At 61.8% G+C, this 111,281-nt stretch carries 108 protein-coding genes, 2 tRNA genes and 3 pseudogenes (2 of these 113 only partly in view); 54 read left to right on the top strand and 59 right to left on the bottom strand.

Annotated elements, in window-relative coordinates; all coding sequences use genetic code 11:
• Both ACSQ8R_RS17530 and ACSQ8R_RS17525 read right to left on the bottom strand, forming a co-directional pair.
• Nucleotides 1–317, bottom strand: the beginning of a protein-coding gene (locus ACSQ8R_RS17530) for a M20 aminoacylase family protein (protein ID WP_436254555.1). 847 nt of this gene lie to the left of the window's left edge; the window shows 317 of its 1,164 coding nt (coding positions 1–317); its start codon is at nt 315–317; its stop codon lies off the left edge, out of view.
• A 245-nt stretch (nt 318–562) separates the two neighbouring features.
• Complete coding sequence (locus ACSQ8R_RS17525) at nt 563–3,130, bottom strand: autotransporter domain-containing protein (RefSeq protein ID WP_436254554.1); 2,568 nt, start codon at nt 3,128–3,130, stop codon at nt 563–565.
• A gap of 341 nt (nt 3,131–3,471) precedes the next feature.
• Here ACSQ8R_RS17525 and ACSQ8R_RS17520 point away from each other — a divergent pair, with 341 nt between their 5' ends.
• Both ACSQ8R_RS17520 and ACSQ8R_RS17515 read left to right on the top strand, forming a co-directional pair.
• The gene (locus tag ACSQ8R_RS17520) at nt 3,472–4,587 is read left to right on the top strand and encodes a D-alanyl-D-alanine carboxypeptidase family protein (protein WP_436254553.1); all 1,116 of its coding nucleotides are present in this window, start codon (nt 3,472–3,474) and stop codon (nt 4,585–4,587) included.
• 14 nt (nt 4,588–4,601) lie between these two features.
• On the top strand, nt 4,602–5,792 hold the full coding sequence (locus ACSQ8R_RS17515; RefSeq protein ID WP_436254552.1) for a CobW family GTP-binding protein: 1,191 nt from the start codon (nt 4,602–4,604) through the stop codon (nt 5,790–5,792).
• Between the two features lie 175 nt (nt 5,793–5,967).
• Here the strand turns inward: ACSQ8R_RS17515 and ACSQ8R_RS17510 are convergent, their stop codons facing one another.
• From ACSQ8R_RS17510 to ACSQ8R_RS17490, 5 genes are all read right to left on the bottom strand, one after another.
• Nucleotides 5,968–6,201: a sulfurtransferase TusA family protein gene (locus ACSQ8R_RS17510; RefSeq protein WP_436254551.1), complete on the bottom strand. Its 234-nt coding sequence runs from the start codon at nt 6,199–6,201 to the stop codon at nt 5,968–5,970.
• Nucleotides 6,198–7,514: a L,D-transpeptidase family protein gene (locus ACSQ8R_RS17505; RefSeq protein WP_436254550.1), complete on the bottom strand. Its 1,317-nt coding sequence runs from the start codon at nt 7,512–7,514 to the stop codon at nt 6,198–6,200. Before ACSQ8R_RS17505 ends, ACSQ8R_RS17510 begins: the two co-directional genes overlap by 4 nt.
• Before the next feature lie 180 nt (nt 7,515–7,694).
• Nucleotides 7,695–8,648, bottom strand: coding sequence for an acetyl-CoA carboxylase carboxyltransferase subunit alpha (locus ACSQ8R_RS17500; RefSeq protein WP_105422692.1), 954 nt, complete (start codon nt 8,646–8,648; stop codon nt 7,695–7,697).
• Between the two features lie 63 nt (nt 8,649–8,711).
• The gene (gene xerD, locus ACSQ8R_RS17495) at nt 8,712–9,656 is read right to left on the bottom strand and encodes a site-specific tyrosine recombinase XerD (protein ID WP_436255508.1); all 945 of its coding nucleotides are present in this window, start codon (nt 9,654–9,656) and stop codon (nt 8,712–8,714) included.
• A 13-nt stretch (nt 9,657–9,669) separates the two neighbouring features.
• Nucleotides 9,670–9,828 carry a hypothetical protein gene (locus tag ACSQ8R_RS17490; protein WP_436254549.1) on the bottom strand — a complete coding sequence of 53 codons (159 nt, stop codon included), beginning with the start codon at nt 9,826–9,828 and terminating at the stop codon, nt 9,670–9,672.
• Between the two features lie 146 nt (nt 9,829–9,974).
• On the opposite strand from ACSQ8R_RS17490, the gene ACSQ8R_RS17485 reads away from it, so the two are divergent.
• The 3 genes and pseudogenes from ACSQ8R_RS17485 to ACSQ8R_RS17475 form a co-directional block, all read left to right on the top strand.
• Nucleotides 9,975–10,568, top strand: coding sequence for a shikimate kinase (locus tag ACSQ8R_RS17485; RefSeq protein WP_436254548.1), 594 nt, complete (start codon nt 9,975–9,977; stop codon nt 10,566–10,568).
• The gene (gene aroB / locus ACSQ8R_RS17480; protein WP_436254547.1) at nt 10,568–11,722 is read left to right on the top strand and encodes a 3-dehydroquinate synthase; all 1,155 of its coding nucleotides are present in this window, start codon (nt 10,568–10,570) and stop codon (nt 11,720–11,722) included. The genes ACSQ8R_RS17485 and aroB overlap by 1 nt, the downstream gene beginning before the upstream one ends.
• Nucleotides 11,723–11,733: 11 nt before the next feature.
• Nucleotides 11,734–12,606, top strand: a pseudogene (locus tag ACSQ8R_RS17475) (HlyC/CorC family transporter); the annotation flags it as partial.
• A gap of 189 nt (nt 12,607–12,795) precedes the next feature.
• On the opposite strand, the gene ACSQ8R_RS17470 reads toward ACSQ8R_RS17475, so the two are convergent.
• From ACSQ8R_RS17470 to ACSQ8R_RS17460, 3 genes are all read right to left on the bottom strand, one after another.
• Complete coding sequence (locus tag ACSQ8R_RS17470) at nt 12,796–13,692, bottom strand: TIR domain-containing protein (protein ID WP_436254546.1); 897 nt, start codon at nt 13,690–13,692, stop codon at nt 12,796–12,798.
• Nucleotides 13,643–14,140 carry a hypothetical protein gene (locus ACSQ8R_RS17465; RefSeq protein ID WP_436254545.1) on the bottom strand — a complete coding sequence of 166 codons (498 nt, stop codon included), beginning with the start codon at nt 14,138–14,140 and terminating at the stop codon, nt 13,643–13,645. Before ACSQ8R_RS17465 ends, ACSQ8R_RS17470 begins: the two co-directional genes overlap by 50 nt.
• A gap of 350 nt (nt 14,141–14,490) precedes the next feature.
• On the bottom strand, nt 14,491–14,772 hold the full coding sequence (locus ACSQ8R_RS17460; protein ID WP_007753730.1) for a BolA family protein: 282 nt from the start codon (nt 14,770–14,772) through the stop codon (nt 14,491–14,493).
• 103 nt (nt 14,773–14,875) lie between these two features.
• On the opposite strand from ACSQ8R_RS17460, the gene ACSQ8R_RS17455 reads away from it, so the two are divergent.
• The 4 genes from ACSQ8R_RS17455 to ACSQ8R_RS17440 all read left to right on the top strand — a co-directional run bounded on the left by ACSQ8R_RS17455 (nt 14,876) and on the right by ACSQ8R_RS17440 (nt 19,497).
• Nucleotides 14,876–15,511: a J domain-containing protein gene (locus ACSQ8R_RS17455; protein ID WP_436254544.1), complete on the top strand. Its 636-nt coding sequence runs from the start codon at nt 14,876–14,878 to the stop codon at nt 15,509–15,511.
• Between the two features lie 61 nt (nt 15,512–15,572).
• A complete protein-coding gene (gene cobS, locus ACSQ8R_RS17450) occupies nt 15,573–16,565 on the top strand; it encodes a cobaltochelatase subunit CobS (protein ID WP_436254543.1) in 993 nt (330 codons plus the stop codon).
• A 28-nt stretch (nt 16,566–16,593) separates the two neighbouring features.
• Entirely contained in the window at nt 16,594–18,498 is a 1,905-nt protein-coding gene (gene cobT, locus ACSQ8R_RS17445; protein ID WP_436254542.1) for a cobaltochelatase subunit CobT, read from the top strand.
• A gap of 9 nt (nt 18,499–18,507) precedes the next feature.
• On the top strand, nt 18,508–19,497 hold the full coding sequence (locus ACSQ8R_RS17440) for an esterase-like activity of phytase family protein (protein ID WP_436254541.1): 990 nt from the start codon (nt 18,508–18,510) through the stop codon (nt 19,495–19,497).
• 12 nt (nt 19,498–19,509) lie between these two features.
• Here ACSQ8R_RS17440 and ACSQ8R_RS17435 read toward each other — a convergent pair whose 3' ends face one another.
• From ACSQ8R_RS17435 to rpmB, 3 genes are all read right to left on the bottom strand, one after another.
• On the bottom strand, nt 19,510–19,842 hold the full coding sequence (locus ACSQ8R_RS17435) for a pentapeptide repeat-containing protein (RefSeq protein WP_436254540.1): 333 nt from the start codon (nt 19,840–19,842) through the stop codon (nt 19,510–19,512).
• Between the two features lie 91 nt (nt 19,843–19,933).
• On the bottom strand, nt 19,934–20,572 hold the full coding sequence (locus ACSQ8R_RS17430) for a queuosine precursor transporter (RefSeq protein ID WP_436254539.1): 639 nt from the start codon (nt 20,570–20,572) through the stop codon (nt 19,934–19,936).
• A 114-nt stretch (nt 20,573–20,686) separates the two neighbouring features.
• Nucleotides 20,687–20,986, bottom strand: a complete 300-nt coding sequence (gene rpmB, locus ACSQ8R_RS17425) for a 50S ribosomal protein L28 (protein ID WP_151044732.1) — start codon at nt 20,984–20,986, stop codon at nt 20,687–20,689.
• A 251-nt stretch (nt 20,987–21,237) separates the two neighbouring features.
• Between rpmB and ACSQ8R_RS17420 the strand changes: the two genes are divergently transcribed.
• From ACSQ8R_RS17420 to ACSQ8R_RS17410, 3 genes are read left to right on the top strand one after another with little or no spacing between them, the layout of a single operon-like run.
• Nucleotides 21,238–22,011 (top strand): DUF3108 domain-containing protein, encoded by a 774-nt coding sequence (locus ACSQ8R_RS17420; protein WP_436254538.1) that lies wholly within the window; start codon nt 21,238–21,240, stop codon nt 22,009–22,011.
• A 44-nt stretch (nt 22,012–22,055) separates the two neighbouring features.
• Nucleotides 22,056–22,943: an aromatic amino acid exporter YddG gene (gene yddG, locus ACSQ8R_RS17415; RefSeq protein ID WP_436254537.1), complete on the top strand. Its 888-nt coding sequence runs from the start codon at nt 22,056–22,058 to the stop codon at nt 22,941–22,943.
• A 34-nt stretch (nt 22,944–22,977) separates the two neighbouring features.
• A complete protein-coding gene (locus tag ACSQ8R_RS17410) occupies nt 22,978–23,631 on the top strand; it encodes a lysoplasmalogenase family protein (protein ID WP_436254536.1) in 654 nt (217 codons plus the stop codon).
• Here the strand turns inward: ACSQ8R_RS17410 and ACSQ8R_RS17405 are convergent.
• Both ACSQ8R_RS17405 and gloB read right to left on the bottom strand, forming a co-directional pair.
• A complete protein-coding gene (locus tag ACSQ8R_RS17405) occupies nt 23,628–24,047 on the bottom strand; it encodes a cupin domain-containing protein (protein ID WP_436254535.1) in 420 nt (139 codons plus the stop codon). The genes ACSQ8R_RS17410 and ACSQ8R_RS17405 overlap by 4 nt on opposite strands.
• Nucleotides 24,048–24,818, bottom strand: coding sequence for a hydroxyacylglutathione hydrolase (gloB, locus tag ACSQ8R_RS17400; RefSeq protein ID WP_436254534.1), 771 nt, complete (start codon nt 24,816–24,818; stop codon nt 24,048–24,050).
• An 88-nt stretch (nt 24,819–24,906) separates the two neighbouring features.
• Here gloB and ACSQ8R_RS17395 point away from each other — a divergent pair, with 88 nt between their 5' ends.
• The 3 genes from ACSQ8R_RS17395 (at nt 24,907) to ACSQ8R_RS17385 (ending at nt 27,984) form a co-directional block, all read left to right on the top strand.
• Entirely contained in the window at nt 24,907–25,647 is a 741-nt protein-coding gene (locus tag ACSQ8R_RS17395; protein ID WP_436254533.1) for a class I SAM-dependent methyltransferase, read from the top strand.
• Nucleotides 25,648–25,948: 301 nt separating this feature from the next.
• Complete coding sequence (gene hisC / locus ACSQ8R_RS17390) at nt 25,949–27,058, top strand: histidinol-phosphate transaminase (protein ID WP_436254532.1); 1,110 nt, start codon at nt 25,949–25,951, stop codon at nt 27,056–27,058.
• The gene (locus tag ACSQ8R_RS17385) at nt 27,055–27,984 is read left to right on the top strand and encodes a prephenate/arogenate dehydrogenase family protein (RefSeq protein ID WP_436254531.1); all 930 of its coding nucleotides are present in this window, start codon (nt 27,055–27,057) and stop codon (nt 27,982–27,984) included. The genes hisC and ACSQ8R_RS17385 overlap by 4 nt, the downstream gene beginning before the upstream one ends.
• 18 nt (nt 27,985–28,002) lie before the next feature.
• On the opposite strand, the gene ACSQ8R_RS17380 is transcribed toward ACSQ8R_RS17385, so the two are convergent.
• Complete coding sequence (locus tag ACSQ8R_RS17380) at nt 28,003–29,007, bottom strand: DUF2125 domain-containing protein (protein WP_436254530.1); 1,005 nt, start codon at nt 29,005–29,007, stop codon at nt 28,003–28,005.
• Between the two features lie 54 nt (nt 29,008–29,061).
• Here ACSQ8R_RS17380 and ACSQ8R_RS17375 point away from each other — a divergent pair, with 54 nt between their 5' ends.
• Nucleotides 29,062–29,607 (top strand): gamma-glutamylcyclotransferase, encoded by a 546-nt coding sequence (locus ACSQ8R_RS17375; protein ID WP_436254529.1) that lies wholly within the window; start codon nt 29,062–29,064, stop codon nt 29,605–29,607.
• On the opposite strand, the gene ACSQ8R_RS17370 is transcribed toward ACSQ8R_RS17375, so the two are convergent.
• From ACSQ8R_RS17370 to ftsE, 4 genes are all read right to left on the bottom strand, one after another.
• Nucleotides 29,592–30,383, bottom strand: a complete 792-nt coding sequence (locus ACSQ8R_RS17370) for a lysophospholipid acyltransferase family protein (RefSeq protein ID WP_436254528.1) — start codon at nt 30,381–30,383, stop codon at nt 29,592–29,594. The genes ACSQ8R_RS17375 and ACSQ8R_RS17370 overlap by 16 nt on opposite strands.
• Before the next feature lie 84 nt (nt 30,384–30,467).
• Nucleotides 30,468–31,199: a YdcF family protein gene (locus ACSQ8R_RS17365; RefSeq protein WP_436254527.1), complete on the bottom strand. Its 732-nt coding sequence runs from the start codon at nt 31,197–31,199 to the stop codon at nt 30,468–30,470.
• 64 nt (nt 31,200–31,263) lie between these two features.
• Entirely contained in the window at nt 31,264–32,214 is a 951-nt protein-coding gene (locus ACSQ8R_RS17360; RefSeq protein WP_436255507.1) for a cell division protein FtsX, read from the bottom strand.
• Nucleotides 32,215–32,305: 91 nt separating this feature from the next.
• On the bottom strand, nt 32,306–32,965 hold the full coding sequence (gene ftsE, locus ACSQ8R_RS17355) for a cell division ATP-binding protein FtsE (protein ID WP_007770735.1): 660 nt from the start codon (nt 32,963–32,965) through the stop codon (nt 32,306–32,308).
• 207 nt (nt 32,966–33,172) lie between these two features.
• On the opposite strand from ftsE, the gene ACSQ8R_RS17350 reads away from it, so the two are divergent.
• The 3 genes from ACSQ8R_RS17350 (at nt 33,173) to ACSQ8R_RS17340 (ending at nt 34,942) form a co-directional block, all read left to right on the top strand.
• Nucleotides 33,173–33,829, top strand: coding sequence for a hypothetical protein (locus ACSQ8R_RS17350; RefSeq protein ID WP_436254526.1), 657 nt, complete (start codon nt 33,173–33,175; stop codon nt 33,827–33,829).
• A 62-nt stretch (nt 33,830–33,891) separates the two neighbouring features.
• Nucleotides 33,892–34,434 carry a hypoxanthine phosphoribosyltransferase gene (gene hpt, locus ACSQ8R_RS17345; protein WP_007770732.1) on the top strand — a complete coding sequence of 181 codons (543 nt, stop codon included), beginning with the start codon at nt 33,892–33,894 and terminating at the stop codon, nt 34,432–34,434.
• A 130-nt stretch (nt 34,435–34,564) separates the two neighbouring features.
• Complete coding sequence (locus ACSQ8R_RS17340) at nt 34,565–34,942, top strand: response regulator (protein ID WP_436254525.1); 378 nt, start codon at nt 34,565–34,567, stop codon at nt 34,940–34,942.
• Nucleotides 34,943–34,949: 7 nt separating this feature from the next.
• Here the strand turns inward: ACSQ8R_RS17340 and ACSQ8R_RS17335 are convergent, their stop codons facing one another.
• Nucleotides 34,950–35,558: a carboxymuconolactone decarboxylase family protein gene (locus ACSQ8R_RS17335; protein ID WP_436254524.1), complete on the bottom strand. Its 609-nt coding sequence runs from the start codon at nt 35,556–35,558 to the stop codon at nt 34,950–34,952.
• A gap of 133 nt (nt 35,559–35,691) precedes the next feature.
• On the opposite strand from ACSQ8R_RS17335, the gene ACSQ8R_RS17330 reads away from it, so the two are divergent.
• A complete protein-coding gene (locus ACSQ8R_RS17330) occupies nt 35,692–36,513 on the top strand; it encodes a helix-turn-helix domain-containing protein (RefSeq protein WP_436254523.1) in 822 nt (273 codons plus the stop codon).
• A gap of 119 nt (nt 36,514–36,632) precedes the next feature.
• Here the strand turns inward: ACSQ8R_RS17330 and ACSQ8R_RS17325 are convergent, their stop codons facing one another.
• From ACSQ8R_RS17325 to argH, 4 genes are all read right to left on the bottom strand, one after another.
• A complete protein-coding gene (locus ACSQ8R_RS17325; RefSeq protein ID WP_436254522.1) occupies nt 36,633–39,359 on the bottom strand; it encodes a TIGR02302 family protein in 2,727 nt (908 codons plus the stop codon).
• Between the two features lie 135 nt (nt 39,360–39,494).
• A complete protein-coding gene (gene lysA / locus ACSQ8R_RS17320; RefSeq protein ID WP_436254521.1) occupies nt 39,495–40,763 on the bottom strand; it encodes a diaminopimelate decarboxylase in 1,269 nt (422 codons plus the stop codon).
• A gap of 15 nt (nt 40,764–40,778) precedes the next feature.
• Complete coding sequence (gene lptM / locus ACSQ8R_RS17315) at nt 40,779–40,985, bottom strand: LPS translocon maturation chaperone LptM (protein ID WP_436254520.1); 207 nt, start codon at nt 40,983–40,985, stop codon at nt 40,779–40,781.
• Between the two features lie 104 nt (nt 40,986–41,089).
• Nucleotides 41,090–42,493, bottom strand: a complete 1,404-nt coding sequence (gene argH / locus ACSQ8R_RS17310; protein WP_436254519.1) for an argininosuccinate lyase — start codon at nt 42,491–42,493, stop codon at nt 41,090–41,092.
• Between the two features lie 22 nt (nt 42,494–42,515).
• Between argH and tlpA the strand changes: the two genes are divergently transcribed.
• A complete protein-coding gene (tlpA, locus tag ACSQ8R_RS17305; protein ID WP_436254518.1) occupies nt 42,516–43,184 on the top strand; it encodes a thiol:disulfide interchange protein TlpA in 669 nt (222 codons plus the stop codon).
• 335 nt (nt 43,185–43,519) lie between these two features.
• Here tlpA and ACSQ8R_RS17300 read toward each other — a convergent pair whose 3' ends face one another.
• The 7 genes from ACSQ8R_RS17300 to ACSQ8R_RS17270 all read right to left on the bottom strand — a co-directional run bounded on the left by ACSQ8R_RS17300 (nt 43,520) and on the right by ACSQ8R_RS17270 (nt 48,796).
• Nucleotides 43,520–44,401 carry a 3-hydroxybutyryl-CoA dehydrogenase gene (locus ACSQ8R_RS17300; protein ID WP_436254517.1) on the bottom strand — a complete coding sequence of 294 codons (882 nt, stop codon included), beginning with the start codon at nt 44,399–44,401 and terminating at the stop codon, nt 43,520–43,522.
• 147 nt (nt 44,402–44,548) lie between these two features.
• A complete protein-coding gene (locus tag ACSQ8R_RS17295; RefSeq protein ID WP_436254516.1) occupies nt 44,549–45,478 on the bottom strand; it encodes an electron transfer flavoprotein subunit alpha/FixB family protein in 930 nt (309 codons plus the stop codon).
• A 20-nt stretch (nt 45,479–45,498) separates the two neighbouring features.
• Nucleotides 45,499–46,245 (bottom strand): electron transfer flavoprotein subunit beta/FixA family protein, encoded by a 747-nt coding sequence (locus ACSQ8R_RS17290; protein ID WP_436254515.1) that lies wholly within the window; start codon nt 46,243–46,245, stop codon nt 45,499–45,501.
• 139 nt (nt 46,246–46,384) lie between these two features.
• Nucleotides 46,385–47,131, bottom strand: a complete 747-nt coding sequence (locus ACSQ8R_RS17285; RefSeq protein ID WP_436254514.1) for a rhomboid family intramembrane serine protease — start codon at nt 47,129–47,131, stop codon at nt 46,385–46,387.
• Between the two features lie 23 nt (nt 47,132–47,154).
• Nucleotides 47,155–47,727 carry a cob(I)yrinic acid a,c-diamide adenosyltransferase gene (locus ACSQ8R_RS17280; RefSeq protein ID WP_436254513.1) on the bottom strand — a complete coding sequence of 191 codons (573 nt, stop codon included), beginning with the start codon at nt 47,725–47,727 and terminating at the stop codon, nt 47,155–47,157.
• Between the two features lie 15 nt (nt 47,728–47,742).
• Entirely contained in the window at nt 47,743–47,946 is a 204-nt protein-coding gene (locus ACSQ8R_RS17275; RefSeq protein WP_436254512.1) for a twin transmembrane helix small protein, read from the bottom strand.
• Nucleotides 47,947–47,962: 16 nt separating this feature from the next.
• Nucleotides 47,963–48,796 carry an SDR family oxidoreductase gene (locus ACSQ8R_RS17270; RefSeq protein ID WP_436254511.1) on the bottom strand — a complete coding sequence of 278 codons (834 nt, stop codon included), beginning with the start codon at nt 48,794–48,796 and terminating at the stop codon, nt 47,963–47,965.
• A gap of 69 nt (nt 48,797–48,865) precedes the next feature.
• Here ACSQ8R_RS17270 and ACSQ8R_RS17265 point away from each other — a divergent pair, with 69 nt between their 5' ends.
• Nucleotides 48,866–49,846, top strand: coding sequence for a YihY/virulence factor BrkB family protein (locus ACSQ8R_RS17265; protein ID WP_436254510.1), 981 nt, complete (start codon nt 48,866–48,868; stop codon nt 49,844–49,846).
• On the opposite strand, the gene gluQRS is transcribed toward ACSQ8R_RS17265, so the two are convergent.
• Nucleotides 49,775–50,656, bottom strand: a complete 882-nt coding sequence (gluQRS, locus tag ACSQ8R_RS17260) for a tRNA glutamyl-Q(34) synthetase GluQRS (RefSeq protein WP_436254509.1) — start codon at nt 50,654–50,656, stop codon at nt 49,775–49,777. The genes ACSQ8R_RS17265 and gluQRS overlap by 72 nt on opposite strands.
• On the opposite strand from gluQRS, the gene ACSQ8R_RS17255 reads away from it, so the two are divergent.
• On the top strand, nt 50,655–51,347 hold the full coding sequence (locus tag ACSQ8R_RS17255) for a DNA-3-methyladenine glycosylase family protein (RefSeq protein WP_436254508.1): 693 nt from the start codon (nt 50,655–50,657) through the stop codon (nt 51,345–51,347). The genes gluQRS and ACSQ8R_RS17255 overlap by 2 nt on opposite strands.
• Before the next feature lie 101 nt (nt 51,348–51,448).
• Entirely contained in the window at nt 51,449–52,006 is a 558-nt protein-coding gene (locus ACSQ8R_RS17250) for an HNH endonuclease (protein ID WP_037081734.1), read from the top strand.
• Nucleotides 52,007–52,061: 55 nt separating this feature from the next.
• Here the strand turns inward: ACSQ8R_RS17250 and ACSQ8R_RS17245 are convergent, their stop codons facing one another.
• A complete protein-coding gene (locus ACSQ8R_RS17245) occupies nt 52,062–52,577 on the bottom strand; it encodes a disulfide bond formation protein B (protein WP_436254507.1) in 516 nt (171 codons plus the stop codon).
• Nucleotides 52,578–52,837: 260 nt separating this feature from the next.
• Between ACSQ8R_RS17245 and ACSQ8R_RS17240 the strand changes: the two genes are divergently transcribed.
• Nucleotides 52,838–52,914: transfer RNA gene (locus ACSQ8R_RS17240), tRNA-Arg, on the top strand.
• A gap of 892 nt (nt 52,915–53,806) precedes the next feature.
• Here the strand turns inward: ACSQ8R_RS17240 and ACSQ8R_RS17235 are convergent.
• Entirely contained in the window at nt 53,807–56,041 is a 2,235-nt protein-coding gene (locus ACSQ8R_RS17235; RefSeq protein ID WP_436254506.1) for an NACHT domain-containing protein, read from the bottom strand.
• Between the two features lie 391 nt (nt 56,042–56,432).
• Between ACSQ8R_RS17235 and ACSQ8R_RS17230 the strand changes: the two genes are divergently transcribed.
• A complete protein-coding gene (locus tag ACSQ8R_RS17230) occupies nt 56,433–57,068 on the top strand; it encodes a recombinase family protein (RefSeq protein WP_436254505.1) in 636 nt (211 codons plus the stop codon).
• On the opposite strand, the gene ACSQ8R_RS17225 is transcribed toward ACSQ8R_RS17230, so the two are convergent.
• From ACSQ8R_RS17225 to ACSQ8R_RS17215, 3 genes are all read right to left on the bottom strand, one after another.
• Nucleotides 57,058–57,522 carry a hypothetical protein gene (locus ACSQ8R_RS17225; RefSeq protein ID WP_436254504.1) on the bottom strand — a complete coding sequence of 155 codons (465 nt, stop codon included), beginning with the start codon at nt 57,520–57,522 and terminating at the stop codon, nt 57,058–57,060. The genes ACSQ8R_RS17230 and ACSQ8R_RS17225 overlap by 11 nt on opposite strands.
• Before the next feature lie 132 nt (nt 57,523–57,654).
• A complete protein-coding gene (locus ACSQ8R_RS17220; protein WP_436254503.1) occupies nt 57,655–58,503 on the bottom strand; it encodes a hypothetical protein in 849 nt (282 codons plus the stop codon).
• A 440-nt stretch (nt 58,504–58,943) separates the two neighbouring features.
• A complete protein-coding gene (locus ACSQ8R_RS17215) occupies nt 58,944–59,414 on the bottom strand; it encodes a hypothetical protein (RefSeq protein ID WP_436254502.1) in 471 nt (156 codons plus the stop codon).
• Nucleotides 59,415–59,792: 378 nt separating this feature from the next.
• Between ACSQ8R_RS17215 and ACSQ8R_RS17210 the strand changes: the two genes are divergently transcribed.
• The 4 genes from ACSQ8R_RS17210 to ACSQ8R_RS17195 are packed head-to-tail and all read left to right on the top strand — an operon-like array spanning nt 59,793 to nt 61,725.
• Nucleotides 59,793–60,548 carry a hypothetical protein gene (locus ACSQ8R_RS17210; protein WP_436254501.1) on the top strand — a complete coding sequence of 252 codons (756 nt, stop codon included), beginning with the start codon at nt 59,793–59,795 and terminating at the stop codon, nt 60,546–60,548.
• Complete coding sequence (locus ACSQ8R_RS17205; RefSeq protein ID WP_436254500.1) at nt 60,545–61,132, top strand: hypothetical protein; 588 nt, start codon at nt 60,545–60,547, stop codon at nt 61,130–61,132. The genes ACSQ8R_RS17210 and ACSQ8R_RS17205 overlap by 4 nt, the downstream gene beginning before the upstream one ends.
• 15 nt (nt 61,133–61,147) lie before the next feature.
• Complete coding sequence (locus tag ACSQ8R_RS17200; RefSeq protein ID WP_436254499.1) at nt 61,148–61,441, top strand: hypothetical protein; 294 nt, start codon at nt 61,148–61,150, stop codon at nt 61,439–61,441.
• A gap of 32 nt (nt 61,442–61,473) precedes the next feature.
• Nucleotides 61,474–61,725: a hypothetical protein gene (locus tag ACSQ8R_RS17195; protein ID WP_436254498.1), complete on the top strand. Its 252-nt coding sequence runs from the start codon at nt 61,474–61,476 to the stop codon at nt 61,723–61,725.
• 323 nt (nt 61,726–62,048) lie between these two features.
• Here ACSQ8R_RS17195 and ACSQ8R_RS17190 read toward each other — a convergent pair whose 3' ends face one another.
• Nucleotides 62,049–63,449, bottom strand: coding sequence for a hypothetical protein (locus ACSQ8R_RS17190; RefSeq protein WP_436254497.1), 1,401 nt, complete (start codon nt 63,447–63,449; stop codon nt 62,049–62,051).
• A 309-nt stretch (nt 63,450–63,758) separates the two neighbouring features.
• Here ACSQ8R_RS17190 and ACSQ8R_RS17185 point away from each other — a divergent pair.
• Together ACSQ8R_RS17185 and ACSQ8R_RS17180 are read left to right on the top strand one after the other, a co-directional pair.
• A pseudogene (locus ACSQ8R_RS17185) lies at nt 63,759–63,979 on the top strand (helix-turn-helix transcriptional regulator).
• Nucleotides 63,979–65,070 carry a tyrosine-type recombinase/integrase gene (locus ACSQ8R_RS17180; RefSeq protein ID WP_436254496.1) on the top strand — a complete coding sequence of 364 codons (1,092 nt, stop codon included), beginning with the start codon at nt 63,979–63,981 and terminating at the stop codon, nt 65,068–65,070. Before ACSQ8R_RS17185 ends, ACSQ8R_RS17180 begins: the two are co-directional and overlap by 1 nt.
• A 95-nt stretch (nt 65,071–65,165) precedes the next feature.
• Here the strand turns inward: ACSQ8R_RS17180 and ACSQ8R_RS17175 are convergent.
• Nucleotides 65,166–65,250, bottom strand: a tRNA-Leu gene (locus ACSQ8R_RS17175).
• Between the two features lie 242 nt (nt 65,251–65,492).
• Here ACSQ8R_RS17175 and ACSQ8R_RS17170 point away from each other — a divergent pair.
• Both ACSQ8R_RS17170 and ACSQ8R_RS17165 read left to right on the top strand, forming a co-directional pair.
• Complete coding sequence (locus tag ACSQ8R_RS17170) at nt 65,493–66,131, top strand: hypothetical protein (RefSeq protein ID WP_436254495.1); 639 nt, start codon at nt 65,493–65,495, stop codon at nt 66,129–66,131.
• Nucleotides 66,132–66,263: 132 nt separating this feature from the next.
• Nucleotides 66,264–67,898, top strand: coding sequence for an AMP-binding protein (locus ACSQ8R_RS17165; RefSeq protein ID WP_436254494.1), 1,635 nt, complete (start codon nt 66,264–66,266; stop codon nt 67,896–67,898).
• Here the strand turns inward: ACSQ8R_RS17165 and ACSQ8R_RS17160 are convergent, their stop codons facing one another.
• The 3 genes from ACSQ8R_RS17160 to ACSQ8R_RS17150 form a co-directional block, all read right to left on the bottom strand.
• The gene (locus ACSQ8R_RS17160; RefSeq protein ID WP_436255506.1) at nt 67,899–69,125 is read right to left on the bottom strand and encodes a GNAT family N-acetyltransferase; all 1,227 of its coding nucleotides are present in this window, start codon (nt 69,123–69,125) and stop codon (nt 67,899–67,901) included. It abuts the gene before it with no gap.
• 53 nt (nt 69,126–69,178) lie between these two features.
• Nucleotides 69,179–70,591, bottom strand: coding sequence for a lipopolysaccharide biosynthesis protein (locus tag ACSQ8R_RS17155; protein WP_436254492.1), 1,413 nt, complete (start codon nt 70,589–70,591; stop codon nt 69,179–69,181).
• Between the two features lie 111 nt (nt 70,592–70,702).
• The gene (locus ACSQ8R_RS17150) at nt 70,703–72,163 is read right to left on the bottom strand and encodes an MFS transporter (RefSeq protein ID WP_436254491.1); all 1,461 of its coding nucleotides are present in this window, start codon (nt 72,161–72,163) and stop codon (nt 70,703–70,705) included.
• A 218-nt stretch (nt 72,164–72,381) separates the two neighbouring features.
• Here ACSQ8R_RS17150 and ACSQ8R_RS17145 point away from each other — a divergent pair, with 218 nt between their 5' ends.
• Nucleotides 72,382–73,287: a LysR family transcriptional regulator gene (locus ACSQ8R_RS17145; protein WP_436254490.1), complete on the top strand. Its 906-nt coding sequence runs from the start codon at nt 72,382–72,384 to the stop codon at nt 73,285–73,287.
• Nucleotides 73,288–73,365: 78 nt separating this feature from the next.
• Here ACSQ8R_RS17145 and secA read toward each other — a convergent pair whose 3' ends face one another.
• Entirely contained in the window at nt 73,366–76,077 is a 2,712-nt protein-coding gene (secA, locus tag ACSQ8R_RS17140) for a preprotein translocase subunit SecA (RefSeq protein ID WP_436254489.1), read from the bottom strand.
• A 254-nt stretch (nt 76,078–76,331) separates the two neighbouring features.
• Here secA and ACSQ8R_RS17135 point away from each other — a divergent pair, with 254 nt between their 5' ends.
• The 6 genes from ACSQ8R_RS17135 (at nt 76,332) to ACSQ8R_RS17110 (ending at nt 80,353) form a co-directional block, all read left to right on the top strand.
• Complete coding sequence (locus ACSQ8R_RS17135) at nt 76,332–77,204, top strand: peptidylprolyl isomerase (protein ID WP_436254488.1); 873 nt, start codon at nt 76,332–76,334, stop codon at nt 77,202–77,204.
• A 60-nt stretch (nt 77,205–77,264) separates the two neighbouring features.
• Nucleotides 77,265–78,506, top strand: coding sequence for a bifunctional glutamate N-acetyltransferase/amino-acid acetyltransferase ArgJ (argJ, locus tag ACSQ8R_RS17130; RefSeq protein ID WP_436254487.1), 1,242 nt, complete (start codon nt 77,265–77,267; stop codon nt 78,504–78,506).
• A 6-nt stretch (nt 78,507–78,512) separates the two neighbouring features.
• Nucleotides 78,513–79,295 (top strand): GNAT family N-acetyltransferase, encoded by a 783-nt coding sequence (locus tag ACSQ8R_RS17125; protein WP_436254486.1) that lies wholly within the window; start codon nt 78,513–78,515, stop codon nt 79,293–79,295.
• Nucleotides 79,292–79,705: an 8-oxo-dGTP diphosphatase MutT gene (gene mutT, locus ACSQ8R_RS17120; RefSeq protein WP_436254485.1), complete on the top strand. Its 414-nt coding sequence runs from the start codon at nt 79,292–79,294 to the stop codon at nt 79,703–79,705. Before ACSQ8R_RS17125 ends, mutT begins: the two co-directional genes overlap by 4 nt.
• 107 nt (nt 79,706–79,812) lie before the next feature.
• Complete coding sequence (locus tag ACSQ8R_RS17115; RefSeq protein WP_436254484.1) at nt 79,813–80,133, top strand: hypothetical protein; 321 nt, start codon at nt 79,813–79,815, stop codon at nt 80,131–80,133.
• Nucleotides 80,134–80,179: 46 nt separating this feature from the next.
• The gene (locus ACSQ8R_RS17110; RefSeq protein WP_436254483.1) at nt 80,180–80,353 is read left to right on the top strand and encodes a Flp family type IVb pilin; all 174 of its coding nucleotides are present in this window, start codon (nt 80,180–80,182) and stop codon (nt 80,351–80,353) included.
• Nucleotides 80,354–80,358: 5 nt separating this feature from the next.
• On the opposite strand, the gene ACSQ8R_RS17105 is transcribed toward ACSQ8R_RS17110, so the two are convergent.
• Nucleotides 80,359–81,231, bottom strand: a complete 873-nt coding sequence (locus ACSQ8R_RS17105; RefSeq protein ID WP_436254482.1) for a class I SAM-dependent methyltransferase — start codon at nt 81,229–81,231, stop codon at nt 80,359–80,361.
• A 58-nt stretch (nt 81,232–81,289) separates the two neighbouring features.
• Here ACSQ8R_RS17105 and ACSQ8R_RS17100 point away from each other — a divergent pair, with 58 nt between their 5' ends.
• From ACSQ8R_RS17100 to ACSQ8R_RS17085, 4 genes are all read left to right on the top strand, one after another.
• The gene (locus ACSQ8R_RS17100; RefSeq protein WP_436255505.1) at nt 81,290–82,066 is read left to right on the top strand and encodes a ComF family protein; all 777 of its coding nucleotides are present in this window, start codon (nt 81,290–81,292) and stop codon (nt 82,064–82,066) included.
• A 70-nt stretch (nt 82,067–82,136) separates the two neighbouring features.
• Nucleotides 82,137–82,394: a glutaredoxin 3 gene (gene grxC, locus ACSQ8R_RS17095; protein WP_436254481.1), complete on the top strand. Its 258-nt coding sequence runs from the start codon at nt 82,137–82,139 to the stop codon at nt 82,392–82,394.
• 12 nt (nt 82,395–82,406) lie between these two features.
• A complete protein-coding gene (locus ACSQ8R_RS17090; protein WP_436254480.1) occupies nt 82,407–83,261 on the top strand; it encodes a carbon-nitrogen hydrolase family protein in 855 nt (284 codons plus the stop codon).
• Complete coding sequence (locus ACSQ8R_RS17085) at nt 83,258–83,686, top strand: DUF1178 family protein (RefSeq protein WP_436254479.1); 429 nt, start codon at nt 83,258–83,260, stop codon at nt 83,684–83,686. The genes ACSQ8R_RS17090 and ACSQ8R_RS17085 overlap by 4 nt, the downstream gene beginning before the upstream one ends.
• Nucleotides 83,687–83,924: 238 nt before the next feature.
• Here ACSQ8R_RS17085 and ACSQ8R_RS17080 read toward each other — a convergent pair whose 3' ends face one another.
• From ACSQ8R_RS17080 to ACSQ8R_RS17065, 4 genes are all read right to left on the bottom strand, one after another.
• The gene (locus ACSQ8R_RS17080) at nt 83,925–84,269 is read right to left on the bottom strand and encodes a type II toxin-antitoxin system RelE/ParE family toxin (RefSeq protein WP_436254478.1); all 345 of its coding nucleotides are present in this window, start codon (nt 84,267–84,269) and stop codon (nt 83,925–83,927) included.
• Complete coding sequence (locus tag ACSQ8R_RS17075) at nt 84,223–84,492, bottom strand: type II toxin-antitoxin system ParD family antitoxin (protein WP_436254477.1); 270 nt, start codon at nt 84,490–84,492, stop codon at nt 84,223–84,225. Before ACSQ8R_RS17075 ends, ACSQ8R_RS17080 begins: the two co-directional genes overlap by 47 nt.
• A 62-nt stretch (nt 84,493–84,554) precedes the next feature.
• Nucleotides 84,555–85,319, bottom strand: coding sequence for a bifunctional 2-polyprenyl-6-hydroxyphenol methylase/3-demethylubiquinol 3-O-methyltransferase UbiG (ubiG, locus tag ACSQ8R_RS17070; protein ID WP_436254476.1), 765 nt, complete (start codon nt 85,317–85,319; stop codon nt 84,555–84,557).
• Between the two features lie 49 nt (nt 85,320–85,368).
• Complete coding sequence (locus ACSQ8R_RS17065) at nt 85,369–85,758, bottom strand: hypothetical protein (protein WP_436254474.1); 390 nt, start codon at nt 85,756–85,758, stop codon at nt 85,369–85,371.
• 512 nt (nt 85,759–86,270) lie between these two features.
• Between ACSQ8R_RS17065 and ACSQ8R_RS17060 the strand changes: the two genes are divergently transcribed.
• Nucleotides 86,271–87,164 carry an alpha/beta hydrolase family protein gene (locus ACSQ8R_RS17060; RefSeq protein WP_436254473.1) on the top strand — a complete coding sequence of 298 codons (894 nt, stop codon included), beginning with the start codon at nt 86,271–86,273 and terminating at the stop codon, nt 87,162–87,164.
• A gap of 59 nt (nt 87,165–87,223) precedes the next feature.
• Here ACSQ8R_RS17060 and ACSQ8R_RS17055 read toward each other — a convergent pair whose 3' ends face one another.
• From ACSQ8R_RS17055 to bglB, 8 genes are all read right to left on the bottom strand, one after another.
• On the bottom strand, nt 87,224–87,466 hold the full coding sequence (locus ACSQ8R_RS17055) for a DUF6719 family protein (protein WP_436254472.1): 243 nt from the start codon (nt 87,464–87,466) through the stop codon (nt 87,224–87,226).
• Nucleotides 87,467–87,573: 107 nt separating this feature from the next.
• Nucleotides 87,574–88,656: an ABC transporter ATP-binding protein gene (locus tag ACSQ8R_RS17050; protein WP_436254471.1), complete on the bottom strand. Its 1,083-nt coding sequence runs from the start codon at nt 88,654–88,656 to the stop codon at nt 87,574–87,576.
• Nucleotides 88,657–88,665: 9 nt separating this feature from the next.
• Nucleotides 88,666–89,718 carry a carbohydrate ABC transporter permease gene (locus ACSQ8R_RS17045; protein ID WP_436254470.1) on the bottom strand — a complete coding sequence of 351 codons (1,053 nt, stop codon included), beginning with the start codon at nt 89,716–89,718 and terminating at the stop codon, nt 88,666–88,668.
• A complete protein-coding gene (locus ACSQ8R_RS17040) occupies nt 89,718–90,734 on the bottom strand; it encodes a carbohydrate ABC transporter permease (RefSeq protein WP_436254469.1) in 1,017 nt (338 codons plus the stop codon). The genes ACSQ8R_RS17045 and ACSQ8R_RS17040 overlap by 1 nt, the downstream gene beginning before the upstream one ends.
• A gap of 197 nt (nt 90,735–90,931) precedes the next feature.
• Nucleotides 90,932–92,203 (bottom strand): ABC transporter substrate-binding protein, encoded by a 1,272-nt coding sequence (locus ACSQ8R_RS17035; RefSeq protein ID WP_436255504.1) that lies wholly within the window; start codon nt 92,201–92,203, stop codon nt 90,932–90,934.
• A 47-nt stretch (nt 92,204–92,250) separates the two neighbouring features.
• Nucleotides 92,251–94,734: a hypothetical protein gene (locus tag ACSQ8R_RS17030; protein WP_436254468.1), complete on the bottom strand. Its 2,484-nt coding sequence runs from the start codon at nt 94,732–94,734 to the stop codon at nt 92,251–92,253.
• 8 nt (nt 94,735–94,742) lie between these two features.
• Nucleotides 94,743–95,579, bottom strand: coding sequence for a 5-dehydro-4-deoxy-D-glucuronate isomerase (gene kduI / locus ACSQ8R_RS17025; protein WP_436254467.1), 837 nt, complete (start codon nt 95,577–95,579; stop codon nt 94,743–94,745).
• On the bottom strand, nt 95,576–96,676 hold the full coding sequence (gene bglB / locus ACSQ8R_RS17020) for a beta-galactosidase BglB (RefSeq protein ID WP_436254466.1): 1,101 nt from the start codon (nt 96,674–96,676) through the stop codon (nt 95,576–95,578). Before bglB ends, kduI begins: the two co-directional genes overlap by 4 nt.
• Before the next feature lie 148 nt (nt 96,677–96,824).
• Between bglB and ACSQ8R_RS17015 the strand changes: the two genes are divergently transcribed.
• The 7 genes and pseudogenes from ACSQ8R_RS17015 (at nt 96,825) to ACSQ8R_RS16985 (ending at nt 105,625) form a co-directional block, all read left to right on the top strand.
• Nucleotides 96,825–97,874: a LacI family DNA-binding transcriptional regulator gene (locus ACSQ8R_RS17015; RefSeq protein ID WP_436254465.1), complete on the top strand. Its 1,050-nt coding sequence runs from the start codon at nt 96,825–96,827 to the stop codon at nt 97,872–97,874.
• A gap of 141 nt (nt 97,875–98,015) precedes the next feature.
• A pseudogene (locus ACSQ8R_RS17010) lies at nt 98,016–98,570 on the top strand (SH3 domain-containing protein); the annotation flags it as partial.
• A 311-nt stretch (nt 98,571–98,881) separates the two neighbouring features.
• Nucleotides 98,882–100,156 (top strand): aspartate kinase, encoded by a 1,275-nt coding sequence (locus ACSQ8R_RS17005; protein ID WP_436254464.1) that lies wholly within the window; start codon nt 98,882–98,884, stop codon nt 100,154–100,156.
• Nucleotides 100,157–100,236: 80 nt separating this feature from the next.
• Nucleotides 100,237–102,504, top strand: a complete 2,268-nt coding sequence (gene ptsP / locus ACSQ8R_RS17000) for a phosphoenolpyruvate--protein phosphotransferase (protein WP_436254463.1) — start codon at nt 100,237–100,239, stop codon at nt 102,502–102,504.
• 28 nt (nt 102,505–102,532) lie between these two features.
• Complete coding sequence (gene prfA / locus ACSQ8R_RS16995; RefSeq protein ID WP_436254462.1) at nt 102,533–103,615, top strand: peptide chain release factor 1; 1,083 nt, start codon at nt 102,533–102,535, stop codon at nt 103,613–103,615.
• Entirely contained in the window at nt 103,612–104,475 is an 864-nt protein-coding gene (gene prmC, locus ACSQ8R_RS16990; RefSeq protein ID WP_436254461.1) for a peptide chain release factor N(5)-glutamine methyltransferase, read from the top strand. Before prfA ends, prmC begins: the two co-directional genes overlap by 4 nt.
• 301 nt (nt 104,476–104,776) lie before the next feature.
• Nucleotides 104,777–105,625, top strand: coding sequence for a DUF4167 domain-containing protein (locus ACSQ8R_RS16985; protein WP_436254460.1), 849 nt, complete (start codon nt 104,777–104,779; stop codon nt 105,623–105,625).
• Nucleotides 105,626–105,709: 84 nt separating this feature from the next.
• Here ACSQ8R_RS16985 and ACSQ8R_RS16980 read toward each other — a convergent pair whose 3' ends face one another.
• Nucleotides 105,710–106,783: a 3-deoxy-7-phosphoheptulonate synthase gene (locus tag ACSQ8R_RS16980; protein ID WP_436254459.1), complete on the bottom strand. Its 1,074-nt coding sequence runs from the start codon at nt 106,781–106,783 to the stop codon at nt 105,710–105,712.
• Between the two features lie 377 nt (nt 106,784–107,160).
• On the opposite strand from ACSQ8R_RS16980, the gene clpB reads away from it, so the two are divergent.
• Nucleotides 107,161–109,761, top strand: coding sequence for an ATP-dependent chaperone ClpB (clpB, locus tag ACSQ8R_RS16975; RefSeq protein ID WP_436254458.1), 2,601 nt, complete (start codon nt 107,161–107,163; stop codon nt 109,759–109,761).
• A 78-nt stretch (nt 109,762–109,839) separates the two neighbouring features.
• Here clpB and ACSQ8R_RS16970 read toward each other — a convergent pair whose 3' ends face one another.
• Nucleotides 109,840–111,281, bottom strand: the 3' portion of a protein-coding gene (locus ACSQ8R_RS16970) for a M23 family metallopeptidase (RefSeq protein WP_436254457.1). It continues 499 nt past the right edge of the window; 1,442 of the gene's 1,941 nt are visible here — the last part of the coding sequence; its start codon lies off the right edge, out of view; its stop codon occupies nt 109,840–109,842.

The raw sequence follows: 111,281 nt of genomic DNA, 5'->3' as shown, positions 1-111,281 counted from the left end.
TCATGGCCGCAGGCGTGCATTTTGCCTGATATCTTCGAGGCCCAGGGCTTGCCGGTAATTTCGGTGAGCGGCAGGGCGTCCATGTCGGCGCGTAGCCCGATCGTGCGGCCTCCCGGGCCTTTGCCGCGGATGATGCCGACGACGCCGGTGCGGCCGATGCCGGGCACGACTTCATCGACGCCGAATTCCCTCAGCTTCTGTTCCACGAAGGAGGCGGTATTCTCGACCTCGTAAAGAATCTCAGGATTTTCATGAAGATATCGTCGCCACTCGCTGACTTCGCCCTGAAGTTCGGCGGCCCGGTTCAAAATCGGCATACTGTTCCCTGTCGTTGGCTGGTCACGCGGTTATGACAAGTCCTCCCGGCCGGAGTGTGCCTGTCCTGATTGACGTAATCAATCTTCTTGCAAGGTGCCTCCCTTGCACAACAAGGCAGATTTTCATCAGGGCGTTGTGACAACTGGCCTTTTCGGCGCATCGTGACTTGCGTCGCCGGCTGATCGCCTGCGCCAGCGAAACGCATTCCGATCCGGCGACGGCTCTGTCCTCATATTCCGCAGGGTCAGAATACGGCTTTCAACCCCATCCGCCCGGTATATGCTTTCGATTGATCGGTGTTCACCGAACCTTCGACGGTGCCGTAGACGTTGGTTGTCGCGCTTACCGGAACGTCAAAGCCGATACCGAGAGTGGCGCCGAGAACGTTGCGGTCAGAGGCGTTTTCGAGGCTGAAATCGGTATTGTTCAAAGAGGCGACGTAGCTATCCGATCCGAGGTTCTGGCGGTCGGTGATGGCGCCCGAGAACGAAATGGAGCCTTTTTTCCCAACCTCCGTGGCAAACTGGCGGCTGAATTCCAACTTGAAACGTCCTTCCAATGAATGACTGTCGCGCGCAGCATAGATCAGGTTCTGGGACGAACCCGATTCGTTGTAGCCTTGGTAATAAGCTCCGACATATCGCAAGCCCGCACTTGGCGTCAGCGTCCAGTCCGACGCGATCGAATACCTGCGGCTGAGTGAGAACTCGGGTGACGCATACCAGCCCAGGAAATTGCCTTCCGCTGTCTCAGTACCGGAATTGACCGAACGTTTGCTGTCGCTGTCTATGATGCCCAGCGTCAGGGACGTATTAAGCGTCAAGTCACCGACGGGGGCGGCGGCATAAACGCCCGCAAAGCCAGTGCGTCCTTCGAGCCAGTTTCCGCTTTCCGCAGAGCTCGCCGATACGGCGCCGCCGCCCGCGAAGATGCCCAGCCGTTTATTGTCGAATTGCCGATCCGCGCCGACGATAAGGCCATAATGGTAGATATTGCTTTCCGGCGTGCTCCCGGACCCTGACTGTTCCCGGCCACCACCGAAGACGCGCGCCCAAAGCAGGGTCCCAGACGGATCGACAACCGCTCCATGGGTGATGGACGCGATCGCGTTCTCGGCTGGCGACTTCCTCGCCGGCTCGGCATAGAAGGTTGTGTCGGCATTCGCGTCGGCAAGCGTGGCGTCTGGACGGTCGATATCAATCGCCAGAATGCTGCCGATGACATCCGAAACCGAATTCGTATAGCTGCCGACAGCCTTGCCGATCTCCGGGCCTACCGAGATCACGTCAATGCTTCCCGAGGTGTCGGCGTTGGTCAGGATCGCAAGCTGGGAGCTGTTGTCGAGCTGGATAGTGTTTCCGGCTGCGATGTAGCTGGCAGCGGGGACATGGTAGCTGCCCGATCCGAATGCCGTCGTGTTGCCGGTCGTGTTGTTGTAATCGACAACTCCGGAGAATTTCGCATTCGGACTGATGTTCAGGGTGTTTCCGCCTGTGGCGAAATAGACCGACGCGACGTTGCCGGATATCGTTCCGCTGTTGGTCACGGTGCTGCCGGACACATCCAGACTGACGCCATAGACGCCGCCGCTTATCGAGCCGCTGTTCGTGAGCCGGCCGCCACGCAGCGTCGCGCCGTTGCCGCTGGCGGTGATTTCGCCGGTGTTGACGACACCGACGGTCCCGCTGCCGGTGATGGCGTCGATGCCGGTCAGCGCGTTGATGCGGCCGGAGTTGGTAATGGTGATGTTTCCGCTATCTGCCTGCGCGTAGATGCCGACCGAATCGGGGGCGTTGACAATGCCCCCCGCGCTGTTCGTCACGGTTATGTTGCCGGACGTGTCGGCACGCGCGTGGATGCCGTAGTGACCGCTGCCCGCATCGGCATGGGCGGTGTCGTCATGAGAATTGAGTTCGCCGCTATTATAGACGGTTACATCTGCCCCGGTGCTCCACGCCTGCAGGGCGATGCTGTCGTTGGCGGTCACCGTGCCCGAGTTCGATACGTCCACCGCGCCGGAAGCCGACCATGCGATCAATCCCTGCAAGGTTTCAGAGGTAACCATCGCGGAATTTTCGATCGTCGAAAGCCCGTGCCAGTTTACCGCACGGATGCCAGCAAGGTAGGCATCGACCGTCCCGCTGTTGTCAATCGACACTTCCACCGGCGCAACGTCGCTGTCGTTGTAGCCTCCGTCCGCATAGATGCCCCTGTCCGTGGTCGCGGTGACGCTGCCGCTGTTGATGATCGAGACTGCCCCTTGGTTCGTCGTTACAGTAATCGCAGGGCCGCTCGTCGATGTCACCGTTGCGGCGCTTTCAACGGAAATATCACCTGAGATTTGGTTTCTCAGCCAGATCGCCCCCAAGCCGCCGCCATCCGAACCGACAACCACGTTGCCACCAAGATAGAGTTCGAGATTATGGTCGGGCGCGTCGGTATAGGTATAGATTGCCGAGTAGGCCGGATTGTAGATCGTCGTGTTTCCGGTAATGCGAAGCGTATGCTGTGTCGGCGTGGTGGAGGCGTTCAGCGGTGCCATCCTGACGTAGACCGTGGTCTCGTCGCTGATTGTCAAAGACGAAGAGCCGGCGTTGGTGATTTGCTGGATGTAGGATGCATCGCAATTTTGAGATGCAATCGATCCCGTAGATACGCAGGAGGCCGATGCCATGTCAGGCGCCAACCACACCGGTATGGCGGTGCAAGAAAGAAGAACAACACGCCATTGGAAGTTTATTTGGCGAGCGGAACCGGACATTTTTTTGAACATGCTTTCTGTGAAGAAGAACTTTAGAAATTGTGTCTTCATTGTGTCCAGATTCGCGCCGGTTGCAATCTGTTAACCTATCGGTTTTTTGAGGCGCGGCCTGGTTCGCATTTTTTCCATCCGATCGCGCATGGCTTCACCAAAGCGTTTTTCCGATCATTGCGACGGAGGAACAGGGCGGTTGGCAGGCGATCAAATTCTGTCATGCTTACGCCTTGATGCTTGCCAAATCGGGCTGGCATAGGCTTAAAAGAGTTGAGTGAAAGACACACTGGGCTTGAGCGTATTGGGCTATGCAATATCAGCAAAGAGCTTTGCCATTGGTTGGCCACATAGGCCCCATATGCGCCACACTCGTTAAGCCGCAACAACGAGGGACGACCTTGCCGACTTCAAGCCTCCGATCCGTGTCCGCCACCCGGCTGGTTTCTGCCGTTACGGCCCTTGGACTTTTCGTATCTGCAGGAAGCGCCGCCGCCAATCCGAAGATCGTCGTCGACGCCAGGACCGGTAAAGTGATCGCCCATGAGGATGCCTTCGTGAAATGGTATCCGGCGTCGCTCACCAAGCTGATGACCGCCTACGTCGCCTTCAAGGCGCTGAAGACCGGCAAGCTCTCGCTCGAGACGCCTGTCGTGATGAGCAAGTGGGCGGCCGACCAGCCGGCGAGCAAGATGTATTTCACGCCCGGCACGACGATGACGATGGACAACGCGCTGAAGATGATGCTCGTCAAGTCGGCCAACGACATGGCGGTTGCGGTGGCCGAGGCCGTCGGGGGCACGCAGGAACAGTTCGTGGCGATGATGAATGCCCAGGCGAAGGCGCTCGGCATGAATTCGACCCAGTACATCAATCCGCACGGCCTGCCCGGCAAGGGCCAGTTCTCGACCGCCCGGGACCTGGCGCTGCTGACGCTGAGGCTCAAGCAGGACTTCCCAGAATACCAGAGCTATTTCTCGCTGGAAGGCATCGATACCGGGTCCAAGCAATATCCGAACTTCAACACGCTGATCGGGCGTTTCGACGGCGCCGACGGCATGAAGACCGGCTTCATCTGCGCCTCCGGGTTCAACCAGATCGGTTCTGCGACGCGGGACGGCCGCACGGTGATTTCGGTGGTGCTCGGCTCGGACAGCCTGGCCGGCCGTGCCGACGATACCGCCAACCTGCTACAGCAGGGGCTGACTTCGACTGCTGTCGGGGGCTCAGGGCTCTCGGCGCTCGCACCCTATGGTGAAACGGCTGATGTCAAAGACGTCAGTGCCGAGATCTGCAATCCGAAGGCCGCCAAGGTGCGCAGCGAAACCCGTGACGATGCGGGCCGCACCATCCAGCATTCGCCCTATATCCATGAAATGGCCCGGCCGCCGGTCTACACGCTCTTGACCCTCATTTCCGGTGGCGAGGCGCCGCCACCGCCGCCCAAGGGCGCGGGCGCCAAGAAGGCAGCCGTTGCCGCCAACGTGCCGATCCCGCAGCCGCGCCCGACATTCTGAACGGGAAACAGGTCATGTCTTCTGCCCAGAGCCGGATTCCGGTCTCCATCCTCACCGGCTTTCTCGGTGCTGGAAAATCGACGCTGCTGAACCGCATCCTCAAGGATCCCGGCACCAGCGATACGGCCGTCATCATCAACGAGTTCGGCGAGGTCGGTATCGACAATTTTCTGGTCGAGGCTTCCGGCGACGCGTTGCTGGAGATCGCCAACGGATGCCTCTGCTGCACGGTGCGCGGCGAGCTGGTGGATTCGCTCGCTTCGATCATGGATGGCATCCAGACCGGTCGCCTGAGGCCGATCCGCCGCATCGTCATCGAAACCACCGGCCTTGCCGATCCGGCGCCGGTCATGCAGTCGGTGATGGGCAATCCGGTCATCGCCCAGAATTTCGAGCTCGACGGGGTGATCACCGTGGTCGATGCGGTGAACGGCGTCGCGACGCTCGACCGTCACAGGGAAGCGGTGAAGCAGGTGGCGGTGGCCGATCGGCTGATCATTTCGAAGCTGTCAATGGCCGATGCATCTGGGCTCGCGGCACTCAAATCACGGCTGGCAGCGCTCAATCCCCGGGCAATGATCGTTGATGGCGACAGCGAAGCTGCCGGCACCGCAGCTATTCTGGTGAACGGCCTCTACGATCCGGCGACCAAGATCGCCGACGTGGATCGCTGGCTGCGCGACGAGCTGGCAAACGATGCCGAGGAGCATCATCACCACCATCATGGTCACGAAAATCACCATGGCCATGAACACCGTGGCCATGAGCACCATGGCCACGAACACCATGGGCATGGCCACCATCATCATCATGACGTGAACCGTCATGGCGACGACATCCGCTCCTTTTCGATCATCCACGACAAACCGATCGATCCGATGGCGGTCGAGATGTTCATCGACCTGCTGCGCTCGGCCCACGGCGAGAAGCTGCTGCGGATGAAGGCGATCGTGTCGCTCTCCGACAATCCGGAACGGCCGTTGGTGCTGCATGGGGTGCAGAGCGTTTTCCATCCGCCCCAGCGCCTGCCGAAATGGCCCGACGGCTCTGACCGGCGCACGCGCATGGTGCTTATCACGCAGGGACTGGAAGAAGCCTTCGTCTCGGATCTTTTCGCGGCGTTCACCGGCCAGCCCCGCCTAGACCGGCCGGACCGTGCGGCGCTGGAAGACAACCCGCTCGCCGTTCCCGGCCTTCGGATGTGACTTTCAAGGATTGCCCCTCACGCTCACCCTCTCCCTGCAAGGACGGGGGCGAGGGGACGTGCCCCATTCGCGGTCGATGATCGAGGCGAAGTCGGCGCGGCTTGCGTCCCTCGCCCCGCGTGCGGCGAGAAGGTGCCGGCAGGCGGATGAGGGGGCGGATCTGCGACGGTGAAGATCAGCCCTTGCGGATCACGAACCGATGGCCCGTCTCGGTCTTTTCCGAGAGGACCAGTTCATGGCCTTCCTGAGTACAGAAATGCGGGATGTCTATGCCGGCGAGGGGATCGGTGGTTTCGATCGCAAGCTCCGCGCCGCTTGGCATGCCTTTCAGCCGGCGGCGCGTCTTCAGCACCGGCAGGGGACACTTCAGGCCTCTCAAATCGTAGAGGCCGTCGGTGGTCGAGGTCATTCCTGGCTCCAGAACTTCCAGAACGGCTTCTTCTGCGGCTCGCTGATCGGCGGTGCCGCATAGGCGAGCGGGTTCTGGGCGGGGATCGGAACCGTGGTGGCCGTGCCCTGGGCCGTGGCGATGGTCGGGACCGTGCCGGTGCTCTGTGCGACATTGCCCTGTGCGAAGGGGGCGGCCGTTGCTGCGGCCGGCAGGCGGTCCTGCTTCATGCGGTCGGCGGCGGAGCCGGCACGAAACGTCACGGGAGAGGCGGAAGCAAGCACGGTATTGGCCGGCTTGTTCTGGGAGGCCATCCGCTTTTCCATCATCTCCTGGAATTCCGACTGGCTCAGCAGCTTGCCGGCTTCGAGCGAGGTTCCCGTCGGCGCATAGGCGATATCGCGGCCCTTGCGCTTGTCGGCGACCACGGCCTTGCGTTCGGCTTCGGTCGGTTCGTACCAGACCTTGCCGTCGAATTTCTCGAGCGCCTTGCTATAGGCGACCTGATAGGTCTTTTCGTAGGAGGTCAGTGCAGCCGAGAGGGCCGGCGGTGTGGACATGGGCGGGCAGGCCGCGGCAGGCGCAAATGTGCCGTTGCTGTCGGACTGCTGATTGAAGACATACTTCTTTTCGCAGACGTTGACTTCCGGCGGACGCTTGGTGACTTCGAAATTGTCGTAGCCGGACTTCAGCATTTTCCAGAAGTCATAATGCTGGCTGTCGCGGTGGCGCGCCATGTTCTCGGCGGTCATCCGGAAGGGGAGAGCCTGGAGCTGTACGGAGGTCTGACCGCCCTTGAAGGCGTCGCGGGCGAAGGCGTAGATTTCCAGGACCTGTTCGTCGGTCATGGAATAACAGCCGGACGACGAGCAGGCGCCGTGGATCATCAGGTTGGAGCCGGTGCGGCCGTTTGCGGCATCGTAGCGGTTCGGAAAACCGGTGTTGATGGCGAGGTAATATTTGGAGTTCGGGTTCAGATGCGCCGGCGTCAGGTTGTAGAAGCCTTCCGGAGCCTGACGATCACCCTCCTTGACCTTGGGGCCAAGCTTCCCGGACCAGGCGCAGATGTCGTAGCTCTTGATCACCTCGAAGCGGTTGTCGGCCCTTGCCTTCCATACTTCCAGCTTGCCCTCTTCCTTGAGGATGCGGATCATGATCGGCGAATTGCGCGGCATGTTCTTCTTCTGCATCTCGGAGAGAATGCTCGAAGGCAGAGGCTGCTCGACCTTGTTCTTGACGCTCTTCAGGTCGATGCTCGCGGAATCGAGCGTATCGTTGCAGCCCGTCAGGGCGGTTGCCACGAGGAGAGCGAGGGCGATGTGTTTCAGGCGCATCGGTACGGACCACATAGACTTGGAACGACGAACGAGTTCGGTACAGGACTTCGATAATAAAGCGGTAATCTTTACATATTCTTAACCGCTTGCGCCGGCCTGTCCAGCAAAACCGCCCGCCACCCAATGTTATCAGCAATATGGCCAAATTTGGCTATTGGCGTGGCGGAGGCCCGAAGATCAGAGATTGCGGCCGATATCGAGGAATTTCTGCCGACGTGCAGCCCGCACTTCTTCGCCGGACAACCTGCCGAGGTCTTCCAGCGCCGAAGCGATGATCTTGCCCGTCGCGCTGATGACGGTTTCGGGTTCGCGGTGCGCGCCGCCGACCGGTTCGGGAATGATGTCGTCGATGATGCCGAGACCCTTCAGGTCTTCGGCGGTGATCTTCATGTTGGTCGCAGCCTCGCGGGCGCGGGTCGAATCGCGCCAGAGGATCGATGCTGCACCTTCCGGCGAGATGACCGAATATATCGAATGTTCGAGCATGTAGACGCGATTGCCGGTAGCGATCGCGATCGCGCCGCCGGAGCCGCCTTCGCCGATCACGACCGACACCATCGGCACTTTCAGGCCGAGGCACATCTCGGTGGAGCGGGCGATGGCTTCGGCCTGGCCGCGCTCCTCGGCGCCGACGCCCGGATAGGCGCCTGCCGTGTCGATGAGGGTGATGACGGGCAGGTGGAAACGATCGGCCATTTCCATGATCCGGATCGCCTTGCGGTAACCTTCCGGACGCGGGCTGCCGAAATTGTGCTTCAGGCGGGTCTTGGTGTCATGGCCCTTTTCCTGGCCGATGACGGCGACGGGCATGCCGTTGAAGCGGGCAAGGCCTGCCTGGATGGCGGCATCCTCGCCGAAATTGCGGTCGCCGGCGAGCGGCGTGAAATCGGTGAAGAGATGGGCGGAGTAATCGACGAAATGCGGGCGCTGCGGATGGCGCGCGACCTGCGTCTTTTCCCAGGCGCCGAGCTTGGAATAGATTTCCCGGGTCGCTTCCCTGACGCGGGTCTCCAACCTGCCGATTTCCTCGGACGTATCGATGCTTTCGTCCTCGGAGGCGAGCTTTTTGAGCTCGTGGATCTTGCCCTCGAGGTCCGAGATGGGCTTTTCGAAATCGAGATAAGTCTGCATGAGAGCCGGTTTCCGGTTGTTTTATCTCAGGAACACGCAGTTCCCATTTTCTGTTTGGGGCCTCTAATCCGGGTTTTTGGCCTGTTTTGCAAGAGGGTGGTGTGTTTGAACCAGCTCTCGCAGCCGTTCTTCCAGCACATGCGTGTAGATTTGTGTGGTGGAAATGTCCGAATGGCCGAGCAGTTCCTGCACAACGCGAAGGTCCGCACCGTTCTGGAGGAGGTGGCTTGCGAACGCATGGCGCATCACATGCGGAGAGATTGCGGCGGCTCTAAGCCCGGCGCGGGCGGCCAGCCCCTTGAGGTCGCGGGCAAAGACCTGCCTCGGCAGATAACCTTCCTTGCCGGCCGAGGGAAACAGCCATGGGCTGTCGCCGGTCTTTGCGAGCGCCAGCCGCCGGACCTCGCCATAGGATGCGACGGCGGCGATTGCCGAGCGGGACAGCGGCACCAGGCGTTCCTTGTTGCCCTTGCCGCGGATGACCAGGAAGCGTCCTTCCTGGTCGAGAACCTTGACCGGCAGCGAGACGAGCTCGCTGACGCGCATGCCGGTTGCGTAGAGAAGTTCGAGCAGCGCCAGCATTCTGAGACGGGCAAGCTGGTCGGGGCCCGGATCGGCGGCCTCCCGTGCGGCGAACTCCAGGAGCCGCGTCACATCGTCCTCGCTCATGATCTTCGGCAGCGAGCGGCCTTTTTTCGGCGCGTCGAGGATGGCGGTCGGATCGTCGCCGCGCAGGCCCTCGGCATAGAGGAATTTGTAGAACTGCCGCATCGCCGACAGTTTTCGCGCCTGGGAGGAGGCCGCAAAACCCTGGGCGCCGAGATGGGCGAGATAGGCTGAGAGATTGCTGCTTTGCGCCGCCAGGGCCGAGGTCTTGCTGGCCAGCAGGAAGGATTGCAGATCTTCGAGGTCGCCTTCGTAGGAGGAGAGCGTGTTGCCGGCGGCACCTCGCTCGGCGCTCATCATTTCGAGAAAGGCCTCGATATGGGCTCGGGAAAGGTCGGCGATTGTCCTTTCTCCCTTATTGTTGCGGCGTTGTCGGATTCAGCCGCTCCGAAGGAATTCGCACTGTCACGTCGCGCTCGTGCGGGTTCACCAGCATGACCAGAGCCACCATGCTTCCATAAACGATGCCTGCGATCGCCGCCAGCACGAAGAGGAAACGGAAAAGGGTGGGCATAAAGGACTCCCGGAGTTGCGCCGCAATATATCGATAAAGGTTTACATATCGGCAAGAACAAACAATCCCCCGCATTCTTTGAGGGTTGCGACGGCTTGACGCTGCCGACGCATTTGTCGATACCGTTTTTCGAAACGGACCTGACAATGACAGAAGTCGCAACTCCACTTAGCGAAAAGGCGCGCGCCGTCCTCGGCAAGCGCAACCTGATCTTCGTCGGGCTGATGGGGGCCGGCAAATCGGCGATCGGCCGGCTGGTGGCGCAGACCCTTTCCATTCCCTTTATCGATACCGATGTGGAGATCGAGAGGGTTTCCCGCATGACCATCAGCGAACTTTTCGCCACCTACGGCGAGGCGGAGTTCAGGGCGTTGGAAACGCGTGTCATCGAACGCCTGTTGCGGAACGGGCCGCGCGTGGTCTCGACCGGCGGCGGCGCCTTCATCAACGAGAACACCCGCCACCAGATCAAGGCGGGCGGCATTTCCATCTGGCTGAAGGCGGATCTCGACGTTCTGTGGGAGCGGGTGAACAAACGCGACCACCGGCCGTTGCTGAAGACCGAGAACCCCAGGCAGACGCTCGAAAATCTGATGATCCAGCGTTATCCGATCTACGCCGAGGCCGATGTGACGGTCCTGTCCGAAAATGTCCGCAAGGACGTGATGGTCAACGAGGTGCTTTCCGCGGTGGCCAGTTTGTCCGGCGAAAGTGAATTGCCCAGCGAAGGTGAACTTTAATGAACATGTCTTCCCGATCCGAGGCCCGATCCGAGGACTGCGCGCCTGAGCGCCTGGTGCATGTACCGCTCGGCGAACGCGCCTATGACATCCTGATCGGCCCCGGCCTGATCACGCGCGCGGGTGGCGAGATCACCGCGCGGCTGAAGGGGCGCAAGGCCGCCATCGTCACCGACGAGCATGTGGCGCCACTTTATCTCGAAGCGTTGATGGACAGCCTGCAGACCGATGGGATCGAAGCCGTGTCGCTGACGCTGCCGGCCGGCGAGAAAACGAAAAGCCTCGAGCATCTGGCGACTGTCTGCGACATGGTGCTCTCGGCCCGGATCGAGCGCAACGACGCGGTGATCGCACTCGGCGGCGGCGTGATCGGCGACCTGGCCGGCTTTGCGGCCGGGATCGTCCGGCGCGGCGTGCGTTTCGTACAGATTCCGACCTCGCTCCTGGCGCAGGTCGATTCCTCGGTCGGCGGCAAGACCGGTATCAATACCCGCCACGGCAAGAACCTGCTCGGCGTCTTCCACCAGCCGGATCTCGTGCTGGCCGATACGGCGGCGCTCGATTCGCTCTCGGAGCGCGAATTTCGGGCCGGTTATGCGGAAGTGGCGAAATACGGCCTGATCGACCAGCCGGATTTCTTCGAATGGCTCGAAAAGAACTGGAAACAGGTCTTTGCGGGCGGTCCGGAACGGATCGAGGCGATTGCGGTCAGCTGCCAGGCGAAATCCGACGTCGTCGTCGAGGACGAGCGAGAGACCGGCCGCCGGGCTCTCCTCAATCTCGGCCACACGTTCGGCCACGCGCTGGAGGCGGCAACCGAATATGACAGCAGCCGCCTCGTGCATGGCGAGGGCGTAGCGATCGGCATGGTGCTGGCGCATCAGTTCTCTGCGCGCCTGAACCTTGCAAGCCCGGACGACGCGGCGCGGGTCACGGCCCATCTCAAGGCCGTCGGCCTGCCGACGTCGATGGGCGATATTCCCGGAAAGCTGCCGCCGACCGAAAAGCTGCTGGACGCGATCGCGCAGGACAAGAAGGTACAGAGCGGCAAGCTGACCTTCATCCTGACCCATGGCATCGGCCAGTCCTTTGTCGCCAACGACGTGCCGTCGTCCGAGGTCTTGAGCTTCCTGGAGGAAAAGCGGCCGAAATGACGTCCAAACGGGGCCTCAAGTCGCGTGCTGTCAACGCGGTGATCCGCGGGCTTCTTCGCGCGTTCGGCGTTTCCCTGTCCGAGCACACCCTGGCGCTGTCCGGCCATGACGACCTGCATGCCGCTCTCGACCTCGTTCATCGCGAGGGAAAGTTCGACAAGCAGGATCGCGACCGGCTGAGCGGCCTTTTCGAGCTCGAGGAGCTCGAAGTCTCCGACGTCATGAAGCACCGCACCGTGATGCGGGCGGTCAATGCCGACGATCCGCCGGAAGTGGCGGTCCGCACCGTGCTCGAAAGCCCCTATACGCGCATGCCGCTCTGGCGGAACTCGACCGAGAACATCATCGGCGTCGTGCATGCCAAGGATCTGCTTCGGGCGCTGGCCGAGCCGAATGTCGAGCCGGAAAACCTCGATATCGTCAAGATCGCCCAGAAACCGTGGTTCGTGCCCGATAGCACCAGCCTCAAGGATCAGCTCAGCGCCTTCCTGCGGCGCAAGGGGCATTTCGCGGTCGTGGTCGACGAATATGGCGAGGTGCAGGGGATCGTCACGCTCGAAGACATTCTTGAGGAGATCGTCGGCGATATCGCCGACGAGCACGATATCGAGATACAGGGCGTGCGCCAGGAAGCGGACGGCTCGATCGTGGTCGATGGTTCGGTGCCGATCCGCGATCTCAACCGCGCGCTGGACTGGAGCCTGCCGGATGCCGAGGCAACCACGATCGCTGGCCTCGTCATCCACGAGTCCAAGCTGATCCCGGAGGAGCGGCAGGCTTTCACGTTCTACGGCAAGCGGTTCACGGTGATGAAGCGGGAGAAGAACCGCATTACGAGGCTGAGGATCAGGCCGGCGGAAGATGTGACGCTTCCGGCGGAGTAGGCTTTCGTTTCGCGACAGCCTTTCAGTCCGGTGCGGAAGTTGGCGGCTTTTGGCCCAATACGGGTGACGATGGCCCTCGCATAATCCGGATTTTCTTCGACTTCGCCCGTCCTCCCACCATTTCACTAAGCATGCATTGTTTTCGGCAAACGGGTGATTGCGAGGGCTGCCTTTGAAAGGTACTTGCCGTCAACGGCCCATACGCCCCGCTGCTTGATCCAGCCACAAAGGAATATTTGTGCTGCCATTTTGAGCGGCATAATCGTAACAAACCACTCCACTAGCAAGAGGCGCGATATAGCTGACCTGCGGTGCATGGAGGTATTTCGGTAGCGGCACTGACCCCACATAGTCCTGATATCGCTGCCAACCGTTGGGGCCATATTCGAAGATTCGATACGTGCCATCTTGCATCAAACCAATCCCCAAAAATGCGAACGGATCAGGTCCGCGTGGATGGGAAATTTGTTCTCGATGATGTCGAAGGCCGTTTATGTGTACACCAACGAGCCCTTTCCTATCGACGATTGCGCGCGCAATCTCATAGCGAACCCATCTTCTTGCGTATGTTTCGGTTCCGATCAGGACGCATATTACGGAAGCACCCTTAACACCCGTCCGGATCATTTCCTTCAGGCTATCGGGATTGGTCAGCTGCCGTTTTTCCCAAAGACTGCGGTCGTAAAACGATTGGGGAACTTCGCGAGCCTTGGCCTTGAACTGCTCCGAGCGCCGAACATTGTTGACCCGGATCACGTCATTGTAATGAAACGAAAAAAAGACTTTTCGTCGTGTATCTGGAACCACTGGTGGCTTGTCCCAAATTGACGACGAGTTGAGTCCTGTAAGTAGTGCATTCAATCCGAACGGATCAGCGGGACGGGGTGGAGTCGGGATAGGATTTAATAGCGCATTGATGAGCGCGTTTTGTCCGTTGTTGGGAGGTGTAAGCGGAGCGGGGGCAGGATTGCTAAGAATCCCAGCAATATTAAGGAATGGGTTCGTTGACTCAAGAGGCTTTGGTTTCGTCAGGGCCTCAAGTAAAGCAAGGTAATTTTTCGTGCTGTTGTTTGTGAATTCGTCCATCGTCTAGCCCCGCTCCTTGCGGCTGATGTGATTCCCCCACTGATACCAATGCCACCAATATAAGTAACACAATCGCTGAAGTGTAGATAAGAAAAACTGTAGGTCTAAACGCCAAAAACATAAGATTTCCCGCGATTTTTTTAAATGGCTTCCATTCCATGGAGAATTCATCGATGTCTTCATCGCGGCGCACAGCGTCATAGAGCGCCCGGTACGCCCGCTCTACTTGGAGATAGTAAGCGGTCAAATACCAGAAAATCAACGTTGGAAATATGCCCAGCAAGGCTAGTTTGGGGGTCGAGTCACCGCTGGCTTGTGCAATAGCGATGATCGCGGCGGTTATTGTAATAGTCAGTGTTTTCAGAGTCTGCGAATCGGTAGCCATCCTACCGATTACGCCCTGAATCATCTCTAGATGAGCAATTTTAACTTCTGTCGATTTTTCCAACCCAGCCCCCGACGTGTCGTTTATTTCTGCCCGAACTGGTAGCTACCCGATAAATACGTGCACTACAATTTTGAGATGCACTGGTAGCCGTAAGAAACACAATCTTAGCAACAACTGATAACATCGCATGGATCAAGGCTATCGACGGCTTGACCATCGCGCGTTTCAGCATTGAAAGCCGAGATCGCCAGCGCAAAGGAATTATTCAGTTCAATGCCTGCTTTTGGGCACTGAGCGGCCACTCCTCCGTCAACCCTTGAGAAATAGTGGCAGGCCGGCCAAAGCAATATCCCACAGTGAATGACGCCCGTACCTTGGCCGCTGACCCCATCATCCCTATCTAAGTCCAGCTACCAGCGCGTCGGCTCGCCCGGTGCCGAGGCTTCCACGGCCAGCGCGTGAAGTCCGGCGTCGAGTTCCGGCTTCAGCAGGGCATTCACCGTCCGATGCCGGTCGAGCCGGCTCATTCCGGAAAATTTCTTCGAAACGATGCGGACCCGCATATGGGTTTCGCCGGTTCCGGTGATGTCTGGCTGATGGCCGGCGTGCTGATGGCTTTCATCGATGACGACCAGCCGTTCCGGCTCGAGATTATCGGTGAGCGTGATTTCGATCCGGGATTTGACGGACATTTCGGTCTCCGTTGCGACGCAAAAGGGGCATCTCACAAACCAGTAAGAAAGGACTTTGTCAATTCTTGCCGCGCCCTGTTCGTCGCCCCATAATGAGGGCCTTATGAAACTAGATTCCAAATATTTCGACCGCATCCGGACGCGCAAGAATAGGCAGCAGGAAGCTGTGCCTGAAGCGCCGACGTGCCAATGGGACGGCTGCGACAAGCCCGGCGCTCATCGCGCTCCCGTGGGCCGCAACGCGGAAGGCCAGTTTTTTCTGTTCTGCTTCGAACACGTCAGGGAATACAACAAGGGCTACAATTATTTCTCCGGCCTGTCGGACAGCGAGATCGCCCGGTACCAGAAAGAGGCGATCACCGGCCACAGGCCGACCTGGACCGTCGGCGTCAACAAGGCCGCCAAGGATGCGCCGCTTCATTCCACGGCGCGCTCGGGTGCTGCCGGCGCTACCGGCACCCAGCAGCGCTTCAGGGATCCGTTCGGCTTCGTGTCCAGTGCACGGGCGACCGGCCCCCGTTTCCAGACGCAGGGGCGCAAGCTGAAGACATTGGAGGCCAAAGCCTTCGATACGATGGAGTTGGCCGCCAATGCGACCGCGGCGGAGATCAAAACCCGCTACAAGGAACTGGTCAAGAAACATCACCCGGATGCGAACGGCGGCGACCGCGGTTCGGAAGAACGTTTTCGTGCCGTCATTCAAGCATATCAGTTGTTGAAGCAGGCGGGTTTCTGCTAAGCCGTAAAAATTATGGCAGTGAGGATGACGGCCGGGCGGCGGCTCGCGCCTTGGAGAGACGATGAGTAAGATTGATCTAGACATTTCAAACCTTCCCGATACGACCGTTTCTGTCCGGGAAGTCTTCGGCATCGACAGCGATATCAGGGTTCCGGCATACAGCAGCGGCGACCCCTATGTTCCGGATCTCGACCCGGACTACCTTTTCGACCGCGATACGACGCTCGCCATTCTCGCAGGTTTTGCGCATAACCGACGCGTCATGGTGTCCGGCTTCCACGGCACCGGCAAGTCCACCCATATCGAGCAGGTCGCCGCCCGCCTCAACTGGCCGTGCGTGCGCATCAACCTCGACAGCCATGTCAGCCGTATCGATCTCGTCGGCAAGGACGCGATCGTGCTGAAGGACGGCAAGCAGGTCACCGAATTCAAGGACGGCATCCTGCCCTGGGCCTACCAGCACAATGTCGCGCTCGTCTTCGACGAATACGATGCCGGCCGTCCGGACGTCATGTTCGTCATCCAGCGCGTCCTGGAATCCTCCGGCCGCCTGACCCTGCTCGACCAGAGCCGTGTCATCCGTCCTCACCCGGCATTCCGCATTTTCGCGACCGCCAACACGGTGGGTCTCGGTGATACGACCGGCCTCTACCACGGCACGCAGCAGATCAACCAGGCACAGATGGACCGCTGGTCGATCGTGACGACGCTGAACTACCTGCCGCATGAGAAGGAAGTCGATATCGTCGCCGCCAAGGTGAAGTCCTTCGGTCGTACGGCCGAGGGCCGCGAGACGGTGTCGAAGATGGTCCGCGTCGCCGACCTCACCCGGTCTGCTTTCATCAACGGCGATCTTTCGACCGTCATGAGCCCGCGTACCGTCATCACCTGGGCGGAAAACGCCGAGATCTTCGGTGATATCGCGTTCGCCTTCCGCATCACCTTCCTCAACAAGTGCGACGAACTGGAACGCACGCTGGTCGCCGAACAGTACCAGCGCGCATTCGGCGTCGAGCTGAAGGAAAGTGCCGCCAACATCGTTCTCGGAGCGTAGGCCCAGAGGGAGTCGAGAGGACGAGATCATGGCAGGTCGCGGAGACAATTCGAAAGCCAAGTCGGGCGGTCCGGTCGATACCGAGCCGTTGCGGCGGGCGATCACCGGCTGCGTGCGGTCGATCGCCGGCGACGCTGAAGTCGAGGTCACGTTCGCCAACGAGCGTCCGGGCCTTGCCGGCGAGCGCATTCGCCTGCCGGAAATCTCCAAGCGACCGACGGCGCACGAACTCGCGGTGACCCGTGGGCTCGGCGATTCCATGGCGTTGCGAATCGCCTGCCATGACACGGCCACGCATGCCAGCATGTCGCCGCAGGGCGCCGATGCGCGCGTCGTGTTCGATGCGGTCGAACAGGCGCGCGTCGAATCGATCGGCGCATTGCGGATGGCCGGCATGGCCGCCAACCTCAATTCGATGCATGCGGAAAAATACTCGAAGGCGAATTTTTCCGGTGTCGAACGGCAGGAAGACGCGCCGATCGGCGAAGCGGTCGCCATGCTGGTGCGCGAAAAGCTGACCGGCATCAAGCCGCCGGCGAGTGCCGGCAAGGTGCTCGACCTCTGGCGGCCGTTCATCGAGGACAAGGCGGCCGGCGATCTCGACAATCTTCGCAACGTGATCGAGGACCAGCAGGCGTTTGCCAAGCTGGTGCGGCACATGCTCACCTCCATGCAGATGGCGGAGGAGTTTGCCGACGAGGATACCGATCCGGAGGAGATGGAGAACCCGGACCAGGAAGACCAGCCGCGCAGCAACGAGACCGAGAACGACGAGGTCGAGGAGGAGGCCGGTTCGGACGCCGCACCGGCCGAGCAGAGCGATGCGTCCGACGAGGAAATGGACGACGGCGAGATGGACGGCGCGGAAATGTCCGACGACGACATGTCGGACGACAGCGACGAGCATTCCGAGACGCCCGGCGAAACCCGGCGGCCGAACAGCCCGTTCGACGATTTCAACGAGAAGGTCGACTACAAGATCTTCACCCAGGAATTCGACGAGGAAATCACCGCCGAGGAGCTTTGCGACGAGGCGGAGCTCGACCGGCTGCGGGCCTTCCTCGACAAGCAGCTCGCCCATCTCCAGGGTGCCGTCGGCCGGCTTGCCAACCGCCTGCAGCGCCGCCTGATGGCGCAGCAGAACCGTTCCTGGGATTTCGACCTGGAAGAGGGTTATCTCGATCCGGCCCGCCTGGTGCGCCTGATCATCGACCCGATGCAGCCGCTCTCCTTCAAGAAGGAGCGCGACACACAGTTCCGCGATACGGTCGTTACTCTCGTCATCGACAATTCCGGCTCGATGCGCGGCCGGCCGATCACGGTTGCCGCCACCTGCGCCGATATCCTCGCCCGCACGCTGGAACGCTGCGGCGTCAAGGTCGAGATCCTCGGCTTCACCACCAAGGCCTGGAAGGGCGGGCAGGCGCGCGAAAAGTGGCTGGCGAGCGGCAAGCCGCCGACGCCCGGCCGTCTCAACGACCTGCGCCATATCGTCTACAAGTCGGCCGATGCGCCGTGGCGCCGTTCGCGCCGCAATCTCGGCCTGATGATGCGCGAGGGCCTGCTCAAGGAAAACATCGACGGCGAAGCGCTGATGTGGGCGCACAACCGCCTGATCGCCCGCCGCGAACAGCGCAAGATCCTGATGATGATCTCGGACGGCGCGCCGGTTGATGATTCGACGCTGTCGGTCAATCCGGGCAATTATCTCGAACGGCATCTTCGCGCCGTCATCGAGCAGATCGAGACGCGCTCGCCGGTCGAACTGCTGGCAATCGGCATCGGCCATGACGTGACGCGTTATTATCGCAAGGCCGTGACGATCGTCGATGCGGACGAACTTGCCGGCGCTATGACCGAGCAGCTTGCCGAACTGTTTGCGGAAAAGGGTGGTCGTTCGGCGGGGACGGGCCGCATGCGGCGGGCCGGCTGAGGTCCGCGCTTGAAGCTTCCCCGTCTCGTCGTCTGGGCCATCCTTTTTGGCGCCATCGCTTCTCCGGTGGCGCCGGCCACCGACATTGTTTCGGTCAGGGCGCGCACCATCACCGAATTCAAGCGCGGTTCGGCGGAAACGCGGTTCGGGGCGCTCGAGTTTCTGGGCGGCATCGAGTTTTCGTCACCTGATAGCCGGCTACAGTCGCTGTCGAGCATCCGCTTTCGCCCCGATGGCGAGCGTTTCGTGTCGGTGCTTGATACCGGTTCCTGGTTGACCGGCCGCATCCAGCGGGATGCCGGCGGGCACCTCGCCAATCTCACCGATCTTGCCATCAACCCGATCCTCATCCGCGGCGGCCGTGTCGGCTCGAAATACAATTCGGATGCCGAGGGGCTGGCGCTGAGGGACGGTCAGGCACTTGTCAGTTTCGAGCAGTTGCACCGGGTCGATGCCTATCCGGATCCGGGGTTCGAAACATCCGCTCCCCTGAAAAGCCTTGATCTGCCGATCCCTCGCCACGAGTTCCGGATGAATGCCGGAATGGAGACGGTGGCGGTGTCGCCGAAATCCGGCCCGCTCAAGGGCTCGCCCGTCGTGGTCACCGAGCATAGCCTTGATGATCAGGGAAACCTCTTTGCCGCGATCCTGGAAGGCCCGCTGAAGGGCGTCTTCAAAGTGGTGCGGCACGATCCTTATGACGCGACGGATGGCGCCTTTCTGCCGAACGGTGATTTCCTGCTGCTGGAGCGCCGCTTCAGCTTCCTTGGCGGCCTCGGCATGCGCATTCGCCTGATCAAGGGCGACAGCATCCGTCCCGGCGCTGTCGTGGATGGCGAGGTGCTTCTGGAAGCCGATATGGGTTATGCGATCGACAACATGGAAGGGCTCGACGTCATTGCCGGGCCGGAGGGCAAGCCGCATCTGATCCTGGTTTCGGATGACAACGGCAACCTGCTGCAGCGTAACGTGATGCTCGAGTTCCGGCTGAACCGGTAGCGGTTTCCGGCTTCAGTCCTTTTTCGCGGCGTTGTACGCATCGAGCAGTGCCTGAACGGGTATGCCGTCGATCTTGGCTCCCGTCATTCTGCATCCCACGAACTCTGCGCCCGAAAGGTTGGAGTTGTGCAGCCGCAAGCCGGACAGGTTGACGTCGTTGATGAACCAGCCCGACATATTGCTGTCGTTGAATGTCGCGCCAGCAAAATTGATCTGATTGAAGCTCGCGCCCGACAGATTCGTGTTGTTGAAGCGCGTGCCGGACAGGTTCACATCGTCGAACGACGAGCCTGAAAGAGTTGTACGGGTGGCTTCCAGAACATCGAAGACATCGTGAATCTGCATCGTAGCCCGTCCATGAAGGTTGCGTCGCAGGGCAGACTGCAATGCAACCTTTCAACTTGCAAGCGGGGATCGAGGCGGACGGTTTCGGAGGTCAGGCGGCCTTCGCCACCTGCGGCATCGGTTTCAGCACGTTCATCAGCGCGCCGTAGGGCAGGAGCAGCACGACGCCGACCAGGATCTTGACCACGAGGTCGCCGAGCGCCCAGGAGATCCAGCGCGGGGCTTCTGCCGCAAACGCGCCGAGGAGCGGAGCTGAGGCGATCGCGAAGTCTTCGTTCGGGCCGATGAAGGCGAAAATCGGAGCGAAGGCGAGCGAGAAGAAAAGCAGCGTGTCGAGTGCCGAACCGAGCAGGGAGCCGGCGAGCGGCGCGCGCCACCAGGTCTGGCGGCGGAGCCGATTGAACACGGAGATGTCGAGAAGCTGGCCAACCAGATAGGCGGTGCCCGAGGCGACGGCGATGCGCGGGGCGGAGGCCAGGAACGACAGCGTCACGCCGACGACGAAGCCTGCGAGAACGACGCGTCGGGCAACCGACGGCCCGAACTGCCGGTTGGCGAGATCAGTCACCAGGAAGGCAAAGGGATAGATAAAGGCGCCCCATGTCAGAAGATCGCCAAGCGCGATGCCCCAGAACGTCCCGACGACCGGGAACTGGACCAGAAAGTTCGACGCGACGACCACGGCCGCCATCAGCAGGGCATAGATGAAAGTATAGCGTGAGCTCAGCATTTTTTTATCCTGGGTGATGCCACCAGTTGGAGTTATGAAGGCCAAGAGAAAAGGCCTGGCCGGTATTACCCGTTCAAGCCTTGTTCAAAGCCGGATGATTTGTCGTCGGGCCGATTAAGCCGCAGCAGCGACTTCGGCGGTCTTCTTGACGATCTGGCGGCGCAGCAGGCGGGCGCGCATCGACAGTTCGGTCTCGTCAGACTTCAAGAGGAAGGCATCGAGGCCGCCGCGATGTTCGACGGAGCGCAGGGCGTGCGCCGAAACGCGCAGGCGGTAACGCTGGCCGAGAGCGTCGGAGATCAACGTGACCTGGCACAGGTTCGGCAGGAACCGACGGCGGGTCTTGTTGTTGGCGTGGCTTACGTTGTTGCCGGTCAGAACGCCCTTGCCGGTCAGTTCGCACACACGAGACATGGATACACCTTTGTTCTTCTGCAATCGGATGGTACTTCCAGGCAATGCCCGGCGCGCCGATCCAACTGGTCCTGAGTGGAAAGTTGCGGTTCTATAGTCAGTGGGGCTCGTCGCGTCAAGCCAAAACCTTGGCCCAACCCTAAGAGAATCCGCTGCCAGTGCCGCGAAGCCGCTATTTTCTTGCCATGATGCACCGTCTATATGTCTCCGGGAAGACGCTTTTCGGCGTCCTCATCGGTCAGGGCAGAATCATGAACCTTCGCGGCAGTTTCGTCAGTGCCTTCGTGCTCGTCTTCGGGTTCACGACCGTCCCGCTCGGCTCGGCGGAAATCCGTCATGTCAGCGAGTACGATATCTCGCTCGGAATCCTGCCGATCGCCAAGGCGTCTTTCGCCAGCGAATTCAACAGCAGCGACTACAAGATTACCGGAACGTTCAAATCGGCCGGGATCGTCAATATCATCAGCCGGATTTCCGCCGAGACCAGCGTCAGCGGGCGCATGCAGGCCGACAAGCTGCAGGCCGATCGCTACAACCTCGTCTACAGCGCCGGCCGGCGCACGCGCGTCTACGACGTCGAATACCGCAACGGCAACGTCACCGAGACGACTGTCAAACCCGAGCCGACCCGCAATCCGGAAACCTGGATCCCCGTAACAGACAAGGACCTGCGCGCGGTCCTCGACCCGTTGAGCGGCCTCTTGTTCCCAGGCGACGCCAAGGTCTGCCCCAGCCGGCTGCCGATCTATGACGGTGAGTCGCGCATGGACCTGGTGCTGACCCCGAAGGGCACCAGGCCGTTCTCGACGGACGGTTTCAAGGGTGAGGCGATCGTCTGCTCGATCCGCTACCTTCCCAGATCGGGCTTCCGGCGCGGCCGCAGCGATATCGAGTATTTACGCAAGACGCCGATGGAAATCTGGTTTGCCAAGGCGCAGTCGGTGAATGTATATGCTCCCGTCTATGCCGTCATCCCGACGAGGATGGGGCAGGTTTACGTGACCGCCGTCAAATACGGCGGCTGATGGGGCGCTCGCCTGGGCGTCCAGAGGGCGTTCGGGGGGCAGGAGTGAAAATCCGGGGAACGTTGATCGGTTTTACGGCGATCCTGATGTGGTCGCTGCTGGCCCTGATGACGGCTGCATCCGGAAAAGTGCCGCCTTTCCAGATGAATGCGATGACGTTCGCGATCGGCAGCCTGCCGGGCATCGTGCTTTTCATCGTCAGACCGCAACGGATCGCTTTTCTGAAACAGCCCGCCAAGGTCTGGATCACCGGCATTGGCGGCCTGTTCGGCTATCATTTCCTGTATTTCACCGCACTCCGGAATGCGCCGGCCGTTGAGGCGGGGCTGATCGCCTATCTCTGGCCGCTGTTCATCGTGGTCGGATCGGCGCTGCTGCCGGGCGAGAGGCTGCGCTGGTACCATGTGGCAGGTGCCGTTGCCGGCCTCTGCGGCACGATCGCCATCGTGTCGCGCAACGGGCTTGCCTTCGACGATGCCTATCTCCTGGGTTACGGGGCTGCCTTTCTCTGCGCCTTCACCTGGTCGGGCTATTCGCTGCTGACGCGGCGTTTCGACCGGGTTTCCACCGATGTGGTCACCGGTTTCTGCCTCGGCACATCCCTGCTTTCGCTGATCTGCCATCTGGCGCTCGAGACGACCGTCTGGCCGGCCAATGGCGGCGAGTGGGCGGCGGTCGTCGGGCTTGGCCTGCTGCCGGTCGGCGCGGCCTTCTATGCCTGGGATTACGGCGTCAAGAACGGCGATATCCAGATCATCGGCGCCGCGAGCTACGCGGCGCCATTGCTGTCGACACTGATCCTGGTCGCATCCGGCTTTGCCGAACCGGACTGGCGCATTCTGCTTGCCTGCCTGCTGATCACCGGAGGGGCGGTGCTGGCGGCGCGGGATATGTTCCGGCCGAAGCCGATAACCGAGGCCATTGCCGAATAGGCGTCCCGGATGGGTCGGGGACGTGGGGGAAGATATGGTTCTGTTGCTTTGGGCGGTGCTTGCCGCCTCGATCGCGCTTGCGGTCGGTTATTTCCGCTGGCTCAGAAAGCCTGCCAGTCATCTGCGCACGGTGCTGAAGACCGCGCCGGTCTTGCTGCTGGCGCTTTACGCGGTTCTGGCCGGCGCGCCGGCCCTGCTCATCGTGGCGCTGATATTCGGGGCGTTTGGCGATGCATGCCTCGCCTACGAGGGAGAGGCAGCCTTCATCTCGGGCCTCGCGGCCTTCCTCGCATCGCATCTTGCCTATGCGGCGCTGTTCTGGCCGTCGATGGAACCGAGCCTGCTGGTCGGCTCCGCCTGGCGTTATACGGCGGCCTGGATCTTCGTCGTGCTTACAGGCATGACGCTTTTCATGCTGTGGCGGCCGGCCGGACGACTTGCCATCCCCATCACCGCTTATGGTATCGTCCTCCTCGCTATGGCGCTTTCTGCGCTGGCGGTTAAGCCGGTCCTGCCGGCGGTCGCTGCTGCGCTGTTCGTCATGTCCGATACCGCACTGGCGATCCAGAAATTCCTGGTCAAGCCGGATGCGCCTGTCATGGCGAGGCTGAAGCCATTCGTGTGGGGCACTTACTTCCCGGCACAGCTGATCTTCACATTGGCGATCGCCGGGCTTCCTTCGGCCTAGGCTGACGGCTCCCAGTCGGGCGGCGCCATCTCGAAGCTCGAAAACTGAAAGCCTGGTGCGACCGTGCAGCCCACCAGCGTGAAGCGGCCGAGCGGCTCCGCCGCCTGCCAGGCGTTGGCCGGGACCACGGCCTGCGGCCGTTCGCCTTTGGCAAGGTCCGTTCCGAGCGTCACCTCTCCGACCGTCCTTCCGTCGGAAATCCGCAGCCGCAGCGGATCGCCGGCATGGAAGTGCCAGATCTCCGCCGCATCGCGAACCCTGTGCCAATGGGAGCGCTCGCCGGCTTCCAGCAAGTAGTAGATCGCCGTCGAATGGCCGCGCGTGCCGCCTTCAGCGTCGCGAAACGTCTCGACATACCAGCCACCCTCCGGATGCCGCTGCATTCCGAGCGTGGCGATGATCTCCTCCGGTGTCATTCAGAAATTGTCCTTGCGCTTGCGGATCTCGGCAAACACCTCTTCGTTGGACTTGCTCTCCATCAACAGGTTGCGGCGGATGGCCGGGTCCGATGCACGCAGGAAGGGATTGGTCTCCTTCTCCAGCCCGATCGTCGTCGGAATGGTAAACCGGCCGGCCGCCCGCTGGGTCTCGATCTCGGTCGCGCGCGCCTGCAGACGTTCGTTGTCCGGATCGACGCTCAGAGCGAACTTCGCGTTGGAAAGCGTATATTCGTGACCGAAATAGACGGCGGTTTCATCCGGCAGGACGGCGAGCTTCTGCAGCGAATGCCACATGTCGGCAGCCGGGCGCTCGAACAGCCGGCCGCAGCCGAGAGCAAACAGCGTGTCTGCGGCAAACAGGATCTTGTCGTCCGGGAAATGGTAGCAGATATGGCCGGCGGTGTGGCCGGGGGTCTCGAGAACGCGGACGAGATGCTCGCCGAACTGGAATTCGTCGCCATCCGCCATGGTCCTGTCGAGGCCGGGGATGGCAACCGCCTCGTTGAACGGGCCGATGATCTCCAGCCCGAATTTTTCCTTGAGCGCCAGGTTGGCCTCGACGTGATCGCCATGGTGATGGGTGGTGAAAATATGGGTGAGTTTCCAGCCGCGGCGGGCCGCCGCTTCGAGGATAGGTTTTTCTTCCGGCGCATCGATCGAGGCCGTCAGCCCGCTTTCAGGGTCGTGCACGAGAACGCCGTAATTGTCGCTGCGGCATGAAAAAACTTCGAGTTCCAGTGGTCTCATAACATAACCCCATTGCTGAAAGCGTTTTGCGTCACAATGTAGAGACTGGTCCCTTGAAGTCCAACCACCGTCTGGTACCAAATTACGCATGCACGCCGATATCGTCGATCTCCGCGAATTCTATCACTCGCCCCTCGGCCATCTTGCCGAGCAGTCGATCACGTTCGCGCTCTCCCTGCTCTGGGCAAGGCTGCCGGAAGAGCGGCTGGTCGGCCTCGGTTATGCCGTGCCCTATCTCGATCGCTTTCGCGCCGACACCGAACGCACCTTCGCCTTCATGCCGGCGGGGCAGGGGGCGGTGAACTGGCCGGTCAGCGAACTTTCCTCCACCGCTCTGGTCTTCGACGAAGAACTGCCGCTGCCGGATTCTTCCGTCGATCGCGTGCTGATGGTGCATTCGCTGGAATTTGCCGAAAACCCGCGGGAGACCCTGAAGGAGCTCTGGCGGGTGCTGGCGCCCGGCGGGCGGCTGGTCATCGTCGTGCCTAACCGCCGCGGCGTCTGGGCGCGCATGGAGCACACGCCATTCGGCTCCGGCCGGCCGTATTCGCGTGGCCAGCTCACCTCGCTGTTGCGCGAGACGAATTTCACGCCCGGCGCCAGCGCCGAGGCGCTGTTTTTCCCGCCGTCGAAAATCCGGGCCGTGCTGAGGCTGCGCCACGCCTTCGAGCGGCTGGGCCGGCGCTTCTGGCCCGTGTTTTCAGGCGTCATCGTGCTGGAGGCCCAGAAGCGGCTCTACCAGGGCCTGCCGGTCGCCGCCCGCGCGTCGCGGCGCGTCTTCGTGCCGGTGCTGGCGCCCCAGGGCGTGCCGACGACGCGGACGCGGTGAGCGCCGAATTGCCCCTCATCCGCCTGCCGGCACCTTCTCCCCGCAAGCGGGGGAGAAGGACGCAAGCCGCCCGCTCCTCATTTTTTTTGCTCATACCCTCGGATAGGAGGGAACGAAACGGTGCGTCAGATCCCTTCTCCCCGTCAGAACCGGGAGAAGGTGCCGGCAGGCGGATGAGGGGCATCGCCGTCGCCCGCATCTCTTGTGGGAGTGGCCCCCAAGCACATACTCGACAAAGGCGTTTTTCGGCTTTAATCCCACTGGATACCCGCCGTTTAGGCTTTCCAAAAAGGTTGATCCGATGAGCATCGTCACGAGTGAGCCCGTTCCGCGTCCAGGCATCCTGGATATCGCCGCCTATGTGCCCGGCAAGGAACATGCTCCGGGCGTGGCGCGCGTCTTCAAGCTGTCGTCCAACGAGACGCCGCTCGGCGCCAGCCCGAAGGCGATCGAAGCCTTCAAGCAGGCGGCCGGCCATCTCGAACTCTATCCGGACGGCCAGGCGATCGCGCTGCGCGAGGCGATCGCCTCGGTGCATGGCCTCAATATCGCGAACATCATGTGCGGCAACGGTTCCGACGAATTGCTCGGCCTGCTCTGCCACGTCTATCTCGGCGCCGGCGACGAGGCGATCATCACCGAGCATGGCTTCCTCGTCTACAAGATCCAGATCATGGGCGCCGGCGCCACGGTCGTCGAGGTGAAGGAGAAGGACTGCACCGTCGATGTCGACGCGATCCTCGCCGCCGTCACCGAGAAGACGAAGATGGTGTTCATCGCCAATCCCGGCAATCCGACCGGCACCTATGTCCCGGTCGCCGATATCCGCCGGCTGCATGCAGGCTTGCCGAAGAGCGTCATCCTCGTGCTCGACGCGGCCTATGCGGAATATGTGCGCAAGAACGATTACGAAGCCGGCCTCGAACTGGTGTCCGCCAACAGGAACGTCGTGATGACCCGCACCTTCTCGAAGGTGTATGGCCTTGCGGCGCTGCGGATCGGCTGGATGTACGGCCCGGCCGGCATTCTCGACGCGCTGAACCGCGTGCGCGGTCCGTTCAACATGAACGCTCCGGCGATTGCGGCCGGTGCTGCCGCGATCCGCGACCAGGCTTTTGTCGAAAAGGCTGTCGAGCACAACAATCTCTGGCAGGGCAAGCTCACGCATGCGCTGGAGGCGATCGGCCTCACGGTGACGCCTTCGGTCGCCAATTTCGTGCTGATCCATTTCCCGGATGTCGATGGCAAGCGCGCGCCGGAAGCGGACGCCTTCCTGACGAGCCGCGGTTACATCCTGCGCGCCGTCCGGGGCTACGGCTTCCCGAATGCGCTGCGCATGACGATCGGCTCGGAAGAGGCCAATCGCGGCGTCATCGAGACGCTCGGCGAATTCATGGGCAAAAGCGCATGAGCACGCCGCTTTTCGACAGGATCGCGCTGATCGGCATCGGCCTGATCGGCTCCTCGATCGCCCGCGACGTCAAGGAACTGGGCCTTGCCGGCGAGGTGGTGATTTCCACGCGCAGTGCTGAAACGCTCAAGCGAGCCGAGGAGCTGGCGCTCGGCACCCATTACACCGCATCCGCGGCGGATGCGGTGAAGGATGCCGATCTCGTCATCGTCTCGGTACCGGTCGGCGCATCGGAGGCGGTTGCGAAACAGATCGCCGGCAGCCTCAAGCCCGGCGCCATCGTTACCGATGTCGGTTCCACCAAGGCCTCCGTCATCGCGCAGATGGCTCCGCATATCCCGCAAGGCGTGCATTTCATTCCTGGCCATCCGTTGGCGGGCACGGAAAAATCCGGCCCGGATGCGGGTTTCGTCGGCCTGTTCCGGGATCGCTGGTGCATCTTCACGCCGCTGCCGGATACGGATCCGGTGGCACTCGACAGGCTGAAATCCTTCTGGATGGCGCTCGGCTCGCGGATCGACGAGATGGACCCGCAGCACCATGACAAGGTCCTGGCGATCGTTTCCCACCTGCCGCATATCATCGCCTACAACATTGTCGGCACGGCGGACGATCTGGAAACGGTGACCGACGCGGAAGTGATCAAATATTCCGCCTCCGGTTTTCGCGATTTCACCCGCCTTGCCGCATCAGATCCCACCATGTGGCGGGACGTCTGCCTGCACAACAAGGACGCGATCCTGGAAATGCTGGCCCGGTTTTCGGAGGACCTCGCCTATCTGCAGCGGGCGATCCGCTGGGGTGAGGGCGACAAGCTGTTCGAACTTTTCACCCGCACCCGCGCCATCCGCCGTTCGATCGTCCAGGCCGGCCAGGACGTCGATGCGCCCGACTTCGGCCGCCACTCGCTCGACGTCAAGAAGTGATATCGGGATGTGACCCGGTCAGATCGGCGGGATTTCGCCGATCTGGATGAAGCCGCCGGCAAACACCTTGCCGCGGTTGATGGTGACGTCGAGCGATGCGCTCTTGCCGCGGCCGAGTGCCGAAAGCATGTTGGCGGCGGTCTTCAGCGTCGGTGCGATCTTCGGAAAGGCTTGGGCCAGGCTGTCGCGCCAGGCATCGATCTGTTCGACCCGAAGCTTCAGCTTGCCCGAAAGATAACCCTGCTGGTCGAACGAGAAGGGGCCGGACACGGTGATCAGCTTGCCGTCGCCGAGATCGGCCGAAAGGCTGCGCATCTGGCCCTCGGTGCCATAGAGGGCGGTGCCGTTCGGATCGCTGCCGTCGATGATCCCGGCGCGGCCGGTCAGCGTCACGTCGAGATTGGCGGTGAACCGCGGCAGGAGTTGCGGCAGGTCCTTCATCACCATGTCGGTGTTTTCGAGCGTCACTGCCGCGTCGAGATCGCTGCCGTTCTGTCGGAGGTGGATTTCCGTGTGGCCGGCGCTGACATTGAAGGCCTGGCCGGTCGCCGACGACAGGATGTTCGTTTTCGCGTTCTCGATTACCGTCGAGGTGCGCTCCACACCGCGAAACCGGGTGATCAGGCTCGACTGGAAATTTTCCCAGGTGGTCGAGACCGAAAGTCCGTGGCCGGTGCGGATCTCGACCGGCGAATCGAGTTCCCAGACGATATGGCCGGGATTGTAGACCTGGGCGGCGGAGCGCAGCGATCCAAACATCGCGGAAATGCCGTTGGTGCGGTCGTCGACCGCGACTTTCGAGCAGAACAGGCCGATCCGGAAGGGATAACCGCGATAGTCCGCGTCAGTGCATTCGGCCGAGATGCCGCGGGTTTCCTGGCTGCCGAGCAGGGCCAGCGTCCGTTCCTTCAGGAGCGAGGCGGCATAGAACCAGCCGGCGGTGTAAAATGCGATCACCAGCACGACCCCGGAGGCGAGTAGCCATAATTTGCCGCTGACGCCAGTTCGGCTTGACGCTGCCATGATGTTCTCCAATGGTGCTGAAAACTTGGGGCGGGATGCTTCAATTGGAATGGTGTGGCGCGGGATATGGACGAATTTTGGGTGTTTGGCTACGGGTCCCTGATGTGGAACCCGGGTTTTGAGTTTGCGGAGAGACTGCCTGCCCGTGCTTTCGGCTTCCATCGCTCCCTTTGCGTCTGGTCTCATGTGCATCGTGGCACGCCGGATCAGCCGGGCCTCGTCCTCGGTCTCGACCGCGGCGGCTCATGCCGCGGCGTCGCCTTCCGGGTGAGCGGGGCGAATCAGGCGGATGTGCTGGATTATCTGCGCCGCCGCGAACTGGTCACCAATGTCTATCTGGAACGGGTCCTGCCCGTGGCGCTCGGCGACGGGCGGCAGGTCAGGGCGGTCGGCTATATAGTCGATCGCAGCCATGTCCAGTATGCCGGCGCGTTGGAGACCGAACAGGCGGCGGAGATCGTCCGCGTCTCGGTCGGCCAGTCGGGGCCGAACGATGCCTATGTGTTCAATACGCTGGAGCACCTGAAGGACATGGGCATCCGCGATCACTGGCTGGAAGGCGTCGGCGCGGCCGTGGCCGGCGCTCAGGCCGCCGTCTGAGCCCTCAGTTCCGCAAGCCGTTTCACTGCGGAAGGCGGCAGCGGAATATGCGGATTGGCTTCCACCGTCTCGACCAGCAGTCTGTCGCTCTCCCGTTCCAGCGTTTCGACCAGATGGGCGTAAAAGGCATCCGGGTCCATGCCGGGCGCGATCGGCGGAAGGATGCGGACCTTGAAATGGCCGGGATATTTGATGAGCTTGCGGCGGCCCCAGAACAGGCCCCAATGGGCGACGACAGGCACGACGGGCACCTCTACGTCGCGATAGATGCGGGCGATGCCGTAGCGGTATTGCGGCTCGGCGCCCGGCGGCCGGCGCGTGCCTTCGGGGTAGATGATCAACTGTCGGTTGTTGGCCATCTCCTCCTTCGTCCGGTTCATGACATCGACCATGACCTTGCCGCGGGCGCCGCGGTTGACCGGGATCATCTTCTGCTTGGCGGCGTACCAGCCGAACAGCGGGATCCACATCAACTCCCGCTTGAGGATATAGACCGGGTCCCGCTGCCAGGGCAGCAATGCAACGGTATCCCAGGCGGACTGGTGCTTGGGCGCAAAGATGCAGCCGCCCTCCGGCACGTTTTCCAGGCCCTCGATCTCGAACGTGGCGCCGACGATCTTCGCCATCAGCCAGTTGCAGGAGGCGGCCCAGGCTTTCGGAATCCGGTATGCCGCCTTGCGCGGCATCAGGAAATAGACCGGGCTCAGCACGATCATGCGGACGATCAGGTTTGTGTAGAAGGCGATATTGAAAAGAACCGAACGCACCAGCAGCATGAAAGGCTTCCTCTTGGACAGGCGTTGCCTACACGAGATCGCACCGCGAAAAAAGCGCCGTGGCGCCGCATGGAGGGAAAACTGTCAAGGCGCGGGCCTTGAGGCGGGTTTCGGCGGATCCTCGTTGCGCAGTCCGGTGCCGCGCTCGATGCCGAACCAGTCGCGGCAGGTGGCCAGCACGACCTTGCCGTATTCCGAAAGCATGGTGCGTACCACGTCCGGCTCGGTGAACCAGGCTTTCCGGGTGAGATCGGAACTGACCACGGGATAGGGAATGAACTCCGTCACCGGATCGGCAAGGCGCAGCTCGTGCAGGCTGCGCAGCATGTGATAGTTGTTGGTGACGACCAGCACGGACCTGTATCCGTGGTCATGGATCCAGCGGGTGATCTCGCTGGCGTTGCCGATCGTGTCGATCGCATCGTAGCCGATATCGACGCAGCAGGCGAAGAGGTCGGGTGAAGCCTGCGTGACCTTGCGGATCTGTGTCGGGCTGGTAGACGGATGTGCGCCCGAGATCAGCAGCCGCTGGCCGGCGCCGTCCCGCAGCAGCCCGAGCGCCTGTTCGATCCGCAGATAACCGCCGGTCAGGACGACGATCGCATCGGCCTTGACCCCGTCAGGTGCCTTCAGCGACGTGACGGCATTCGCAAACCATAAAAAACCGCCGAAAAGCAGGGCCAAGCCGAGCATGCAGGCCATGATGATACGGCGCGCGGCCCACCGCAGCCGGCTGTCGCGCGAAAATACGCCGCCGAACCGCCGCCGCGGGTGGCGCTCCGTTCCATTTTCGGGTGTGGTCGGGGCCGGGGTCATGACTGTCCATAGCCGGAGATTCGTGGCGAGAACAGGGCCAACCTATAGAGGGATCGGACCCGATTCAAGAAGCTGACAATCCATCGGAACGCGCCGGGTCGGAACGGATCAGGTCGATCTCGTCGATCGTGCGCATGACCGTGAACCGCGCCGTCAGCGTCGTCAGCAGGGCGATCACGATCATCGTCGCGAAGATGCCGAGATAGCCGCCCATGCCGATGGTGAAGGAGCCGAAGAGAGCGGTCGCCTGGTCGCTTTCCGGCGTCGCCAGCGAATTGGCCTGCCACATGTTGGCGATGGCGAATATCGCGGCAGCAAGCGCACCGCCGGCGGCCGATCCCTTGATGCTGATCTTCAGGAAATGTTTCTGGAATTCGCCGGCTACGAAAGAGCTCTCGGCGCCGACGAAATGCAGCACCTCGACGATGTGGCGGTTGCCGGACAGCGCGCCGCGTGTCGCAAAGATCACCGTCAGGATCATCGCCGTGAAGACGAGAACAAGGACGCCCATGCCGATCAGCACCGTGGTGTGGGCCATCGACACCAGGCGGTCCACCCAGGTGCGGTGGTCGTCGAGGAAAGCCTGCGGGATTTCCGTCTTCAGGAGATCCCGCATTCCGGCGAAGTCGGGCGGGTTCTGCTCGTCGATGGTGATGATGACGAGGCGCGGCACGGGCAGGTCGGCGAGGTTCAGCCCGGTGCCGAGCCATGGCTCCAGAAGCCTTGCGGTCGCGCTTTCGTCCATGATCGTGCCCTCGCGGGTGCCGACGAAGGTGAGCGCCAGGTCGCGGGCCTTCTTGAGCGCCGCATCCATGTCGAGCCCGTCGTCTGGTTTGATCTGGATGGTGATCTCGCGGGAGATCTGGCTCTGCCAGCTCGATGCCGTCGCCCTCACCATGCTGACCGCCCCGAGCGTCAGGCAGGCGAGGAAGGCCATGATGGCGATCACCACCATCAGCGCATTGCCCTGGATGTTGGAGGGCGGCAGGATCGGCGCGGTCGGCCGCACCCGCATCTCGACGCGGCGTGCCGGCTTCTGGCCGGCCGGCGGAGCCTGCTGCTCGCTTGCGGGCTTCTGCGATTGGGCGCTCTTCGGGCGGCTCAGCTCATTCATAGATGTCGAGCCGCCCTTCGGTGAGGATCATCCGCCTGGCATCCACCTGGTCCATCAGCGCCAGGTCGTGGGTGGCGATGACGACGGCGGTGCCGAGCCGGTTGAGTTCGAGGAAGAGATTGAGGAGCCGGCGCGCCATCGGCGGATCGACATTGCCGGTCGGTTCGTCGGCAAGCAGGATTTCCGGCTGGTCCATCAGCGCGCGGGCAATCGCGGCACGCTGCTTCTCACCGCCCGAGAGGACGGCCGGCAGGACGTTGATGCGTTCGCCGAGCCCGACCCATTTCAGGAGCTCGATGACGTCGTTGCGATAGGAGCTCTCCTCCTTGCCGCGCACGCGCAGCGGCAGCGCGACATTCTCATAGGTCGTCAGGTGGTCGAGGAGGCGGAAATCCTGGAAGACGATGCCGACCCGGCGGCGCAGCATCGGCAGTTCGGCGCGGGGGATCTGCGACAGGTCGCGGCCGAACATGTGGATGATGCCGCGGGTCGGGTGCAGCGACATGAACAGAAGGCGCAGGAGAGTGGTCTTCCCAGCGCCCGAAGGGCCCGTGAGGAACTGGAATGAGCGCTTGGGGATGTCGAAGGTCATATCCCGCAGGATCTCCGGACCCATCCCATAGCGCAGACCAACGTTTTCGAAATGAATCAACGGATGACCCGGTCCTTGCTCTTTCGACTCTCTGGTGCCCGTCTATCTCTTAACGACCCGGGTAAACGAACGGTAAATCACGCGCGGAAAAGGGCTAATTTCAGGCCGTATTTGCGAAGCGTTAACCATTTCAATTTACGACTGAGCAGGATTCGATTCAATGCCCGCCATCCCGAACAAAGGGGAAAACGGGCCGAAGAGGGCCCCATGAGCACATTTGGCAGCCATCAGGGCAAGACAGTCATTCGGATGGACATCCTGCCGCCGGAACCTGCCGCACGCACCACAAGGGTGAACCAGCGGCGCGGGGAGGTGGTCGATGCCCAGTTCGTGCCGGTTCGCGAGACTTTCCGCCGCGGCCCGACGCCGCGCTCGCACAACGATAACCGAACCCGCCCGACCGCCACGGTCCAGGCGCCGTCGTTTGCGGAGCAAACCCTTGCCCGCATAGAGCGCGGCCTGATGCGTCTTTCCGCCGATTTCTTCTCGGCGGTGGTAGCGATCGTGTTCGTTACGGTCTTCAGCCTCGCAGGCGGCTTCACCTTCCTGTTTGCCGGCTCGGCAACGGCAGAGACAGGGCCGACCCTCGACATCACCCATGTCACCATGACCCCGCAGGATGCCAATGGCATGCGCGTGCTGTTGATCAACGGCATCGTCGAGAACCGCGGCGGTGACAACCGCGCCATGCCGCAGATCCGCGCCGACCTGATGTCCGGCCAGGCGCTGGTTGCGACGACGCTGATCTCGCCGCCCGCATCGTCCATCGAAGGCGGCCAGAGCCGCGGCTTCTCGGCGCGCGTGCCCCACCCCGGTGGAAAACTGCCCGATCTGCGGCTTTCCTTCGCCGAACGGGGCGCCTAGAGCTTTCTCTTGTCTGCGTGATTGTGGTATCGCGGTTTTTTACGGACACGCAGGAGAACCTCATGCCCGTCGTACGCGGCAAAATCATCGAGCCGCTTTATACCGCTGAACAGATCGCCGAGCGCAACCATGCGATCGCGGCGCAGATCGCCACGGGGCCGACCAAGGATCTGTTGGTCATCGCCATCCTCAAGGGCTCTTTCATCTTCGCCGCCGACCTGTTGCGGGCGCTGCATGACGTGGGGCTTGCACCGGAAGTCGAGTTCGTGACGCTGTCGAGTTACGGCGCAGGAACCGTTTCGCAAGGGGTGCGCATCGTCAAGGATATCGACAGCGACGTGAAGGATCGCGACGTGCTGTTGATCGACGACATTCTCGAATCCGGCCGGACGCTGAAATTCGCCAAGGAAATGCTCTATGAGCGCGGCGCCCGCAACGTCTCGATCGCCGTGCTGCTCGACAAGCGCGTCAAGCGCCAGGAAGATCTCGAGGCGGACTACGTCGGTTTCGAATGCCCGGATTACTTCGTCGTCGGCTACGGCATGGACGTTGCCTACGCTTTCCGCGAGCTGCCTTTCGTCGGTGTCGTGACCGGAGACGCCTGACCGTTTTGCCTGGCTGGGTGAGACGAGGTGTTAACCATGTCGGTCCGCAATGGGCCGGCGTTTACTCCTCGACAAGAAAACTCTGTTGATTTGCGTCCCATACGAACAAAACACGGGAGCGATCACCGCCATGGCAAAAATCCTGATTACCGAGGACGAGGATTCGCTTCGCATGTTCGTTGCGCGGGCGCTTCGTCTCGATGGTCATGAGACCCATGAGGCGGGAGATGGCGCCGAAGGCCTGGAAAAGCTGAACGAAGGGCCTTTCGACCTGCTTCTGTCCGACATCCGCATGCCGGTCATGGACGGGATCGAACTGGTGCATCAGGCTTCCGCGAAATTCCCGGATCTGAAGATCCTGCTGATGACCGGTTATGCCGAGCAGCGGGAGCGCGCCGACGATCTCGCGACCAAGATCATCGACGTGGTGCAGAAGCCGTTCGCGCTTCCCGATATCCGCCGGGCCGTCGCCTCGGCGCTGGCCATCGAAAGCCCGCGAGCGGCCTGACGGTGCTTCACACCTGCCAGGCCTGGGCGCTCCATTGGGGCTCGAGCACGGGCCTGGTGATGTTTCCGGCATAGTTCGCCATGACGGACACCGCCGTGCCGGCAATCACTTCGAGCAGCTGATCCGGCCCGAAACCCGCCGCGTGAAATGCCGCAATATCGACATCGCTGATATGCCCGCGCTTCTCGATAAGGGCACGGGCGAAAGCGGAAAGTGCCGCGAGTTCGCCATCCTGCGGCAGCCGGCCGGCGCGGATCGCCTGCACATCCGCCTCCGCAACGCCTTCGTCCAGCGCCATCGCCGAATGGAAGGCCACGGCCCAGGTGCAGGCATTGGTTACCGCATTGGTGAGCAGCAGCGTCTGTTTCTGCCGGTCGCTGAAACCGCTGTTGTGAAAATTGCCGAACGCGCCGACGAAGCCGTTGATGAGCGTCGGCGATTCAGCCATCGTCGCGGCGAGATTGGGGAGCGCGCCGATCGCCTTCATCAAAACCCGTATGGCGGCTTTCGAATCTTCGGGGGCGGTCTCGACCGTATGGATCTGGTAATGGTGCATGGGTATCCCGTTCGTGGTGAATGCCTGGGCGGTTGCCAGGCCGGGTGGACCATCGGCCATCAGTCTTCCGGCCTCAATTCTCTCCCGGGTAAGTTTTGGCGCTTAGTCCGGCCGTCGGGCTTTCAGAGACTTTGCGGTCGGCACTTACCTGCGGGATAATTGACGCCCCGGGCGGCGCGGTCATAGGTGGGACATGACTTTCATTCAACACTCTCCTTTTCCCAAGGCAGGCGCGCCAATCGGCCCGCTCCTCCAGTACTGGCGCAAGACCCGCAATCTCAGCCAACTGGGGCTGGCGCATGAGGCGGATGTCTCTCCGCGTCATATCTGCTTCGTCGAGACCGGCCGCGCCAAGCCCAGCCGCGAGATGGTGCTGCTGCTGTGCGACGTGCTGGACGTGCCCCTGCGCGAACGCAACGGCTTGCTGCTGGCCGCCGGTTTTGCGCCGGTCTATGCGGAGACGCCGCTGGAGGCGCCGGAACTCGAGGCGGTGCAATCGGCGCTGTTTGCCATCCTGCGCCAGCAGGAACCGTTTCCCGCCGTGTTGATGAACCGCTCGTGGGATGTCAGCCAGAGCAATGATGCCGCCCGGCGTTTCTTCGGGCTGCTGCTCGGGGAAAAGGTGAAGAACGGTCCGGCCAATATTATCCGCATGATGTTCAGCCCCAGCGGTCTGCGTCCGTTCGTGACCAATTGGGAGGCCGTGGCCGATTCGCTGCTGCAACGGCTGCGCCGGGAGACGGTCGGCGGCGTGATCGATCCGGCGACCGCGGGTCTGCTGGACGAGGTGCTGAACTATGCCGATGTCCCGAAGCGCCTGCGGCTGAGCGATCCCGATAGGCCGATGCTGCCGGTGATTCCCGTGTGTTTTTCGAAGGACGGCCAGGCTTTCAATTTCTTCTCGACCGTCACGACGCTCGGAACGCCGCAGGACGTGATGCTTCAGGAAATGCGGATCGAATGCTTTTTCCCGGCGGATGCGGAGACTGAAGCCCGGGCGCGGGCCTTGCAATAGCGACAGGCCCTGCTGCTTCGGCCCGGGTTATCGAGAAGCCGTTTGCAGCGTAAAACGGCAATCCGCATTGCCTGAAAATCACGTCGATTTTTCACGCAATGGGAGGCAGTTGATCCCGATCACCGGATATCCAGCAGCCGTTCCAGATAATGTCGCTCGATGTCGCCGGAGAGCGAGTTGCCGAGGCGCTCGCGGATGGCGTCGAGGATTTCGCGGGCACGCTGGACGTCGATTTCATCAGGTACCTTTACCTGATCGCCGAAATCCGGGCCTGACGTGGCGCGCGGGCGTCCAAGCGGGTCGCGTCCGTTCTGGCCGCCTTGCGAGGTCATGTTCTCGCCCGGTCCGCCGCGATCCTGGCCTTGGCCCTGCCCCTGCTGCTGCATGGCCTGCATCATCTGCTGCATCATGTTCTGGGCGCCCTGGCGCAAGGCGCTCAGCGCGTTGCCCTGGCCCTGCACGGCCTGCTCGCCCTGGCCCTCGCCTAGCGCCTTGCCGGCATTGCCCATTTCGCTCTGCGCCTTGCCGAACCCTTCGCCGGGCTGCATGCCGAGACCTTTCAGCGCCTGCTGCAGCTCTTCCAGCTTCTTGCCGAGGCCTTCCTGCTGAGCGCGGAGGTTCTTCAGCGCTTCACGAAGTTGCTCGGCGGTCATCTGGTCGGTGTCCTGCTGGCCTTGCTGACCCTGTTGGCTCTGCTGTTGTTGCTGGCCCTGCTGCTGTTGCCCTTGCTGGTTTTGATCGCCGGGGCGCCGGCTGGGATCGCCGCGCTGCATGCGGTCGCGCAGCGCTTGGTCCAGCTTGAAGGTCTGGTCCATCAGCCGTTGCTGTTCCTGCATGATCTCGCCGAGCTTGTCGATCTGCTGGCGCATCTGGCTGTTCTGCTGCTGCTGGCCCTGCTGCCCGCGCTGCGGGCGGCCAGCCTGCAGGTTGTTCATCATCCGCTGCAGTTCGTTGAGCATCTGCTGGGCGGCGTCGCGGTTGCCGGACCGGGCGAGATTCTCGATCTGGTCCATCATGTTCTGCAGGTCGCGCTGACGTATGACGTTCTGGGACTGCATGTTGTTGGGCGCCTGCGGGGCGTTCTGCATCCGCTGCGCAAGCTCGTTCATGAACTGCTGCATGGCTTCGCGCAGTTCCTGCATCAGCTTGGCGATTTCCTGGTCGGAGGCCTTGTTCTGCAGTGCTTCGGCGAGATTGCGCTGGGCGTCGCGCAGCCGGCGTTCGGCCTGCGACAGGTCGCCATCCTCGATGCCGAGCGCGATCTCCCACAGGTACTCGGCGGTATCCTTCAGCTGCTCCTCGTTGCGGGCGAGCTTCATGCGCTCGAGCGCCGAGCGGATCAGCAGGAAATGGCTGAGGTTCGGAATGGTTTCGTCAGGGCGGATCGCCAGCGCCTCGTTGAGTTCGATGGCGCGGGGCATCCGGCGCGTGTCCAGCGCGAAGACCTGGCGTTCCTCCGCGACTGCGGCCGCAAGCGGTTCGGAGAAACCGCGCGAGGGCAGCACCATTTCATGGGCCGGGCTGCGGCCGGTCTGACCGGCGCCGTCCTTGGCGATCAGGGTGATCTTGACCCGCTTGCCGGCGAGCGGATGCTCGATCAGGCTGCGGCTGGTCAGGCCCTTGACATCCCGGCCGTTCTGGCGCGGCAGGTCGAGCCGGTAGTCCGGCGGCGGATAAAGCGGTGTGGCGGCCGGATCCGTCGGGCCGACGGGTTCGATCAGCGCATGGGCTTCGCGAATGCCGTAATCGTCCTTGCCGGTGAAGCCGATTTCGAGCGCTCCGTTCACGGAAGGCTTCGGCTGGCCCTCGAAGGCTATTTCCGGGGGACGATCCGGGATGACGTCGAAGGCCCAGGTCTGGCCGTTGACGGTCAGGCTGCCGCTCTCGGCGACATTAAGCGCATAGGTGCGCGGCGGCCGCGGCTGGTTGGGCTGCTGCGGAGCGCCGGGCTGGGCCGGTGCCTGAGCCGCCTGCTGCACCTGTCGCTGTCCTGGGGCGCCCTGCTGCGGCTGCTGCGCGGCGGCTTCCGCCGCCTTTTTGGCTTCCTCGGTGATCAAAGTCGATGGTTGCCCGCCGGCCTTCGGCGCGAAAACCACGGCCTCGCCGCCTTCGCCGCCGGTGACACGCACGGTCAGCGCCGAGTTCTGCGGAATCGATACGGCGGCGACCGTGGTGGTGACCTCGCGGCCGGTCAGGAACACCGGCGCGCGGCCGGTATAGGACGGCGGCGTCAGCCAGGCGTCGATGCGCAGGTCCGGGTTGATGCTCGGCGCCGGCGGCGCGGGCCGGAACGCATCGGCAGGCGAGCCACCGCCGTTGGAGAACGAATAACCGAGCGCGACGACGAAAACCAGGGCCGGGACGGCGCGCAGGGCGAACCGGTCGTGCCGGGCGATATCGGGCTGCGGCAGGCCGGCATCGAGCGCTGCAATCCGCTCGGCCATGCGGATCTGGTGTTCCTTCCAGAGCGCGCGGGAGAAGGGCGTTTCGAAAGCCGGATGATCGTCCTGCACGCCGACCGGCTGGTGAGGCAGGTTGTTGCGGACTTCAAGAAGCCGGTCGGCTTCAGCGACCGCCGGCCAGCGCAGGCGGCTGAACGGCAGCAGAGCATACACGAACGCAAAGGCGAAGCTGCCGACCAGGATCCAGCGCACCCAGTCCGGGGCGATCCGGAAGATCCCGAACCAGGCGACCGACAGGAAGAGTGCCGCGATCCCGAGGGGAGCGAGCAGCAGCGGCAAAATCCGTTCGAAAAACAGCACGATCCGCGCGAAGGAGCGCTTCAGTGCGACGCGACGCGCGAGCACAGGATGCAGTTCGAAGGCACCTTTGCGGATGAAGCTCATGCGGTCCGTCTCCAGTCGTGGCGGCGCAAATCAAGCATTCAAGATAACGATGTTTGTGGCGAAGACGAGGGCAGGGGGCGATCCGCCCCCATATTTTCCGGGCTTTCCCGTAAAAGTGAACGGTTCGTCAGATGTTCATCCAAGCCATGCGGGCACGGAATCGAGGCCGATGAGCTCTTCGTAGCTGCCGCGCGGGCGCACTACGTGGAACTCCGATCCCTTCACCAGAACCTCCGGCACCAGCAGGCGGGTGTTGTAGGTGCCCGCCTGCACGGCGCCATAGGCGCCCGCCGAAGAGACAGCGATCAGGTCGCCGGGCTTCGGTTCCGCCATCTCGCGGTCGAGCGCCAGATAGTCGCCGGTTTCGCAGACGGGGCCGACCACGTCGCCCTTGATGCGCGGCGCATCGGCGGCCGGTACGATGACCGGACGGATCTCGTGATAGGCATCGTAAAGCGTCGGGCGGATCAGGTCGTTCATCGCGCCATCGACGATCACGAAGGCCTTCTCGCCGCCGTCCTTCACATAGATGACCTCGGTCACCAGTATGCCGGCATTGCCGACGATCAGCCGGCCGGGTTCGGTGACGATCTTGCAGTCCAGCGAACGCAGCTGGCGCTTGACCGTTTCCGCATAGGCATCCGGAAGTGGCGGCGGGTTGTTGTCCTCGCGATAGGGAATGCCGAGGCCCCCGCCGATATCGACATGGTCGATGCGGTGGCCGTCGGTGCGGAGCGTATCGACCAGTTCGCGCAACAGCCGGAAGGCGTGCTCGAACGGCTGCAACTCGGTGATCTGGCTGCCGATATGCATGTCGATGCCGGTGACGTCGATGCCCTCAAGCGTCGCGGCATGGGCGTATACGGCGCGGGCGCGCTCATAGGCGATGCCGAACTTGTTTTCCTTCTTGCCGGTCGAGATCTTGGCATGCGTGCCGGCATCGACATCCGGATTGATGCGGAAGGAGACATGCGCCTTCTTGCCGGCCTTCAGGGCGCGCAGGTTGAGGACCTCCAGCTCCGGCTCGGATTCGACGTTGAAACAGTAGATGCCGGCCTGCAGCGCCAGGTCCATTTCCGGCACCGTCTTGCCGACGCCCGAGAACATGATGCGGCTTGCCGGAATGCCGGCCGCCAGCGCCCGGCGCAGTTCGCCGCCGGAGACGACATCGACGCCGGCGCCGAGCCGGCCGAGCGTCTTCAGCACCGCCTGGTTGGAATTTGCCTTCATCGCGTAGCAGACCATGGCATCCACATCGGAAAACGCCTTGGCGAAAACCTTGTAGTGACGCTCCAGGGTGGCCGTGGAATAGACGTAGAAAGGCGTCCCGACCGCCTTGGCGATTTCCGGGATCGGCACGTTCTCGGCGTGCAGCACGCCGTCGATGTAATGAAAATGGTTCACGGTAAAACTCGGAAATTACAGGAGCGGGTCGAGCAGGAAAGGTCGGTTGGCAACCGGCTCGGCTTTCTGCTCGCCCGGCTTGCCGCTCTTGCGGATGTTCTGCTGCTCCACCGGCGTGCTCGGACGGTCGAGACTGCCCTTGCGGCCGCAGCCGGCGACAACGATGCCCGCGAGGCTCAGCACAAAGGCGATGCGGGCGATTTTTACCAGGGACTTCGACATTCTATTCCTTCTCCGGCACGGCTGCGGAACTTTCATAGCGAAGTTCCACGCGCTTGTGCAGTCACTATCCGGCATCACTTCTCAAGCGTTCGTCGCGACCGCCATCAATTCCGGGCGCGCCACCAGGCGATCTGCTTCCTCACTTCCGCCGGCGCGGTGCCGCCGAAGCTGGTGCGGCTGGCGACCGAGGCGTCGACCGACAGGACGTCGAAGACCTTGTCGGTGATCGCCGGATTGATCGATTGCAGTTCCTCCAGCGACAGTTCGGAAAGGTCGCAGCCCTTCTCTTCGGCAAGCGCCACGGCGCGGCCGGTCACATGATGGGCGTCGCGGAAGGGCAGGCCGACTTCACGCACCAGCCAGTCGGCAAGGTCGGTCGCTGTCGAATAACCGGCACCGGCGGCGGCGCGCATCTTGTCGGCGCGGATCGTCATGTCGCGCATCATGCCGGTCATCGCGGCGATCGCCAGTTCCAGGTTCTCGGCGCAATCGAAGACCTGTTCCTTGTCTTCCTGCATGTCCTTGGAATAGGCGAGCGGCAGGCCCTTCATGACGGTCAGCAGCGCCACCAGCGAGCCGTTGATGCGGCCGGTCTTGGCGCGCACCAGCTCGGCGGCATCCGGGTTCTTCTTCTGCGGCATGATCGAGGAGCCGGTCGAGAACGCGTCAGACAGGCGCACGAAACCGAATTGCGGCGTCGACCAGATGACGATCTCTTCGGCGAGACGCGAGAGATGCACGGCGCAGATCGCCGCCACCGAGAGGAATTCCAGCGCGAAATCGCGGTCGGAGACGGTGTCGATCGAGTTGCGGGTCGGCTCGCGGAAGCCGAGCGCCTTCGCCGTCATGTGGCGGTCGATCGGATAGGGCGTTCCGGCAAGTGCCGCGGCGCCGATCGGGCTTTCGTCGAGATGGTCGATCGCGTGGCGGACGCGGGCGCGGTCACGGCCAAACATTTCCACATAGGCCATGCAGTGATGGCCGAAGGTCACCGGCTGGGCGGTCTGCAAATGGGTGAAGCCGGGCATGACCGTATCGGCATGTTCCTCGGCGCGGTCGAGGAAGGCGGCGATCAGGCCGGTCAGCATCGCCTCGGTCTTCGCAAGCTCTTCCTTGACCCAGAGGCGGAAATCGAGCGCCACCTGGTCGTTGCGCGAGCGGGCGGTGTGCAGGCGGCCGGCGGCGGGGCCGATCAACGTTGCGAGCCGTGCCTCGATGTTCATGTGGATGTCTTCGAGCTGCCTTGAGAATTCGAACTTGCCGGTTTCGATCTCTGACATGATCGTGTTCAGGCCGGACACGATCTTGTCTTTATCTTCGCTCGAAATAATGCCCTTTTCCGAAAGCATCGTCGCATGCGCTATTGAGCCGCGGATATCCTGGGCGAACAGCTTCTTGTCGAAACCGATCGAGGCATTTATCTCCTCCATGATCGCATCCGGCCCTGAAGCGAAGCGTCCGCCCCACATCTGGTTGGAGGATACCGCGTCCTTCGTGCCGTCAGCCATGATGCCAGTCCTGGAGTAATTGATGACGACCAAGAGACCTTTCGGCCTTCCTACCGCCAGATTGATCGTGATTGCCGCCGTCGCGGGGATACTCGCCGGTGCCGTGGCGGTATACGTGAGGAATGTGGGGTCTGGCAATGGTGAGAGCGGGCTTCTCGCCCAATCCTCCGGCGCCTGCGAGGGTGCGGTCGAGACGGTGAAGTCGGTCTCGCAATTCTCCAGGGGCCAGGTCGCCGCCATGGTCGCCGCCCAGCCGCCGAGGCCGCTCGATCTAGCCTTCAAGGGACCGGACGGAAAGGACCTCAAGACCGACGATTTTGCCGGCAAGACGGTGCTGCTCAACCTCTGGGCCACGTGGTGCGGCCCGTGCCGGGAAGAGATGCCGGCGCTGAATGCACTGCAGAAGGGCATGGGCGGACAGGACTTCGAAGTCGTGGCCGTCAATATAGACACCGGCAGCGACGAAAAACCGAAGGCCTTCCTCGCCGAATACGGCGTCGATACGCTTGGTTATTACCGCGATAGCTCGATGGGCGTCTTCAATTCTCTGAAGAAGGAAGGCCTCGCCTTCGGCCTGCCGGTGACCTTGATCATGGACGGGAAGGGATGCCTGATCTCGGCGATGAACGGCCCGGCCGCCTGGGACAGCCCGGATGCGAAAGCACTGATCACCGCGGCGAAGGGGCCTTAGTCCGCAATTTCCAATTGAAGTAATGTAAATCTCTACTCTATGCTGTTTTTGGTTGTGATGACGAAAGCAGACGCGCCCCTGTCAGGCGCATCGGAGGAGATAGGCTCCTCCGACCCGGCGAAGGCCTCGCTATCCAACTGGAGAGTGAACTATGTGGCTAAGGCCGTTTAGCATCACGTTTACAATAAGGAAGACCCGCACGAGCTGGCAGGCAAGCGTGCGGGTAATCTTCTTAGCGTAAAACAGAGGGGCGGGCGAAAGCTCGCCTCTCACTCCCTCATTATAGTTGGAAATGGCCTAGCTGACAAGGCAAGGGTTGCAATGGCGCGCATCGCCTACCGCGTCGGCACCGGCACTTCGCCGCGATAATCATAGAACCCGCGGCCGGCTTTGCGGCCGAGCCAGCCGGCTTCGACATATTTCACCAGAAGCGGGCAGGGGCGGTATTTGCTGTCGGCCAGGCCGTCGTGCAGGACCTGCATGATCGACAGGCAGGTGTCGAGGCCGATGAAGTCGGCGAGTTGCAACGGGCCCATCGGATGGTTGGCGCCGAGCTTCATGGCGGTGTCGATCGCCTCGACCGAGCCGACGCCTTCATAAAGCGTGTAGATCGCCTCGTTGATCATCGGCAGCAGGATGCGGTTGACGATGAAGGCCGGGAAATCCTCGGCGACCGTCGCGGTCTTTTCGAGCGCGGTGACATAATCCTTGGCGGCCCGGAAGGTCGGCTCGTCGGTGGCGATGCCGCGCACCAGTTCGACGAGTTTCATGACCGGAACCGGGTTCATGAAATGTATACCCATGAAACGCTCCGGCCGGTCGGTGGCGGAGGCGAGGCGGGTAATGGAGAGCGACGAGGTATTGGTGGCGAGCAGGGCTTCGGGCTTCAGAACCGGACAGACCTGCGAATAGATCTTGCGCTTGACGCTTTCGTCTTCGGTCGCGGCCTCGATCACCATGTCCATCGGCGCGAGGTCATTGAGGTCGGAAGAGCCGGAGATCAGCGAAAGGGCTGCCTTGCGCTCCTCATCGCCGAGTTTGCCGTGGGAGACCTGGCGGGCGAGATTGCCATTGATGGTTGCGAGCGCTGCTTCGATCCGGTCCTTGGACACGTCGTACATCTGCACCTTGTAACCGGCGAGCGCCGAAACATGTGCAATGCCGCAGCCCATCTGGCCTGCTCCGATGACGCCGATGCTTTTGATGACCAGACCCATGGTTTCGCTCCCTGGGCGTTCACGCTCTCTCCAGCGTACGCCGATTTTCATGAAAATGCCGGACAGCATGTGTGCAGTCCGGCAGATTGTTATTCCGCTACCTGTCGTTTTGCCAGCATTTTTCGCGCTTGCGAAATGAGCAAGGCCTCACAACGCTTTTTCGAGCTTCGGCAGGATTTCGAAGAGGTCGCCGACGATGCCGTAATCGGCGACCTGGAAGATCGGTGCTTCCTCGTCCTTGTTGATGGCGACGATGACCTTCGAGTCCTTCATGCCGGCAAGGTGCTGGATGGCGCCCGAGATGCCGACTGCAATGTAGAGTGCCGGCGCGACGACCTTGCCCGTCTGGCCGACCTGCCAGTCGTTCGGAGCGTAACCCGCGTCCACCGCAGCGCGGGAAGCGCCGACGGCAGCGCCGAGCTTGTCGGCGACCGGCAGGATGACTTCCTGGAATTTTTCCGACGAGCCAAGCGCCCGGCCGCCGGAAATGATGATCTTGGCCGAGGTCAGTTCCGGACGTTCGGACGACGACAGCGCATCCGACACGAAGCTCGATACGCCCGGGTTTGCAGCAGCAGAGACGCTTTCGACCGACGCGGAGCCGCCTTCGCCGGCCGCCTGGAAGGAGGCGGTGCGCACGGTGATCACCTTCTTGGCGTCCGTCGACTGCACGGTCTGGATGGCGTTGCCGGCATAGATCGGACGCTTGAACGTGTCGGCGGAAACCACTTCGATGATTTCCGAGACCTGGGCGACGTCGAGCAGGGCTGCGACGCGCGGCATGACGTTCTTGGCGGATGCGGTCGCAGGCGCGATGATCACGTCATAGGAGCCGGCGAGTGAAACGATGAGCGCTGCAAGCGGCTCGGCGAGGTTGTTGGCGAGACCCGCGTCGTCGGCGAGCAGCACCTTGGAAACGCCGGCAAGCTTTGCGGCGGCATCGGCAGCAGCCTTGGCGCCGGAGCCGGCGACCAGCACATGCACGTCGCCGCCGATTTTAGAGGCAGCTGAGAGCGCCTTCGCGGTCTGGTCGTTGAGGCTCGACCCGTCGTGTTCTGCCAGAAGAAGAATGGCCATGATGATGTTCTCCCTTATCCTTACAGAACGCCGGCGGTCTTCAAGGCGCCAACCAGTTCCTCGACCGTCTTCACCTTGATGCCCGCCTTGCGGCCACCCGGCTCCTCGGTCTTCAGGACCTTCAGGCGCGGCGCGGTATCGACGCCGAAATCTGACGGAGTCTTCTTGTCGAGCGGCTTCTTCTTGGCCTTCATGATGTTGGGCAGTGAAGCGTAACGCGGTTCGTTCAGGCGAAGGTCGGTGGTGACGACGGCCGGAAGCTTGACTTCGATCGTCTGCAAGCCGCCATCGACCTCGCGGGTGACCTTTGCGGAACCGTCGGCGATCTCGATCTTCGAGGCGAAGGTCGCCTGGGCGGAGCCGAGCAGGGCTGCCAGCATCTGGCCGGTCTGGTTCGAATCGTCATCGATCGCCTGCTTGCCGACGATGATCAGGCCCGGCTGTTCGGCATCGACGATGCCTTTCAGGATCTTGGCAACCGCGAGCGGTTCGACCAGATCGTCGGTCTCGACCAGGATCGCCCGGTCGGCACCCATGGCAAGCGCCGTGCGCAGCGTCTCTTCGGCCTTGGCCGGGCCGATCGAAACGACAACCACTTCCTCGGCCTTGCCGGCTTCCTTCAGCCGCAGGGCTTCCTCGACGGAAATTTCGTCGAACGGGTTCATCGACATCTTCACGTTGGCAAGCTCGACACCCGTGCCGTCCGGCTTTACCCGGATCTTGACGTTGTAATCGACCACTCGCTTGACTGGCACCAGGATCTTCATGGGGTCCTTCCTTGACTATCTCCAGCTGCAAATTGCGACATTTGCCGCTTCCTCATTTGTCAGTGGGCGACATGGATACGCATTTTTCGCGCGATTACAACGCGGATTTGCCGCCCGGCATTGCCGTTTTCTCATAGTTCTATTCGGTGGCCGCAGTGACCCGCCGAACGTCGGGCCTAAGCTCGACGGCCTTCGGGGTGACGATGTTGCGGTCGAACAGCGGCACGCCCTTGCGGCGCATGAACAGTACGAGGATGGCGCCCGCGATGATGCCGCCCACATGCGCGCCCCAGGAGACCATGCCGTCGAGATCGAGCGCCAGCATGGCGAACTGCTGGACGATCCAGAGCGCCAGCGGAATGAAGGCGGGCAGCGGCAGCGGAATACGGAAGAGCACCAGCACCCAGACCCGCACGCGAGGATGCAGCAGGAAATAGGCCGCAACAACGCCCGAGATCGCCCCGGATGCGCCGATCAGCGGGCCTTCCGAATTCGATGCGACGAACCCATGGAGAGCGGCGCCGGCCGCTGCGCAGAGCAGATAGAAGGCGAGGAACTTCACATGCCCCAGCGCATCCTCGACATTGTCGCCGAACACCCAGAGGAACAGCATGTTCGAGGCGAGGTGCCAGAAATCCATGTGCAGGAAGGCATAGGTGACGAAGGTGAGGTCGTCCGGCACGATCACCAGCGACGGGTCGAGGGTCGCATAGTTGAAGATCACCGCCGGGATGAAACCAAGCCCCAACGAGGCGTGTTCGGCCACTTCAGGGGCGGAGAAATTGGTGAACAGCCATATCAGCACGTTGATGGCGATGATGCTGATCGTCACATATTGCACGCGGATATATTTGAGTTCGACGGCGTCGTGCAGCGGAATGAACATGCTGTGGCTCCTCCGCCGTGCGGTTACCGGTTCTTGCCCGGAACCCAGAGTATATCAGCTTTGCCGCCGTCATTGGCGAAACGTGCCGCCACGAACAGAAAGTCGGAAAGCCGGTTGATGTATTTCAGCGCGGCAGTACCGACGGTCTCGCTCCGCGACAGCTCGACCATCAGCCGCTCGGCGCGGCGCGACACGGTACGGGCGAGGTGGAGATAGGCGGCGGCGGCCGAGCCGCCCGGCAGCACGAAAGATGTCAGCGGGTCGAGATGGGCGTTGAGCGCGTCGATCTCGGTTTCCAGCCTCGTCGCCTGGGCTTCGATGATGCGAAGCGGCTCGTAGTCCAGCTTTTCTCCGGTATCGGGCGCGGCAAGATCGGCGCCGAGATCGAAGAGATCGTTCTGGATGCGGAACAGCATGGCATCGAGCTCGGCCATGCCGGCGGCATGCAGGCGGGCAAGCCCGATCGTCGAATTGGTCTCGTCGATCGTGCCATAGGCCTCGACGCGCAGGTCATGCTTGTCGCGGCGTGGACCCGAGACCAGCGCCGTGGTGCCGTTATCGCCGGTGCGTGTGTAGATCTTGTTGAGCTTTACCATCCGCCATCATCAGAATCAGGTCGGGCGACCGCCGCCCGTAATCCAGAGAGTGAGCATGATGAGGACGATTGCAACCGCCTGCAAGAGGATACGCAATTGCATCAGCTTGTTGGATTTGTTGGCGTCGGTGCCCTTCATCATGTTGAACAGTCCGCGGATCAGGACGAGCACGACGAGGCCCATGACGATCAGGGCGAGCACGGTTGTGAAAGTGGACATTGTCGATTGCTGCCTTTCAATCCAGCCGGCGCATCAATTTATAAAAGAGCGCGGCCGGGAGTATTCTTTTCAGGAAAGCGCCCTGCTTGGCGGGCGTGGTTACCAGATAATGCGGCTTCGGACGAGGGGCGGTCAAGGCATGCGTCAAGACGTCGTAGACCGCTTCAGGGCTAAGTTTATGGCGGCTGACCTGCCCCCGTCCATCGAGGCGCCTGAGCTGCCGCTCATACTGCTTGGCATGGACCGAACCTTCGAGATCGACATGTTCCCGGATCTTGGCGAGAGCATTGGCCGTGAAGCGCGAGGCGATCGGCCCGGGCTCGATGAGGCTCACCCCGATGCCGCTGCCTTCGAGTTCCATGCGCATGGTGATGGTCAGGCCCTCGAGCGCGTATTTCGAGGCGGTATAGGCGCCCCGGTAGCGATAGGGCAGCAGACCCAGTATCGAAGAGCAGTTGACGATGCGGCCGCGGCCTTGAGCGCGCATCACCGGGATCACCCGCCGGGTCAGCTCGTGCCAGCCGAAGAAGTTGGTCTCGAACTGTTCGCGCAGCACGTCAGTGCTTAAATCCTCGACCGCTCCGGCCTGACCGTAGGCGCCGTTGTTGAACAAGGCGTCGAGCCGTCCGCCGGTGCGCTCCAGCACCGTTTCGACCAGCGCCGCGATCGTGTCGGTCCGGGTATAATCCATCAGCAGGGCCTCGATGCCGTCCGCCTCGAGGGCTGCGAGATCGGCCTCTTTGCGCACCGTTGCGAACACCCGCCAGCCGTCCGCCTTCAGGGCCCGGGCGCAATGGGCGCCGATGCCGGAGGAACAGCCGGTAACGATGATCGTTCTATTTTCGGCCATTGAGTAAGGTTCCCTGTACAATCGAATGAGTTCCTCCCATATTTCCTGCCACGTCACAACGGAGTTGCAATGTCCGAAGAAAACCGCCCCGTCCGGTGGTATCGCCTCGCCTTCAAGGTTCTTTGGGACGCCTATTGGCACTTCTCGGACGACGATGGCTGGGCCATGGCCAGCCATGTGGCACTGTCCGGCCTGCTGGCGCTGTTTCCGTTCCTGATCTTCGGCACCGCGCTTGCCGGTTTTCTCGGCGCCGGCGACTTTTCGCAGACCACGGTGCATCTGCTTTTCGACACCTGGCCGGCCGACATTGCTGAGCCGATCGCCTCCGAACTCCAGCGGGTGCTGCAGATTCCGCGCGGCGGCCTGCTGACGATCTCGGTGCTTGCCGCCGCGTATTTCGCCTCCAACGGCGTCGAGGCGCTGCGTATTTCGCTCAACCGCGCCTATCGCGTCACCGAAACTCGGCCGTGGTACGTGACGCGCCTCGCCAGTCTCGGTTACGTCATCATCCTTGTGATGATCTTCGCGGTGATCAGCATTCTCCTGCTGGCCGTCCCGGTGGCGCTGCGCTTTGCCGAAACCCGCTTCTATTTTCCCTGGCTGATCAGCGACCTGACGACGGCGGCGAACTGGGGGCTCTACGGCACCGCCCTGCTGCTGCTGATCGGCCTGCTGGCATCCCATAAATGGCTGCCGGCCGGCAACCGCCGGCTGATCGACATCCTTCCCGGCGTGGTGCTGACGATCGTCGTGTGGACCTGTTTCGGGCTTGGCTTTGCAGCATATCTCTCGACCTTCGCCAACTATACCGCTACCTATGCCGGCCTGGCGTCGATCATGATCGTGCTGATCTTTCTCTATATGGTCGGGGTGATTTTCATGCTGGGCGCCGAATTCAACGCGGCGCTGATGAAATACAAGATCTATTCGGTGTTTTCCCGTCGCCGCCGGGAACAGCGCGAACGGGAACTGGCCCGCTCACAGGCCGAGACGGCCGCGAATGTCGCCAGCCGGGAGGCCCTGGTCGCGAAGCGCCGCGAGCCCGGTTGAGCCCTCGCTTTTCGACAGTTTCCTGCCATCCGCGCCGAGGATCAGCCGGTGGTGGTGATAGATCGGCGGCGGCAGCCCCAGCAGTTCCTGCAGCAGCCGGTGCACGGCCGTCGCCTCGAAAAGGTCGAGCCCGCGAACTACATGGGTGATCCCCTGCGCCGCATCGTCCACCGTTACCGACAGATGGTAGCTCGACGGAGCATCCGAGCGGGAGAGGACGACATCGCCCCAGGCCGACGGATCGGCAGGGATCTCTCCGCGGTCTCCGTCGCCGGTCTCGGTCCAGTTCAAGGGTGCCCCGATCAGGTCGAGGGCCTTTTGCATGTCGAGGCGAAAGGCATGCCGGACACCGTCGGCGATCAGCTTGCGCCGCTCCGTCTGGCTGCGGTGCCGGTCGTCGTCGGGATAAAGCGGCGAGCCATCCGGATCGCGCGGCCAGCTTTTTCCGCTCGCCTCGTTAGCCGCGACTTTGGCCTTCACCTCGCCGCGGGTCAGAAAGGCCGGATAGACCAGGTCCATTTCGGTCAATCGATCGAGCGCCGCATGGTAAGCGTCGAAATGGTCGGATTGCCGCCGCACCGGTTCTTCCCAATCGAGCCCCAGCCAGGCGAGATCGCGATAGATCGCCGCTTCGAATTGCGGGGTGCAGCGCGTCAGGTCGATATCCTCGATGCGCAGCAGGAAACGGCCGCCGCTTGCCGCCGCCATGTCGTGATTGAGCAGCGCCGACAGCGCGTGGCCGAGATGCAGGAACCCGTTCGGGCTTGGCGCGAAACGATAGACCGGTTTATCTGAAGGCGGAGCGGGCATGATTTCTTCTGCCACGCTTTTTGAAAAACGGCCATGGGAGAGGCGACAGGTGTCCATCATCCGCGATCATTCCGACATCCAGGCGGGGCTGGAGGCGCTGATCGCGCTGGACCCGCGGCTTGCGGCGATCGTCGAGGTGTCCGGCCCGGTGCCGCTCCGGCTGAACGAGCCGGGCTTTTCGGGCCTTGCCTCGATCGTCGTGTCGCAGATGGTGTCGAGGGCGAGTGCGGAGGCGATCTGGCGGAGGATAACGGCCGCCGGCCCGGTCACCGCGGCAGGATATCGTGCGCTTGCTCCCGAAATCGTCGCGACGTTCGGCCTGTCGCGGGCCAAGGCGGCGACGCTTCTGCATTTGTCCACAGCAATTTCGGAAGGGCATTTCGATCTCGCGTCCGTGTCTTTACTCGAAACGGGTGAGGCGATCCGCAAGATGACGGCACTGCCCGGCATCGGCCCATGGACGGCGGAAGTTTACCTGATGTTCTGCGGTGGCCATGCCGACATTTTTCCGGCGGGCGACGTGGCGCTGCAGGCGGCGGTCGCCCACGCTTTCAGCCTGGAAGCCCGGCCTTCTTCCAAAAACCTGGCAGCTGCGGCGGCGATCTGGAGCCCGTGGCGTTCCGTCGCGGCACGGCTTTTCTGGGCCTATTACGCGGCGAAAATGCGTCGCGATGTCACACCTTTGACCTGAAGCCGGGCCAGAGTATCCCACTGCATTTATTGGGCTTCACAATCCTGTAACAACGGACCTAATATAGAAAGTACAGATGCCGAATCGGGTAGGAGCGTCACTTGACGATTGCAGTCTCCCCGCAGGCCCTGCCGGCGCTCGTCCTGAACGCTGACTACCGGCCGCTGAGTTATTATCCCTTGTCGCTTTGGTCCTGGCAGGACGCGATCAAGGCGGTTTTCCTCGACCGTGTGAACATCATCGCGGAATACGATCACTCGGTCTGCTCGCCGAGCTTCTCGATGAAGCTGCCGAGCGTCGTCAGCCTCAAGACCTATGTGCAGCCGACCCGTAACCCCGCTTTCACCCGGTTCAACGTCTTCCTGCGCGACAGGTTCGAGTGCCAGTATTGCGGCGAACACGACGACCTGACCTTCGACCATGTCATCCCGCGCGCCCATGGCGGCGAGACCACCTGGGAAAATGTCGTGGCCGCCTGCTCGCCCTGCAATCTGAGGAAAGGCAGCAAGCTGCCGAAACAGGCCGGAATGTTCCCTCACCAGAAGCCCTACCAGCCGACGGTGCAGGACCTGCATAACAACGGCCGGCTGTTCCCGCCGAACTATCTGCATGAAAGCTGGATGGACTATCTCTACTGGGATACGGAACTGCAGCCGTAAGGCGGAGCGGATCGAGCCCGGGACTGGATTTTTGACCGGATTTCTGGAAGGCCGCTCACGCGGCCTTTTTTGCACCCACGAAAGCGATGGCGGCGAGGATGACGCTGGCGATCACGTTCCAGCCGGCAAACGAGAGGCCGAGTACCCGAAGGGCGGCCTCCGTGCAGGACGGGCCGTGCACGGTGTTGAGGTCCGAAAGCAGGCTGCCGGCATTGGTGGTGACGCCCGCGCCGCCGCCGCAGCTTGCGGGACCTTCCCAGAAGGCCCATTCGACGCCGGAGTGATAGACGCCCATGCCGGCGCCGACCAGCATCATCACGCCGATGACGACGAGCAGCGCCCGGGTGACCCAGGCGGGCAGGCCGACCGCCGAGGCGACGATCGCCAGGATGCCGACCGGAATGCCGTAATAATAGGGATTGCGCTGCAGCAGGCAGAGCGCGCAGGGGATGTAGCCGCCGATATACTGGAAGGCCAGCGCCCCGCCGACGGTCGCCGCCATGCCCAGCGTCAGGACGATGGCATAGCCGATACCGATGCGGGAACGGGGTGTGGAAGCTGTCAGCGCCATGCGCTTCTCCTGAATGATTTCGACCGGCCTGGACGCCATGGCCTCACTTAGAGCAGATGTGCCGGCTCGGTAAGACAAATTATCTTGAACTCGGCGCCTTGTCGCCCTCGGGGCCGGAAGCCGCGACGATGCGACCGCAACGAAAACAGACTGCCGCCATAGGATGATTTGTGCCCATCGCAAATTGGCGATTGATGCGGGCCAGATCCTGAGTTAAGAACCACCATCGGACGGAGGCGAGTCATCGTCTCACAAGGTTAGCACCCGTAGCTCAGCTGGATAGAGTGTTGGATTCCGATTCCAAAGGTCACAGGTTCGAATCCTGTCGGGTGCGCCATTTTTCCAATATTTGATGCCGAACTCATTAGCTGACCCGACTCGAAGAGTCGGCGCGCCCATCACTGCGCCGGACGACCGCAACCCTATCAAAGCTTTTAAGAGATGTGGTGCCCCGTGCCGGGGTGCAGAAAGCTAATTGAAACAGATACTTGCTTTATGGCTGGACACAAAGGCCTTCCACGCAATCGTTATGCTTTCTGGGAAAGTGTCCAGAGGATTTTGGTTTGCAAAGTGCCCGTGAGCGACGCAACATGTTGCAGTTGCTCTAGAGCCGGTCGCTGAATGATGCGCTCGTCGGTGTTGATGCGAAACTGCGGGTCGGATTACAGCTTCGGTACGGATGTTATCAACCCCCTAACGACCTCGTCCTTATCTACCCTGATTTTTGCATACCGCTTCAAAACTTTCTCCCGGCCAATTGCGCTTTCCCATGAACTCGGTGACTTGGTGGTTCTCAGAAGCGCTAGGCGGGGAGCAGAATGACCAAGCTTCTTCTAGATAAAACGTGACCTGCATTGGGTATCCAAAATATCGTCGCGTCTCCCTTTGGTCCGGAACGCCGACTAATATCGCCCTCAGGCCGGTCTTGTAGGATAGTGAGAATGCGCCTTCGGGCATCTTGGGTCTGGTGAGATACCCAGCGCGATAAGCGTCATAAATGCTATAACCTCCGACTGCGATCAAAGCCCTAGTCGAATATAGGAGATGCGATCATTGCCTAACAAGCCCACCTCCGCTAAATCGTTACGTCACATTTACAGCAATAGCCAACCTATCGGACGATCCGGCGTATAAAACTCCGAGGGAAGGTCGATCTATTGCGATTTAAGCTAGCTGTCGGCGTCCGTGCACGCCACGTCTGGACCTGCCGTTCGTATCCCTGCGCATAACTACATGGCAGAAACCTGCACCCACAACGGGTCTTTGCTGGCAGCTAGTTCGTTTAGCAAAATCTGCATACGGCCAGTGTGGCTTCGAACAGGGCTGTAGACTTGGCCCTCATCGCCTCTGAAGCTTGTAAGCAAACCGTCCTTCAACATGAGATTAAGTATGCGTGTTGACAGGCTTCTCGCCGCTACCTTGCCGAGCCCTCGTAACAGAGCTTCTTCCTTTCGGCCTGCTCCTTTTTGAAAGAACGTTTTCCGGATCACAGTAATTAAGATTTCCTGCGCGGGGTTGAGGCCGATCTTACGGATTTTGGCGACATTTGCGACGCTATCGTATGCTTCTGCATCTAAATCCGTGATCCATTTTGGCAACGCAGCGGCAGATGAAATCCCGGTAACCTTAGGTGTGATGCAGTGCGCTAGGCTCGCCCCGCTGTTCTTTTTTGGAGGCAGTGCAAGTTCGCCGAAATAGCTGTGCGATATTTCAAAATTTGAGAAGTCACGCTCATCAAGAGGAAGATACAGAAACTCTGCACCTTTCAACTGAACTCCTTCGAAATCAATTGCTGTGGCATTTTCTCGAAGAAGAGAGGCAAATACGTCGCTAGCGAGGACCATATTGCCGCCCGACTTTGCGCGAGATAGCAAATTGAGTTTTGTCCGCTCTGAAAGTGAACTTTCGTTCGCGAGCACCCTTTGCCCTAGATCGCCGAGAGGATTAAGCCATTTTTGGCTAGAGACTTTCCCAAACTCGATCTCATCAGCGTGCGCAATGGAAGCCACATCCTTAGCGCGCAATCCATCTAAGATGTATATGTCAACGAATTGGAGATCGGCTGTTTCTTGGCCAACACGCCCTAGGCTGGGAAGGCGTTGGAGTAGAATTGAAGCTTCCTCAACCGGAGCGGCGCCTGTGACAGCCTCGAAAGCGCTTTGCAAATCGGGTAAACTCAGCGGGCCAACATTTGATGCCCGAGCGCGCGTCAGGCGTGCGAGTTCGACGAAAATTTTAAAAATGGTCTCCCTATCGAATGAGATATGGATATTCGCGTCTCTCTGGCACAGCACCTGAATAAAGTGGTTCCAGAATGCTATCTCATTGCCATCTTCCCCAAACATAGCATCGAACTCGTCCGATGCTAGCTCGCCGATAGTTTGGCAAATCAGTGGGCGACGAGGAAGCCATGCCGGAATGTCGACATCTAGATCCCTGTTTTGAAAATACTCCAAAAGTTCGCTATCGCTAAATTCGTTCTTCGAGCGAATAATAATCGTAGATGTCGCCTCCATTCCGAGGGAGTTATACATTTCCTCATTGGTCGCAAAGTAATGTTCTCTGCCCGCAACCAAGGATCCTCCACCGTTGTTTTTAACCAGATCCTTTACGCCTTCGAGTGATTTCGCTCGAATGGCTTTAAGCTTTCCAAGATCATTGCTCCAAGCTTGGGAGCCAATCTCATCGAACCCATCCACGAGCATAATGAGCGATCTTGCCCGAAAAGCACGAACAGCGCTTGCCTCAAGATCATCGAGCCCAAGATCATTGAAGTGACGCCTTATCAGTTCACCACTTTGCCGCAATCCCCACGACTTCCTCAGGTCGATTGCTACGGGATAGCAAAAATCTTTCTCCGCAGAAGTAGTCAGTTGACGAAATACTTCTCGGAGACAGCGGCTTTTGCCGCTTCCATATTCACCAAGTAAAATAATGTTACGCCCTTGGCGAAGTAGATCAGCGACATCCGATGAAGAAATGTCACCTCGCCTTCCATCGACTGTATACCGCACAGGCACATACTTCGTATCATCCGTTTGACCGGTAAGGGGGTTAATTGCGCTACCGAATGGCGCGGCACTCCGCGCAACAGAATACTGATCAAAGTCAAAAAAGAGCTTGCTATACTCGGTGTAGGAAAGCACATTAATATGATGCGGAGCCCCAGCCTCTTTCATGGCATTTGTGACAGGCCCGTTTATCACGCAAAAACAGCGCGCCATGGTGCCTGAGATAAACGCAGCGCTTTTAGCCGTTTGCAGCTTGGTTATGTCGGCTCGAACTTTCCCGAGTGTTCTATCTTCGGTTATCTCAATGAATACCTGTATATCGTTGCTTAATACGACAACTCCGTCAAGATTAACTCCCCCCACGCGTGCCGGTTTGCACGGTCTTCCCCAGATATGTCCTGCAACCCCGCGAACCTGATCTTCAAAGCTCGCCCATTCAGCTTTCTTAGTCATTACGTTGCCCCGCTAAACATGTAGTGCTATCGTTTTTGGTAGTTCTTTCAACATTTGGATCGAAGACAGGGGATATGCGAACCACCCGCTCCAGCAGATTTCTCCTAGTCAGATCGAGGTTTCGCCTTTGGTGCATTATGCTGAATTTCTGTCCGGAGTTTATTGGGTCAGTAGGGGCAATACTCTTGAGGATGGGCCGATCATCATCTTGGAAGACACTACCGATGGTAGCGATCGCTAACAAGATAAGAAACGCAGGCGATCTGACAAATCGGTCTGATACAGGTGTGCTTTAGCTAAACCGCCCCTAAAGCGGTTCAATTTAAGCTCTTGACCATTCAAACCAGACCCCCATGATGTAAACCATCCTATTTAAACCGAAGGGGTTTGCATGCTGGCAAGAGCTTATCTTCGTGCCTCAACTGACGAACAAGATGCGAGCCGGGCCCGTGCCCAGTTGGAAGCGTTTGCCGCTGAACGTGGTTTGATACTAGCTTCCACCTATATCGAAAACGAAAGTGGCGCTAAGCTCGCGCGACCCGAACTTTTCCGTTTGCTCTCCGATGCCCGCCCCGGTGATATCCTCTTAATCGAACAGGTTGACCGGCTATCGAGATTGACCGCGACGGATTGGCAAAAGCTTCGCGCCGAACTCGATGTCCGGCAGGTGCGGGTGGTCGCGCTCGACCTTCCAACGTCGTGGATGCTCACTGCCCCCGCAGATGATTTCACCGCTCGAATGTTCAGCGCTATCAATTCGATGATGCTGGATGTGCTGGCGGCTGTTGCCCGCAAGGATTATGAGGACCGCAGACGCAGGCAGGCTCAAGGACAGGCAAAGGCGAAAGCAGAAGGTCGTTATAAGGGCCGCGTCGAAGACGTGAAACGCAACGGAGGCATCGCATCGATGCTTGCAGCTGGATTGTCATGGTCACAAATTCAAGCGGTAACCGGCGCATCCCGTGCAACTGTTGCAAAAATTGCCAAGCGTGGAAAGTCCAAGCCTGCCGAACTTGCTAGCCTGTGATAGCCTTTTTGCGATCCCATGAACGGTAGTTCCAAGGCTGGGTGTCTTCAAGGGGGGTAATAACCGGCGCGGGCATCCCGTCCTCATCCTCGGTTGAAGCCAAGGTCAATTGTCGCTTCAACGACGGTATCAAGGCGTCGGGGATAAACACCCATGGTCTAACCGGCCAGAAGGGAAGTGAAGCGTCGCGATGCAGCGCAGGTGGAATGCTCGCCCAGTTCTCTTGCCAAGCTTTGAGGCGCTTCACCAACCCGGAAAGCGATTGGGAATAGGTTATCTCACAAAGAAAGATGGCTTGAAGCTCCATATCGATGGCCAGGATATCTACATACCAGTGCGGGCCACTCAGGTCAGGGTTCGGGGCATCATTAACCTGAAGGCAGAACTCCGTGTTCAGAAAAACGGACCGGTCTGCTCGAAGATAGTCGGCAACAACTCCTTGATAGTAGTCCATCGGCACATCCTAACGACAATTCTAGTAACCTTGACCGCACACGCCTCGATCTAATCCTGTACCAGAACTGCCAGTGGGCGAAGTTGCCGGTTTGCCCGGCGATTGACGCCGGGCAATGGATGAAGCTGAAGATTATACCGAGGGTTCGATGACATCAAAGAATGGTTCTCGGAAGATGTCGATTGGCGAGGCTCCGCAGTCCGGGCAATGCCATAGGTTTTTCGCCATCGTGTTGCCATCGTGCGTGCCGTCACAATGCAGGCAATGCCATTCAGCTGACAAGCCCCGGCCCAGAGGATGTAGGGCACGGCCTTTATGGTCCGGCTGAGTTGACCGACGCGGCCAGTCAGATGCGATCTCGGCATGCATCCGGCGTGCGCGGATCGTCAGGAGTTTCGTAGCGCGTTCGATAAACACGGGGTCCAGTGCTGTGGCGGATTTAGCGCGAAGGCCCACACGCCGGACCTTCGGTTTTGCACTAGGTGCTTGCTCAAGCTCTATTTCCCAGCCCTGCGAACCGAAAGCAACGGAATACTCGCTGCCGACTAAATAGAACGTATGGCCGTCAAGCTCGCCATGAATTTCATCAGCCTCCAGAGGCTCGACGTGGTCAGGCACGCAGCGGCTGAAGACAAGGCCCTCACCCAGCCCGTGAGGGCTGGCATTCTTCCTTGCCCCGGGTACTGACTGAGTTCCGATGTTGGCTTTAAGGCTTTCTAACTTTTGGGGACTGGGCCGCCAGCCTTGTTTGTAGGCCTCGGCAAGGCTGCGCCAGTTTGATTTACCCGCTTCACAGGCAACGATCTCCAAGGCGGCGATATGAGGAAGCTGCTGCGCCCGAGCGAGCCGCTTGGCGATAAGCTTTAGGGTGTCGAGAGGTTCAGTGGCCATAATGATCCATTCCTTTTGAGAAAAAACGAACCCAATCGGGTGCCCACTGCCGACCGGACCCGTCCAAAGGAACGGTGTCAGTCTGATCATAAAACATCGCACTGCATGGCTTCGCGTGGTGGGCACACAGGCCTGTGCGTTGAGGCCTAATTTATGGTGCCTTCGCTATGTCTCTGCGTCAATACCGGATGAGGGGAACTTTTGGAGGTGTTAGTAGTCGGCATCCGTTGGTTCTGGATGCCGCTGGTCTGGATGCTGAATTGTCGCGGCTTCCGTTGTGCGGATTTGTATGGAACAAAGTCGCGAAGGCCGCGGGCAAAAACAAAGGCCGGAAGCCAAAGGCTGCCCGTGCAAAGGAACAGGGTATTCGAATGCTCAGCCTAGCAGGCCAGGGAGCAAGCGAAAACGCTCGGAAGCTAGGAATAGGCGCGCCTCTCCCAATAGCGTTCTCGGTGTTAGGTCCTGAATTGGATGGCGGCACTAATGGCGGTATGGGGCCAGATTTCTGTTAGGCTGGAACAACTTCCAGCTCAGTTGTTGTCGAAATCATTGTGGGGGGTGCCAAGTGCCACATGGCAGTAGATTTCCAACAAGCACTGAGAGTTCGGATCGACCTCCTCAACATATCTAAAATCCATGGCTCTCACACGGGCTTTTGCATCAATAAATGCGGCGAGGAAATCCACGTTTGCCGATAAGCCTTTGCGGCTCAAAGGACCAGCTTTATAGGATCGTTGCGTGAAGCCCGTCGCAATCCTCGCCAGCTTGAAAGCGAACGGCGCACTGTTGTGGTCGGAACTTGGCCTGCAATGATCACCGTAACGGCTCCGCAAGCGATTGGTGCGGCCTACATAAAGATGATTAACGCCCTCACTGAAGAGGTAGACGCCTCGTTTGGGCATATCGTTGATCAAAGCGCCACCCGAGACGGGCGGCATGTTAATCAGCTTTTCGAATTTCGGGTGAAGACCATCTACGAAGGCTCGGAATTTCTCGTGCATCGCGTTCTCTCAGTTGCTGCGCTCACTGGTTAAAGGCCGTAAGACCTGTCCGAGGCTCAGACCCGCTCCACTCATGCGGTCGTCCGATCCTTTACAAGAGGGTTTGACAGAACGGCCGAAGTTTTGCACATCTGCAATGGGGCGGTACGTGCTGCCTTGGGGCGTGGAAACCCCTTGTAGACAGGTATGTGTGCCGACCTGAATGGCACCACTCTTCGACCTATGGTCGGGGAGCTTGCGGCGTATGCAACAGGTTCTCCGAACTAAAGGCCGTAGGGATCGTGTCTACACGGTTTTCCAACTCCCCGATCACCAGAGATCGAAGGGGCAAGATTTCGCGGGGACGTACCGCGATAACCGCCCCTAATGGGGAGCGGGATGATTTCCAAGAATAAGTCGAGGGCGGGATGGATAGCGATCCCCTCACGGATTTTGCTGACAGGTGCGGTGACTTTCGGTCTCTCAGCTTGTGATCCGATCAACGGGAGCGGTTCCAAAACGGCTGCGGCCGCTCCGGACAGCGTCGCAGACCGTGTTCCTGTAAAACCGGTAAACTTTGGTAAGTGGAGCCTATCAGAGACTGTCGATCCGATGTCGGATCGCAAAATCGCTAGGGTTCGCCTGCGGGCAGAAGATGGCAATGTGACAATTGTTATCGCCTGCACGAGAGACAGTGGATGGGTTCACGTCCAATGGAATGAATTTCTCGGTGGTCAGAAAATCAACAACTTTGAGAAGCCGGGCGAGCAATTCGAGCTAAAACCGATCACTTATCGAATTGGTGACGGAAAGCCGGTTACAGAGGACACATTGGTTCTGGATGACCGGACCACGTCCCAGCTCAGCGATGACGTCAAATTTGTGGAAAAGGTTCGAGCCGCAAACCGGCTCGTGCTGCAAATTCAGCCCTATAATAAAAATCCGACAACCGTCGTGTTTGACACCACAGGGCTGACCGAAGCCCTCAATGTAAAACGCCCGGAATGTGATTGGTATGTGGATGACATCGTAAAGGCGGAGTTTTGGGAAAAGCGCCGGTTGGAAGACGAGGAAGCAAAACGGAACCCGCCTCCGAAGGCAGAGCCATCTGTCTGGCCGCACCCCGCGCTTACCGAAGACGCGCTTGCCAAATGAGCAAAAGCGCGTTCACGCATGTTACAAAGCAATTTGCTCCCTCGGCGGAAGGCGCCGCTCTAGTGTCGTCGACTGCTGGGCCGGACGCCGAAAGGCCAGAACCCACTACAGCGATCATCGCTGAAGTGAGACGTCTGAGGAGATGGCTGTGGGGTAATTTGCCAGAATACAATGGCTACGTTCACGCCGAGCGTGTTCGCGGCTGGCAACTCATGCATTTCTTTATAGACAACGGCTGGGCAGCGCGCGGTGCAATCTGTTGCATCTCCGGTAAAACCGAGCGGCTACAACTGCACAGTGAAGATTATTACGACTGGCGTCCGTACACCATTAGCCAAAGCGTTCATTTGCTGCTCCATCGTCGTTTCCGGCAACCGGACGCATGGCGGCGCATCGTGGACGAATACGCCATCACAGGCGAAGAATGGTTCGCTCGGCTGCCTATGGTGCCCGTAGACCTCGCGGGTGCGCTACGAGCCAAGCACGGGCCGCAGATCGCCGACATCTTTACCCGCGCTCCAATCCCCGAGCGCACTTCCATTCCCCATCATCAAATCTACCGCCAGCCACAAACGGCGGAATAGCCGCAAGGAGCTAACATGTTTTCTCATCCTGTCGCCGGTCTCGGCAAAGTCTGCATTCTTGGCGGCATCCTGCTCACCGGACTGGCGTTTACCGTCCGCCTCGACCAAGCCGACCTATTCCTTATTCTTTCCGCCGCCTTGGAAAGCCTCGGGTTTTTCATGTTGCTTCTCGGCTTGATTGCACAAGGGTTCCTGCGCATTGAGCGTCATTTGGCGGCCATCCCCGAGATGAAAGCGGCCTTCGAGGCGTCCGAGCCAACGCATGCGGCCACAGGTAGTCCCTATCAGCGGAAAACCGAAAGAAAGTGAGCGCGAGCATCATTTGCCGACACGGAGGGCATGTGGTCACCGCCATCTTAGGTGTCATGTTAGCCGCCACGTCCGCACAAGCCGACGCCAGTGATGATTACGCTGCCTGTCTGATCGGAAGGGCGGCGGTGACATTGCATAAACAAGCCCGTAAAGACAGCGACAAAGCATTGGAAGTTGCCCACCAGCTTTGCAGGGAGCCGAAGGGCGTTTCGGAAAACGAGCTGGAGGGTATCAGCGACTACGCAAGTAAGATGGTCGAGGCGATGCCGTCCGGGCGTTGATGTTGGGGTATTCGCTTCAAGTGTCGAATGATCGCCCTCGGCCTCGCAGAGGTTCAAGGAGGTCAAGCGGCCATACCGAAGCCACAAGCAGAATAGCAATACACGGAGGGGGCCGGGGCGCTATGCGGTCCCACATCTCGCGGCTTGGGCCCGGCGTACAAGTCCGCCGGGCCATAAGGAAGCCCCTAGTTGCTCGATGTGGGACATATGACATTTCCCCGACCCTGATGCACAAAGGGCTTTGCCCAGCGCAATGCCTAAACAGTTAGTCGAACAGTCCGCCCAGCCATGCAACTTGTTGCAATAAGTGGAAAGTGCCACCGTTAACCGTCATCCCTGAAGACACGTGAATAGGTTCTCAAGGCGTCTCTGAAGATACCGGTCACGTGGTAGATGGTGCTTTGTCCAGCATCCGTGACCTTGTAAATGACTTTTGCCTTTTCAAGCGCATTGATCGCTTCCGAGAAGGGCGACATGTGCTGCCGTTCGATGTGCCCGTGTTGAAGAAGGCTCTGCGTCAGCGTTGTTGCTGCTACCTCGTCGCGGACTACGGACCGGATTTCATTGATGAAGTAGCTAGCTTCCCGGCTGTTGCCTGTCCATGGCTGTAGAACGTGCTGCAAGCCCCACATAACTCTGTTTAAACGCGACGCGCTTTGCTCGCGTGCTACGTTAATCCATTGCAGTATACCGCTATCGTCTTCACTGCTGATGCCGTGGCCGTCAAAATCAGCTGAGGTCTTCGATTGCTCCACTTCAAACCGAATACGGTCAGTGGCCTTTGCGTAGGCTTTGACCATAACTCCCTTGGCTGGGTAGATTTTCACTATCGGCGAATTATCTTCCGTGCCAAGCTCGATGTTCTGGTGCCGAAAAATAGCACGTGCGGCGTCGTCTATTGCTTCCCATGCCACAGTGGACTTTCCAGCAAGCGAACGCATTGCCTTCTCGATCTGTGCAACTGTTGCCACGGGATTGTTGTCGTGAAACTCCCAATACGTTTCAAGTACGTGCAAAATATACCGTTGATCGTTGCGGACCACGTCTACATCATAGCCCAACGCCATGGACGCGGCGGCGCTGATACGTTCATCCAGCACACTTAGGGTGCGGTCAATATAGCGTTCGACGTTCTCACTCCATTCGCCGGGCAGGAACGGCACGTGCTCTTCATTGATGCCGACATCTGGTCCGGCATAGGGCGTCCAAGGTAAGAGGTTGTTGCCTCGCACGATTGGTATTGCCCCGATAGTCCTTGGGCGACTGAGCGCGAACAAATTAAAGTCATCGTTTGCGGGCCCTCCAGCACTGTCCGCTTCCGCAGTTATCGGTTGATGTAAAACAGCGCGTGTAGGGTTCAAAGACAGGTCCGCTTGGAGTGTCCAGCTATACTCGTCGTCGTTTCCCCATCGCTGCCGCGATTGCCATCCTCGGAGCGTACCTGAGAAGAGTGGATAACCTGCTGGAGTAATGTATCCGGCACCGCCACGGCCTTTCGCTATCAACCAGCGTGGTGCGTAGCCTTCCGTACCGCTCTGGCGATTAAAAATCTTCCGGGGTTCACCGTCGATGACATGTATCTCGCTCAGAACCTCACTGAAGGTGCGGAACTCTGCATGTGTACCTGTGAACGTCCACCTACGCGCGGAGAACTGAAAACGGTCTTCCTTCGCCGTCTCGGCGTAGACTTGGATACCATCCAGCAACTCGTCCATGAACGCCATAATCGCTTCCCGCAGACATGATTTTAGAAAGGGCGGTGGCCAATATCTTCTATGTAGGACAGAGAGATGAAAAGACCTTCAACCACGCAGGTCGTCTCGGTCAGCCAGCAACGCAAACCGAAAAACGGTGCAACATGTTGCAACCGAAAGTCTGCAATATCAAGCCATAATCGTTGAAATTGCTTGGTATTCGTGTATTGTTTGTCCAGCAATATCAACTGATTAGCCGCCTGTAGGTGGATTGGGTTTGGTCAAATAAAATGCCTCAGCAGCAACTCATGCAATCCAAGAAACTGACTATCTCGACCTGTGTCATACCCACCATTCGGGGGCTAAACCGCCAGCAGGCGGCCGACTATATTGGGGTCTCCGCAAGCCTGTTCGACCAAATGGTGAAGGATGGCCGGATGCCAAACGCGAAGCGAGTGAACGGGCGGACTATATGGGATCGCTTGGCGCTCGACGCGGCATTCTCTCGTCTTCCCGGTGGCACCATGATTGACAACAACGAGTGGGGCACTGAAGTCTAATGCCTCGGAAGTTCAGCAAAAAATACGTCGTTGAAGACAGGACGGGCGGCAAGCTCCGTTTTTATTTTCGGAAGGTCGGACAAAAAAAGGTGCGCCTTCCCGGCGTCCCCGGCAGTGACGAGTTTAATAAGGCATATTACGATGCGTTAAATGGCGTATCGTTGACCGTGCCTGTAGGCCCCAAAATGGCAAACCAAGGGACGTTCCGCTGGTTGTGCCAGCAGTATTTTCAGTCGGCGGAATATCGGCACCTGAGCGGACGTACCCAGCACGTCCGCCGGCTTATATTCGAGCACATGTGGGCCGAACCAATCAAGCCAGGTGCCGACCGGTTGTTTGAGGACATCCCCCTTGAGGCCTTCAACGCGAAGGCGGTTCGGACTTTAAGAGATCGTAAGGCTGATAAACGTGAAGCTGCAAACAGCCGCGTCAAAGCTTTGCGTGCTATGTTTTCTTGGGCATGTGCAAAGGACGTTGAACACATGTCCTCAAATCCGGCCAGAGACGTTGGATTTTTTAGTCCCCAAGGAGATGGCTTCCATTCTTGGACAGCCAGTGAATTCTCTCAATTCAAGGATTTCCATCCTATCGGAACGAAGCCGCACCTAGCTCTCGCTCTGCTGCTCTACACGGTTCAGCGTCGTAGCGATATCGTGCAGTTTGGCAAACAACACGTGCGCGAGGGGGTGATCAAATTCACTCAACACAAAGGCAGGGAAAAGAAGCCAATCACGCTCGAAATACCGATCCATCCACAGCTTCAGAAGGTCATAGATGCTACGCCTTGCGGGGACCTTACTTTTCTCGTGACGGAATTTAATAAGGGTTTCACTGCGGCCGGCTTCGGAAACTGGTTCCGGACACAATGTGATCTCGCAGGATTACCCCACTGTAGTGCCCATGGCGTCCGTAAGGGTGCTTCGGCGAGGCTCGCAGAAAACGGCGCGACGGAAAGTCAGATTAAGGCGCTGACCGGCCATCAGACACTGAAGGAGGTGGCGAACTACACGAAGGGCGCCAGCCAAAGACGGATGGCTCGTAGCGCCATATTGCTTTTAGACGACGACGAAAGCGGCTCTAACAAAGCCTAAAACGAGAACATTTTTGTCCAAGAAAGACCCTGTTAGGCAAGGCTCGTGCAAACAATGCCTTTTTTCGCAATGATATCAACGGTCAAACGATGTGGTGGTGCCCCGTGCCGGAATCGAACCAGCACTCCTCTCGGAACCTGATTTTGAGTCAGGCGCGTCTACCAATTCCGCCAACGGGGCACTCGGGTAGCGGTATGCGCTCTATCACGGTGTCGCACCGGCATGCAAGGATGAAGTGAGGCTGCAATCCCGCATGCGTGATGGGCCAGAGATTGTTCCGGATCAGGACAGCCGGATGTGGATTTTTCCCTTGCCTTAACGGCATATCGTCGTTGTTTAGTGTCTTCTGAAACATGCGCGCCGCCCACGTATTCGGTCCTGGAGGCCCGGCAATGGTGCGGGGTTTGGAAGGAGAGATTATCATGCGGAAATCGTGGCGTGTACTGTTGCTGTCCGGATGCATCGCCCTGCCTTTTGCCGGGCAGAGCCTTGCGCAGGGCCTGTCGGTCGGCGGCGAGAACGGTGTCAGTGCCGATGTGAATACGAGCGACGGGATCGGTGCCGACGTCTCGGTCGGCGGAGCGGATGGCGTCAATGCCGGTGTCGGTATCGGCGGCAGCAGCGGCGTGGCGGATGTCGATGTGTCGGCGGGCGGCAGTGACGGGGCGAACGCCAAAGCCAATGTCGGCGGGGGTGGCGGGCTCGACGCCGATGCTGACGTTTCGCTTGGAGGCAGAAACGGCGTCAACGCCGGGGCCACGCTCGGCACCGGCGCTGGCATCGATGCCGGGACCACGGCGTCGATCGGCGGCGGACGCGGCGCGGCTTCGGAGGCTGGTTTGCTCGGCCTCGGAAGCACGGGGATCGGCGCCGCGGCAGTCGGCGGCACGGGCGCTCCGGGTGCCGGAGGGCTTACCGGACCGCAGCTGCAGGCCTTCCAGGCGATGTCCGACGGCGAGCAGCGCAATCTGCTCAACCGTTGCGCCGATATCGCCTCCGGCGGCGGAGATGCAGCTCTCGTGTCGCTTTGCCGCATGCTGCGGATGAGCGCCTCGCGCTGATCGGATGGATGTTCCGAAGCCCGTCTCCGCTGAAGGGGATGGGCTTCGCCATATCAGGTCCCCTCCGATGTCCCCCTTGTATTTTTGGCATCCCGGATGTTAGCTGGTGCAGCAAAAATAGAAGCGCTGCCGATGAAACTGCCTGTCCGCACCACCTATGAAGACCTTTTCGACGATTTCGCCTGGGAAATCTCACGGCGATTCAACATGGGGGAGGTGGTCAGCGATGCCTGGGCGAAAGAATTTCCGGAGCGCGTCTGTCTCCAGCATTTCAGCCCGGATGATGATCATCGGGCGCTGACCTATGGCGAGCTGGCCGGGCGGTCTGCTTCGCTCGGCAATGCCTTCGTGGCGCTCGGCCTCAAGCCCGGCGATCGGGTGGCGCTGCTTTTGCCGCAGAGTTTCGAGACGGTCATCGCCCATGTGGCGATCTACAAGATGGGCGGCATCGCGCTGCCGCTGGCTCTTCTGTTCGGGGCCGAGGCGCTGGAATACCGGCTGAAGGCGTCGGGTGCGGTGGCGGTCGTCACCAATCCCTTCGGTCTGTCGCGGCTCGCGGACCTGCGCGAAAAGCTGCCGGAGCTGCGGCATGTGATCGTCACGGGCGAAACGCCGGCCGGCGAGGGTCTTCTGGGGCTCGATGCGCTGATAAGCGCCCATCCTCCCGTGTTCGAGGTCGTCGATAGCGGGCCGGACGATCCGGCGCTGATGATTTTCACCTCGGGCACGACCGGCCCGCCGAAGGCGGCGCTGCACGGTCATCGGGTGCTGGCCGGCCATATTCCTGGTTTCCAGCTGGCGCATGAATTCGCGCCGCAGGAGGGCGACCGGATCTGGACACCGTCCGACTGGGCCTGGGCGGGCGGCCTGCTCAACGTGCTTTTGCCGGCGCTGATGCTCGGCATTCCGGTCGTCTCGTCGCCGGCCCAGAAATTCGATGCCGACATGGCCTTCCGCATCATGTCCGAGATGGACGTGCGCAACGCCTTCATTCCGCCGACGGCGCTCAGGCTGCTGAAATCGGTCGAAAGGCCGCTCGAAAAATACGATCTCAAGCTCAGGACGATCGCATCGGCCGGCGAGGCGCTCGGCCGCGAGACCTACGACTGGGCCAAAGTGGCGCTGGGGCTGACGGTCAACGAATTCTACGGCCAGACGGAATGCAATTTCGTGCTGTCTTCGGCCGCCAATCTCGGCGTGTCGCGCGGCGGGGCGATCGGGCGGGCGGTGCCTGGCCATCACGTGGGGGTGATCGACGGCCGGGGCATCGAGCTGCCGGTGGGCAAGATGGGCCAGATCGCCATCCGCAGACCCGATCCGGTGATGTTCCTCGGCTACTGGAATGACGAGGCGGCGACGGCAGCCAAGTTTATCGGCGACTGGCTGATCACGGGCGATCTCGGCCGCAAGGATCGCGACGGTTATGTGGAATTCGTCGGGCGGGACGACGACGTCATCACGTCATCCGGCTACCGCATCGGGCCGAGCGAGATCGAGGACTGCCTCAGCGGCCATCCGGCGGTGCGGCTGGCTGCCGTGGTCGGCAAGCCGGACCTGATCCGCACCGAGATCGTCAAGGCCTATATCGCGTTGGCGCCGGGTTATAGCCCAAGCGACGAGCTTGCCGGGGAAATCCGCGACTGGGTGAAGACCAGGCTGTCGATGCACGAATATCCGCGCGAAGTGGCCTTCGTCGACGACATCCCGCTGACCACCAGCGGAAAGGTCATCCGCCGGCTGCTGCGCGACAAGGCGGCCGCCGAGTAGCTATTCCGAACGGCCGGCCAGCGACATGATCTTTTCCCGGAGCATGCGGGCCATGTTGCGGGTGTTGCGGTAGAGGTGAAGCTGGGCCGCCACCTGGCGCACGTCGCGGTCGCTATTCTGCCTCAGGCCGATCACCAGCGTGCCCATTTCCTCGCGCTCTTCCCAGAAACGGCTCATGATCGGGTGATCGGGAACGGCGCAACTGTCGGTGCGCATGATGTTGGCGTCTTCGAGATGCCATTCGGTCAGCTTCACCATCAGCAGCTTGCCGGGCGAGAAGCGGGAGAAGCTCTCGTCATAGGCGGTCTTCCACGTATAGGCCTCGCCGGCCATGATGAAGACGATCAGCGAGGCGATGGCGCGGCCGTCGAAATCGATCGTGTGGATGCGGACCGCGTCGATTTCCGCAAGGTTGGTGATCGCTTCGCGGGCGAAGGCGGCGCGGTAGCGGTCGTTGATCAGGGCCGAGCGCTTGCGGCCCTTCCAGCCCTTGGCTTCGAGGGCCAGGAATTCCTCCATCCGCAACCGGATCTCTTCCGGCTGGCGGGCGACCGAATAGCTGAGCGAGCCTCTGTTTCCCAGATTGCGCCACAGGCGACGCATTTCGCGGTAGTGGTGCGACGAGATCGAGTGTTTCAGATAGGACTCGCCGTCGAGCAGGCTTTCGAGCATTGGCCGCAGATTGGGATCCGTGACGGTGACCGGCAGGTTGCGGCCGATGGCGACCGCCTTGGCGAGCTGCGCGAACGGGCCGTTGAGCCGGACGTCCGGCATGACCAGCACGGAGGGCAGGCGGGCTTCGCGCATGCTCAGGGCGTCGAAAAGATTGTCGATCGTCTCGGCACTGTCTTCCGCATCGACAAGCGGCGTGCCGATCGGGCCGAAGGGATTGGCCCAGGCGCGGATGATCGAGGCGCCGACGGAGAACCCCGGTTTTTCGACCGTGAACGGCATCAGCAGGCGCATGCGGCTGCGTGCGCCGGTTTCGTCGCGGATCAGCGCCAGGCGCACCTGCTTGTCCTCGACCCGCGGCATGGCGGGGGCGAGCAGCCTGGCGGAGAAGAAGATGTTCGGCTCGAGCGCGCGGTTGGAGAGGAATTCGAGTTCTTCCTGCAGGTCGTAACCGAAGGCGGCGGGATAGAGGCAGAGTTCGCGGCCGGGCCGGCCGACCTCGAGATGCGCGTCGGCATCCGGCCGCTCCGTGCGGAAGGCCTGGATCATGCTCATCCGATCGCCGCCATTGCCCTCGAATTCGCTGCTGAACGGAGGTTGCGCCATGGTCAGGAAGCCTTTGAAGGAGCAGAGGGCGTCGGATCGGCGAATGCAAAGAGCACGATGCCGAGGGTGCGGCGGACTGCGATATGCAAGAGGATCGCCTCGATCATCATCGCCGTCGCCGTGGCCATCGCAGCGCCGGTCAGGCCGAAGCGCGGGATCAGCGCGATATTGAGGCCGATGCTCGCCGACAACGTCACGGCGTAAAGCAGGACGCAGAGCTTCTGGCGACCGGCCATGCTGAGCAGCACCTCGCCGGGGCCGACCATGGATTTGGCAAGGATGCCGCAAAACAGGATCGCCATCAGCCAGTAGCCGGCGGTGAAGGCGCTGCCGAACAGCGACAGAAGCAGTTCGCCGGATGCCAGCGCGGCGAGCCCGACGGCAAGCGACGGCCAGAAACTCCAGCGCGCGGTCTGGCCGGCAAAGGCGGCCAGCGCCGTCATGTCGTCCTCCGCCATGATGGCGGAAAAGCGGGGGCCGGCCGCGGCCTTGATGGAGAAGTAGACGAACTGCACCAGCACGATCGTCTTTGCGGCGGCGTAGTAGATGCCGACCTGATCCGGCGGCAGGTAGAGGCCGACGACGACCACGTCGGCATTGGTCAGGAGGAAGCCGATGCCGTCGACGAGGAAGAGCGGCAGCGAATAACGGAACCAGGCGCCGATCTCGAACTGCATCGGACCGGCGCCGTAGAGCCGGCGCAGGCGCAGCGTCAGGCGCAGCAGCTGCAAGAGCGTCGTGACATAGGTCGCGAGAAGAGCCGCCTCCATGGCGGTGACGGCGGTGTGCGGCGCACCGAACCAGAGGGCGGCCAGCATGAAGGCGAGGATCAGGGTCGGGCGGATAAGGTAGGTGGGCGAGAGCGCCGTCACCGTCCAGCCGTTCGAGCGGGCCGTGCCGTCGAGCACGTCGCCGAGCGCGATCATCGGAATGGTGAAGAAGGCGAGCGACACCGGCACGAGATAGTAGGCCTCGACCGTGTGGCCATAAACATGCAGGAACAGGAAGCCGAGGCCGGCCACCGTGCTTGCGGAGACGAGCGCCACGAGGCGGACGGCGAGATTGAGCCCGCGCACCGTCGCCACCTCGCCCCGCGCCTTGTGCTGATGCAGGAAACGGATGACGGAGGTGTGGAAACCGAGGCAGGAGAGATTGCCGGCGAGCACGACCAGGACCCAGACGAAGGCGAAGATGCCGTATTCGAACTCGCCCATCAGCCGGGCGAGCACGATCTGCGACACGAAGGCGATGGCGGCGCTGGCGATGCGGATCACGAAGGCGGTCAGGGCTCGGCGCTGGGCAAGTGCCGTCTCGTCGTTGTCGGTCAGGATCTTTTCGAGCTTGCGGGTCAGCGGTGCCAGCCGGGTCCTCAGACCAGGCGGAAGCAATCTTTCCGCTGTTTGGATAACCGCCATGATGGGCACGCAATACTCGTAACGACGACGGGAACAATGGACAAAAGTGTTGCCACAGCAGGGTTAAGAAAGGGTTCGCCCAGGCGTCGATGACTTCACGAACTGTGAACTTCAGGGCTCCCCGGAAGAACCGGTCAAAAGCTTGCGGAAGGCCGGAACAACACGGTGCAGGGTGGCAATCGCGAGTGCGACGGCAATCATCCCCACAGCAATCGCGAAGGTGAGCGACATGCCGGCGGCCACGGCTTGCGGCGGTGCCGTCGCGACATCGCCCGTTCCCGAGGCCATTGCGAACACGGCACCCATCAGCGAAGCGCCGGTGACGAGGCCGAGATTGCGCGACAGGTTGAGCAGACCGGAAACGACGCCGCGCTGCTCGGCACCGACGTCCAGCATGACGGCGGTGTTGTTGGCTGCCTGGAACAGTTGATAGCCGGGCGTCAGTACCGCGATGGCAGCGACGTAACCACCAATGCCGAACGTTTCAGGAAGCAGGGTGAGGGCAAGCGAGCCGGCCACCATTCCGACAAGACCGATAATGACCGCGGTCGCCGCGCCCAGACGGTCGACGAGCCGGCCGGCCGGCACGCCGCTGAATGTGGAAACAACCGGCCCAATCGACATCACCAACCCGACCAGAGCCGTATCGAGTTCGAGCGAACGCGAGAGATAGAACGGTCCGACCACCAGCGTCGACATCATCACCGCCGAGACAAGCGCGCTGGTTATCAACCCCGTGCTCAAGGTTGGATCGCGCAACATCGCAAGTCGGATCAGGGGCGACGCCGCTCTCGCCTCGACAAGAATAAACAGGCCGGCTCCGACGGCAGCCAGCAGCAGCAGAGCGGCGTTGATCGGGCCAAGACTGCCGCGGCCGACGGTCATGGCGAGTGCATAGGCTGCAAGCACCATGGCAAGCAGCAGCGTGCCTGCAATGTCGAAGCCCGGTCTCTGGTCCGGTTTTTCGCGCCGAAGATCGGCAGGCAGGTAACGAAAGGCGAGAATGAGCGCCAGCAGGCCCAGCGGCACGTTGATCAGGAAGATCGTCCGCCAGCCGGCGCCGGCAATCAGAAGGCCGCCCAGGGAAGGGCCGAGCGCGGTGCCGATTGCCGACATGGTGCCGAGCAATCCCATGGCGGCGCCCGTACGTGCCTTGGGAAATATGTCAGCGACAAAAGCCATGGTGAGCGCCATCATGGCGGCGGCTCCGAGACCTTGCGCTGCCCGTGCGGCAATCAGGAACCCCAGCGTCGGAGCAATTCCGCAGGCGAGCGAGGCTGCCGTGAAAAGGATGATCCCGGCGAGCAGGAGCCGGCGGCGCCCGGAAATGTCGCCAAGCCGCCCGACACTGACGATCAGGGTGGTGATTGCGAGAAGATAGGCAATGACCACCCATTGAACCTGCTGGAAGGGGGCGTCAAACGCCTGCGCCAATGTCGGCAGGCCGACATTGGCGACGCTGGTGCCGAGCGAAGAGAGCAACATCGAGAGCGAAAGGCCGGCGAGCGCCCCACGGAAGGTACTCGTCCGTTCTGCCGATTGCGGAACCGGATCGTGGGCGGCGGAGGTCATCGTTTTTCGCCCTCCGCCGATTTCGCGGCCGGTTTCGCGAGGTTGTTTGCGACGCTGAAAATGGCGGGCATTCGTCGTGCGGGTACCATGGGAAAACCTCCAGAAATTGCTGTTCGATGGCTATCTCACGGACAGACATGGCGAAAGGCGCATCGTTTGCATCAATTAAATGCGTCGAACGCCATGTCATATTGGGGAGCCTGTGTTATCCTGCGCGCATGTCCAGACCCGATCTCAACTTGCTTTTCACTCTCGACGTCCTGCTGGCGGAAGGCAGCGTGGCGCGGGCGGCCAAACGGCTGCAGCTTAGCCAGTCCGCCATGAGCCGGGCGCTGGCGCGATTGCGTGAGACGACCGGTGACCCGTTGCTGGTGAGAGCCGGCCGAAGCCTGGTGCCAACGCCACGGGCGATCGAGCTACGCGAACGGGTCGGCGGGCTCGTGCGGAATGCGGAAGCGGTCCTGCGGCCTGTCGAGCTGCTCGATCTCGGTAAGCTTGTCCGAACGTTCACGCTGCGCACCAGCGAGGGTTTCGTCGAGAATTTCGGGCCCGGCCTCATCGTCCGTGTCGGCGCTCAGGCGCCTGGCGTTCGGCTGCGTTTCGTCCGCAAGTCGGACAAGGACAGCGCCTCGCTTCGCGACGGAAGCGTCGATCTGGAAACCGGGGTTGTCGAAGGGACGATCGGTCCGGAAGTGCGGGCTCAGGCGCTGTTCCGGGACCGTTTCATCGGCGTCGTGCGCAGCGGGCATCCGCTGAGCGAGGGCGAGATATCGGCTCGGCGATACGCGGCGGGCGGTCATATCCTGGTTTCGCGAAGAGGGCTGGAAAAAGGGGCGATCGACGAGATCCTGGCTGCGTCGGGGTTGGAACGGCGGATCGTGACGATCGTCGATGGTTTTGCCACGGCGTTGGTTCTCGCCCGGTCCTCGGACCTGATCGCCAGCATTCCCGAGCGGCACAGCGGCAACTTGCGTGCCGGAATGTTCAGTTTCTCCCTGCCGGTCGCGGTGCCCGAGATCACTGTATCATTGCTCTGGCATCCGCGGCTCGATGCCGATCCGGCTCACCGGTGGCTGCGGACATGTGTTCGGGAAGTCTGCGGCGGAGTTCCAGCCGGCGGCTGATCCGTTCCCTCCGGAAGGCGGAAACGAAAACGCCGCCCGGGAAGGCGGCGCTCGTATCATCAGGTTTCAGCAGATGCCTCAGGCCTGTTCGAAGGCGCCGTGGCAATGCTTGTATTTCTTGCCGGACCCGCAGGGGCAGGCCTCGTTGCGGCCGATCTTGCCCCAGGTGGAGGGATCTTCCGGCCGGCGGTCTTCCGGTGCGGCAATGAAGTTCTCGCTGTCGAGGCCGGTCACCTGGTTGATGCCGGTGGTCGGATCGACGTGCTGTTCGTCGTAGATCGCAGGCGGCTGCGGCGGCTCGGGGTTCTGCACGAGCTCGACGCGCATGAGCTGGGCGGTGACCGCCTCGCGCAGGTTGGCGAGCAGGGCCTGGAACAGCTCGAAGGCTTCCGCCTTGTATTCCTGCAGCGGATCGCGCTGGGCGTAGCCGCGGAAGCCGATGACCGAGCGCAGGTGGTCGAGATTGACGATATGCTCGCGCCACAGGTGGTCGAGCGTCTGGAGCAGCACGGAGCGCTCCACATAGGTCATGATATCGGCGCCAAAACGCTCCTTGCGGTCGGCCGCGGCCTTGTCGGCGGCCTCGGTGATGCGTTCGCGGATATCGGTCTCGCCGATGCCTTCTTCCTTGACCCAGTCCTCGATCGGCAGGTCGAGATTGAGAAGGCGGCCGACGTCTTCCCGCAGGCCCGGCGCATTCCATTGCTCGGCATAGGCGCGCTCCGGAATGTGCTTGGTGACGAGGATCTCTATCACCTCGGCGCGCATTTCCTCCACGACTTCGGAGACGTCCGGAGAATCCATCATCTCGATGCGCTGTTCGAAGATCACCTTGCGCTGGTCGTTGGTGACGTCGTCGTATTTCAGAAGGTTCTTGCGGATGTCGAAGTTGCGGGCTTCGACCTTCTTCTGGGCGCGTTCGAGTGCCTTGTTGATCCAGGGATGGACGATCGCCTCGCCTTCCTTCAGGCCCAGCTTCTGCAGCATGCTGTCCATGCGGTCGGAGCCGAAGATGCGCATCAGGTCGTCCTGGAGCGACAGGTAGAATTTCGAGCGGCCGGGGTCGCCCTGACGGCCGGAGCGGCCACGCAGCTGGTTGTCGATGCGGCGGCTTTCGTGGCGCTCGGTGGCGATGACGTAGAGACCGCCGGCGGCCAGCGCCTTCTCCTTGAGCTGCTTCACCTCTTCGCGGCTTGCCGCTTCCTTTGCGTCCCGTTCCGGACCCGGCTCCATGCCTTCGAGCTCGCGCTCGAGCCGCATGTCGATATTGCCGCCGAGCTGGATGTCGGTACCGCGGCCCGCCATGTTGGTGGCGATCGTCACCGCGCCCGGCACGCCGGCCTGGGAAACGATATAGGCTTCCTGCTCGTGGTAACGGGCGTTCAGCACCTGGAAGTTGGTGAACCCGGACTGGCGCAGCATGGTCGCCAGAAGTTCCGATTTCTCGATCGAGGTGGTGCCGACCAGAACCGGCTGGCCGCGCTCGTGGGCTTGCTTGATCTCTTCGATGATCGCCCTGAACTTTTCGTCGAAGGTCCGATAGACCTCGTCATCCTCGTCGATACGCTGGATCGGCAGGTTGGTCGGCACTTCGACCACTTCGAGCTTGTAGATGTTGCCGAACTCTTCCGCTTCGGTCTGGGCCGTACCGGTCATCCCGGCGAGCTTTCCGTACATGCGGAAATAGTTCTGGAAGGTGATCGAGGAGAGTGTCTGGTTCTCCGGCTGGATCGTCACCTTTTCCTTGGCTTCGAGCGCCTGGTGCTGGCCCTCCGAATAGCGGCGGCCGGGCATCATGCGGCCGGTGAATTCGTCGATGATGACGATCTCGTCGTTGCGGACGATATAGTCCTTGTCGCGGGTGAAGAGCTTGTGGGCCTTCAGGGCGTTATTGATGTGGTGGACGATCGCGACGTTCTCGACGTCGTAGAGCGACTCGCCCTTGAGCAGGCCGGCCTGGCGCAGCAGGTTTTCGAGCTTTTCGGTGCCGGCTTCGGAGAAGTTGGCGGACCGCTGCTTTTCGTCGATTTCGTAGTCTTCCGGCACCAGCGCCGGGATGAAGGCGTCGATCGTGTTGTAGAGTTCGGAGCGGTCGTCGAGCGGGCCGGAGATGATCAGCGGCGTGCGCGCCTCGTCGACCAGGATCGAGTCCACTTCGTCGACGATCGCGTAATTGTGGCCGCGCTGGACCATCTGGCTGCGCTCGTACTTCATGTTGTCGCGCAGATAGTCGAAGCCGAGCTCGTTATTGGTGGCGTAGGTGATGTCGCAGGCGTAGTTGGCGCGGCGCTCGTCGTCGTTGAGGCCATGGACGATGACGCCGGTGGTCAACCCGAGAAAACCGTAGAGCCTGCCCATCGTGTGGGCGTCGCGCTGGGCGAGGTAGTCGTTGACGGTGACCACGTGCACGCCCTTGCCGGCGAGTGCGTTCAGGTAGACGGGCAGCGTCGCCACCAGCGTCTTGCCTTCGCCGGTCTTCATCTCGGCAATCGCGCCATCGTGAAGGATCATGCCGCCGGTCAGCTGCACGTCGAACGGGCGCATGCCGAGCACGCGGCGGGACGCCTCGCGCACGACCGCAAAAGCCGGGATCAGGATGTCGTCGAGCGTCTTGCCTTCGGCGAGCAGTTTCCTGAACTCCACCGTCTGGCCGGCAAGCTGTTCGTCGGAGAGAGCCTTGGTCTTCTCCTCGATCGCATTGATGGCGTCGATGGTCGGCTGGTAGCTGCGCACGCGGCGATCGTTTGCCGAACCGAACAATTTGCGGGCGATGCCGCCAAGGCTGACCATACGAATGGTCCTTTCTGAAATCTGTCCCATGGGGGCGAAGGACCGGTCGAACCATCGGTTTCTGATGCCGATAAAATGACCCGTCACGCCCGGAAACTCTGCTGGACGCCAAGTTGCGTGACAGATAAGAGGGGGGTCGAATGATGTCAACGGTGGCGGCCGATACAGAATGGCCACAATCCGGTGTTTGTGAAGGTTTTCTGGCCGGAATCAGACGTTCTGAAACCGGTTTCCCTATCGAAAGGTCTTTATCGATGTTGCGCCACAAATTTCTCATGACCGCCGCGCTGGCCGCTGCGATCCTCTGCCAGGCTCCCGCCTTCGCGGCGGAAGACGCGGTCGTCGCGAAGGTCGGTGACCTGGAAATCCATCAGTCGGAACTTGACATTGCCGTCCAGAACCTCGACCCGCAGCTCGCCCAGCTTCCGGACGATCAGAAGAAGGTCGCAGCCCTTTCCGGCGCCATCGACGTCAAGCTGCTCGCCAAGGGCGCTCTCGCCGAAGGCATCAAGGACACGCCGGACTTCAAGAAGCGGATGGACTATATCGCCGACCGCGAGCTGCATAACGCCTATTTCCGCAAGCATGTGATCGATGCCACCACCCCGGCAGAGGTCAAGGCCCGCTACGACAAGGAAATCGCCTCCCTGCCGAAGCAGGAAGAAGTGCATGCCCGCCACATCCTCGTGAAGACCGAGGACGAGGCCAAGGCGGTCATCGCCGATCTCGACAAGGGCAAGGATTTCGCGGCGATCGCCAAGGAAAAGTCGCAGGACAGCAACAAGGACGAAGGCGGCGATCTCGGCTGGTTCGGTCGCGGCCGCATGGTTCCGGAATTCGAGGAAGCCGCTTTTGCGCTGAAGAAGGGCGAATATACCAAGACGCCGGTCAAGTCGCAGTTCGGCTTCCACGTCATCAAGCTCGAAGACACCCGCGACGCCCCGGCCCCCGCTTTCGAGCAGGTCGAGGACCAGGTCAAGCAGCTGGTGATGCGCGACAAGTACGTCGCTCTCATCACCAAGGCCAAGAGCGAGCAGAAGATCGACATCAAGGACGAAGCCCTCAAGAAGGGTTATGAAGACGTCAGCAAGATGCAGGACGCGGGCGACGCGCCGGTCCAGCAGTAATTCTCGATCACGGGCCCGGATTTTCCGGGCCCTCTCCATATTTGAGCCAGGTAATTTCCGATGTCCGATTCCGTTTCGCCGCTCGCTCCGAAATCCTATCCCGCCATGCCGGCGATCCGCGGCGTGCGCATGGCGACTGCCGCCGCCGGCATCAAGTACAAGAACCGCACCGACGTGCTGCTGATGGTGTTCGACGAGCCCGCGACCGTCGCCGGCGTCTTCACCCGCTCCAAATGCCCTTCGGCGCCGGTCGATTTCTGCCGCGCCAATCTGTCGCACGGGGTGGCGCGGGCGGTGGTCGTCAATTCGGGCAATGCCAACGCCTTTACCGGCGTCAAGGGCAAGGCTGCGACGGCGCTGACCGCGAAGTCGGCTTCCGAGGCGGTCGGCTGCGGCGAGAACGAGGTCTATCTCGCTTCGACCGGTGTGATCGGCGAACCGCTCGATGCGACCAAGTTCGCGGGCGTGCTCGGCGACATGAACTCGGGCGCCACCGGCGATTTCTGGCTCGAAGCGGCACGAGCGATCATGACCACCGATACCTATCCGAAGGTCGCGACCCGCACCGCCGAGATCGGCGGCGTCACGGTGACGATCAACGGCATTTCCAAGGGCGCCGGCATGATCGCCCCCGACATGGCGACCATGCTCTCCTTCGTGGCGACGGACGCCGATATCGCATCGCCGGCGCTGCAGAGCCTGCTTTCCGCCGGCGTCGGCCCGAGCTTCAACTCGGTCACCGTCGACAGCGACACCTCGACCTCCGATACGCTGATGCTGTTTGCGACCGGCGCCGCGGCTGCGGACGGCCAGACCCGTGTCGAAACCGCCGACGATCCGCGTCTGGCGAGCTTCCGCGCCGCGCTCAACGACCTGCTCAAGGATCTGGCCCTGCAGGTCGTCCGCGACGGCGAAGGGGCGCGCAAGATGGTCGAGATCACCGTCACCGGCGCCGAAAGCGATGCCGCCGCCAAGACGATCGCGCTGTCGATCGCCAATTCGCCGCTGGTCAAGACGGCGATTGCCGGCGAGGATGCAAATTGGGGCCGCATCGTCATGGCCGTCGGCAAGTCCGGCGAAATGGCCGACCGCGACCGGCTGGCGATCTGGTTCGGCGACGTGCGCGTCGCCGTCGACGGCGAGCGCGATCCGGCCTATTCCGAAGCCGCGACCACCGCCGTCATGAAGGAACAGGACATTCCGGTGAAGGTCGATATCGGTCTCGGTGACGGCAAGGCGACCGTCTGGACCTGCGACCTCACCAAGGAATATGTTGCCATCAACGGCGACTACCGGAGCTGACGGGAATTGAACGAGGCATCCTCTCCTCATAACGATCTGCCATTGGTCAGGCGGCTCGAGGCCGTCGGCTTTCGGGCCTGGCCGGCCGCGTCCGTCGTTTATGACGGAAGCTGGCAGGTTCGCCTGACCGGCGGTCACCCGTCCAAGCGATTGAACTGTATTGTCCCACTTGATCCGTCCGATCATCGCGACATGTCGGTGCGGCTCGAGAAGGCGCGCAAGCGGTTCGAGAATTACGGCCGTCAGCTGGTCGTCCGGGAGACGCCGCTCGCTCCTCCCAAGCTTATCGAACATCTCGACGCCGCCGGCTGGCGGGTGTTCGAGACCGTCGACGTGCTGACCGTCAACCTCACCGAACTGGAACTGCCGGACACGCTCGATCACCTGCCGAGCCACGATATCGGCCGGTTCTGCGATGCGAGCCTTGCGGTCGATGGCGAGGATGTGGGCCTGAAACCGGCGCTTGCCGAGATCCTGAGTTCGATCAAGCCAACCTCCGGCTTCTTCATCAAGGAGAATCCGCAGGAGCGGGCCACGGCCGTGGCGCTCTGCGTCCAGGACAACGACCTTGCCGGCATCATCTCCTTTGCCGTGGCCCAGGAGCATCGGCGCGAGGGCGTGGGCACCGAAATCCTCTCCTCGGCGCTGCGCTGGGCTCGCATCAGCGGGGCGCGTTCGGCCTGGCTGCAGGTGGTTTCGAGCAACGAACCGGCGATGGCGCTTTATCGGAAGTTCGGCTTCCGCAAGGCCTACGAGTACCGTTATTGGCGGCAGGAAGGCCTGGCATGACCGACGCCTCCCGCAAGATCCTGCTCGTCGCCGCCTGCGCGCTGATCGATACCGACGGCCGCATCCTTCTCGCGCAGCGTCCCGAAGGCAAGTCGCTGGCCGGCCTCTGGGAGTTTCCCGGCGGCAAGGTGGAGCCCGGTGAGACGCCCGAGGAGACGCTGGTGCGCGAGCTCGAGGAAGAGTTGGGCATTGTCACCAAGATTCCATGCCTTGCCCCGCTCACCTTCGCCAGCCACACCTACGAGACCTTCCACCTGCTGATGCCGCTCTATGTCTGCCGTCGCTTCGAAGGCATTCCGACGGGCAGGGAAGGGCAGGCGATCAAATGGGTGCGGCCGAACGCACTCAGGGACTACCCGATGCCGCCGGCCGACGAGCCGCTGATCCCGATCCTGCAGGACCTGCTCTGATCGATAAAATTAGAACGGTCGAATTTATACGGCGTTAAGGGATCGTTTAGCCGGTTGTGGCACCTTCAAGGCTTATCCGGTAACGCGTTGATGAGGCTTTAGAAGGCATGGACGAGGAATTCTGGAAAACTGTGCGGGTCCGTCAGCGGACGACGCATGGCTCCGGCAAAACCGGCGCGCTCAATATCGCTCTTCTGTTCGGGACGGCCGCGATCGCTCTTTCGCTGATCGTGACGCCGATGCTCGCCGGCCGCAATGACGAGCGCCGGCTGGCGCATGTCCAGGAGGATTTCGACCTGATCAGCACGGGCTCCATCAAGCCCGGCGAAAAGGGCGCGAGACATTATACGATCCGGCGCAGCGTATTGCAGGAAACGCCCGGCTCGGTCTGCATCGTACAGGGCTACGGCGTGGGCAACGACTGCTGATACTCGGGTCTTTTAAGCTCGCATATTTTGGTTCGAAGGATTTTCCATGCGCCGTTTCAGATTGCTTCTGAAGAATAACAGCGGCGCAACGGCCGTGGAATATGGCCTCATCGTTTCCATCCTGGCGCTCACTCTGTTTGCGGCGCTCGGCAGCTATTACGACCTGATGAACAACATGTTCGGCGGCATCGCGAATACCTACGAAGACGCTACCCGCTAACGCTGCTATTCCGTTTCCCTGCGCAATGCGTCGGCCAACCGCATCTTGGCGGAGCCCGGCTTCAGCGGCTTCTGCTGGCTTTCGTGCGGTGCCCAGCCGGATGCGTAGATGATCGAGAACGTGGCTCGGATACGGCCGTCCGGATCGGAATAACGTTCCGCATAGAGTTCTGCAGCCCTTACGAAGAAACGCCTCGTCACCGGCACGCGGCTGCGGCCGGCGAGCGGATTGGTCATGCCCATGGCGCGCAGGTCGCGCATCAGCGGGAAGAGTGAGTCGTAACGCACCGTGTAGGTCTCTGCATCGACGACCGGCAGCGAGAAACCGGCGCGCTGCAGCAGGACGCCGACATCGCGTACATCGGCAAACGGAATGACGCGAGGGCTCGCGCCGCCCGTCAGCTCCGCCTCTGCGGACAGAAGGACGTCGCGCATTTCCTGCAACGTGCCGGAGCCGGGGATCGCCGCCAGGAAAAGCCCATCGGGCTTCAGTGCCCGGCGGATGCGGATCAACGTGCCGGGCGTGTCGTTGACCAGATGCAGCGACAGCGGCGACAGGACCAGATTGACGGTGCCGGGTTCGAGGGGGACGTCTTCGAACGGAGCCGTGGTGAAAGCTTCACCGGGGCCTGCGAAGGCGGCATCCGTCTCGACGCGGCTCAAGGTGCCGATCTTGCCGGTGGCAAGCGCCTCGCGGGCGGCGATGCCGGTTCCGCCGTGGAGTTCGACCGCCGTCTCGAACTTGCGTTCGACGACCGACAGCCGGTCTGCAAGCTCGCGGCCGGCGATGTCGAGGAGGAAGGCGGCGCTGCTGTCCCCGGCGGTTATCGCGCGTCTGCGCCGTGCGCTCACCAGCTGTTCGTCGAAAAGAATTTCCATGGCCGTCCACTCGTATTCTGCCGTCGCAAAGGCGCGCTCCGTCCGCTATTGTCAAGTCATGTCCGCCGAGCCCTACGTCAATGCCCTGCGACTTTTAACATCGTTTGCCGTGGGGTGGACGAGATGGGCCGGCGATTTCGTCTATCCGCCGACCTGCCCCGGCTGCGGCATCAGGACCGGCGCGCATCAGGGCTTCTGCCCGTCCTGCTGGCGGGAGATCCGTTTCATCGAGCGGCCTTATTGCGAGAAGCTCGGCCTGCCGTTTTCCTACGATCCGGGGCCGGGCATCCTGTCCGCCCAGGCCATTGCCGACCCGCCCGTCTTCGACCGCCTTCGTTCGGCAGCAATCTTCGAAGGGGCGGCCCGCGACCTCGTCCATTCGCTGAAATACCGCGACCGCACCGATCTTGCGGGCATGATGGCTGGCTGGATGCTGCGCGCCTCGGACGGGCATGTTGAAGCCTGCGACGCCATCCTGCCCGTACCGCTGCATCGCTCCCGTTTTGCCTCACGGAAATTCAACCAGGCGGCGGAACTCGCCCGGCATCTGTCGCAGAAATCCGGCCGGCCGTTCCTCGCCTCCACCCTCGTCCGCGTCAAGCGCACCAACCGGCAGGTCGGGCTTTCGGCGCGGGCCCGCGAGGACAACGTGCGGGCGGCCTTTGCGGTCGCGCCGGGCCATGAGGACCGCATCTTCGGCAAGCGGCTGGTGCTGATCGACGATGTCTATACGACCGGTGCGACGGTTTCATCCGCCACCCGCGCATTGAAGAAAGCGGGTGCCGCGGAGGTCACGGTTTTGACCTTTGCAATGGCTGTTGCCGCGCCTATATGACAGAACAAGGCACTATTGCGCGCGGCCTGTCCCCGACTTCCTTCCCCCTGGGCCGCGCCCGGAGACGATCATGGCAGAGGTCACTATTTATACCCGCGAATATTGCGGTTACTGCGCACGCGCCAAGGCATTGCTGGAGACGAAAGGCGTTTCCTATACCGAGCATGACGCGACCTATTCGCAGGAATTGCGCCAGGAGATGATCGGCAAGGCGAACGGTCGTGCGACCTTCCCGCAGATCTTCATCGACGGCACGCATGTCGGCGGCTGCGACGATCTGCACGCACTCGACCGGTCCGGCAAGCTGGACCCGATGCTGGCGAACTGAGAGGTTTTTCCCATGGCTTTCAAGGCTGCTGCCATCCAGATGTGTTCCGGCGCCGATCCGGAAAAGAACGCCGCCGATATGGCGCGGCTGGTGCGTGAGGCCGCGGCTCACGGCGCGATCTATGTCCAGACGCCGGAGATGACCGGCTTCCTGCAGCGGGACCGCAAGGCGATGCGCGCCGTGCTGCGCGACGAGGCGGGCGATATCATCGTCTCGACCGCCCGCAGCCTCGCGAGCGAACTCGGCATCCACCTGCATATCGGCTCGACGGCGATCGCCGTCGATGGCGGCAAGATCGCCAACCGCGCCTTCCTGTTCGCGCCGGGGGGCCGGCAGATCTGCACCTATGACAAGATCCATATGTTCGATGTCGATCTGGACAATGGCGAGAGCTGGCGCGAAAGCTCGGCCTATGAGCCGGGCGACGAAGCCCGTGTCGCGGACCTGCCATTCGGCAAGCTTGGGTTCGCGATCTGCTACGATGTCCGTTTCCCGCAGCTTTTCCGCACGGAAGCCTTGGCCGGCGCCGAGATCCTGACCGTGCCGGCCGCCTTTACCCGCCAGACCGGCGAGGCCCATTGGGAAATCCTGCTGCGTGCCCGGGCGATCGAGAACGGCGCCTTCGTGATCGCTGCCGCCCAGGCCGGCGTGCATGAGGACGGCCGCGAAACCTTCGGCCATTCGATGATCGTCGATCCCTGGGGCAAGGTCCTGGCGGCAGCCGGCGGCACCGGTGAAGGCGTGGTGCTCGCCGATATCGACATCGCCGCCGTTTCGTCGGCGCGCGGCAAGATCCCGAACCTCAAGAACGCCCGTGAGTTCTCGCTCGATGCGGTTACGGACGCGGCGGGAGAGGTGGCCGCTTGATCAAGTATTCGCTCTCCTGCGACAACGCCCACACGTTCGAAGGCTGGTTTTCGGAAAGCGCCGACTTCGACCGGCAGGTGGCGAGCGGGTTCCTCACCTGTCCGGTCTGCAATTCCGCCTCGGTCTCCAAAACGCTGATGGCGCCCTCTGTTTCGACCGCCCGAAAGAAGGAAGAGAAGCAGGCGATGGTGATGGACCTGGCCCGCCAGGAAGCGATCGCCAAGCTCAAGGAAGCGGTTGCAGCGATCAAGGCCAATGCCGAGGACGTGGGTGAAAAATTCCCCGAGGAAGCCCGCAAGATCCATTACGGCGAGGCGGATGCCCGCGGCATCATCGGCCAGGCGAGCCTCGGCGAGGTGCGCGACCTTCTCGATGAAGGCATCGAGATCGCACCGCTGCCGGTCATCCCCGAAGACACGAACTGAACGGGCGGGACGGCCCGATCGGGCAGCGGGAGTGGAGCGGTTCGAACATCTCCACGACCATGGGCCGAGCGCAAAGGGTTTCCATTTCAAAGAACCCTGCGGGCCGGACGGTGAAAGAGTTGCCATCGACCGTGCCCGAGTGCGCCGGATCGCGACGCGCAATGCGCAGAAGCAGATGGATCGGCTCGCGCATGTGCTTTCGGTCGGAGTGTAGCCGAGCGGGAGAGGGCGGGGATGATCAGTCGTCGGGAAAGAGGATGCTTTTGTAGTCCTGTGCGCCGTGGAGAACCCTCAAGACGACTACCTCGGTATCCAGAACTTCGTAAAAAATGAGATAGCTGCCATGCGGCCGACGACGGATATGGGCCGAGCTACCATGAGGTACTTTGGAGAAAGCGAGTGGCATTTCCGCCAATTGAAGGCATTTGCTCTCCAATTCGGTGACGAAAGTATCTGCACGAGCAGGATTTGACGGAAAGATATGGTCGCCGATCCTGACGAGATCCTCGATGGCTTCCCGAGAAAGGGTGACTTCATCACTGCCCGCTTTTGGTGATGCCCAACCGTTTGCGGACTTCCGCAAATGCTTCGTCGATCGGCACCACCCGGCCGGCCCGAACATCGTCAAGACCCTTCTGCAGTTCCGCATCCAGCTGCTGGCGTGCGCGTTCGCGCTCCTGGCGCTGGCGCAAGACCGTCTCGATATATTCGCTCATTGAAGCAAACGATCCGCGCTCGACCTCGTCGCGCACGAAATCCTGGATGTCCGGCTCCAGCGTCACGGTGATTTTCACGGCCTCGCCCATTCGGTCTCTCCAGAAGCAAGTTCCAAAGCCTATCACGGAAATGGCAGGCGGCGGAAGTTGTCTTACGCCGGCCGTTTCGCCAGCATCATGTAGTTGACGTCCATGTCCGGCGACAGGTTCCAGCGGTCCTGGAGAGGATTGAAGAAGACGCCGGTGCGGTGGATGATGTCCATGCCGGCAGAGGAGATCGGCTTTTCCAGTTCTTCCGGGCGGACCAGCTTTTCGTATTGATGGGTGCCGCGGGGCAGCCAGCGCAGGATATTTTCCGCGGCGAAGATCGCCAGCGCGCCTGCCTTGAAGGTGCGGTTGATGGTGGCGACGAACATCAGGCCCCCGGGGCGGACCATGTTGGCGCAGGTGGTGATGAAGAAATTGACGTCGGAGACGTGCTCCACCACTTCCATGTTCAGCACCACATCGAAAGTCTCGCCGGCTTCGGCGAGCTGTTCGGCGGTGACGGCCCGGTAGTCGACCGAGGTTCCGGTTTCCGCCGCATGGGTGGAGGCGATGCCGATGTTCTTTTCCGACGGGTCGGCGCCGACGACGGTTGCGCCCATGCGGGCGACCGGTTCCGACAGCAGGCCGCCGCCGCAGCCGATATCGAGCACGCGCAGGCCCGACAGCGGCAGGTGGCCCTTTGGATCGCGGCCGAAATTCTCGGCAATGCGGTCGCGGAGATAGGCAAGGCGAACGGGGTTGAACTTGTGCAGCGGCTTGAACTTGCCGGTCGGGTCCCACCATTCCGCGGCCATCGCGGAAAACCGGTCGACCTCGCTCTGGTCGATCGTGGTGCGGGGATCGAGCGTGTTGCGGGCGGCTTCGGTCATGGTCCTGCTCCTTGTTCTATCGTTGAAGTCGGACGGCAGACGAGAGAAGTCAAGAGACCTTGCGCTTCGGGCGCCGCATTGCCGCAGCCTGGATGAACGTGCCGAGCAGCAAGCCGATATCGGGCTCATCCGCCCGCATGTCCCGGACGCTCTCCGTCGTCTGCCTGAAGATTTCATAATATTCCGGTTCCCGGTGAGCGATACAGATCGGAAGGTTGGCGCAGGCGTGGCCGCTCAAACCGATTTCCCGCTGGGCGCGGACCTTTCCCGCCTGGTGCGGAGACGCCATCATCGGCCCGCTGCAGACGCGCCTGCGCCGGCATGCGCGCAGGCGGCAAACCCTGTGCGTGATTAAGGCGAGCGTGGCGGCAAGACGACAGAGTTCCTCATGCTGCTCGGCGCGAAGTGCTTCATATTCGCTGAGGTCGGGCTGATCCATGATTTTCCTCCGCTGTTTCAGGACGCAATAAACCCTTGGCGATCGTGGTTATTTTCATTTCCGGGTGAAACCCGAGGTTCGGCCGGGACACGTCGTGTGCCTCGTATGAATTTAGTTAGGTGACACGCGACGTGCCCCGTTCGGTCATGTTTTTCCGCGCAACTCCGGTCCCTCTGCGGCGGTATGGAATTTAACTCCGTGGAAATGAGCACGGATGCCATACCGGGTTGTGTGCGACACACGCACGCCCCGCCTTGAGGCGAGAGGGAGACCATTTTCTGCGCAGCCCCTGATGGCCCACCTGCATGACAGCGGATCGCCAGGGCACCGGTCCCGCCTCGCCGGTCATGCGGGCCGGTGTAGCCGAAGCGGGACGTGGGGATTCTAGGCGCGGGACGGCGAGACGGGGATGAAAGGGGACGAGATTTCGTCTATGTCTCTGAAAAGCCGCAGGGCATGAAAGGCAGTCATCCCCGCTTGGAGGGCTGGATGGCGAGTCGGGAGGAGGGACAATGGCGATCACGGTCGAGCGATTGAAGGAGCTGCTCGCTTTCGAGGAGGTATCCCTGACGCTGTCGGACAGTTCCACCGAAATCCGCGACGGCTATATTCTCGAGAGACTGCAGTTTCGCCTGGGCGACGGCACGGACGTGCGCGGTTTCCTGACCCGGCCGAGCGAGGGGTTCTTGACCGCCGGACCGGCGATCCTGCATGCCCATGCGCATGGCGCCCGCTGGGATATCGGCGCATCGGAACTGATCGACGGCCGGCCGGCCCTGCTCGATGCGCCGGGGCCGGCGCTGGCACGCGAGGGGTATGTGGTGCTGTGCATCGACATGCCGACATTCGGCGAGCGCGCCGGGCAGACCGAGGATGCGGCGACCAAGGCGGCACTCTGGCACGGGAAAACGCTGTTCGGGCAGATGCTGTCCGAGCAGGCCGCGGCGCTCACCTGGCTTGCAGGGCGGCCGGAGGTAGATGCGCAGAGGATCGGCGTCGCCGGCCTGTCGATGGGGGCGACGCTCGCCTATTTCCTCGCGGCGCTCGATCCGAGGGTGAAGGCCGCGGCGCATCTGTGTTGCTACGCCGATTTCGCGACGCTGGTCGAGGCCGGCGCGCATGACCTGCACGGGCATTACCTGACCGTGCCGGGGCTGCTCAAGGAGACCTCGACCGGCGAGATCGCCGGACTAGCAGCGCCGCGGCCGCAGCTGATCTGCATCGGCTGGGACGACCCGTTGACGCCGCCTGACGCGGTGGAACGCGCCTTTGCCGAAACGGAGGCCGCCTACCTTAAGGCCGAAGCGCTCGGCGCGCTGGTTTTCCTGCCGGAGGCAGGCGTCGGCCATCGCGAGACCGAGGCGATGCGGCGGGCGATGCTGGCCTTCTTCAAGGGTTATCTCTGAGGATATCGGTCAGACGAGCGGTGCCGTTCGGCCCGGGCTTTCGCACCGGTCCTGCCGCTCTACCGCGTGCCGTTCAGATGCACGCATCTCTTGCCGATCTGCTCCTTGCGCTGCGATTTGGTATATCGCGCGATCATGCCGGCGGGGCAGCTCTTGTCGTCGAACAGGACGGACTCGCCGGCCGCCATCGTCGCCGGCGTCGGCTTGGTCTTGACCATCCTGGTCTGGGCATTGGCCGGGGATAACGCGACCGGTCCCGCGAAGACCACGGCCAACAATAGGATCAGGGATATACGGAACATCGGAACCTCTCCTCCCGCTGCGGTTGGTGAGGGATTGTACCGTTCGCGCAATCGGCCGACCATTCGATCTTCCGGTTGAGGCGGGCTCGATCGGACGAGGGGTGGGATTAGCTCCCTTTCACCCTCAATCCATTGCGGTCGAACAGGTGCAGCGGGGCTCCGGCGACGGAGAAGTGGGCCTCGTCTCCCGGAGAAAGCTGCTTCTGGCCGGGAACGACGGCGAGGAGTTTCTCGCCCTTCAGATCCGCATGGATGACCGTTTCGGAGCCGAGCGCCTCGACCAGCCGCACCTTGACCGTGAGGCTTCCCGGATCATTCGCGAGCGTGATGTGCTGCGGGCGGATGCCGATCGTCAGCTTGTCGCCGACAGACAGGGAATGGCCCGAGAACGGCACGAGAAGGCGGTGGCCTCCCGTGGTGGTAAGCGTCGCTGTGCCGGTTTCCAGCCCGGCGACTTCGCCGGCCAGAAAGTTCATGTGCGGTGCGCCGATAAAGCCGGCGACGAAGCGGTTGGCGGGCGTGTTGTAGAGGTCGAGCGGGGTGCCGACCTGTTCGATCTTGCCGGCCCGCATGACGACGATCCGGTGGGCAAGCGTCATCGCCTCCACCTGGTCGTGGGTGACGTAGATCATCGTCGAGCCGAGGCGCGCGTGGAGCGCCGCGAGTTCGGCGCGGGTCGAGACGCGCAGCTCGGCGTCGAGGTTCGACAGCGGCTCGTCGAGCAGGAAGGCGGTCGGGCGGCGCACGATGGCGCGGCCGATCGCGACGCGCTGGCGCTGGCCCCCGGAAAGCTGGCCGGGCCGGCGCTCGAGATAGGGCTCGATCTCCAGCATGCGGGCGGCTTCGTTGATTCGATCGGCCACCTCGGTCTTGGGCATATTGGAATTTTCAAGCCCGAAGGCGAGGTTTTGACGCACGCTCATATGCGGGTAGAGCGCATAGGACTGGAAGACCATGGCCAGGCCGCGGTCGGCGGCCGAAACCTCGTTGACGCGCTTGCCGTCGATCTCGATCTCGCCGCTCGAGACCTTTTCAAGGCCGGCGATGGTGCGCAGCAAGGTCGATTTTCCGCAGCCGGACGGGCCGACGAAAACGATGAACTCGCCGTCCTTGATATCGAGGTCGATGTCCTTCAGGACGTCGACTGCGCCGAAGGATTTCTTGATTTTGGTGAGTGTGATCTCGCCCATCGGGGATCCTTACTTCAGGCCGGTGCCGGCAATGCCGGTGGTGATGAAACGCTGCAGGAAGATGAAGACAAGCACGACCGGGATCATGGTGACGACGGTCATCGCCAGGATGAAGTGCCACTGGACGTTCAGTTCGCCGGAATAGATGCTGAGGCCCACCTGCAGGGTGTAGAGCTCGCGCCGTGACAGGACGATCAGCGGCCACAGGAAGTCGTTCCAGCGCCAGACGACCGAGAAGATCGCCAGTACGGCGAGCGCCGGTGCCGTCAGCGGCAGGACGATGCGCCAGTAGATCTGCCATTCGGACGCCTTGTCCATGCGCGCAGCATCGATCAGCTCGTCGGGAATGGTAAGCATGTACTGACGCAGGATGAAGACGCCGGTCGGGGTCGCCACCGTCGGCAGGATGACACCCCAGAGGCTGTTGAACAGCCCGAGCGACGAGATGATCGAATAGAGCGGCACCATGATCACCGACAGCGGCACCATCAGCGTTGCAAGGATGATCAGCATGGCGAGCGAGCGGCCCTTGAACTCGTATTTGGACAGCGCGAAGGCCGCCATGGAGTTGACGATCAGGGTGATCAGCGTTGCCGTTACCGTCACGAAGACCGAGTTCCACAGGTAGCGCAGGAAATCGAACTGGGTGAAGGGCGTCGTGTAGTTTTCCGTCGCGAACGAGACCGAGCGGACCGGGGTGCGGTCGTTGATGTTGATGCGGACGATTTCGCCGGGCGTCTTCGGATCGACCATCTGGGCGACGAGGCCGATGCGGCGCACCTCGGCCAGCACCTTGGTCGAACCGTCCGGCATCTTGGCCTCGAAGAGCTGCAGCGGCTTGTCGTAGCCCTGCACGGTCGCCTGGCTGGTGACATAGGGCAGGATCGACGGCGGGAATTCGGCAAGGGCGGCCGGCGTCTTGAAGGACGAGAAGGCAAGCCAGACGGCCGGGCCGAACATGATGATCAGGCCGCCGATGAGCCAGACCCAGGTGACGATATCCGTCCAGTGCCAGCTTTTGCCGCCGCGGCGGCGCAGAATGAAGCGGGAGGCGACACCCATTAGCGTTTCCCCTTCTTTTCGCTACGCTGGCCGATGCCGAGCTGGACCAGAGTAAGCACCACGAGCACGAGGCCCATCAGGATCGAGGCGGCAGCGGCGAGGCCCGGATTGCGGAGCGCCGAGGCAAAGCCGGTCTCGTAGATATACTGGGTCAGATAGAGCGTGCTGGTGCCCGGACCGCCGCCGGTCAGCACGTAGACCTCGTCGAAAATCTGCACGGCCTTGATCAGCGCGAGGACGACGACGACCAGAAGGTTCGGCGTGAGAAGCGGCAGCGTGATGCGCCGGAAGACGCGCGCCGGCTTGGTGCCGTCCATTTCGGCGGCTTCATAGAGATCCTTCGGGATCGCCTGCAGGCCGGCGAGCAGGATCAGCGTGTAGAGGCCCATATGCGCCCAGATCGATACGCCGATCGTGGCGATGAAGGTCCAGTTACGGTCGGTGAGCCAGGTATAGGGCTCGATGCCGAACTGGTAGAGGCCGAAATTCAGGAGGCCCTGGCGCTGCAGGATCCATTTCCAGATCAGGCCGACGACGACCGGCGACAGCAGGACCGGGAAGAAGAACACGGCGCGCCAGAAGGAACGGGCGGCGAGATCGCGGTTTAGGATCAGTGCCGTGATCAGCGACACGAGGATCATCAGCGCCACCTGCAGGACGACGAACCAGAACGTGTTACCGACGGCGGTCCAGAAGGCATCCTCCTGGCAGGACATCGGGTCGAGATAATTCGCGCAGGTGAATAGGCGCTGATACTGATCGGCGCCGACGAAATTGCGCTCGGAAAGGAAAAAGGCGGTGCCGCCGGTCATCGAGTAGACGAAGTTGATGACGAGGGGCAGCAGCACGAAAATGCCGAAGATCAGCATGTTCGGGGCAAGGAATACGGTCGCCATGCCGCCGATGCCCGCCGCTTTCTGGACGGCGCGAAGCGGTATGTCGATGATGCGCATCAGGAGATGCACAGGCGCCATGAGGAGGCTGCCGAGGCGGTCGCTGAGAGACGTCGTGCTCATGTTGGTATTCCATCCCTCCCTTGTCTTCTTATCCGGATGGCGGGGGCTTGCCCCTCATCCGCCTGACGGCACCTTCTCCCCGCAGGCGGGGAGAAGGAATAGGCCGCGCCGTCGCCGTTCCCCTCGCCCCGCTTGCGGGGAGAGGGTGCGCCGAGCGGAGCGGAGGCGGGGTGAGGGGCTCACCCCAATGCTGGCCATCAAAGGCCGCTGTCCTTGACCTTCTGGGCGATATCGGCGTCGATGCGCGTGAACGCGTCTTCAAGCTTCAGTTCGCCGGCAAGGGTCTGACCGACGCGGGTGACGATCGCGGCATAGACCGTGTCGGACCAGCGCCAGCCGGGAAGCTTCAGAGCGGTGTCGGAGGTGGTCTTGGATGCCTCGACATATTTGGTCAGTGCAGCCTTGGCGAAGGCGTTGTCGGTCTTGAAGTCGAGACCGCCCTTGTCGACGACGCCCTTGTGGCCGGGCAGGAAGAGGGTGCGCTCGGAGAATTCCTTGACGATCTTCTCCTGGGCGAACCAGTCCATCACGGCTGCGACGTCCTTCGGGTTCTTGGTGTATTTCACCGCGACCAGTGCCGCGCCGCCGGGCATGCCGGTGCAGGCTGCCGGACCGCAGGGGCTGCCGGTCGCGACCCAGTCAAAGCTGTTGCCGATCTTGGTGGTGAGGTTCGCCACCTGCCAGGAACCGGAATAATAGAAGGCGAGCTGGCCGTTGATGAAATCCTCGGCCGCGGCGCGGTAGGTCGAGCCGGCTGCCGAGACCCAGACGTCCTTGGCGAAGGAGCCTTCGCCGACCCAACCGACGAACTTGGTCAGGAAGTCCTTGGCGCCCTTGTCGAGCGGAGCGGGCTTGCCGTCCTTTCCGACATAGTTGGCGCCGTAGGACAGGAGCGGAGCGGTCAGGCGGTGGCCGGAACGGTCGATCGCCATGGCGAACGGAAGCTTCTGGCTATCCTTGACCTTCTTGGAAGCGGCTGCCCATTCTTCCCAGGTGGCCTTCGGGCCCGGCAGCGGTACGCCGGCCTGGTCGAACAGGGTCTTGTTTGCATAACCGCCGGTCAGCGTGATCTGCGTCATGAAGCCGGAGATCTGCTTGGAGCCGTCCGGGCGCATCCAGTCGGCCTGGGCGCCGAAATTATCGTCCCAGTATTTGGCGTCCTTGACCAGTGGACGCAGGTCGAGCCAATGCTTGGAAAGGTCCTTGATCGCCGTGACGCGGGCGATATCGGGGCCGTTGCCGGCTTCGAGCTGGACGGGCAGCTGATCCTTGATGACGCTGTAGGCAACGTTGTCGAGAATGACGTTGATGCCGGGGTTTTCCTTCATGAAACGGCCGACGAGGTCCTTCATGACGTCGCCTTCGACGCCGTCCGAATACCACATGATCCGCACGTCGCCGGCATGTGCCGCCGTCGACATGAGAAGGGCGAGTGCTGCGCCCGCCAAAAGCGATTTGGTTTTCATGATCATTTCCTCCTCTGAATGGACGGGCCTCCACCCGTCCGGTTTTTAGATTACGAAGCGCTCAGCATGGTTGCTTCGCCTTTTACTGTATAATCCGCCCGCGCGATGACGCGGCCTTCGGCCTCCACGGAGCCGTCCTTCCTGAAGCGGACGGTACCATATTCCGGGTCCTCGACAACGACGGTGCCGTCGGATTCCTGTCTCGGGGCGAGCCCGGCGAAACGGTACTCGACGGCCGTGAGATTGTCGGATTCGCAGACGCGGACGATCCAGCGGGTCTTCTGGCCGTACTGGCGCAGTTCAGCCCCTGCAGACGGTCCCTCGGTCACGGCCTGCAGCTTCGAGGGGCTGAGCAGCATGACGGCGCCCTTGCCTGAGCGGGCAAGCGCCACGCCGCCGGAAACGCTGGTTTCGTCGAACTCGGCCTTGGGGAACCAGGCATGGGTGAAATCCGGCTGTTCCTCGTAGGTGGTGAATTCGAGGACGGCGAGGCCGCGATATTGCTGGGCGCGCGGGATGGTGCCGCAGCCGCCCCAATAGGACGGGCGGCCGTAACCGAACTGGATGGTCTCGCCCGGATGGTTGATCCAGATGGCGGCTTCGGGCTTGTCGCCGAGACGCAGGTGCAGGATGGTTTCCTGGTAACCCCATTCGTCCCAGCGGTAATGAACCGCTGAGCCCATGGCGAAATGCTCGCCCTTGTAATGATAAAGCGCCGCGAAGGAATTTTCGCCCTGGGCGAAACGCCATTCCTGATGCTGGCTGCCGCGGTGATCGGCAATCGCTGCGAACTCGGCCGGGATTTCAAGGCCGTGGTCGCGCAGGCACACCGCCATCTGCGGCAGGCAATGGACGCGGCGGCCGTACCAGCCCTTGCCCCAGAGCAGGCGGGCGACGCCCGACAGTTCCAGCGAGCGGCCGGCGCAGAGCGTGTGCTCGTAGGAGCGGCCCTGTGCTGCCGTCACCATGCCGTGATGGGCGGAGCGGGCGATGATTTCGCAGAGGCGGACGATGCCGGCCTTGGCGCGATCGGCGATATCCTTATCCGGGGAGAGCGCGGCAAGCGCCGTCAGGCCCTTGAGGTCGATCGGGAAATAGGGCGCCGAGTTGAACTCGGCCATTTCCCAGTGTTCGAAATGGTCGAGCCAGGCGCGGACGCGGGCGGCACCGACCTTCGCCTGCTCCGAACCTTTACGGCCGGAACGGACGAAGGTGGCGTCTGGGAGGAGGCTGCCGGCGAGATAGGCGGAGGTGTGGAAGAGCAGGGCGTGGTTTTCGGAAAAATACCACTGCACGTCATTGCCCGGCTCATCCATCCAGTAGCGATAGTTGAGGATGGCGCCGTCGATGCGGTTCCTGGTCTTTTCGTTGATGTCCTTGCCCCAGACGGTGCGCGACCAGATGAGCGGCACCAGCGAGAAGTCGGCGCAGTCGTGGCAGTCTTCGATCGAGGGCAGGATTTCCTCGATCATCGCATCCGTATCGGGACCGGAACGGCCGCTTGCGAGGCGGGCGAAGGCACGCACGGTATCGCGCTCGGAATTTTCCGAAATCTGGGTCAGGGTCTCGGCGATACGATCGCTCAGGGATGCAGGAGCCTGGCCCTGGCTTTCGGCATGGCAGATCTCGACGCCGAGCGAACGGGAGACGACGAAGCCGCCGGCATTGAGGGTGATGCGGAAGTGGCGGAAATCGGCGGGCGCCTTTTCCGACGGGCCGATATTGAGGCTGGTGGCGCCGGCGGCCAGGGTGAAGTCGTAATCGAAGCGCTCGCGCGACATGAAGTCGCCCTCGACCGCGACATTGACCTTCACCTCGACCGGCAGGGGCGCGGAGAGAGCCAAGGTGATATCGCCGCCGAAATAATGCTGGCGGTCGAAATACATGGTGTCGAGCGCCTTTTCGAGGCTCGCGGCGACGGCGCTTGTGACCGGGACCGGCAGGGCGACGCTGGCAGCCGGGCCGGAGAGATAGTCGAACTGGTAGAAATAGCGGGCGTCGCGCTCGGCGAGGTCGTCGAAGAACAGGGTGATCTCGTTGAGGCCGGCGACCAGCGGCAGTTCGAATTCCTGCTTGGCTTCGAGATTGCGGCTATAGGGCGCCATCCAGCCGGCTTCCGTGCCGTTGACCCAGATGACCGCGCCGCCGCAGGTGCCGAGGCGGATCTTCGCGGTGCCGGCGGTTTCAGCCTCGATATAGGTGCGGGTCCAGGTGGCGAGCCGGGTCGGGCGGAACCAGAAGCCGGAGAGATCGAGCCGCGGCGAACCGAAAGGCAGCCACCAGCGGGTGGCATCGAAGGAGCCGCGGACGTCCGGGCGCTTGCCGCGGTAGGTCTCGGCGAAGATGGTGCGGCACGGATATTCGTGCGGGATGAAGTTCTTGACCTTGGTCAGGAAGAAGAACGGGTCCATCTCGCCCTTCATCGGGGCATCCGGCACGTCGAAACGCTCCTGCGCAATGGCGCCGAGCTGCCAGTACCGGACGGCTTCGCCCGGCTTCAACGTCTTTCGCATCCAGTTTGCTTCGGGATTCATGGTCGTCTTCACTTCAGTTCGCTGAGGGCCACGGGGGCCACGTCGTTATATTCCTGGTTCTCGCCGGTCATGCCCCAGACGAAGGCGTATTGCGCGGTCCCGGCACCCATGTGGATCGACCAGGCGGGAGACAGTACCGCATCGAGGTTCTTGACCACGAGATGGCGCGTTTCTTCCGGGCGGCCCATCAGGTGGATGACGCGCTCTTCTTCGGGCAGGTCGAAATAGCAGTATGCTTCCATGCGCCGCTCGTGCAGGTGCGGCGGCATGGTGTTCCAGATGCTGCCGTCGGCCAGATCGGTAATGCCGAGCAGAAGCAGGCAGGACGGCGTGACTTCCGGATGGATGTACATCCTGAGGTTCCGCAGGTTGGCGCGCTTGGCATCGCCGAAGGTCAGCATCTTGGATTCCGACCGCTTGATGAGGCGGTGGGGGATGTCGGCGCCCGCCGGAACCGAGTTCATGTAGAACCGGGCCGGCTTGTCCGCCGAGGCGCTGGCGACCGAGATTTCCCGGGCGCCGCGGCCGATATAAAGCACGTCGCGGTTTTCGAGCGTGAAACTCTTGCCATCGACCGAGACGACGCCGGTGCCGCCGAGATTGGCGATGCCCATTTCGCGGGCCGAGAGCAGGAAGGGCGTGCCGATGTCCTCGCCCGAACCGAAGGTCAGCGTGGACGATACCGGAACCGCGCCGCCGACGATCAGACGGTCGACATGGGTATAGGTGAAGGAGACCTTATCGGCCTGGAACAGGTCTTCCATCAGGAATTCGGCACGCAGGCGCGCGGTGTCGTAAGCCTTGATGTCGTTGGGGCCGGCCCCGTAGAGAACCTTCATCGTCATGCTGTCTCGCTTCCCGGTTCCACATGCCGGATGGCTTCGGAAAGGCAGAGGATCGAAAGCGCCTGCCCGTAGCCGGTCGGCTGGATGGGGATGTCCCTGTAGAATTGCAGATCATGGCCCATGCGCGTTCCATAGGAAACGTTGAGCACGGTGCCGGTTTCGTCGATATTGGCGAGCACCGCTTCAACGGCCTTGAGGCCGGCGGTGCGCCATTCATGGGTGCCGAGGCCGAGGCGATAGCCCTTGAGCAGGCCGTAACCGAAGCCGGCCGTCGCCGAGATTTCCTCGTAGGACGACGGATCGTCGAGCAGGGTGCGCCAGGCGCCGGAAGCGGCCTGCAGCGGCAGCAGCGCGTTGACCTGCGCCGTCAGCACGCCGAGCAGGAAGTCCTTTACCGGCTTCGAAACCTCGGCGAGGTCGAATAGATCGAGCATGCCGGCGGTGATCCAGGCATTGCCGCGCGCCCAGCGGGCTTCCGCGAAATTATGCCGGCCCTGGAAGGTCCAGCCATGGAACCACAGGCCGGTCTTCCTGTCGGCGAGATAGCGGGTATGGACGAGGAACTGTTTCGACGCCTCGTCGACCAGCTCGCGGCGGCCGCTTGCTTCACCGTAGGACGCGAGGAAGAGGGCGACCATGTAAAGCGTGTCGTCCCAGAGTTCGTCGTCATTCACCTTGTCGGAGACGTGATGCTCGAAGGCGCCTTCCTCGGTGCGGCCCATCTGGCTCATGACCCGGTCGGCCCAGGCGTCGAGCACTGGCTGCCAGCGCGGGTCGCGGGTTTCGCGCCAGAGAACGGACAAGGCCAGCATGGGGGCGGTGGTATTGACGTTGAGCGACGGGAGGCCGGCTTCGATGCGGGACGCGTACCAGTTCTCGATGAGCGCCTTCAAATCTTCGCGACCGGTGAACAGCCAAAGCCGGATCAGGCCGTAGAGGCCGACGCCCTGCGGCCATTCCCAGCTGTCGAAAGAGATATAGTCGCCGGCGGTTCCGTCGAGATTGGGTTCGTGGAAACGACCGTCGTCGCGAAGCCCGGTTATGCCGGCCACGAGGCGGTCGAGTTTTTCACGGATGTCCCGGGCTGAAAGGCCCATGTCTCAATTCCTCCCTTTGCTGCGGCACCTTGCTGCGCAGCATTTCGATCCGCTTCTCCCGAGCGATGATCCTATGAAAACATCTGAAAATTGATTGCGCAATCTGAAAATTTTTTGCAGTGTGCGCATCTGGGAAGCGGAGGATGTCATGGCAGCGACGATCGTGCCGGGCAAGCGCGGCAAGAAAAGCCGGCGGGTGCGGCTGGAGGATATTGCGGGAAAGGTGGGCGTGTCGCTGAGCACCGTGTCGCGGGCGCTGGCCGGCGAGAAGGGCGTGCGCGCCGACATCCGACAGCGGATCATGGAGGCAGCGAAAGACGCCAATTACGCAATGCCGACGCCGGTCGCCGGCAAGAAGGTGATCCTGGCGGCCTCCAGCGCGGCGATGATCGACTACGTGCGCAACCAGTTCACGCTCTATGTGCTGGAAGGGCTGCGGGATCGCGCGCAGGCTCTCGGGCTCGATATCGTCACCCGCGCGGTCGCCGATCAGTCGGAGGAAAAGGTGGTTCTGGAGGAGGCGCTGGTCGATCCGGACGTCGCGGGATTGCTGTTCCTGACCGTCGATGACGAAGGGATGCTCGAGGCCACCCGCGGTTTCGGCAAACCGGTGGTGCTGATCAACGGTGACGACCCGATGATGCGGCTCTCGAGCGTAACCCCCTGCAACCGCTCGGCCGCGCATCTTGCGACCGACTATCTCATCCGGCTGGGCCACAAGCGCATCCTGTTCCTGATGCGCCCCGGCCGGCGGACGATCGACCGGCGCCGCGAAGGCTGGCAGGATGCCTTCCAACATCATGGTCTGCCTTGCCCTCCGGATCTCGTCGTGCCGGTCGAGGACTGGCTGCCGGAGCTTGCCGCCCAGGCGGTCAGCGAGCGGTTGCGCAGGAACGGGCTCGATTTCACGGCCGTGCTGACGGCTGGCGACAGTCTCGCAGTCGGTGCGATGATGGGCGTGCAGCAGATGGGGTACACCGTGCCGGGCGACGTTTCGGTGATGGGCATGGACGACCTGCCGCAGGCCGCCTTCCTCAATCCGCCGCTGACGACCGTGCATGTTCCGATGCGCGAGCTCGGCGCCGTGGCGCTCGATCTTTTGCGGGACGGGATGACCGGATTTGCAAATCCGGCGCGGCGGGTGGAGCTTGCCTGTCACATCGCCGAGCGCCAGTCGACCGGGCCGGCCAGAGGTTGACGCCGGCCAAATCGGTCATTCATGCACCATTCAGCGCCGTGCTGGAACAATGCGGATGTCTCGAACATTGACATCCGGCGAAATCCGTCCGGCAGATGGTCAAGTCCGGTTCGTGTTATTCGGTTTCTCAGGAGGAAGCCCGTGAAGAAAGTTCTGGTGTCCGTTGCGGCACTTTGCGCCCTGTTCGTGGCGCCGTCGATTGCGGATGCGGCCGTGCGCGGTGTCGCCACGGCCAATGTCAACATGCGGTCCGGGCCGAGTACCGGCTATCCGGCCGTCGACGTCATTCCGGTCGGTGCGTCGGTGACGATCTATGGCTGCATGAGCAGCGTCAACTGGTGCGACGTCGCCTTCGTCGGCGGACGCGGCTGGGTGTCGGGCAATTACGTGCAGGCGACCTATCGTTCCAACCGCGTCTATGTCGCCCCTGACTACTACGAGGGCCTCGGCATTCCGATGGTCACGTTCGATGTCGGCAACTATTGGGGCCGTTATTATCGCAACCGCGACTTCTACCGCGATCGCGATCGTTGGGACCGCTACGACTGGAGACGCGACGCGCGCCTTGCGCCGCCGCCTCCTGCGCCGCCGCGCTGGGATCGTGACGGTGACCCGCGCTGGGACCGCGACCGGAGCTGGAGCCCCGGCGACCGGGCGCCACCCCGCCCGCCGGTGTGGCGCGGCGACCGTGACCGTTTCTACAGGGATCCGGGTTGATTGCAGGCCGCCGCCTCTGCGGTGCGCCCGTGACGACGATCGGCCTCCGCTGATCCGGTGCAGGAATGCAAGAAGGCCGCCGAAGGGTGGCCTTTTTGCGCTCGGCATCAGGGGAGCTCATTGCGAAGCGTACCGTTCGGCCATGTTCTGGCCATTGCGCCTTTTCAGCCTTTTCGATAAGAGACCCCGCAACTCGGTAATCCTGTCATAAACGACGGGATTGCGAGGCGGTTTGAAAGCAGGCGCCCAAGGCTCCCGAGCCTCTTGGCGAAACAGTGGTTTTTGTCGGTATGGCTCGCATCGTCATGAAATTCGGCGGCACTTCGGTCGCCAATCTCGAACGCATTCACAATGTCGCGCGCCATGTGAAACGTGAGGTCGAAGCCGGACACGAGGTCGCGGTGGTCGTCTCCGCCATGTCCGGCAAGACCAACGAGCTGGTCGGCTGGGTCCAGGACATGCCGAAGGTCGCCGGCGCCAACTCGCCCTTTTATGACGCGCGCGAATATGACGCCGTCGTCGCATCCGGCGAGCAGGTGACGTCCGGCATCCTTGCCATCGCGCTGCAGTCGATGGGCATCAATGCCCGGTCCTGGCAGGGCTGGCAGATCCCGATCCGCACCGACAGCGCCCATGGCGCAGCAAGGATCATGGAGATCGACGGTTCCGAGATCGTCAAGCGGATGGGCGAGGGCCAGGTGGCCGTCGTCGCCGGTTTCCAGGGGCTCGGCCCCGACAACCGGATCGCGACGCTCGGCCGCGGCGGTTCCGATACGTCGGCGGTGGCGATCGCGGCTGCGGTCAAGGCCGACCGCTGCGACATCTATACGGATGTCGACGGCGTCTACACGACCGACCCGCGCATCGTGCCCCAGGCGCGGCGCATGAAGAAGGTCTCCTTCGAGGAAATGCTCGAAATGGCATCGCTCGGTTCGAAGGTTCTGCAGGTGCGCTCGGTCGAGCTTGCCATGGTCCACAAGGTCCGCACCTTCGTGCGCTCCAGTTTCGAGGATCCCGATGCACCGGGCATGGGCGACCTTCTGAACCCGCCCGGTACTTTGATTTGCGACGAGGAAGAAATCGTGGAACAGGAAGTCGTCACCGGCATCGCCTATGCCAAGGATGAAGCGCAGATCTCGCTCCGGCGTCTGGCCGACCGGCCGGGCGTGTCGGCAGCGATCTTCGGCCCGCTCGCCGAAGCGCATATCAATGTCGACATGATCGTGCAGAACACGTCGGAAGACGGTTCGCGTACCGACATGACCTTCACCGTACCGTCGGGCGACGTGCAGAAGGCCATGAAGGTGCTCGACGACAACAAGGAAAAGATCGGCTTCGACGTCGTCCAGACCGAATCAGGCCTGGCGAAAGTGTCGGTCATCGGCATCGGCATGCGCAGCCATGCGGGCGTTGCCGCGCACGCTTTCAAGGCACTTGCCGAAAAAACCATCAACATCAAGGCGATCACCACCTCGGAAATCAAGATTTCGATCCTGATCGACGGTGCCTATTCGGAACTCGCTGTTCGGACTTTGCATTCCGCCTACGGTCTCGATAAGAGTTGAGAATGAACCGTTTGGACGCGCCGGCAGTTGCTGGCGCCGCCTTGCGGTTGGGGTGACCTCGTTTCGGGAGAACATAGGCGATGAGAGACCTGTCGGCAGGTCCGCGCGTTCTGTTGAAGCGGCTGCGCGAGTTGATGGCGGAGCCGCTCGAGCCACAGGAGCGTCTTGACCGGATCGTCCGCCAGATCGCCAGCAACATGGTGGCCGAGGTTTGCTCGGCCTACGTGCTCCGCTCCGACGGGGTCCTCGAACTCTACGCGACCGAAGGCCTGAACAAGGAAGCGGTCCACACCTCGCAGCTGAAGATGGGCCAGGGCCTGGTCGGCACGATCGCCGCCTCCGCCCAGCCGCTCAACCTTTCCGATGCGCAGGCGCATCCGGCTTTCCGCTATCTCCCCGAGACCGGCGAGGAAATCTACCATTCCTTCCTCGGCGTGCCGATCTTGCGCGCAGGCCGCACGCTCGGCGTTCTCGTCGTCCAGAACAAGGCGAGCCGCAACTATCGCGAGGACGAGGTCGAGGCGCTCGAAACCACCGCGATGGTGATCGCCGAGATGATCGCCACCGGCGAGCTCAAGAAGATCACGAGGCCGGGCCTCGAGCTGGACCTGACGCGTGCCATCACCATTGACGCCGACGCCTATAACGAAGGTATCGGCCTCGGCCATGTGGTTCTGCACGAACCGCGTATCGTCGTCACCAATCTCCTGAACGAAGATGCGGAGAAGGAAGTCACGCGGCTGGCGGAATCGCTGGGGTCGTTGCGTATCTCGATCGACGACATGCTGTCGCGCCGCGAAGTCTCCCAGGAAGGCGAGCATCGCGAGGTGCTCGAAACCTACCGGATGTTCGCCCACGACCAGGGCTGGGTCCGCCGCATGGAAGAGGCGATCCACAACGGGCTGACGGCGGAAGCCGCGGTCGAGAAGGTCCAGAGCGACACCAAGGCGCGGATGATGCGCCTGACCGACCCCTATCTGCGCGAGCGGATGCATGATTTCGACGACTTGGCCAACCGGCTTCTGCGCCAGCTGACCGGCTTTTCCGGCCGCGCTTTCGACGAAGGTTTCCCGACGGACGCCATCATTCTCGCCCGCGCCATGGGTGCCGCCGAGCTGCTCGACTATCCGCGCGCCAGCCTGCGCGGCCTGGTGCTTGAAGACGGCGCGGTGACGAGCCACGTGGTGATCGTCGCCCGCGCCATGGGCATTCCGGTCGTCGGACAAGCGGCGGGCGTGGTGGCGCTTGCCGAAAACGGGGACGCGATCATCATCGATGGCGACGACGGCCAGCTTCATCTGCGGCCGGTCCTCGACCTGCAGAAGGCCTACGAGGAAAAGGTGCGCCTGCGGGCCCGCCGCCAGGAACAGTTCAAGGCACTGCGAGATGTCGAGCCGCTCACCAAGGACGGCAAGCGCATCAGCCTGCAGATGAATGCCGGCCTGCTGGTCGACCTGCCGCAGCTTGCCGAGTCGGGCGCGGATGGCATCGGCCTGTTCCGCACCGAGCTGCAATTCATGATCGCCTCGACCATGCCGAAGCTCGAGGAGCAGGAAAGCTTCTATCGCAACGTCATCAAGCAGGCCGCCGGCCGGCCGGTGACGTTCCGCACCCTCGATATCGGCGGCGACAAGGTCGTCTCCTATTTCCGGGCCCAGGAAGAAGAGAACCCGGCGCTCGGCTGGCGGGCCATCCGCCTGTCGCTCGACCGGCCCGGACTGCTGCGCACACAGCTTCGGGCGCTGCTCCGGGCTTCCGCCGGCGCCGAGCTCAAGATGATGCTGCCGATGGTGACCGAGGTTTCGGAGATCCATGCGGTGCGCGACCTGTTGCAGAAGGAAGTGCAGCACCTTTCGAAATTCGGCCACAGCCTGCCGCGCAAGCTGCAGTTCGGGGCGATGCTGGAAGTGCCGGCGCTGATGTGGCAGCTTGACGAGCTGATGGCGGAAGTGGATTTCGTCTCGGTCGGTTCCAACGACCTGTTCCAGTTCGCCATGGCGGCGGACCGCGGCAACGCCCGGGTTTCCGACCGTTTCGACAATCTCGGCAAGCCGTTCCTGCGCATTCTGCGCGACATCGCGCGGGCCGGCGACCGCAACAAGACGGTGGTGACGCTGTGCGGCGAGATGGCGGGCAAGCCGCTCTCGGCCATGGCCCTGCTCGGGGTCGGCTTCCGTTCGGTTTCCATGTCCCCGACCTCGATCGGGCCGGTCAAGGCAATGCTGCTCGGGCTTGACATCGACCAGCTGTCGGCAGAATTGAACGCGGCGCTCGACGATACAAGGTCGTCGGAGCCGATCCGCGCGCTGCTTGTGCGGTTCGCCGAGGCCAACAATATCCCCGTCTAGCGGATAAAAAGAATAAACGGAGTAGTGGGTGGCGAAGCTTCCTGTCGAAAAGATGCGCGAGCTGGAACGCCGGTTCGGCGAGATCGAGGCGCGCATGGCGGAAGGCCCTGCTGCCGACGTCTATGTGAAGCTGGCGTCCGAATATTCCGAACTGCAGCCGGTGGTGCGCAAGATCCGCGAATACCAGAAGACGGTCGATGAAGTCGCGGATCTCAGAGCCATGCTCTCCGACAAGGCGACCGACCGCGAGATGCACGAGCTTGCGGAAATGGAGCTGCCGGAGGCAGAGGAACGGCTCGAGGCGCTCGAAAAGGACATGCAGCTCCTGCTGCTGCCGAAGGACGCGGCCGACGAGAGAAGCGCAATCCTCGAAATCCGCGCCGGTACCGGCGGCAACGAGGCCGCACTTTTCGCCGGCGATCTTTTTAGAATGTATGAGAGGTATGCCTCGACCAAGGGCTGGAAAGTCGAGGTGCTGTCCGCCAGCGAAGGTGAGGCGGGCGGCTACAAGGAAATCATCGCGACGGTCACCGGGCGCGGCGTCTTCTCCAAGCTGAAGTTCGAATCCGGCGTGCATCGGGTGCAGCGGGTGCCCGATACGGAAGCGAGTGGCCGCATCCACACGTCGGCCGCGACCGTGGCGGTGATGCCGGAAGCCGAGGAGATCGACATCGAAATCCGGCCGGAAGACATCCGCATCGATACGATGCGCTCGTCGGGCGCCGGCGGCCAGCACGTCAACACCACGGACTCGGCGGTGCGCATCACCCACATGCCGAGCGGCATCGTGGTGACCAGCTCGGAAAAATCGCAGCACCAGAACCGCGCCAAGGCGATGCAGGTTCTGCGCACCCGTCTCTACGACATGGAGCGCCAGAAGGCCGACAGCGAACGATCCGCCGACCGCAAGAGCCAGGTCGGTTCCGGCGACCGGTCGGAGCGCATCCGCACCTATAATTTCCCGCAGGGGCGGGTGACCGACCACCGCATCAACCTGACGCTCTACAAGCTCGACCGGATGATGGAAGGCGATATCGACGAAGTGGTCGATGCGCTGATTTCCGACTACCAGGCCGGCCAGCTGGCGCAGCTCGGCGAGCAACAGGGATGACGACACTTGGCCTTGCCGTCGCGGATGCCAGATCGCGGTTCTCGGCGGCGGGCCTTCCGGATGCGGCGATCGAGGCGCGGCTGCTGATCGGCGGGCTGCTCGGGCTTTCGAGCACCGAGGTCTTCACCGGCGGCGACCGGCTGCTGACCGAGGAGGAAACCTCCCGGATTTCGAAAGCGGTCGAGCGCCGCTTGAAACGGGAGCCGGTGCACCGCATATTAGGATCACGTGAATTCCATGGCATGGAGCTCCTGATTTCGAAGGAAACGCTGGAGCCGCGCCCGGACACCGAAATCCTGGTGGATTCGATGCTTGCCCATGTGAGGCAGATTGTCGCAGACAAGGGTTCGGCACGTATTCTCGATCTTGGTACCGGAACCGGCGCGATCGTTCTCGCACTCCTCAAGGAAAGCCCGGAGGCTCAAGGGATCGGCAGCGATATCTCGGAGGATGCCCTGCTAACGGCGACAGAAAATGCTGCCCGGTTGGGAATGTCCGAAAGATTTCAGGCGATCCGCAGCGACTGGTTCGACGCAATTTCCGGCCGGTTCGACATAATCGTGTCAAATCCGCCCTATATACGAAGCGATGTTATCCCCGCATTGGACCCGGAAGTCCGGGATTTCGATCCGCTGGCAGCGCTAGATGGAGGTCCGGATGGGCTCGAAGCCTATCGCGCGATTGCGGCGAGTGCAGGAGATTTCCTCGAAAAGGACGGCGTTATCGGCGTCGAGATCGGGTTCGATCAGAAGGAAACCGTGAGCGCGATTTTCCGTGGCGCCGGCTTTACGCTGGTGGAGGCGGTGCGCGATTACGGCGATAATGATCGGGTTCTCGTATTTACCGTGAACCATCCTTGATTTTGCAGGCTAAAGAAAAGGCTTGGATTTCCGGAGGAAGCGGGATAGCTTGCAAATACGCACTGGGACGGCTGGGAATGAACAGCGATTCGTTCGGGTTACAGGGCAACCCTTTGATCCTTCTCTTTTCGAAGAGTTGCGAAGGTTGAACAATTCCCGGTGCGTGAATCAGTTAATTTGACTTTCACAAGCGGCAGGACGCTTTGATCGGCCTGTGCGCGGCACGCGAAGTCTTGTTCGGCTCTGTCCGACAGGCCGCGTGGCCCATTATCAGCGAAGACAGAGAATTGGTGAACGATAGATGAGGCCAGGACAGCAGAACAAACGCGGTCGAGGTCGCGGCAGTAACAATAATAACAATAGCGGCGGCGGCGGCGGAAATAACAACTTCAACCGCAAGGGCGGCAATCCTCTCAGCCGCACCTACGACAGCTCCGGCCCGGACGTGAAGATCCGCGGGACCGCCCAGCATATTGCCGAAAAGTATAGTCAGCTCGCCCGTGATGCCCAAAGCTCCGGCGACCGCGTGATAGCGGAGAACTATCTCCAGCACGCAGAACACTACAACCGCATCATTGCCGCCGCGCAGGCGCAGATGCAGGACCGGTTCCAGCACGAGAATCGTGGCGACTACCAGGATCGGGACGGTAACGTTCAGGATCAGGACGACATCGACAATAGCGAGGGCGAGGACAGCGGTTACTCGCAACAGCCGTCCATGGACGAGGCGCCGCAACCCCAGCCGCAGGCTCAGCATCAGCAGCCTCGCCGGGAACAGCGCGAGCCGCGTGAACAACGCGAACCTCGCGACCAGCGGGAACCGCGCGAACAGCGTGACCCGCAGCGCGAACGGCCCCGCCGTGAAAACCGCCAGGAACAGCCCGCTGCCGCAACTCCGGTCCCGGCCGCGGTCGCAGCACCCCAGCCGGTTGCTCCGGTTATGGATGGCTCCGGCCCCCAGCCGGTGATCGAAGGCACGCCTGCGGAAGTGGCGGTCGAGGAAGAGGCGCAGGCAGAAGCCGCGCCGCGCCGTCGCCGCGCCGCCGGCAGCCGTCCGCGTCGTCCGCGTCGTGGCGAAGGCGCCGGTGAAGAGGGCGAAGCCTCGGGCGACGGCTCGCAGCCCGCCCTGGCGGATGCCGCTTCGGAATAGCCCACGGGCTGGAATGACCAGATCAGGAAGGCCGCTCGGGAAACCGGGCGGCCTTTTTCTTCGAGCAAAAATAGCCGTTCTGCTTCAGGCCCGCGTTTGGCGGCGATCGCGGACCGAGCGGGCAAGCTCTTCGAGCACCAAGACCGATGTTTCCCAGTCGATGCAGCCGTCGGTGATGCTCTGGCCGTAGGTGAGCGGCTTGCCGGGCACCAGGTCCTGGCGGCCACCGATGATATTGCTCTCGATCATCATGCCCTTGATGGCCATGTTGCCGGCCGCGATCTGCGTCGCGACGTTTCTGACGACCAGCGGCTGGTTCATCGGATCCTTGCCGCTGTTGGCATGGCTGGCGTCGATGAGGATGCGCGGCTCCAGACCGCGTTTTGCGGCGTCCCTGGAAACGGCCTCGACATCGGCCGCCTCGTAATTCGGCTGCCTGCCGCCGCGAAGGATGACGTGGCAATCCTCGTTGCCGGTCGTCGTGGCGATCGCGGCCCGGCCGTCCTTGGTCACTGCCGGAAAATGGTGCGTCTGCGACGCGGCCAGGATGGCATCGAGCGCAACGGCGACGCCGCCATCGGTGCCGTTCTTGAAGCCGATCGGGCAGGAGAGACCCGATGCGAGCTGGCGGTGCACCTGGCTCTCGGTCGTCCGCGCGCCGATCGCGCCCCAGCTGACGAGGTCGGCGATATATTGCGGCGTGATCGTATCGAGGAATTCGCAGCCGGCCGGCAGGCCCATCGCGTTGATGTCCAGCAGAAGCTGCCGGGCGATCCTCAAACCCTCTTCGATGCGGTAGCTGCCGTCGAGATGCGGGTCGTTCATCAGGCCCTTCCACCCGACGGTGGTGCGCGGTTTCTCGAAGTAGACGCGCATGACGATTTCGAGATCGTCGCCCAGACGTCGTCGCTGTTCTTCCAGCCGCGCCGCATAATCCCTTGCGGCAACGGGATCGTGGATCGAACAGGGACCGATGATCACGATCAACCGGTCGTCCTCACTATCGAGGATGCGGTGCACGGTGTCGCGCGCGCGGGTGACGGTCTCGGTGACCGCATCATTGCGCGGGATTTCGGCGATGATGCCGGCGGGCATGGTCAGAGGGGTGAGTTCGACGATACGGCGATCATCGACGGTATTGGCATTCGGCACGGGCATGGCTCCTGTTTGGTCATACCGTGCGGAATTGAAAAAGCCGCCAGGTAGACTAGCGGCTTGAGGGAATGTCGTTGCGTCGAAATCAGCTACGCACGGACCCGCATCCGCTTGGGAAAGCGGTAGCTATAAAATCGCGAGGCGTAGGCGGACGTGAATGACATGGGGTTTCTGTATTCGCTGGATTGTGGATTGTCACGCGGAAAATTCGTGACGTTTCCGCTTGCGGATTTTGACCGTCTGAACTCTTTAAACACACGAATCCGCTTACCATATCTCCATCAACGCCGAACTTCGGCAGGGCTTGCCTTTGAGGGAGCTCAATCTCAATCATCGCTCCGTGCCTTATCAAGGGCGGGTCGATCACTGGAGGTGTCACAATGAACATCGAAAAATACTCCGAGCGCGTCCGCGGTTTCCTGCAGTCGGCTCAGACCCAGGCTTTGGCTTCGGGTCACCAGCAGTTCACGCCCGAACATGTGTTGAAGGTGCTGCTCGACGACGACCAGGGCATGGCGTCCTCGCTCATCGAACGCGCCGGCGGCAACGCCAAGGAAGCGCGCATCGCCAATGACGCCGCACTCGCCAAGCTTCCCAAGGTTTCCGGGGGCAATGGCGAGATCTATCTCTCGCAGCCGCTCGCCAAGGTTTTCGCGACCGCGGAAGACGCCGCCAAGAAGGCCGGCGACAGTTTCGTCACCGTCGAGCGCCTGCTTCTGGCGCTGGTGATCGAGACCTCTGCCTCCACTTCGGCGACCTTGAAAAAGGCGGGCGTGACGGCGCAGGGCCTCAACCAGGTCATCAACGATATCCGCAAGGGCCGCACCGCGGACGGCGCCAATGCCGAGGCCGGTTTCGAGGCCTTGAAGAAGTATGCGCGCGATCTCACGGCGGAAGCCCGCGACGGAAGGCTCGATCCGGTGATCGGCCGCGACGACGAAATCCGTCGCACGATCCAGGTCCTGTCCCGCCGCACCAAGAACAACCCGGTCCTGATCGGTGAGCCCGGCGTCGGCAAGACGGCGATCGCCGAGGGCCTGGCGCTGCGCATCGTCAACGGCGACGTGCCCGAAAGCCTCAAGGACAAGAAGCTGATGGCGCTCGACATGGGCGCCTTGATCGCCGGCGCGAAATATCGCGGCGAGTTCGAGGAGCGCCTGAAGAGCGTGCTCAACGAGGTGCAGTCGGAAAACGGCGAGATCATCCTGTTCATCGACGAGATGCATACGCTGGTCGGCGCCGGCAAGTCCGACGGTGCGATGGATGCGTCCAACCTCCTGAAGCCGGCGCTTGCCCGCGGCGAGCTTCACTGCGTCGGCGCCACCACGCTCGACGAATACCGCAAGCATGTGGAAAAGGATCCCGCACTTGCCCGTCGCTTCCAGCCGGTCATGGTCGAGGAACCGACGGTCGAGGACACGATCTCGATCCTGCGCGGTCTCAAGGAAAAATACGAGCAGCATCACAAGGTCCGCATCTCGGATTCGGCCCTGGTTGCGGCTGCGACGCTGTCCAACCGGTACATCACCGACCGTTTCCTGCCTGACAAGGCGATCGACCTGATGGACGAAGCCGCCTCGCGGCTGCGCATGCAGGTGGATTCCAAGCCGGAGGAACTCGACGAACTCGACCGCCGCATCATGCAGCTGAAGATCGAGCGCGAAGCCCTGAAGAAGGAAACCGACAGCGCCTCGGCCGACCGGCTGCAGCGGCTGGAAAGCGAAGTCACCTCGCTCGAAGAGCAGGCGGACGCGCTGACGGCCCGCTGGCAGGCGGAAAAGCAGAAGCTCGGCCTCGCCGCCGATCTCAAGAAGCAGCTCGACGAGGCCCGCAACGAGTTGGCGACTGCCCAGCGCAAGGGTGAATTCCAGCGTGCCGGGGAGCTTACCTATGGCGTGATCCCCGAGCTGGAAAAGCGCCTCGTGGAAGCCGAAGCCCAGGACGGTTCGACCAATGCCATGGTGCAGGAAGTCGTGAACCCGGATGCGATCGCCCATGTGGTGTCGCGCTGGACCGGCATTCCGGTCGACAAGATGCTGGAAGGCGAGCGCGACAAGCTGCTGCGCATGGAGGACGAACTGGCGAAGTCGGTCGTCGGCCAGGGCGATGCGGTCCAGGCCGTCTCGCGCGCGGTTCGGCGTTCGCGCGCCGGGCTGCAGGATCCGAACCGGCCGATCGGCTCGTTCATCTTCCTCGGCCCGACCGGTGTCGGTAAGACAGAGCTGACCAAATCTCTCGCCCGCTTCCTGTTCGACGACGAAACGGCGATGGTGCGCATGGACATGTCGGAATACATGGAGAAGCACTCCGTGGCCCGGCTGATCGGTGCGCCTCCGGGTTATGTCGGTTATGACGAAGGCGGTGCGCTGACCGAAGCCGTCCGCCGCAAGCCCTACCAGGTCGTGCTGTTCGACGAGATCGAGAAGGCGCATCCCGATGTGTTCAACGTTCTCCTGCAGGTGCTCGACGACGGTCGCCTGACGGACGGGCAGGGCCGCACGGTCGACTTCAAGAACACGATGATCATCATGACCTCCAATCTCGGGGCGGAATATCTGACCGCTCTTCGGGAGGACGAGGATTCCGAAAGCGTGCGCGAGCAGGTGATGAGCGTGGTGAAAGCCTCGTTCCGGCCGGAATTCCTCAACCGCGTCGATGAGATCATCCTGTTCCATCGCCTGAAGCGCAACGAGATGGGCGCGATCGTCGATATCCAGATGAAGCGGCTGCTGTCGCTTCTGGCGGAGCGGAAGATCAGCATCGATCTCGGTCCGGACGCCCGCGAGTGGCTGGCCGACAAGGGTTACGACCCGGTCTATGGCGCTCGGCCGCTGAAGCGGGTGATCCAGAAATACATGCAGGACCCGCTCGCCGAGCAGATTCTCGGCGGCCAGATCCCGGACGGTTCATCCGTCGCGGTCTCGGCCGGTTCGGACAGGCTGCTGTTCCGGGTCAAACGGGCGGTAAGCGAGGCTGCGTAAGTCAGGCTGAACATTAAAAGCAGAAATGGCGGCTCCGGCCGCCATTTTTGTTCGTATCCAGCGGATCCGGTAAAAGCCTCAGCGGCTGGCGACTTCGTCGGCGGACTGGGTGTTGAGCAGGGTATCGATGCGCTTGCGTTCGTCCTCGAACCGGGCGAGCGTCTTGCCGCTCAGCGAATTGCCGCCCGGCAGGCGGATCTTCATGGCATCGACCTTGGTGCCGTTGACGATCAGCTCGTAATGAAGGTGGGCGCCGGTCGATTGGCCCGTGGAGCCGACATAGCCGATCACCTGGCCCTGGGTGACCTTGGCGCCTTCGCGAACACCCGGCGCGATGGCGCTCTGGTGATTGTAGGAGGAGACATAGCCATTGGCGTGGCGGATGAGCGTCTGGTTGCCGTAGCCGCCGGAATCCCAGCCGGCCTTTTCGACGATGCCGTTGCCCGTGGCGATGATCGGCGTGCCGCGAGGGGCTGCCCAGTCGGTGCCGGTATGCATGAGGGCCTTGCCCAGGATCGGATGGCCGCGCATGCCGAAGCCGGAGGTCATGCGGCCGTTCGGAAGGGGATTGCGCAGCAGGAACTGCCGGATGCTCTTGCCGTCCTCGTCGAAATAATCGACCGAATTGTCGTCCGGGTTCTGGAAGCGGTAGAAGCGGTTCGTCGTGTCGCCGAAACGGGCGTTCACGTAGAGCAGCTGGGAATCCTTGTTCGCCTGGCCCTTGTCGTCGGCGACCGAGAAGAAGGCCTCGATCTTGTCCGTCGGTTTCAGCTGGGCCTGCAGATCGACATTGCTGGCAAGCAGTTTTACCAGCGTGCCGGTCATCTCCTTGCTCATGCCATAGGAGAGGGCGGCCCGGTAGATGCCGTCGTAGACGCGCGGCAGTTCGCGCCCGGCGAGGACCTGCGCCGGCTGTTCGCTGAAGGCCGAGGCGACCGCATCCAGCATCGGCGGCTCCTGGCCGTCCACGAAGCGGCCGTGATCGTCGAGAGCGACGGTCACCCGGTGGTCGCCGCGCCGATAGAGACTGGCGCGGACCACCAGAACCATGTCGCCTTCCTGGATGACGCCAATGCGCAGCACGTCGCCGACGGAAAGATCGGCCTCGCCGAGGCGGGATTGCAGGTAGCCGGAAATCTCGCGGGCCTTGCCTTCCGGATAACCGACCTCGGTCATCGCCTGGCTGACCGTTTCGACCTTGCGCACCGGAATGATGTCGTCGGCATATTCGCGGGTGCGCGAGGTGATCGCCTCAGGCATCGATACCGATATGTTCTCCTCGACGACGCGGGCCGATAGACCGGCGGTGATATCAAGACCGCCGCCGTCGTCCTTCGACGAGAAGCGCTGCGGATCGACATAATAGAGCGCCGAAAGCTGGCTATTGCCGTCGGTGAGTACCGAGCCGTTGGAGCGGACGTTCTCTTCGACCTCTTCGAGCGTCATCGCCTGCGCGAAGGCGTACATGCTGCCCTTGATGGGGAAGGCCACCGTTTGGAGACTGACCTCGGATTCGACAT

The organism is Neorhizobium sp. LjRoot104 (assembly GCF_964253725.1).
Taxonomy (GTDB): Bacteria; Pseudomonadota; Alphaproteobacteria; order Rhizobiales; family Rhizobiaceae; genus Neorhizobium.
This window is presented reverse-complemented; position numbering and strand designations above follow the sequence as displayed.

Coding starts and splice junctions, on each gene's coding strand:
- ACSQ8R_RS17045 (WP_436254470.1), bottom strand. CDS start 89,718: ATGGGTGTCGCCTCCCGCTTCATTCTGCGCCGCCGCGGCGGCAAAAGC.
- ACSQ8R_RS17220 (WP_436254503.1), bottom strand. CDS start 58,503: ATGATCAGACTGACACCGTTCCTTTGGACGGGTCCGGTCGGCAGTGGG.
- secA (WP_436254489.1), bottom strand. CDS start 76,077: ATGGTCAGCCTTGGCGGCATCGCCCGCAAATTGTTCGGTTCGGCAAAC.
- ACSQ8R_RS17410 (WP_436254536.1), top strand. CDS start 22,978: ATGGTTCTGTTGCTTTGGGCGGTGCTTGCCGCCTCGATCGCGCTTGCG.
- ACSQ8R_RS17105 (WP_436254482.1), bottom strand. CDS start 81,231: ATGGAAATTCTTTTCGACGAACAGCTGGTGAGCGCACGGCGCAGACGC.
- mutT (WP_436254485.1), top strand. CDS start 79,292: ATGACCGACGCCTCCCGCAAGATCCTGCTCGTCGCCGCCTGCGCGCTG.
- ACSQ8R_RS17275 (WP_436254512.1), bottom strand. CDS start 47,946: ATGTCCACTTTCACAACCGTGCTCGCCCTGATCGTCATGGGCCTCGTC.
- ACSQ8R_RS17040 (WP_436254469.1), bottom strand. CDS start 90,734: ATGAGCACGACGTCTCTCAGCGACCGCCTCGGCAGCCTCCTCATGGCG.
- prmC (WP_436254461.1), top strand. CDS start 103,612: ATGACGACACTTGGCCTTGCCGTCGCGGATGCCAGATCGCGGTTCTCG.
- ACSQ8R_RS17420 (WP_436254538.1), top strand. CDS start 21,238: ATGAACCTTCGCGGCAGTTTCGTCAGTGCCTTCGTGCTCGTCTTCGGG.
- ACSQ8R_RS17455 (WP_436254544.1), top strand. CDS start 14,876: ATGAAACTAGATTCCAAATATTTCGACCGCATCCGGACGCGCAAGAAT.
- ACSQ8R_RS17100 (WP_436255505.1), top strand. CDS start 81,290: ATGTCCGCCGAGCCCTACGTCAATGCCCTGCGACTTTTAACATCGTTT.
- gloB (WP_436254534.1), bottom strand. CDS start 24,818: ATGAGACCACTGGAACTCGAAGTTTTTTCATGCCGCAGCGACAATTAC.
- ACSQ8R_RS17225 (WP_436254504.1), bottom strand. CDS start 57,522: ATGGACTACTATCAAGGAGTTGTTGCCGACTATCTTCGAGCAGACCGG.
- argH (WP_436254519.1), bottom strand. CDS start 42,493: ATGGCTGACGGCACGAAGGACGCGGTATCCTCCAACCAGATGTGGGGC.
- ACSQ8R_RS17485 (WP_436254548.1), top strand. CDS start 9,975: ATGACAGAAGTCGCAACTCCACTTAGCGAAAAGGCGCGCGCCGTCCTC.
- argJ (WP_436254487.1), top strand. CDS start 77,265: ATGTCCGATTCCGTTTCGCCGCTCGCTCCGAAATCCTATCCCGCCATG.
- ACSQ8R_RS17500 (WP_105422692.1), bottom strand. CDS start 8,648: ATGCAGACTTATCTCGATTTCGAAAAGCCCATCTCGGACCTCGAGGGC.
- rpmB (WP_151044732.1), bottom strand. CDS start 20,986: ATGTCTCGTGTGTGCGAACTGACCGGCAAGGGCGTTCTGACCGGCAAC.
- ACSQ8R_RS17385 (WP_436254531.1), top strand. CDS start 27,055: ATGAGCACGCCGCTTTTCGACAGGATCGCGCTGATCGGCATCGGCCTG.
- lptM (WP_436254520.1), bottom strand. CDS start 40,985: ATGTCGAAGTCCCTGGTAAAAATCGCCCGCATCGCCTTTGTGCTGAGC.
- ACSQ8R_RS17165 (WP_436254494.1), top strand. CDS start 66,264: ATGAAACTGCCTGTCCGCACCACCTATGAAGACCTTTTCGACGATTTC.
- kduI (WP_436254467.1), bottom strand. CDS start 95,579: ATGACGATGAAGGTTCTCTACGGGGCCGGCCCCAACGACATCAAGGCT.
- ACSQ8R_RS17030 (WP_436254468.1), bottom strand. CDS start 94,734: ATGAATCCCGAAGCAAACTGGATGCGAAAGACGTTGAAGCCGGGCGAA.
- ACSQ8R_RS17050 (WP_436254471.1), bottom strand. CDS start 88,656: ATGGGCGAGATCACACTCACCAAAATCAAGAAATCCTTCGGCGCAGTC.
- ACSQ8R_RS17075 (WP_436254477.1), bottom strand. CDS start 84,492: ATGGGCGAGGCCGTGAAAATCACCGTGACGCTGGAGCCGGACATCCAG.
- ACSQ8R_RS17430 (WP_436254539.1), bottom strand. CDS start 20,572: ATGCTGAGCTCACGCTATACTTTCATCTATGCCCTGCTGATGGCGGCC.
- ACSQ8R_RS17525 (WP_436254554.1), bottom strand. CDS start 3,130: ATGAAGACACAATTTCTAAAGTTCTTCTTCACAGAAAGCATGTTCAAA.
- ACSQ8R_RS17325 (WP_436254522.1), bottom strand. CDS start 39,359: ATGAGCTTCATCCGCAAAGGTGCCTTCGAACTGCATCCTGTGCTCGCG.
- gluQRS (WP_436254509.1), bottom strand. CDS start 50,656: ATGCCCGCTCCGCCTTCAGATAAACCGGTCTATCGTTTCGCGCCAAGC.
- ACSQ8R_RS17245 (WP_436254507.1), bottom strand. CDS start 52,577: ATGGCGCTGACAGCTTCCACACCCCGTTCCCGCATCGGTATCGGCTAT.
- ACSQ8R_RS17160 (WP_436255506.1), bottom strand. CDS start 69,125: ATGAGCATGATCCAGGCCTTCCGCACGGAGCGGCCGGATGCCGACGCG.
- ACSQ8R_RS17330 (WP_436254523.1), top strand. CDS start 35,692: ATGACTTTCATTCAACACTCTCCTTTTCCCAAGGCAGGCGCGCCAATC.
- ACSQ8R_RS17230 (WP_436254505.1), top strand. CDS start 56,433: ATGCTGGCAAGAGCTTATCTTCGTGCCTCAACTGACGAACAAGATGCG.
- ACSQ8R_RS17335 (WP_436254524.1), bottom strand. CDS start 35,558: ATGGCCGATGGTCCACCCGGCCTGGCAACCGCCCAGGCATTCACCACG.
- ACSQ8R_RS17470 (WP_436254546.1), bottom strand. CDS start 13,692: ATGGACGAATTCACAAACAACAGCACGAAAAATTACCTTGCTTTACTT.
- ACSQ8R_RS17295 (WP_436254516.1), bottom strand. CDS start 45,478: ATGGCCATTCTTCTTCTGGCAGAACACGACGGGTCGAGCCTCAACGAC.
- ACSQ8R_RS17270 (WP_436254511.1), bottom strand. CDS start 48,796: ATGGCCGAAAATAGAACGATCATCGTTACCGGCTGTTCCTCCGGCATC.
- ACSQ8R_RS17055 (WP_436254472.1), bottom strand. CDS start 87,466: ATGTTCCGTATATCCCTGATCCTATTGTTGGCCGTGGTCTTCGCGGGA.
- ACSQ8R_RS17170 (WP_436254495.1), top strand. CDS start 65,493: ATGCGGAAATCGTGGCGTGTACTGTTGCTGTCCGGATGCATCGCCCTG.
- ACSQ8R_RS17265 (WP_436254510.1), top strand. CDS start 48,866: ATGTCCGAAGAAAACCGCCCCGTCCGGTGGTATCGCCTCGCCTTCAAG.
- ACSQ8R_RS17285 (WP_436254514.1), bottom strand. CDS start 47,131: ATGTTCATTCCGCTGCACGACGCCGTCGAACTCAAATATATCCGCGTG.
- hisC (WP_436254532.1), top strand. CDS start 25,949: ATGAGCATCGTCACGAGTGAGCCCGTTCCGCGTCCAGGCATCCTGGAT.
- ACSQ8R_RS17135 (WP_436254488.1), top strand. CDS start 76,332: ATGTTGCGCCACAAATTTCTCATGACCGCCGCGCTGGCCGCTGCGATC.
- cobS (WP_436254543.1), top strand. CDS start 15,573: ATGAGTAAGATTGATCTAGACATTTCAAACCTTCCCGATACGACCGTT.
- ACSQ8R_RS17350 (WP_436254526.1), top strand. CDS start 33,173: ATGAGCACATTTGGCAGCCATCAGGGCAAGACAGTCATTCGGATGGAC.
- ACSQ8R_RS17460 (WP_007753730.1), bottom strand. CDS start 14,772: ATGTCCGTCAAATCCCGGATCGAAATCACGCTCACCGATAATCTCGAG.
- ACSQ8R_RS17405 (WP_436254535.1), bottom strand. CDS start 24,047: ATGACACCGGAGGAGATCATCGCCACGCTCGGAATGCAGCGGCATCCG.
- ubiG (WP_436254476.1), bottom strand. CDS start 85,319: ATGACCGAAGCCGCCCGCAACACGCTCGATCCCCGCACCACGATCGAC.
- cobT (WP_436254542.1), top strand. CDS start 16,594: ATGGCAGGTCGCGGAGACAATTCGAAAGCCAAGTCGGGCGGTCCGGTC.
- ACSQ8R_RS17190 (WP_436254497.1), bottom strand. CDS start 63,449: ATGGCGTTCATGGACGAGTTGCTGGATGGTATCCAAGTCTACGCCGAG.
- aroB (WP_436254547.1), top strand. CDS start 10,568: ATGAACATGTCTTCCCGATCCGAGGCCCGATCCGAGGACTGCGCGCCT.
- ACSQ8R_RS17515 (WP_436254552.1), top strand. CDS start 4,602: ATGTCTTCTGCCCAGAGCCGGATTCCGGTCTCCATCCTCACCGGCTTT.
- ACSQ8R_RS17155 (WP_436254492.1), bottom strand. CDS start 70,591: ATGGCGGTTATCCAAACAGCGGAAAGATTGCTTCCGCCTGGTCTGAGG.
- ACSQ8R_RS17435 (WP_436254540.1), bottom strand. CDS start 19,842: ATGCAGATTCACGATGTCTTCGATGTTCTGGAAGCCACCCGTACAACT.
- ACSQ8R_RS16980 (WP_436254459.1), bottom strand. CDS start 106,783: ATGCCCGTGCCGAATGCCAATACCGTCGATGATCGCCGTATCGTCGAA.
- ACSQ8R_RS17205 (WP_436254500.1), top strand. CDS start 60,545: ATGAGCAAAAGCGCGTTCACGCATGTTACAAAGCAATTTGCTCCCTCG.
- ACSQ8R_RS17340 (WP_436254525.1), top strand. CDS start 34,565: ATGGCAAAAATCCTGATTACCGAGGACGAGGATTCGCTTCGCATGTTC.
- ACSQ8R_RS17005 (WP_436254464.1), top strand. CDS start 98,882: ATGGCTCGCATCGTCATGAAATTCGGCGGCACTTCGGTCGCCAATCTC.
- ACSQ8R_RS17395 (WP_436254533.1), top strand. CDS start 24,907: ATGCACGCCGATATCGTCGATCTCCGCGAATTCTATCACTCGCCCCTC.
- ACSQ8R_RS17380 (WP_436254530.1), bottom strand. CDS start 29,007: ATGGCAGCGTCAAGCCGAACTGGCGTCAGCGGCAAATTATGGCTACTC.
- ACSQ8R_RS17365 (WP_436254527.1), bottom strand. CDS start 31,199: ATGACCCCGGCCCCGACCACACCCGAAAATGGAACGGAGCGCCACCCG.
- ACSQ8R_RS17200 (WP_436254499.1), top strand. CDS start 61,148: ATGTTTTCTCATCCTGTCGCCGGTCTCGGCAAAGTCTGCATTCTTGGC.
- ACSQ8R_RS17370 (WP_436254528.1), bottom strand. CDS start 30,383: ATGCTGCTGGTGCGTTCGGTTCTTTTCAATATCGCCTTCTACACAAAC.
- ACSQ8R_RS17210 (WP_436254501.1), top strand. CDS start 59,793: ATGATTTCCAAGAATAAGTCGAGGGCGGGATGGATAGCGATCCCCTCA.
- tlpA (WP_436254518.1), top strand. CDS start 42,516: ATGACGACCAAGAGACCTTTCGGCCTTCCTACCGCCAGATTGATCGTG.
- grxC (WP_436254481.1), top strand. CDS start 82,137: ATGGCAGAGGTCACTATTTATACCCGCGAATATTGCGGTTACTGCGCA.
- hpt (WP_007770732.1), top strand. CDS start 33,892: ATGCCCGTCGTACGCGGCAAAATCATCGAGCCGCTTTATACCGCTGAA.
- ACSQ8R_RS17510 (WP_436254551.1), bottom strand. CDS start 6,201: ATGACCTCGACCACCGACGGCCTCTACGATTTGAGAGGCCTGAAGTGT.
- ACSQ8R_RS17280 (WP_436254513.1), bottom strand. CDS start 47,727: ATGGTAAAGCTCAACAAGATCTACACACGCACCGGCGATAACGGCACC.
- ACSQ8R_RS17360 (WP_436255507.1), bottom strand. CDS start 32,214: ATGCGGGTGCGGCCGACCGCGCCGATCCTGCCGCCCTCCAACATCCAG.
- ACSQ8R_RS17255 (WP_436254508.1), top strand. CDS start 50,655: ATGATTTCTTCTGCCACGCTTTTTGAAAAACGGCCATGGGAGAGGCGA.
- ACSQ8R_RS17235 (WP_436254506.1), bottom strand. CDS start 56,041: ATGACTAAGAAAGCTGAATGGGCGAGCTTTGAAGATCAGGTTCGCGGG.
- ACSQ8R_RS17145 (WP_436254490.1), top strand. CDS start 72,382: ATGTCCAGACCCGATCTCAACTTGCTTTTCACTCTCGACGTCCTGCTG.
- clpB (WP_436254458.1), top strand. CDS start 107,161: ATGAACATCGAAAAATACTCCGAGCGCGTCCGCGGTTTCCTGCAGTCG.
- ACSQ8R_RS17490 (WP_436254549.1), bottom strand. CDS start 9,828: ATGCCCACCCTTTTCCGTTTCCTCTTCGTGCTGGCGGCGATCGCAGGC.
- ACSQ8R_RS17300 (WP_436254517.1), bottom strand. CDS start 44,401: ATGGGTCTGGTCATCAAAAGCATCGGCGTCATCGGAGCAGGCCAGATG.
- ACSQ8R_RS17180 (WP_436254496.1), top strand. CDS start 63,979: ATGCCTCGGAAGTTCAGCAAAAAATACGTCGTTGAAGACAGGACGGGC.
- ACSQ8R_RS17015 (WP_436254465.1), top strand. CDS start 96,825: ATGGCAGCGACGATCGTGCCGGGCAAGCGCGGCAAGAAAAGCCGGCGG.
- ACSQ8R_RS17215 (WP_436254502.1), bottom strand. CDS start 59,414: ATGCACGAGAAATTCCGAGCCTTCGTAGATGGTCTTCACCCGAAATTC.
- ACSQ8R_RS17115 (WP_436254484.1), top strand. CDS start 79,813: ATGGACGAGGAATTCTGGAAAACTGTGCGGGTCCGTCAGCGGACGACG.
- ACSQ8R_RS17065 (WP_436254474.1), bottom strand. CDS start 85,758: ATGGATCAGCCCGACCTCAGCGAATATGAAGCACTTCGCGCCGAGCAG.
- ACSQ8R_RS17110 (WP_436254483.1), top strand. CDS start 80,180: ATGCGCCGTTTCAGATTGCTTCTGAAGAATAACAGCGGCGCAACGGCC.
- ACSQ8R_RS16985 (WP_436254460.1), top strand. CDS start 104,777: ATGAGGCCAGGACAGCAGAACAAACGCGGTCGAGGTCGCGGCAGTAAC.
- bglB (WP_436254466.1), bottom strand. CDS start 96,676: ATGGGCCTTTCAGCCCGGGACATCCGTGAAAAACTCGACCGCCTCGTG.
- ACSQ8R_RS17150 (WP_436254491.1), bottom strand. CDS start 72,163: ATGACCTCCGCCGCCCACGATCCGGTTCCGCAATCGGCAGAACGGACG.
- ACSQ8R_RS17290 (WP_436254515.1), bottom strand. CDS start 46,245: ATGAAGATCCTGGTGCCAGTCAAGCGAGTGGTCGATTACAACGTCAAG.
- ACSQ8R_RS17090 (WP_436254480.1), top strand. CDS start 82,407: ATGGCTTTCAAGGCTGCTGCCATCCAGATGTGTTCCGGCGCCGATCCG.
- ptsP (WP_436254463.1), top strand. CDS start 100,237: ATGAGAGACCTGTCGGCAGGTCCGCGCGTTCTGTTGAAGCGGCTGCGC.
- ACSQ8R_RS17060 (WP_436254473.1), top strand. CDS start 86,271: ATGGCGATCACGGTCGAGCGATTGAAGGAGCTGCTCGCTTTCGAGGAG.
- ACSQ8R_RS17505 (WP_436254550.1), bottom strand. CDS start 7,514: ATGCGCCTGAAACACATCGCCCTCGCTCTCCTCGTGGCAACCGCCCTG.